Source organism: Variovorax sp. V35 (assembly GCF_041154465.1).
GTDB classification, from domain to species: domain Bacteria; phylum Pseudomonadota; class Gammaproteobacteria; order Burkholderiales; family Burkholderiaceae_C; genus Variovorax; species Variovorax boronicumulans.
The window spans coordinates 5,633,687-5,744,249 of the sequence record NZ_AP028666.1; the positions used below are offsets into that span (position 1 = coordinate 5,633,687).

The window sequence follows — 110,563 nt, forward strand, 5'->3', positions numbered from 1 at the left end:
TGGCCACGCACATGGCCGAGAAGGGCGGCGTGTACGTGCTCGACGAGCCGACCACCGGCCTGCACCTGGCCGACGTGGCGCAGCTGCTGGCCCTGCTCGACCGGCTGGTGGATGCGGGCAAGTCGGTCATCGTCATCGAGCACCACCAGGCGGTGATGGCGCACGCCGACTGGATCATCGACCTGGGCCCCGGCGCCGGCCACGACGGCGGGCGCGTGGTCTTCGAGGGCACGCCGGCCGACCTGGTCGCCAAGCGCGCGACGCTCACAGGACAGCATCTCGCGGCGTACGTCGGCCCCTGACGCGCCCGGGGGCGAGCCCCGCAAGGCATGGCGGAGAATGGGCCGTCTCCGCTTTGCCTGCCGCCCCGCGGCCCCGTCTGCTGCGATGCCTCTTGCGTTCTCGTTTTCTTCCACCGCCCGGCACACCCTGGCCGTGGTCCTGCTGACGGCAGCCGCCGCCCCCTCAGCCTGGGCGCTGGCCAGCTTCGAGGAGGTGAAGCGCGACTTCCGTTCCTCCGAGACCGCCGTGCTCGACCGCCAGGGCGAACTGCTGCAGCGCGTGCGCACCGACCCCACGGTGCGGCGCGGCCAGTGGACCGCGCTGGCCGACGTGTCGCCCGCGCTGCGCGCGGCCATGGTGCTGAGCGAGGACAAGCGCTTCTACGAACACAGTGGTGTCGACTGGCGCGCCGCCTCGGCCGCCGCCTGGGGCAACCTGTGGAACACGCGCACGCGCGGCGCCTCGACCATCACCATGCAGCTGGCGGGCCTGCTCGACGACGACCTGCGCCGCGCGGCGGGCGGGCGCAGCTTCACGCAGAAGATCGGCCAGACCGTGGCCGCCACGCAGCTGGAGCGCCGCTGGCGCAAGGACCAGATCCTCGAGGCCTACCTGAACACGGTGCCCTTCCGCGGCGAGATCGTCGGCATCGACGCGCTCTCGCGCACGCTCTTCAGCAAGGCCCCGAGCGGGCTCGACGCGCGCGAGGCCGCCGTGGCCGCCGCGCTGGTGCGCGCGCCCAACGCCCGCCCCGCGCTGGTGGCGCAGCGCGCCTGCGAGGTGCTGCGCGTGATGGAGCCCGGCGCCAAGACCGACTGCGAGGCGCTCGACATGTTCACCAGCGCGGTGGTGCAGCGGCGCGCGTTCGAGCCCAACGAGGGCATCGCGCCGCATGCCGCGCGGCGGGTGCTGCGCGAGCTGCGTGATGCCGGGGATGCAAAAGCCACCGCGCCCACCAGCGTGCGCACCACGCTGCGCGCGCCGCTGCAGCGCTACGCGCTCGACAGCCTGCAACGCCACCTGCGCGAACTGCGCGACCGCCACGTGGAAGACGGCGCGCTCGTGGTGCTCGACAACGCGAGCGGCGAGGTGCTGGCCTGGGTCGGCTCCTCGGGCCCGCTGAGCCAGGCCGCCGAGGTCGACGGCGTGACCGCGCTGCGCCAGCCCGGCTCCACGCTCAAGCCCCTGCTGTACGCGCAGGCCCTGGCCGAGAAGCGCATCACGGCGGCCTCGCTCATCGAGGATTCATCGGCGCAGATCAGTACCGCCAGCGGCCTCTACATTCCGCAGAACTACGACCGCCGCTTCAAGGGCCCGGTGTCGGCGCGCACCGCGCTGGCCGCCTCGCTCAACGTGCCGGCCGTGCGCACGCTGGTGATGGTGTCGCCCGAGGCCTTCGCGCGCGAACTCCGCGCCGCCGGCCTGCCGCTGCGCGAGAGCGGCGACTACTACGGCTACAGCCTGGCACTGGGCAGCGCCGAGGTGTCGCTGCTGTCGCTGGCCAATGCCTACCGCATGATGGCCAACGGCGGGCGCTTCGGGGCGACCACGCTCACACCGCGCCCACCCGCCCCGGCCGGCAAGCACAAGCCTGCCGAAGCCCCGCCGCTGCTCGACCCGCGCGCCGCCTTCATCGTCAGCGACATCCTCTCGGACCCGAACGCGCGCACGCGCACCTTCGGCCTGGACAGCATCCTGTCCACCCGTTTCTGGACCGCCGTGAAGACCGGCACCAGCAAGGACATGCGCGACAACTGGGCCGTGGGCTGGTCGCAGCGCTACACGGTCGGCGTGTGGGTCGGCAACGCCAGCGGCGCCTCGATGTGGGACGTGAGCGGCACCAGCGGCGCCGCGCCCGTGTGGGCCGAGGTGATGCGCTTCCTGCACGCGCGCGAACCCAGCCGCGCGCCCGCGCCGCCCGCCGGACTGGTCGAGGCGCGCGTGAGCTTCGGCCCGGGCGCCGACGGCAGCCCGCTCGAAGCGGCGCGCAGCGAATGGTTTTTGCAGGGCACCGAGCAGCCGCTGTTCGCGCTCGACACCGGCATGGCGAGCGACGCCGCCTCGGCGCGCATCACGGCGCCGGCCGACGGCACGATCCTCGCGCTCGACCCCGACATTCCGCCGCAGCGCCAGCGCGTGCGCTTCGAATCCGAAGGGCGCGGCGTGCAATGGCGCATCGACGGCAAGTTCCACGCGCGCGGCAACAGCGCGCAGTGGCTGCCGTGGCCGGGACGGCACCTGATCGAGCTGGTGGACGCCAGCGGCAAGGTGGTCGACCAGCGCCGGGTCGAGGTGCGCGGCGCGGGCGTGGTGGCGGCCAAGGGCGCGCGCCGATGAACGCGCCGATGCGCGTGCCGCTGTCGATGCCCCGCTGGCTGTCGCTGTGCCTGGGCCTGCTGCTGTTGGTGCTGTGCCTGGCCGGCCCGCGCGCCGCGCAGGCCAAGCCCGTGCCGGTGCCGCCGATGAGCTCGCGCGTGGTCGACCTCGCGCAGGCGCTGCCGGCCGGCGAGGCCGAGGCGCTGCGCGCGCAGATCGCCGACATCCAGAGCCGCACCCAGGCCCAGCTCGCGGTGCTCATCGTGCCGACCACGGGCGAGGACACCATCGAGAGCTACGCCACGCGCGTGTTCGCGAAGTGGCGGCTGGGCCGCAGCGAGGCCGACGACGGCATCCTGCTGCTCGTGGCGCAGAAAGACCGCCGCATGCGCATCGAGGTCGGCACCGGGCTCGAAGGCACGGTGACCGACATCCAGGCGGCCCGCATCATCGACCGCGAGATGGCGCCGCGTTTTCGCGAGGGCGACTTCGCCGGCGGCGTGCAGGCGGCCGTGGGCGCGCTCGCGCGGCTGCTCGACGGCGAGGTGAGCGTCGTCGCGCCCGAGTCGCAGCAGATCGTCGTGGACCACGCCGCCGCACCCGACGAAGAGAAGGTCACCAGCCTGACGCGCGGCGGCCACGTCACGCCCGAAGGCTGGGGCCTGCTGGGCGTGGTGCTGTGGGGCCTGGGCCTGGGCATCTACCACGGCCGCGGCATCGAGCGCGACCCGACGCGCGGCAGCTCGGCCTCGCGGCGTGCCGAAGAGAAAAAACGCAAGGGCCAGCGCAAAGGCAGCGCGGGCCCCGAACCCTGGGCCGACGCCCTGGCGGCAATGAAGCCCGAACCGGCGCGTGCGCGCCCTGCCCCGCGCGACCTGCGCCTGGTGCTCGGCCTGCTCGGGGCTGGCCCGCTGGCCGCCGGCGCGGCGCTGCTGAACCCGGCCATCGCGCTGGTGCTGGCGATGCCGGCGATCTTCGGCTACGGCCTGGGCTTTCTCTGCGGCATGTCGCGCACGGCCGCCATCTTCATGGGCGGCTTCGTGCTCGTGATCGCGTCGCTGGTCGCCGTCGCGTGGACGGTCGGCGCCGACCGCTTCTGGTGGGGCTTCCTGTGGGCGCTGTGCCTCGGCGGCGTGACGCTGTTCGCGGTGATCATCGTGCGCTGCATGGTCAACACCTTCCAGCGCAGCGTGGTCAGCTTCGTCGTCCGGCTGGTCATCGTGGCGGGCATCTGCGGCTACGTGTTCCACATCACCTCGCCCGGCCCGGTGCCGGACACCTCGTGGATTCCCATTGCGCTGGCGGCGTTCTTCTCGATGCTGATCGGCTTCCTGCCGCCCGGCGTCATGGAATCGAGCGACGACGGGGACAGCGGCTGGAGCAGCAGCAGTTCGTCGTCCTCGTCCTCCTCTTCCTCGTCGTCTTCGTCCTCCTCGGACAGCGGCGGTTCGAGCAGCGGCGGCGGCGCCTCGGGCAGCTGGTAAAGCGGGCGGCAGGGCCCCCTTCCGCGCCGCCTCATGCCCCTCCCGCCGACCGCGTCTTTTTAACAGTGGTTAAATTCATCCAATCATTCAATGAATAAGCCGCCCTGATCCCATGCTCGTCCAACCGCCCCGCACCTCCCTGGCCGACGCCGCCGCGAACAGCATCCGCACCGAGATCGCGGCGGGCCGCTGGCCCATCGGCTCGCGCATTCCGATCGAGCCCCAGCTGGCGCAGCTGCTGGGCGTGAGCCGCGGCACGGTGCGCGAGGCGGTGAAGACGCTGGTCTCGCGCGGCCTGCTCGAGGTGCGGCAGGGTTCGGGCACGTACGTGCGCTCGGGCTTCGACCCCTCGGCCAGCCTGCAGAAGCTGCGCCTGGCCAGCCTGCGCGACCAGTTCGAGGTGCGCCGCGCGCTCGAGGTCGAGGCCGCCCGGCTCGCCGCCGTGCGCCACACCGCGAAAGACCTGCGCCGGCTGAACGCCCTGCTCGACAAGCGCGGCCAGCCCGACCTGGCCGACGGCGGCGCGGCCTTCATCGAGCGCGACCTGGCCTTTCACCTGGCCATCGTCGACGTGTCGGGCAACCTGGCGCTGGTCGAGACCTGCCGCTTCATCACCGGCTACATCAAGGAAACCATCGCCAGCACGCTGAGCGCCAGCCTGCCCGAGCCCGACGAGGCGGCGCACCGCGCCATCGTCGAAGGCATCGCCAGCCGCGACCCCGAGCGCGCCGCCGCCGCCGTGCGCGAGCTGATGGCGCCGACGCTCAACGCGCTCGCATTGGGCACCGCATGAACTCCATGACCTTGCCCACGGGTGCCACCGCCACCGCGCGCACCCAGGCGGGCCCATCGGGCGCCGAAGAACTGCTGATCGACGCCGAAGTCGACAGCCTGCCCGCGCCGCGCCCCACGCCGACGCCCAGCCGGGGCCGCCGGCTGCTGCTGGGCCTGACGGTGGTGCTCATCGCCTTCAACCTGCGCCCGGTGTTCGCCAGCCTGTCGGTGGTGCTGCCGGAAATCATCCGCGCCACCGGTCTCTCAGCCACCGCGGCCAGCCTGCTGACCACGCTGCCGATCGTCTGCCTGGGCGTGTTCGCGCCGATGGCGCCCTGGCTCGGGCGCCGCTTCGGCACCGAGCGCACGCTGCTGGGCTGCATGGTGCTGATCGGCGTGGGCACGGTGCTGCGCGGCACCGGCAACATCCCGCTGCTGTTCCTGGCCTCGGCCATCGCGGGCAGCGGCATCGCGGTGTCGAACGTGCTGCTCTCGGGCCTGGTGAAGCGCGACTTCGCCAAGCAGGCCGCGCTGATGATGGGCCTGTACACCATGGCCGTGTGCGGCGGTGCCGCCAGCGCCGCGGGCCTGACGGTGCCGCTGGAGCACGCGCTGGGCGGCGGCTGGACGCTGGCGCTCGCCATGTGGGCCGTGCCGGCCGCGCTGGTCACGTTCATCTGGGCACCGCAGGCGCTGCCGCTCAAGCCGGTGGCCAGCGAGTCGGGCTTCACCGTGCGCGGCCTGTGGCGCGACCGGCTGGCCTGGCAGGTGACCTTCTTCATGGGGCTGCAGTCGGCCCTGGCGTACATCGTGATGGGCTGGCTGGCGCCGATCCTGCGCGAGCGCGGGCTCAGCGGCGAAATGGCCGGCTACGTGGTGTCGCTGTCGGTCATGACGCAGGTCGTGACCTGCCTGGTGGTGCCGGCGCTGGCCGTGAAGCTGCGCAACCAGCGCGCACTGGCGGTGGTGCTGTCGGCGATGACGGTGGCGGCCATGCTGGCCATGCTGTTCGCGCCGCTGGACGCCCCCGGCGGCATGTGGACCTGGGCCGTGGTGCTGGGCATCTCGCAGGGCGGCACCTTCGCGCTGGCGCTCACGATGATCGTGCTGCGCTCGCCCGATTCGCACATTGCCGCGCACCTGTCGGGCATGGCGCAGGGCGTGGGCTACATGGTGGCGGCCTTCGGCCCGCTGCTGGCCGGGCTGCTGCACGGCTGGACCGGCAGCTTCCGCGCCTCGGCGTGGCTGTTCGTCGGCCTGGGCGTGGTGCTGGTCATGGCGGGGCTGGGCGCGGGGCGCACGCTGCACGTGGGCGCGGTGACGGTGCCGCGGCACTGAGCCGCTGCGGCCGGCCTACTGCAGCCCGCCGTCGCAGGCGGTCGGCTTCTGCGCGCTGTCGTCCGTGAAGTCGACGCTGGTGCGCTTGTTGCCGGCCGGCCCCGTGTGCGCCGGCCACTCGCTCTGCAGCCAGGTGTAGCGCCACACATAGGGGCCACCGGCCTTCGCCGGCGCGTCGTAGGCGATGCGCAGGCTGCCGCGGCTTTCGTCGTGGCAGTGCTTCGAGGTCTTGTATTCCTTCTCGCTGAAGCAGGCACGAATCGACCGCGAGCACCAGTACGGGACGCCCTCGCGCGCGGCCTTGGCGCGCTGCCCGGGCGGCGTGTCCAGCGGCACGAAGTCGGCCGTCACATAGGACGCGCCGCCGCCCGAATAGCTTTCCGATTCGCGCTGGGTCACGGCCACGGCCCAGCGGCCCTCGGCCAGCGGGTAGAGCACCGGCGCGAGGGCCAGGTGCAGCTCGGGGTCGTCGCTGCGGCGGTCGCGCTGCTGCGAGGCCACGTAGGTCGAGAAATCGTGCAGCTGCGCGAGCTGCCAGCCGCCGGCGCCGGTGTCGCGCTTCAGGCGCGCCATGGCCAGGGGCTTTTCCGAGGTGAGCAGGTAGTCGTCGGGCGCGGCGCCGTCGCGCGGGCGGTGCAGCTTCAGCGCCTGCGCATCGCAGGGCTGCGGCAGCAAGGCGCACAGGTGGGCGCGCCACATGGCGTCGACGGCCTCGGGCGTCTTGACGGCCACGAAGACCTGGGCTGCGGGCGCAGCGAGCACGGGGCCGGCCAGCCACGAGACAAGAAGACCGACGATCCCGGCAAGAGGCAGCTTTTTCATGGGGCGCAATGGTAGCCATCGCGGGAAGCCCTGGCAGAGGGGTCATCGGGGTTTCTCCGGCCGCGCCCCGGCCCGACCGGGCGACAATGGGGGGCTCCGGCGAAAGTCCATTTCGCCCAATGAAATTTCAGCCCTCTCGACAACCCAGAACCTACGGAAGCAAGCGCATGAGCACGAAGCAACCCACCATCGTCTACACCCTCACCGACGAGGCGCCCCTGCTGGCGACCTACGCCTTCCTGCCCATCGTGCGCGCCTTCACGGCTCCGGCCGGCATCAACGTGACGACGAGCGACATCTCGGTGGCCGCCCGCATCCTGGGCGAGTTCCCCGAGTTCCTGAGCGACGACCAGAAGGTGCCCGACAACCTGGCCGAACTGGGCAAGCTCACGCTCAAGCCTGAAGCCAACATCATCAAGCTGCCCAACATCAGCGCCTCGGTGTCGCAGCTCAAGTCGGCCATCAAGGAACTGCAGGGCAAGGGCTACAAGATCCCCGACTACCCGGAGAACCCGACCTCGGACGAGGACAAGGACATCCGCACGCGCTACAACAAGTGCACCGGCAGCGCCGTGAACCCCGTGCTGCGCGAAGGCAACTCCGACCGCCGCGCGCCCCGCGCCGTGAAGGAATACGCCCGCAAGAACCCGCACAGCATGGCCGAGTGGAGCCAGGCCTCGCGCTCGCACGTCTCGCACATGCACGGCGGCGACTTCTATCACGGCGAAAAGTCCATGACCCTGGACCGCGCCCGCAACGTCAAGATGGAACTGCTGACCAAGAGCGGCAAGACCATCGTGCTCAAGCCCAAGGTCGCCCTGCTCGACCGCGAGATCATCGACTCCATGTTCATGAGCAAGAAGGCCCTGCTGGCCTTCTATGAAAAGGAAATCGAAGACGCGCACAAGACCGGCGTCATGTTCTCGCTGCACGTGAAGGCCACGATGATGAAGGTCTCGCACCCCATCGTGTTCGGCCACTGCGTGAAGATCTTCTACAAGGAAGCCTTCGAGAAACACGGCAAGCTGTTCGACGAGCTGGGCATCAACGTCAACAACGGCATGGTCGACCTGTACAACAAGATCGCCACGCTGCCCCAGAGCACGCAGGACGAGATCAAGCGCGACCTGCACGCCTGCCACGAAGGCCGCCCCGAGCTGGCCATGGTCGACTCGGCCAAGGGCATCACCAACTTCCACTCGCCCAACGACGTGATCGTGGACGCCTCGATGCCCGCGATGATCCGCAACGGCGGCAAGATGTGGGGCGCCGACGGCCGCCTGAAGGACGTCAAGGCCGTGATGCCCGAATCGACCTTCGCCCGCATCTACCAGGAGATCATCAACTTCTGCAAGTGGCACGGCGCCTTCGACCCCAAGACCATGGGCACCGTGCCCAACGTCGGCCTCATGGCCCAGAAGGCCGAAGAGTACGGCTCGCACGACAAGACCTTCGAGATCCCCGAAGACGGCGTGGCCAACATCACCGACCTGGACACCGGCGAAGTGCTGATGAGCGAAGACGTGGAAAAGGGCGACATCTGGCGCATGTGCCAGGTCAAGGACGCCGCGATCCGCGACTGGGTGAAGCTGGCCGTGAACCGCGCGCGCAACTCCGGCATGCCGGTCGTGTTCTGGCTCGACGCCTACCGCCCGCACGAAGCGCAGCTGATCACCAAGGTCAAGATGTACCTGCACGAGCACGACACCACGGGCCTGGACATCCAGATCATGAGCCAGGTGCGCGCCATGCGCTACACGCTGGAGCGCGTCGTGCGCGGCCTGGACACCATCAGCGCCACCGGCAACATCCTGCGCGACTACCTCACCGACCTGTTCCCCATCATGGAACTGGGCACCTCGGCCAAGATGCTGTCGATCGTGCCGCTCATGGCCGGCGGCGGCATGTACGAGACCGGCGCGGGCGGCTCGGCCCCCAAGCACGTGCAGCAGCTGGTGGAAGAAAACCACCTGCGCTGGGATTCGCTGGGCGAGTTCCTCGCGCTGGCCGTGAGCCTGGAAGACCTGGGCCTGAAGACCGGCAACGCACAGGCCAAGATCCTGGCCAAGACGCTCGACGCCGCCACCGGCCAGCTGCTGGACAACAACAAGAACCCGTCGCCCAAGACCGGTCAGCTGGACAACCGCGGCAGCCAGTTCTACCTGGCCATGTACTGGGCCCAGGAACTCGCCGCGCAGACCGAGGACAAGGAGCTGCAGGCCAAGTTCAAGAAGCTGGCCGAAGCGCTCACCGCCAACGAGAAGAAGATCGTCGACGAACTCGCGGCCGTGCAGGGCAAGGCCGTGGACATCGGCGGCTACTACCTGGCCGACCCGAAGAAGTACGAAGCCGTGATGCGCCCGAGCGCCACGCTGAACGCGGTGCTGGCACCGGCGGTCTGATCCCGCTGCGTTGCGCCTCCCGGGCCTGACCAGGCCCGGAAGTGCCCACACCAACGGCCTGTCGCTCACGCGGCGGGCCGTTGGTCTTTGTGCGCGACTAGACTCCGATTTCTCCCGCCCCCACTGCACGCAAGAAAGAAAGGCAGGCCCCTCATGAAACGCCATTGGCTTGCTGTTGCCGCCGCCTGGCCCCTGCTCATGGCCGCCGGCAGCGCCCATGCCCAGAGCCCCACTCAGAGCAACTGCGAAACGCTGCGCGCCCAGATCGAAGCGAAGATCGCCGCATCGGGCGTGACGAACTTCAGCGTCGTCACCATCGATGCCGCCGCCACGGCGAGCGGACAGGTGGTGGGCAGCTGCGAGCTGGGCACGAAGAAGATCGTCTACCAGCGCGAAGGCGGCGCGGCCTCGCCGCCCCCGAGCGCCACCTCGGCGCCCGCGTCGCGCGGCGAGCCCATCCTCACCGAATGCAAGGACGGCTCGGTGTCCATGGGCGGCAGCTGCAGGCCCTGAGGGCCGACACGGCATCCCATGGCCTGGTCCGCGCTGCGCCTCTTCTTCGGCCTGCTGACCCTGGTGGCGATCAGCTGGCAGCTGGCGATCCATGTCCGCATGGGCTTCGACGTCGTCAACTTCTTCAGCTTCTTCACCAACCTCTCGAACCTGTTCGCGGCGATCGTGCTGGTACTGGGGGCGCGTCGCCTCTGGCGGCCGGCGTCCACGGGACCCGACGAAGGGCTGCGCGCCCTGTCGGCCGTGAACATGGCGGTGGTCGGCATCGTCTTCTCGCTGCTGCTGCGCGACGTCGACCTCGGCGCGCTGCGGCCGTGGATCAACACGCTGCTGCACCACGTGATGCCCTGCGTCGTGCTGCTCGACTGGCTGCTGCAACCGCCGCGCAGGCGCCTCGGCGGCCGGCAGCTGCTGTGGACGCTGGTCTTCCCGATGGCCTACCTGGTCTACACGCTGGTGCGCGGCAGTCGCACCGGCTGGTACCCCTACCCCTTCCTCAACCCCGCCAACGTCGGCGGCTACGGCGGCGTGGCCCTCTACGCCGCAGGCATCGCGCTGACCTTCGGGCTGGCGGGATGGGGGCTGCTGGCGTTGGGGAATCGGCTGGGCCGGCGCGCCTGACGCGGCCCCGCGCACGACCCGCCTGTTTCTGCATTTCGCAGGATCAGGCAAAAACCTCGTTCGATCCGGATACCGCCTCAGGCCCCTTCGCCCCGAGACTCATCCCCATGCCCGGCGCACCCCTTGCGCCATGGCGCATCGACCCGCATGAGGAGTTTTGTATGAGTGCAATCCAGGACACAGTGGTTCTCGTCACCGGCGCCAGCAGCGGCATCGGCGAGGCGACGGCGCGGCGGCTCGCGCGGCGCGGCGCCCATGTGGTGCTCGGCGCGCGCCGCACCGAACGGCTCGCGGCGCTCGCGGCCGAGATCAATGCCACCGGCGGCTCGGCGAGCTTCCGGCGGCTGGACGTGACGCACCGGCCCGACATGGAGGCCTTTGCCGAGTTCGCCCTCGACACGCACGACCGCATCGACGTGCTGGTGAACGCCGCCGGCGTGATGCCGCTGTCGCCACTGTGGCAGCGCAAGATCGAGGAGTGGGAGCTGATGATCGACGTCAACCTGCGCGGCATGCTGCTGGGCGTGGCGGCCGTGCTGCCCACGATGCAGGAGCAGGGCTGGGGCCACATCGTCAACGTCGCGCCGGTGGCCATGGGCGGCGCCACGCCCGACTCGGCCGTGTACCACGGCACGCAGTACGCGGTGCAGGCGATTTCCGAAGGGCTGCGGCGGGAACACGCGGGGCGCGTGCACGTCTCGCTGGTGAGCCCCGACGTGGCCGAGGCCGCCGACCCGCTGGCCGAGCGCATCGCCGACAGCTACGCCTTCGAGCGCATGCGCACGCGGCGGCGGCTGACAACACCCGTCGAGGGCGTGGCGCGTGCCATTGCCGGGGCGATCGAGGGCGCGCGCTACGGCATGGCGGGCCCCGGCTGGCGCCCGGCCCCGACGCCGCGGCCGAAGCCGGCGGCACCGGTGTACTGACCGAGCGCCGGGCCTCAGTAGCTCTTGTACGGCAGGAACTTGCCCGACAGCACCACGTTGACGCGGTCGCCCTTCGGGTCGGGCTGGCGCTGGATGTCCATGCTGAAGTCGATGGCGCTCATGATGCCGTCGCCGAACTCTTCATGGATCAGTTCCTTGATGGTGGTGCCGTACACGCTCACCACCTCGTACCAGCGGTAGATCAGCGGATCGGTCGGCACGGGCGTGGGCAGCGAGCCCTTGTAGGGCACGACCTGAAGCCACTTCTGCTCCTCGGGCGTGAGACCGAAGATCTTGCCGACGGCCTTGGCCTGCTTGTCGTCGAGCGTCATCTGGCCGAGGCAGGCGGCGGTGGTCCACTCCTTCGACAGGCCGACCTTTTTGGCCACGTCGGCCCACTGAATGCCTTTGGACACCCTCACGGTGATGATCTTCTCGGTGACGTCGTTGCGGTTCATGTGGCTTGGCTCCTGGGTTGAAACGGATGCAACAGGGCTAGCAACAGACATGCCCAGCTGACTTGCTCCTCCCCCGCTGGGGGAGGGCTGGGGTGGGGGCACGCGGCCTCCGAAAAAGCATGGCGTCTGTTCGAAGGCCTGCCCCCATCCCCGCCGTCCCCCGGAAGGGGAAGGAGCAAGACCGGCTCAGCGCTCCCAGCGGAACTTGCGCTCCGATTCCGCAATGGGCTGGTCGTTGATGCTCGCATAGCGCCTTTGCATCAGCCCGTTCTGCGCAAACTCCCAGTTCTCGTTGCCATGGCTGCGGAACCACTGGCCCGCGGCGTCGTGCCATTCGTACTCGAAGCGCACCGCGATGCGGTTGTCCATGAAGGCCCACAGCTGCTTCTTCAGGCGGTAGTCGTGCTCGCGCTCCCACTTGCGCGACAGGAACTCGACCACCTGCTCGCGGCCATTGACGAAGTCCGCGCGGTTGCGCCATTCGGTGTCGGGCGTGTAGGCCAGGCTCACGCGCGCGGGGTCGCGCGAGTTCCAGGCGTCTTCCGCGGCCTGGACTTTCTGGAGGGCGGATTCAAGGGTGAAGGGCGGCAGCGGCGGGCGGGATTCCATGGCGGTCTTTCAGTCAAGAAATGAAGTGATGAAGGCCCGCAATGTGCCATGAGTAGACAGACCTGTCTACATGCCTACAATCGCCGCATGGACATCTCTGCACTGCCCGCGCGCGAGCGCATCCTGCTCACGGCGCACGAGCTCTTCTATGCCGACGGCATCCGCGCCACCGGCATCGACCGCGTGATCGCCGCGTCGGGCGTCACCAAGGTCACCTTCTACCGGCACTTCCCCTCGAAGGACGACCTGGTGCGCGCCTTTCTCGACCATCGGCATGGCGTGTGGATGGCCTGGTTCGTCGATGCGCTGGGCCGGCGCGACGCGCAGCAGCACATCGCGCAGGGGCAGGCGCTGCCGGTGCTGGCCGATGTGATGGCCGAATGGTTCGCTGACCCGCTGTTTCGGGGCTGTGCCTTCATCAACTCGGTGGTGGAAGTGGGGGCCAGCGTGGCCGGCGCCGCCGACATCGCGCGCGAGCACAAGCGCGAGATGGTCGAGGTGATCGCCGGCCTGCTGCCCGACGGCCCGCAGCGCATGGCCGTTGCACAGGCGGCCGCGCTCGGCGTCGATGGTGCCATCGTCAAGGCGCAGATGGGCGATGCGGCCCTGGCGCGCGAGGCGGTCGACGACCTGCGGCGGCTGCTCGATGCGCTGGTCGCCCTTCGATAACATCGCATCGCTCACTCCCTTCCAAAAAGCACATGGCATCGACGCGACTCCCCTCGACCCAGGGCCTGCAGGCCTTCGAGGCCGTCGCGCGGCTGCGCAGCGTGAACCTGGCAGCCGAAGAGCTCAGCGTGACGCCCAGCGCCGTGAGCCACCGCATCCGCCAGCTCGAGACGCAGCTCGAGCTCAAGCTCTTCACGGGCAACGACTTCGGCCTGAGCGCCGACGGCGTGGCCTACCTGGCGCGCGTGCGCGAGGCCATTGCGGCGCTGCAGCAGGTGCCGGGGCGCGAGCCCGCGTCGCAGGTGCGGCGGCTGCGCGTGGCCGTCACGCCCACCTTCTCGCGCCAGATGCTGCTGCCCCGGCTGGCCGAGTTCCGCGACGCCTACCCGACCATCGAGCTGATGCTGCAGGTGACCATGCCGGTGCGCAACTTCACGGCCGAAGACGCCGACATCGAGCTGCGCTTCGGCACCGGCCCGTTCCACGACCGCGAGTTCTGCCAGCTGCTGGCCGACGACGTCTCGCCGGTGTGCAGCCCGGCCTACCTGGAACGCCACGGCCCCTTCGAGCAGCACTTCTCGACCGATGCCGAGGTGGCGCGCGTGCAGCTGCTGCGCACGCCGCTGGAGTCGTGGCGCATCTGGTTCAAGGCCTGCGGCATCGGCCTGCCCGAACCGGCCGTTGGCCACCAGTTCAACGACCTGGGCCTGGCGCTCGATGCGGCCGCCGAAGACTTCGGCGTGGTGCTCATGCACCTGCGGCTGGGCCGCGCCTGGCTGGACAACGGCCGGCTGGTGCGCCTGTCGCCGCACAGCGCGCCCTCGCCCAACGCCTACTTCCTGTGCTGGCGCCCCGGCACCATGGAGCGCTGGGAATGCGCCACCTTCGTCGAATGGCTGCGCCAGGCGCTGCGCGAGCCGGGCTGAATAATTTTCAGCCGGGGTGTGGGCTTTTTTCAGGTCGCCGGCGCGTTTCCCCTGCAGACTCGACCCCCGGCGCTGCCGTGGCCCACATGGCCCGGCCCGCCCTGACCCCCATAACACCAGCCAGGAGACCTCCCCCGTGCCCGACCTTTCCAAGATCACCTGCATCGAAGACCTGCGGGCGATCGCCCAGCGGCGCGTGCCGAAGATGTTCTACGACTACGCCGATTCCGGCGCCTGGACCGAGGGCACCTACCGCGCCAACGAGAGCGACTTCCAGAAGATCAAGCTGCGCCAGCGCGTGGCCGTGAACATGGAAGGCCGGTCCACCCGCACCACCATGATCGGCCAGGAGGTGGCCATGCCCGTGGCCATCGCGCCCACGGGCCTGACCGGCATGCAGCACGCCGACGGCGAAATTTTGGGCGCGCGCGCGGCCAAGGCCTTCGGCATTCCGTTCACGCTCTCGACCATGAGCATCTGCTCGCTGGAAGACATTGCCGAGAACACCGACCGCCACCCCTTCTGGTTCCAGCTCTACGTGATGAAGGACCGCGACTTCATCGAACGCCTGATCGACCGCGCCAAGGCCGCCAACGTGTCGGCACTGCAGCTCACGCTCGACCTGCAGATCCTCGGCCAGCGCCACAAGGACATCAAGAACGGCCTGTCGACGCCGCCCAAGCCCACCATCAAGAACCTCATCAACCTGGCGACCAAGCCGCGCTGGTGCATGGGCATGCTGGGCACCAAGCGCCGCACCTTCGGCAACATCGCCGGCCACGCCAAGGGCGTGAAAGACCTGTCGTCGCTGTCGTCGTGGACCGCCGAACAGTTCGACCCGGCCCTGAGCTGGGCGGACGTCGAATGGATCAAGAAGCGCTGGGGCGGCAAGCTGATCCTCAAGGGCATCATGGACACGGAAGACGCACGCCTGGCCGTGGCCAGCGGCGCCGACGCGCTCATCGTGTCGAACCATGGCGGGCGCCAGCTCGACGGCGCGCCCTCCTCCATCGCCGCGCTGCCGGCCATCGCCGACGCCGTGGGCAGCCAGATCGAAGTGTGGATGGACGGCGGCGTGCGCAGCGGCCAGGACGTGCTCAAGGCCCGCGCGCTCGGCGCACGCGGCACGCTGATCGGCCGCAGCTTCCTGTACGGCCTGGGCGCCTACGGCCAGGAAGGCGTGACGCGCGCGCTGCAGATCATCCACAAGGAACTGGACATCACGATGGCCTTCTGCGGTCGCACGCAGATCGACGATGTGAAGTCGGACATCCTGTTGCCGGGGACGTTCTGACGCGGTCTGGCAGGGCCACGCCCGACGGTTACCCGCTCACTTCGTGAACCGTCGGAACGGCGCGCTCAACAGGCAGCCCAGCCAGAGCGTCGCCAGCCCGTCCGATGCCTCGTCGTGCCAGCCGCTCTTGTCGTTCCAGAGCAGCATCCTGTCATCGATGCTCACGCTCCACCTGGCATCCGGCAGCACTTCGCGGCGAATCCGGTTGAGGCAGGCCACCCAGTGGCTGGCCCCCTTGTGCATGGCGAACGCCTTGTTGTCGGGGAGTTTCGTGGCGCCTTCCAGTACCTTTCCCCCGGTGAGTCCGGACGCCTCGTAGAGCGTGAAGGTCTCCCAGTTGAGGCCCTTACCTGAATGCGCATGGCGGTCGGCTTCGTCGACTTTGTCGAAGGCAGCCACGATCGCGTCCAGGCGCTGCGCTTCCTCGCGGGTCAGGGGACTGTCTCGTCTTGCGTCGTAGTAGATGCTGAAGCTCATGGAGCCGATTTCTGATGAACAGGATCGACGAGGGTAATGGCTCTGAGCTGCGCCCTGGTGCATTCGATGCGGTGGGGCTAACTCGTTCACGATCGGTTTGCGATTGCCACGGCAAGCAAACTACTTGCGTCACGGTCATTGCTGATTCCAGCGCGACCTGCTGCATGTGCATGAGACAGCTCTCCCTAAGATTTTGAGGAGGCCACAACGGTCCAACAGGGAGAGAAAAATGACAGTACAGAACTCACGCAGCACCGCGCGACGCGATTCGATGAATGCCGGCCTGTGGCTGGTGCTGAGCGCGCTGATGTGGGCCGTATCGATTCCGGTCCTCAATGTCCTGCTCACCGGCCTGGCGCGACGCCAGGCCCTGACATTGACGGGGACCGGTGTAGCCCTCGTCGCCTGCGCCCTGCTCTTGTGGGCGGGACTGATCTACTGGTGGCAGGTCCCAGCCACCCCCAGCATCGCAAGACGCGTGACGTACTTCATTGCCTACGTCACCGTCATGGCGCTGCTGGGGCTGATCGGCGTGTGGGCCGCCTTCTGGGCCACCGTTGCCATCCACGGGCTCTGAGCGCGATGCGCGCGGCCGACAACCTCAGTCCGCGTACACCCCCGCCGCCTTGATGATCGGGCTCCACTTTGCAATCTCCGCCGCCACGAACTTCTTGTGCCCCTCGGGCTCGATGCGGCCGTCGGTGGCGACCACGGCGCCCAGCGCTTCCTCGCGCTTGATGAAGTCCGCATCTTTCAGTGCCGCTTTCAGCGCATCGCTGATCTTCTTGAGCACCGGCGCGGGCGTGCCCTTGGGCGCGTACAGGCCGTGCCAGATCGTCACCTGGAAGTTCTTCAGGCCGGCCTCGTCGAGCGTGGGCAGGTCTTTCAAGAGCGGCGTGGTCAGGCGCTTGGGCGTGGTCACGGCATAGGCCTTGACCTTCTTCGCCTCGATCTGCGGCGAGGTGTTGGTGCTCTGGTCGCACAGGAGGTCGATCTGGCCGCCGATGAGGTCGGTGATGGCGGGTGCCGTGCCCTTGTAGGGCACGGGCGTCATTTCGGTCTTCGTGGCGCTCTGGTAGAGCAAACCGCACAGGTGCGAGGCCGAGCCGATGCCCGCGTTGCCCAAGTTGATCTTGCCCTTGTTGGCGGCGATCCAGGCGGTCAGTTCCTTGTAGTTGGTGGCCGGCAGGCTGGGCTTGGCGATGAGCGTCATGGGCACGTCGTTGACGATGCCCAGGTACTCGAAGTCGGTCTCGACCTTGAACGGCACGTTGCGCACCAGCGTCGGCACGGTCGCCATCGCGATGTGGTTGAGCAGCAGCGTGTAGCCGTCGGGGTTGGCGCGCGCGACCTTGGCCGCGCCGATGGAGCTGCCTGCGCCGGGCACGTTGTCGATGATGACGCTGGCGCCGCCCAGCGGCTTGCGCAGCGCCTCGGCGAGGTCGCGCGCCACGCGGTCGGTCGGGCCGCCGGCCGCGAACGGCACGACGATGGTCACGGGCTTGCCCGCGGGAAAGTCCTGCGCGTGAGCGCACACAGCCAGGGCCATCGCCGCGAGGGCGAACAGTTTTTTCATGAAAGTCTCCGTCAAGGTCAAAAAGAAAAATCAGGGGGCGCGCGAAGGCACGCGGCTTTCGAGCGTCGGGGGTTGCCACTCGGGTTGGATGTGGCAGCCGTTCTTGCCGTCGGTGTCGTAGCGCGGCATGAGCGACGCGCAACGTTGCGCCAGGCTCTGGGGCGTGGGCTTCTCGCCCTTGTCGATCCAGTCGAGCAATGCGCCGAAGAGCGCGGGGTATTCCGAATCGCTGAGGTAGCTGTGCTCGCGCTCGGCGCTGAAGCTCTGCACCAGGTGCCCGCCGGTGCCGGCCGCATCGCGGATGCGGCGGTAGGCGTTCTCGAGTTCGACGAACGCCGTGGGGTCGTCGATGGCATGCAGGCCCACGGTGGGCAGCGAGGTGCGGCCGGTGGGCTGGCTGTCGGCCGCGAGTGCGCCCTGGGCCTGCGGGTCGGCCGCGTAGCGCAGCACGCCGGCGTTGAGCGCCGCATCGTCGGCCGAGCCGCTGTAGACCACGCCGATGTTGCCGAAGGGGTTGCGGCCCTTCAGGCGCTGCTGCACGAGGTCCTGGAACAGCCACGTCGCCCAGTTGAGGTGGCCGACGAGCGAGCGTTCGGGAATCTTCACGACCGACAGGATGGTCTTCAGCCGCGCCGCCTGTTCGGGCGTGCGCTGCGCAGCGGGCGTGCCGACGCCGGTGCAGTCCTTGACGCGCGCGGCGAGTTCCGCGCGCGTGAGCTTCGCGTCCATCGGCAGGCCCATCCACAGCGGGTACTGCGGCTCGTCGGGCTTGGGATGGTTGCGGCAGACGTACTGGTAGACCACGCGCAGGTCGAGCCGGAAGTCGTAGGCGCTGTTGCCGCCGCCGAGCACGCCGCTGGTGAGCAGCAGGCCGTCGTAGGGCGACTTCGCATCGCCCACGGGCGCATAGAGCTCGGCCGCCTTCGCTGCCACGCCCGCGCCGTAGCTCTGCCCGTGCAGCAGCGTGCGCTGGGGCGTGCCGAAGTGGCGCACGACGATCTGGCGCAGCCGCTCGGTGTCTTCGGCCGCCATCGTCACCCCGTAGCCGCCGCGCCGGTAGGTGGAGCCGGCCCAGGCATAGCCGGCCTTCACGGTGATGGCCCAGCGCTTGAGGTCTTCCTCGCTGCGCGCGAGCTTGGGCGCGCCGGTTTCGGGCCCGCCGTGCGCGTGCATCACGAGCACGCCGCGCTGCCAGTCTTTGGGAATGGCGATCCAGTAGAACGAGCCCGCACCGTCTTCACCGGTGTAGCAGCGCGCGGTCTCGGGCACGGGCGACGGGCAGGCCGCGGGCTTCGGCGCGGTGGCGGGAACCGCGTGCGCGGACAGCAGCGGCGCCGCACCCATCCAAGCGAAGACGGCAAGTTGCGAGAGGTATTTTTTCAATGGCGTACTCCGAGGTCCAGCGCCGCGTTCGCTCCACCGGTGGAGACGAAGGCCACGACGCCGCTGTTGAAGAGGAGATGGCCCGGCCGGCCGGCACCGGTCTGCGCCACGCCGAGCACCGGCGTGTCGTAGCCCAGCGTGGTGGCCGCGCCGCCGAGGTTGAAGGCCGTGCCGACCACGGTGGCCTCGCGGCCCTCGCCCTTCACGCTGGCCATGGCATAGCTGCCATCGGCCGCGCCGGGCATCAGGGCCTGCTGCACCGCGAGCAGGCGCAGGCCCGGCTGGATGACGGTGGCCACGCCGCTGGGGGTGTCGCCCGCCGGCACGGCGGTGGCCACGCGCCGCAGGTACAGCGGCGTGGACACGCCGTTGACCAATCCGATCACCACCGAGCCAGTGAGCGTGCCGCCCTCGGTCTCGGCGGTGCCGCTCGACGAGGTCGAGGTCGTGTACATGTCGAAGGCCCCGCGCGCCGTGCTGTAGCTGAGGTAGCCCTTCTCGGTGTTCTTGCAGGTCTGGTCGTAGGTCATGAAGCTGTTCGACGCCGGGCTGCGGCAGAACTGGAAGGTGCCCGCATTGCGCAGCCGCCCCGCCGACGAGAACGCCGCCGTGGTGCCCGCGCCGAGCTGCTCCACACCGGCCGCATTGAAGATCAGCGACACCGAGCGGAAGTCCGTCGACGGCGACACATTCTGGAAGGTGTTCTGGAACGCCACCAGCGGCGAGAAGCCACTGCCGCTCGGCGGATTCACGCCGCCCAGCAGCACGCCGCCGGCGCCGAAGCTGAACACCGCCCCGCTCTCGCCGCTCGTGTAGCTGCAGCTGCCCTGCGACACGAGCGAGCCGCTGCGCTGCGTGCCGACCCGCGTGGGTACGTGGCTGGCATCGATGGTCACGGTGTAGGCCAGGGTGGCCGGGTCGATCTGCACCTGCAGTTCCTCGCCGAAGCTGTTGCCGCCTTTGTAGCGCGTGGCGCTCGCCGGCAGGTTGGGGCAAGCCAACGGGTCGCCGACCTCGGTCACACAGCTGTAGTTGACGGCCGCATCGAGGCTGCCGCTGCCGCGGTACTTGGGCCACGACGGAAACTGGCACAGCGGGCGCGTGCGGCCGTAACTGCCGGGCACAGCGTCCACCGCCACGGGCGTGGCGGGCGCGAGGCCGGCCTCGACCCAGCCTTCGAGCGCCGCGAGCGAGTCCCAGCTGGGAATGAAGCTGCCGGTGCCGTGGCCCATGCCGGGCACGGTGTAGAAGCGCACGTTCTGCGTGACCGCGGCCTGGCCCAGCGTGGCGACGAGTTGCCGGTAGTAGTCGATGGTCGAGTTGGGGCTGATCACCTCGTCGGCCAGGCCGTGCAGCATGATCAGCTTGCCGCCGCGCGCGAAGAAGGGCGCGAGGTTCGGGTCGGTCGCGTCGGTGAGCTTCGAGACCTCGGCCACGCGCGCCGCGTACGTTCCGGGGTTCTGCGGATCGAAAGTGAGCGTGTTGAAACCGGCATCGCGCGTGACGAAGAACTTCACCCACTGGTCGCCCGTGACATACATGTTGGCGTCGGCCGAGGTGGCGGGGTTGCCCGGCGCCTTGCGTGTGCCGAGGTCGCGCGTGGTGTACGGGCCGGCCACGAGCGCACCTTCGAGCAGGTTGTAGCCCCCCGCGCGCTTCACGCCGTTGGCAAGCGAATAACTCGTGAACTCGAGCGGTGATTCGATGGCGTGCACCGTGTCGATCTGCGCGTCCGACAGGCAGGTGTCGGCCGTGTCCGCGCCGTTGGGGCAGCGCAGCGACGCGAGGATCTGCGTGTTGAGCTGGCGGCAGCTCTCCACATTGCTCACGATGTTGTCGATCGCGCCGTCGAGCTTGTCGCAGGCCTGCATCGCGGCCTTCTGCACCAGCAGCGTCTCCGTCAGGTTGAGCCAGCCCTTGCCGCCGTCGTTGTACAGCGCGCGGCCCACCGCCACGTTCGACAGGCGCGTGCCGGTGTAGTTGAGCGCGGGCTCGTTGGCGATCACGCCGTCGTAGTCCTGCGGCCAGCGCTGGATGTAGCTCAGCGCGTCGCGCCCGCCGGTCGAAGTGCCGAGGAAGTAGGCGTGCCTGGGCTGCACTGCGTAGCGCGCGAACACCAGCGCCTGCGCCACGTCGCGCGTCTTCTTGAGCGACTGGCCGCCGTAGTTGGCCAGTTGCTCGTCATTGGCCGCGAACTTGCCGTCGGTGATGCTGCTCGACTGGTGGCCCGAGTCGTCGCCGTAGGTCGCGTAGCCCAGCGCCAGCGGCGCGGGCTTGCCGGCGGGGCCGAAGCGGATGACCTCGGTGCCGTCGATCAGCACACCGTCGAAGCCGCCGCCGCCGAAGTGGATGGTCTTCTGGTTCCACTGCTCGGGCAGGTTGACCGCGAAGTGGATGAGCTGCGAAGCCGGGTCCACCGGCGCGATGGTGCCGCGCACGCGGCAGTAGTCGCCCAGCGTGTTGCCCGCATCGCCGGCGGCCACGGGCGTGGCGCTGGTGACGGTCGCGCCCTGTGTGGGCAGGCTGATGAGTGAGGCGGGCAGGCTTTTGCCGGCGAAGTCGGCGCAGGCCACGACGGGCAGCACGGGCGGGGGCACCGTGCCCGGCGGCTCCTCGGCAGGCGGGTTGTTGCCGCTGGCGGGCGGCGGGGTCGGCAGGAAGAAGCCGGGGCTTCCCCCTCCCCCGCTGCCGCCACCACAGGCGGCCAGGACCAACGACGCGCCAATCAGCGCAACGACGACACGAAACTTCGAGGCAGGGCGCGGTGTGCGCATGGATTTGTCTCCGGCATGCAGCCTCGGTGGACTGCTTTTTGAATAGGCGGCCGGACGATAGATTCCGTGTGACTCAGGGTCAAATAAAATAACAAGGCCTATTCAATACAAAAAACATATGGATATACGCGCCCTGAGGTACTTCGTGGCCGTGGCCGGCACCGGCCACATGACGCGCGCCGCCGAGCAGCTGGGCATCCAGCAGCCGCCGCTGAGCCTGCAGATCAAGGCGCTGGAGCGCGAGCTGGGCGTGCTGCTGTTCAAGCGCCATCCGCGCGGCGTGGCGCTCACCGACGCCGGCCGGCTGTTCCAGGCCGAGGCGCTGCGCATGCTGCAGGACATGGAGGCCATGAAGCAGCGCATGGCGCGCGTGGCCCAGGGCCAGACCGGCACGCTGGCGGTCGGCTTCACCAGCTCGGCCGCGGCGCACCGCTTCATGCCCGAGGCGCTGCGCGCCTTTCGCCGCGCGCACCCCGGCGTGGAGCTGCAGCTGCGCGAAGACAACGCCGCCGAACTCACCGAGGCGCTGGCCGCGGGCCGGCTGCACTGCGGCCTGCTGCGCGTGCCGGTGGCGCGGCCCGAGGGGCTGGTGTTCGAGACGCTGCTGCGCGAGCCCGTGTGGGTCGCGATGCCGAGCGATCACCGCTTCGCGCCACCTGCAAACGGCAAGAAGCCCACGAAGCCGCTGCCACTGTCGAAACTCTGTGAAGAGGGCATCATCCTCGTGCGCCGCCCGGGCGCGCCCGGCCTCTATGCCGAGCTGCTCGCGCTGTGCCACGCGCAGGGCCTGCGCCCGCGCGTGGTGGCCGAAATCGATCGCATGATGACCAATCTGAACCTCGTGGCCGCGGGCGTCGGCCTGTCGGTGGTGCCGACCTCGATGACCGGCGTGCACGCGCACGCCATCGCCTACACGCGGCTGGCCGATGGCGGCCAGCTCGACGCACCGCTCACGCTGGTGTCGCGTGCCGACGAAGACAACCTGCCGGCGCGGCACTTCGCGGCGCTGCTGCGCGGGCTGGCCGAGGGGAACGCTGCCGCATGACCGTGCCGCTGCTGCGCCGCCATTTCCTGCAACGCATCGGCTTCGCGGCTGCGTGCGCATTGCCGCACCTGTCGCACGCCGCCTCGTCGCCCTGGCCCAGCCGCCCCGTGCGCCTGATCGTGGTCTACCCGCCGGGCGGCGTGAGCGACGGCATGGCGCGTGCGCTGGCCGAGCCGCTGGCGCAGTCGCTGGGCGTGCCGGTGCTCATCGAACACCGCGCCGGCGCGGGCGGCAGCCTGGGCATGGACGCACTCGCACGCGCCACGCCCGACGGCCACACGCTGGCCTTTTCGGCCATCAGCCCGCTCACCCTGCACCCGCTGCTCGCGCGCGCGCCCTACGACCCGCTGCGCGCCTTCGTGCCCGTGGCCAGCGTGATGCGCACGCCGGTGCTGGTCGTCGGCACGCCGGCCTTCGCGGGCCGCGGCTTTGCCGAGTTGATCGCGCTGGCGCGCCGCCAGCCCGGCGCGGTGCGCTGGGCCACCTCGGGCGTGGCGACCATCGGCCACATGGTGCTCGCCCAGGTGCGCCTGCAAAGCCGCACCGACATCACGCACATCCCCTACCAGGGCGGCGGTCCGCAGCTCAACGACGCGCTCGGCGGGCAGTTCGAGGTGCTGTCGACCAACGTCGCGGCGCAGCAGCTGCAGTACATCGAGAGCGGCCGGCTGCAGGCGCTGGCGGTCGGCGCGCCCGCGCGCATCGAAGCCTTGCCCGCCGTGCCCACGCTCGCAGAGCTGGGCTACGAGAAGGCGAACCGCGATTCGCTCTTCGGCATCTTCGCGCCCGCGCGCACGCCGACGGCGGTGGTGCAGCGCCTCAACGGCGAGATCAACCGGCTGCTGCAAGGCGACCCGCTGCGCGCGCGCCTACGCGAGGCCTACAACCTGCCGGCCGGGGGGAGCATCGACGACTTCGCGCAGGAGATCGCGGCGGACCGGCGGCGCAACCGCGCGCTGGTGGCGGGGGCGCGGGCGCAGTTCGACTGACGGTCAGCCTTGCGCGGCCCAGAGCCGCGGATAGTCGCTCACGAACCCGTCCGCCGTGACGCCAAGCACCTCCGCATAGTCGAAGCGCTTGGCCTCGTACGCGTACGTGCCCTCGCTGCGCCGCTCATAGCGCTGCATCAGCTCGCTGAGCCCGCCGTCTTCGATGTCGACCCAGGCCGCCGGTGCGTCGGCGCTTTCGCCGGGTGCGAGGTTCAGGCGGCGCAGTTGCAGCAGGTTGGTGGCGGGGGTGAAGCCCAGGTCGAGGTCGACGCAGTGCGACATGTCGGACACGGCTTCGTCGTTGAGCTTCCAGTGGCCGCGCGCGTCGCGCGTGATCGACAGGTCGATGGCCGACTCGCCGAGCCAGCCGCGCACCGTGCCCCATTGCGTGTGCCAGAGCAGGTCGCAGCGCACGCGGTAGTGCAGCTGGGCGATGCGTCCGCCCTCGGTGCGGAACACCGCGGCGCCGTCGAGCTGCCAGGCCGAGGCATTGCGTTCGAGGCGGCAGGCATCGTGGCCCGGTGCATCGAGCCTGCGCCAGAGGATGGAGGCGACGGTTTGCATATGGCGCGGATCATGGCACCGGCATGCCGCGGGGCGCAAGCGGCATCCCGCAAAATGCCCTGCATGTCGAAAGCCCTTTACACGTCGTTGTCTGCCCTTTTCACCCTCCTGGCAGCCGGCGCAGGCCATGCGGCCACCGCACTGAAGGACGGCGACATCATCTTCCACACCTCGCGCTCGGCGCAAAGCCTGGCCGTGCAGCGCGCCACGGGCTCGCGCTACAGCCACATGGGCATCGTGCTGCTGCGAGAGGGCAAACCCTACGTGTTCGAGGCGGTCTCGACGGTGCGCTACACGCCGCTGGCGCAATGGACGGCGCGCGGCAACGGTGGCCACTACGTGGTGAAGCGGCTGCGCGACGCCGGCACGCGGCTCACGCCCGGCGCCGTGGCGCGCCTGCATGCGCGCACCTCGGACTTCGCGGGCCGCCCGTACGACCTGACTTTCGAATGGTCGGATTCGCGCATCTACTGCTCGGAACTGGTGTGGAAGCTGTACGACCGCGCGCTGGGCGTGCGCATCGGCGATCTGCAGAAGATCCGCAGCTTCAACCTTTCCGACCCGGCCGTGCGCGCCAAGATGCGCGAGCGCTACGGCAACGCCGTGCCGATGGACGAGCCGGTGATCTCGCCCGTGGCGATGTTCGACTCGCCGCTGCTGGTGACGGTCGAGTCGCGCTGACGACCCGCTACTGCACCGCGGCCAGCACGCTGTCGAGAAACTGTTTCGCCGGCGTGCCGAAATCTTCAGGGATGTAATCGCGCGAGAAGTCGCGTGCAAACGCCGCTTCGAGGTCGTCGTGCGAACCGAGGTAATCGGCGATCTCGGCCCGCAGCGCGGCCAGCTCGGCCTCGGTGCTCGACTCGCGGTACGAGGCCATGATCTCAGCGCCGGTTTCGCCGAAAAGGATGTCGGCGTCCTGGCCGAAGTAGACCTTGGTGAGGTGGTCGATCAGTTCGAATCGCATCGTGGGGTCGTGAGGAAAAATCAGAACGGATGGGCGGTGAGGATGTAGAACGGCTTGCCGTTGTACGTGCGCATGTTCAGCGTCACGCGCACCTTGGTGAGCTGGCTCACGGCGGTGCTGCCGCGCTGCACGCCGATGCCGACCACGGTGCCGATGTCGTGCTCGAAGGCCACGGGCTTGGAGCCCACCGCCGCGGAGCGCGACCACGCGCGAATGGCCCGGGCATTGGCGCGCACCGTCTGGCTGATGGCCGACTCGGCCGTGGCCAGGTCGAAGAACGACGACGAGCGCTGCAGGCTGGGCTTCTTCGCGAAGCGGTCGAACAGATCCTGCGCCGACTTGCCCACGTGCTCGCGGATGGTGTGGCCGCCGGCCTTGGAGCCCGCAATGCCCTCGTGCTCGATGAGGCGCACGGGCTCGAGCTTGAAGCGGCTCGCGCGCACCGCGATCACGCGCGATGCGGCCAGCCCGCCGGCCACGAAGAGCGGCACCGCCACGTCGACCGCGAGCCCCACCTGCGCGCCGGTTTCGGGCGAGGCGCCCAGTGCCTGCGCGGTGGCGTCGGCGGTGAGCGCGGTGGCGGTGCGCTGCGTCTGGCCGGTCCAGATCTGGCGCGCGGCCGTGGCGGTGACGTCACTGCCGTGCGCGCCCAGCACCACGCAGCCGACCTTGCTGGCCATGGTGGGCTCGGGCGCCACGCACAGCACGCCGGCGCCGACCAGTTCGATCACGCCGCCGATCAGCGCCGCCGTGCCCCAGAGCCGGTTGCTGAGGCTGGCCGACTCGGGCACGTCTTCGCCGCCGAGCACCGCCGCCATCTGCACCGGCGTCAGCGCGACCGACAGGCCGCCTTCCACCTCGTCGTCACCCATCGTGCATTCCTTTCCGTTCGCCACCTGCGTGGGGATTGAAATTCCGCCGCATTCTTGCACGCGACACGGGGGCGGGCGAACATGCCCGGAGAGCGAGACAATTGTCACCGTGAGTTTCCAGCCCGCGCCGCCCCCGGCCCCTCCGATCCGCCGCATTGCCCACCTCGACATGGACGCGTTCTACGCGTCCGTCGAGTTGCTGCGCTACCCGCAGCTCAAGGGGCTGCCGGTGGTCATCGGCGGCGGCCGGCGCCGCGTCGACGAGGCGATCCGCGAACTGCCCGAGGGCGCCACGCTGGCCGACATTCCGATCGAGGCCTTTCCGCGCCTGAAGGACTACACGGGGCGCGGCGTGATCACCACCGCCACCTACCCCGCGCGGCAGTTCGGCATCGGCTCGGCCATGGGGCTCATGAAGGCCGCCAAGCTGTGCCCGCAGGCGCTGATCCTGCCGGTCGATTTCGACGAGTACCGGCGCTTCTCGCGCACCTTCAAGCAGGTGATCCTGGACATCGCGCCGCTCATGGAAGACCGCGGCGTGGACGAGGTGTACATCGACTTCACCGACGTGCCCGGCGGCCAGCGCGATGGCGGGCGCTCGCTGGCGCGGCTGATCCAGAAATCGATCTTCGACGCCACGGGCCTGACCTGCTCCATCGGCGTGGCGCCCAACAAGCTCATCGCCAAGATGGCCAGCGAGTTCGAGAAACCCAACGGCATCTCGGTGGTCTACGAGCACGACCTCGAAAGCCGCATCTGGCCCCTGCCCTGCCGCAAGGTGAACGGCATCGGCCCCAAGGCCGACGAGAAGCTCAAGCGCTTCGGCATCGAGACCGTGGGCCAGCTGGCGGCACGCGAGCGCGGCTGGCTCATCGACACCTTCGGCAAGGCCACGGGCGCGTGGATGCACGAGGTGGCCTGGGGCCGCGACAACCGCCCCGTGGTGACCGAGAGCGAGCCCGTGTCGATGAGCCGCGAGACCACCTTCGAGCGCGACCTGCACGCGGTGCGCGACCGCGCCGAGCTGGGTGCGATCTTCACGCACCTGTGCGAGAAGCTGGCCGAAGACCTGCAGCGCAAGGGCTACGTGGGCAAGACCATCGGCATCAAGCTGCGCTACGACGACTTCAAGATCGCCACGCGCGACCAGACCATCGACCGCTTCACCGACGACGGCAAGACCATCCGCCAGGTCGGCGGGCAGTGCTTGAAGCGCGTGCCGCTGGAACGGCCGCTGCGCCTCTTGGGCGTGCGCGTGGGCGCGCTGGCCAAGGCTGGCAGCCCGGAGGCGTTGGCACCCGCTGGCAACGCCCGCAGCGCGGCGCCGGTGGCGACCACGGCGTCGCTCTTCTGACCGACCGCCCGATGATCCGACGCTGGCTGCTGCGCATTGCATTCACACTGCTGGGGCTGCTGCTCGCGATCACGTTGTACGTGGCCGTGGCCTGCGCGCTGGTCTTCTTGCCGGCGAACGCGAAACCACCGGCCGAGCCTGCGACCGTCGAGGCCTGGGTGCTGAGCAACGGCGTGCACACCGACCTGGTGTTTCCGGTCCGCTCGGCCACGGTCGACTGGCTGCAGCTCTTTCCGCTGTCCGACTTCAAGGCACCGCCGCCCGATGCCGAGTTCGTCGCCATCGGCTGGGGCGACCGCGAGTTCTACCTGCACACGCCGACCTGGGGCGACCTGACGGCCGCGCGCGCCTTCGGGGCCCTGTCGGGTGGCAACCGCTCGCTGCTGCACGTGACCTACCTGCAGCGCGCGCAGCTGCGGCGCGGGGCCTACAAGCTGCCGCTCTCGCAGGCGCAGTACGCGCAGCTCGTGGCCCATGTGCGTGCCACGCTGCCCTCAGGCCGCGCGGTGCCGATCGCGGGTGCGCACTACGCGAACGACGATGCGTTCTACGAAGCCCAGGGCAGCTACCACCTGTTCGAGACCTGCAACACCTGGACCGGCCGCGGCCTGCGGCAGGCGGGCGTCACGGTGAGCCGCTGGACGCCCTTCGACTTCAACGTGACGTGGCACCTGCAGCCCGTGCTGCAGCCCTGACGATCTTCAGGGCTTGGGCACGCCCACCGACCACGTGGGCCAGTTCTTCACGATGTGGTCGACCACGCGCGTGCCCACCAGCGCGATGTTCTCCACCGTCTCGGCAAAGCCGCCCGCCGTCTCGCCCGGTGCCGGGTCCAGGTGCTGCAGCGTGCTTTCCTTCGGGTGGCCCTGGTCGAAGTTGACCGCGCCGCGCAGGCTCATCACACGGTCGGTGCCGTGGGTTCGCTTGATCACGAGGGTGATGGCGGCGGCTTCCATCTCGGTGATCACGTAGTCGTCGGCGCCATACAGCTTGGCGATGTACTGCGCCTGCTTCGACATGCCCGGGCCGTGGAAGAAGGTGTCGCCCGTCATGTGCGTGCCGGTGCCCACGAAGGGGGCGCGGCGCGCGGCGGCGTCGGGGTAGCGCAGGCGGTACTTGCGCGCCGATTCCGCGTCCTTGAGCGGCGTGTCGGCCGACAGCTTCATGGCCCAGCCGACGAGGTCGGGGTTGAGCTTGAAGCGGCGGTACTCCTCGTAGCCCTTGCGCGGCATGAAGGTGGGTTCGCCGGGCTTGTTCTCTTCGGGGGCCCAGCGGTGGCCAAGGTCGTAGTCGACCAGCCAGGTGGCCCAACTCACCTCGCCGATGGTGCCGCGCTGGGGCGGCGTGCCGGCCACGCCGGAGATCACGTAGTAGGCCTGCGAGAAGTCGAACTTCGGGTTCAGCAGGATGGCCTGCATCGACGACGACGAGTTGACCTTGCCCATGCCCAGCACCGCGCCGCACACGCCGTCGGCGTTGCAGTACACAGGCTGCAGCGCGCCGGGCACGGCCACGGGCGTCGCGCCCTTCCAGTAGCGCTCGTACCAGTGCTGGAACTCGCCGGCGCGGTCACCGGTGTTCTGGCCGATCTCGAACATGGCGGCCACGAACACCTTCACCTTGACCGGGGCGCCGGTGGGGGCGGCAGCAGCAGCGCGCGTGTCGGCCGTGGGCGAGGTGGAGGCACAGGCCGTGGCGAGCAGCACGGCGCCGCACAGCGCCAGGCCGCGGCTGCCCAGGGAGAAGCGACGGGAGTTCAGGAGGGACATGGGTGGAATCCGAAGAGAAGGAAGGAAAGGAAAGCGCGCCTCGGCAACAGCGTGCGGCGTCCTACACCGCACGATTGTCGATGCTGGCACAAGCGCGATGACATGCCTTCGATGCAAACCCCATGCCGGCCCGCGCCGGCTGCCACCTCAGCGCTGGCCGGCGGGCTGGTCTACGTGAACCCCGGCATGCCGGGCATCCGCCGGCTGAAGTGGGGCGACGGCTTTCGCTACCGCGACGCGCACGGCTGCTGGCTGCGCGATGCCGACGCGCTCGCGCGCATCCGCAGCCTGGCCATTCCGCCGGCCTACACCGAGGTGTGGATCTGCCCGCTGCCGCAAGGCCACCTGCAGGCCACGGGTTTGGATGCGCGCGGCCGCACGCAGTACCGCTACCACCCCGACTGGCGTGCGCTGCAGGACGGCACCAAGTTCGAGCGCCTGGCGGCCTTCGGGCGCGCCCTGCCCCGTTTGCGCGCCCGCGTGGCGCGCGACCTGCGCGCCGGCACCAAGACACCTGGGCGCGCGCAGGTGATCGCCACGCTGGTGCGCCTGCTCGACACCACGCTGCTGCGCGTGGGCAACGAGGCCTACGCGAGCAGCAACGGCTCGTTCGGCCTCACCACGCTGCGCAACCGCCACGCGGCGGTGCAGGGCTCGGCGCTGCGGCTGCGCTTTCGCGGCAAGAGCGGCGTGGCGCACGAGGCCCGCGTCGACGACCCGCGCGTGGCCCGCGTGGTGCGCCAGTGCCAGCAGCTGCCGGGGCAGGCGCTGTTCCAGTACACGGACGAAGCGGGCGAGGTGCGCGGCGTGTCGTCCAACGACGTGAACGACTACATCGCCGACGCCACCGACACAGGCAAGGGCGAAGGCGAGCGCTTCACCGCCAAGGACTTCCGCACCTGGCACGGCACGGTGCAGGCGCTGGAACTCACGCGGCGGGCCTGTGCCTGGGAGGGCGAGCGCCGGCCCGGCGCCAGGGACATCCTCGTGGCCGTGGCGCGGCAGCTCGGCAACACGCCGGCGGTCTGCAAGAAGGCCTACGTGCACCCGGCCGTGCTGGCGCTGGGCGAGGCGCTGGCGCGCGAGGACGACACGGCGGCGACGGGCACTTTGCTGGAGAAGATCACGGCCCGTGCCGCCACGGCCGGCCCGGCGCGCGGCCTGGTGGCGGCGGAGCGGCGATTGCTCGCCTTCCTGCGGACGCCTCAGCCCGCGGCGAGGGCGAAGCGCACGGTGTCGGCGTCGAGCAGCACGGCATAGCCAAGGTCTTCGGCCAGGTTCTGCAGCGCCACGGTGTCGATGGCCAGGGCGCGCGGCGCGCGGTGGGCGTCGAGCACCGCGTTCGCGCCACCGGCCTCGCGCACCCGGGCGTGCAGGCGCAGCGCGTCGGTGCCGTCGGGCTCGATGCGGATGGTGCCGGCCTCGTCCGCGCCGTCGTGCAGGTAGCCCAGCGCGCCCAGGAACAGGTAGCGCAGCGCGGCGGCATTGGGCCAGCGCGGCTCGTCGTCCTGCGGGGCGGCGAGCGCGTCGTCGACCTCGAGCGCCACGCCGTGCAGGTCGAAGGCCGAGCGCATCAGCGTCATGCACTGCGCCACCAGCGCACTGCGCGTGATGCCGTCGTCGGTGGTGGCCAGTTCCCAGTCGCGCAGCGAGCGGATCGCGGCCACCAGCTCGGACACCTGGCTGTCGATGAGGTTCACCCGCTCCTCGCAGGCCGCGGGGTCGACGGGGTCGGCCGCCACCTGGCGCTTGAGCATCAGCACCGCCATGCGGATCACCGAGACGGGCGCCGTCATGTCGTGCCGCAGCGCCGGCAGGGCGCGCGTGAGCAGCTCGTGGCGCACGCCGGCCGCAATCCAGCTGCGGGCGCTGGGAGACGACTTCATCGCGGCGCAGCGGCCCGCAAGGGCGCGCGGCCCGTGGGACGAGAGGCGGCAGGGAGCACGGTCAAGGCAGGATTCCTGAAGGCGGGAACAAGGCCACGAGTATCGGCCCCGCTCCGCGCCGCGGCTGTAGGAGCCTGCCTACGCGCGCCCTGCCCGCCGGGCCGCACCTTCAGCGCGCGCTCAGGGTTTGCCGAGGTAGGTGCGCACGTCCTTCACCTCGACCCCGGCGGCCGCGACGGCCGAGCGCAGCTGTGCCTCGGTCACGCCCAGCGTCTGGGTCCAGTAGCGAACCTCGTGGAGTTCGTTGACATTGATGCGGGCCGCATCCTGCGGTCCGCGCTTGCTCAGGTCATCGGCCATGGCGTGGATTCCTTGTTGAAGGCTCCCACGATGCGGCCTGCACGGCGCATCGGCTGGCGGACAGCAGCGCGGCTCCTTGCAGGATAAGTCCGAGAGCGCGTTGCAGATGTCCGGAAGCAGCGGGCCGGCGCAACGCGGCCCACCTATCGTCGCCGCTCCTTCACTTCATCCGCCGCACCCCATGACCCCCGAACAGAACAAGCGCGCCGTCGTCGAGGCCTGGAAGGCCTTCGCCAGCCGCGACCCGCAGCGCGTGCGCGCCGCCTTCACCGACGACGCCGAATGGCTGGCGCCCAAGGACAACGCCACCGGCGTGGCCCTGGGCTTCACTGACCACATGATCGGGCCGGACACGATCGTTCGCTTCCTGGTCGAGGAGTTTCCGAAGCTGTTCGTGGCCGATGTCTCGGTGGACTTCACCCACCTGCTCTGCAACGGCGACACCGTGATCCTCGAGATGCGCCTGCAGGCCACGCTCGCCAGCGGCCGGCACTACGACAACGACTACTGCTTCATCCTCGAACTGCGCGAGGGCCGCATCGCCCGCATGCGCGAGTACATGGACACGCAGAAGGGGCGCCGCAGTGTCATCGGCGACCTTCCTGCGAATCTCAGGGCTGCCGGGCCCTTGCCTGTAGTTCCCGCTTGAGCAGCTTGCCGTTGGCCGTCGTCGGCATCGCCTCGATCACCTCGATGCGCGCCGGCCGCTTGTAGGGCGACAGGTGCTCGGCCAGGTGGGCGCGCAGCGCCGCCTCGTCGAGCGACGCGCCAGGGTTCAGCTCGACGAAGGCGACGATCTGCTCGTTGCCGTCGGCCTCGGGCACGCCGACCACGGCGCACAGGTGCACGCCCGCGAAGCGCCCGATCACCGCCTCGACCTCGGCCGGGTACACGTTGAAGCCCGAGCGGATGATCATTTCCTTCAGCCGCCCCACCACGAACAGCGCGCCGTCGGCGTCGAAGCGGCCGAGGTCGCCGGTGGCGTACCAGCCGCCCGGACGCATCACCTGCGCGGTGGCGGCCGCGTCGCGGAAGTAGCCCAGCATCAGGCCCGGGCCGCGCAGCCAGATCTCGCCGGTGTCGCCGGGTGCCGCTTCAGTGCCTTCGGGCGTGACGATGCGCCCCTCGCCGCCCTCGACCACGTAGCCCGCCGAGGTGTCGGCACGCGGCGCCTCGGTGCGCGTGAGAAACACCGAGCCCGCGTACTCCGACAGGCCGTAGCCGTAGTGCAGCGGCTGGCCGAACAGCCGCTCCACGCGCTGCTTGAGCGCCGGGTCGAGCGGCGCGGAGCCCGTGTACACGTAGCGCAGATTCGGAAAGCGCGGCGCCAGCTGCTGCGCCTCGATGTGCGCCAGCAGCCGCGCGTACATGGTCGGCGGCCCGAGCAGGTTCGACACCTGCCCGTGCGCCAGCGCCTCGAGCATGTCGGCCGGCGAGAAGCTGCCGCGCAGCACCAGCGCGGCCCCGCCCGTGAGCGCGGCCATCAGCACGGTGCCGATGCCGAAGATGTGGGTCATCGGCAGGAAGGCGTAGACGCGGTCGCGCGTGTCGAGCGCGCGCACCGCCGCCGACACGCGGCCGAAGTGCAGCAGCCCGCGGTGCGACACCATCACGCCCTTGGGCGTGCCCGAGGTGCCGGAGGTGAAGATGATCGCGGCGGCATCGGCCAGCGCCGCATCGGGCTCGGGACGGGCCTCGGCGCGCGCGGCGGTGAACATCACGCCGGGCAGCGTGGCCGGCACGGCCGACGCGCGCTGCGCGTGCGTGCGCGCCGCATCGGACGCGCCGGTGGTGAAGCAACACAGCCGCGCGTCGGCGCGCTCGGCAATCGCCGCGATCTCGCCCGGCGACATGCGCGCGTTGACGCCGCACGACCATGCGCCCACGCGGCTGCAGGCCAGCAGCAGAGCGATGTGGGCGGCGCAGTTCTCGGCCACCAGCAGCACGCGGTCGGTCGGCCGCACGCCGGCGGCGAGCAGGTCGTTCGCGGCGGTCTCGACCATGGCCTGCAACGCGCCATACGTGGTGGTGCCATCGAGTTCGTGGAGGAACACCGCGTCCGGTGTGCGGGCGGCGCGGTCTTCGAGCAGGTGATGAATGCGGGGCTGCATCGGCTATTCCGCCTCGATGCCCTTGGAGGCGCTCGCCCACAGCTTGCGATCCGACACGCCCTTGGTCGCCAGCACCTCCGGCGCGCCCGCCCAGACCTCGTAGCCCTGCTCGCGCAGGCGGTGCGCGATGTCTTCGCGCGCCAGCATCTTCTGCGCCGCGGCGTTCACGCGCACCACCAGCGCCGGGTCCATGCGCGCCGGGCCGTACAGGCCGAACCAGCCGCCCACGTCGTAGCCGGGCACACCCGACTCGATCATGGTCGGCACGTCGGGCAGCATGCGGTTGCGCTGGCGCGAGGTGACGGCCAGCGCGCGCAGCTTGCCCGACTGGATGAAGGGCCGCGAGGTGGCGATGATGTCGAACATCATCGGCACGGTGCCGGCCATCACGTCGGCCAGCGCCGGGGCGCTGCCCTTGTAGGGCACGTGCGTGAGCTGCACGCCGCTCATCTTCTCGAGCAGCGCGCCGCTCAGGTGGTTCGACGCACCCACGCCCGCCGAGCCGTAGAACAGCTTGCCGGGCTTGGCCTTGGCATAGGCCAGCAGCTCGCCCACGTTGCGCACCGGCAGGTCGTTGTTGACCACCAGCACGTTGGTGTAGTCGACCAGCGGCGCCAGCGGCGTGAGGTCCTTCATCGGGTCGAAAGGCATGCTGCGCTGCACGTTCGGGTTGATGGTGATGGTCGGGCTCGCGCCGAAGAACAGCATCGCACCGTCGGGCGGTGCCTTGGCCACGGCGTTGCCGCCGAGCGAGCCGGCGGCGCCGGGCCGGTTGTCGACGATCACCTGCGTGCCCAGCTCCTGGCCCAGCGCGGGCGCGAGCAGGCGCGCGGCGCCGTCCACCGGCCCGCCGGCCGAATAGCCGACCACCAGCTTGATGAGCGGCGGCAGCGGCTGCTGCGCGAAGGCGCGGTGCGGCAGTGCGGCCAGCGCCGCACCGCCCGCCAGCGCGGCCATGAGCTGGCGACGCGAAAAGAGGTCGAGGGATTGCATGAGCGTTGTCTCCAGTTGTGTATGTCTTTGGCGGCTCACATCGCTCAGGCCGGCAGGTCCAAGACTTGCCGCGCGAGGATGTTGCGCTGGATCTCGTTCGTGCCGCCGTAGATCATGGCGGCCGTCGAACCGATGAGCGGCGAGAGCACGTTGAAGCTCTGGCCGTCGAGCACCTGGTCGCCCGCGACCGCGCCCTGCTCTTCGCCGGCCTCGACCAGCAGCGCACCGATGCGGTGGTAGGTCTCGCTGGCCCAGATCTTCAGCAGCGACACCGAGGCCGGCAGCGGCTTGCCCGCGCGCACGATGTCGGCAAAGCCCGTGTACGCGGCCGACAGGTCGAGCACGTCGAGCCGCAGTGCCGCGAAGCGCTGCGCGAACACCGGGTCGGCGAACAGGCGCCGTGCCTGCCCGAGCCGCGCCAGCTGGCCCAGCGCGTACTGCGACTGCTTGGGGCTGCCCAAGAAGATGCGCTCGAAGCCCAGCAGCGCCTTCGCGATCGTCCAGCCGCCGTGCAGCCGGCCCACGAGCTGGTCGGCCGGCACGCGCACGTTGTCGAAGAACACCTCGCAGAACTCGGGCTCGCCCGCCAGCGTGTGGATCGGCCGCACCGTGACGCCCGGCGTGCGCAGGTCGCACAGCAGGAAGCTGATGCCCTCCTGCTTGCGCGCGCCCTTGTCGGTGCGCACGAGCATGAAGATGTGGTTGGCGTCCTGCGCGAGCGTGGTCCAGATTTTCTGGCCGTTGACGACGAAGTGGTCGCCCTGCGCATCGCGCCCCGCCACCGCCTCGGTGCGCAGGCCGGCCAGGTCGGAGCCGGCATTGGGCTCCGAATAGCCCTGGCACCACACGTGCTCACCGCTCAGGATGCGCGGCAGGAAGCGCTGCTGCTGTTCGGGCGTGCCGTGCTGGATCAGCAGTGGGCCGATCATCACGATGCCCTGGTCGGGCGCGCGCGCCACGCCGTGCTGCTCGAGCTCCTCGATCCACGCGATGAGCTTGTCCGCCGGCAGGCCCATGCCGCCGTGCGACTGCGGCCAGGCCGGCGCGATCCAGCCTTGCGCCGAGAGCGTGAGGTACCACTCGCGCACCTCGCTCCAGCGCGCGCGGTGCGACAGGTAGCGCAGATGCGCCGGATAGCGCTGCTGCAAAAATCCGCGCACCATGCGGCGGAACTCGGCTTCGGGCATGGCGGACCAGTCGGTGGTGCGTGCCAGAAACTCGCCATGCCAGGCGGTCGTGCCACCGGCCGCCGCTTCGGCCTCGCCGGTCAGCGCGGCATGCCGGCGCTGGTGCGCCGTGGCATTGCCCAGCCACGCCGACAGGCACAGCACGCGCTTGTAGAACAAGCTCAGGTCGCACTCCTGCGTGTAGCCGATGGCCCCGTGCAGCTGCACCGCCGCGCGCGACGCCTGCAGCGCGGCAGCGGTGCAACGCGCGTTGACGCGGCTGGCCTCGGCTTCGAGCCGGTCAGAAGGCAAGGTGCCGTCGCTTGCCAACGCCAGCACTTCGTTGAGCGTGGCCTGCGCCACTTCGAGGTGGATGAACATGTCGACGCTGCGGTGCTGCAGCGCCTGGAAGCTGCCGATGGCCTTGCCGAACTGTGCGCGCGTGCGCAGGTAGGCCAGCGTCTGCGCGAGCATCGCCTGCCCCGCGCCCAGCAGCTCGGCCGCCTGCAAGATTTGCCCCGCTGCGAGCGCCTGGCGCAGCGCCTCCTGCGCGGCCGGCCCGCTGGCCAGCACGGCGTCGGCCGGCAGCACGACCTCTTCGAAGCGCAGGTTGGCTGCCTGGCTGCCATCGACCAGCGGCACGATCGTCTCGCTCACGCCGGCTGTGCCGCGCGGCACCCACAGCAGCACGGCGTCGTCCTCGCCGCGCGCCGACACCAGCCAGCCGCTGGCGGCAGCGCCGGGCAGCACCATGAGCTTGTCGCCTTGCAGCAGCACGCCGCCCCCCTGACCCGCGCGCGCCTCGCAGCCGCAGGCCAGCGGCACGGCGCTGAGGTCGCCCGCGCTTTCTTGCCACGCCAGCGCGGGCAGGCTGCGGCCTGCCACCAGCTCGGCCAGCAGGGCACGCGCCGCCGGCGTGTCGAGCCGCGCCAGCAGCAGCGCGCTCAGGCCCGCCACCGCCAGCAGCGGCTCGGGCGCCGCGTGCTCGCCGGCCGCGCGCAGGATTTCCGCGGCGCCGTCGAGCCCCAGCGCGAGGCCGCCGGCCGCTTCGGGCGCCAGCATGCCGGGCCAGCCGAGCGCGGCGATCTCGCCCCAGCCGTTGGCCTCGTCGGCCTGCGGGTGTTCGGTGCGGGCGCGGCGTCGCGCGGTGGCGCCGCTGCGGGTGAAGTAGTCGAGCGCCGCTTCGCGCACGGCCAGGAGTGAGTCGGAATCCATCGCGCTGTCTGCCTTTTCTTTTCCGTTGCAATGACGAGTCGCAGCGTGCCCGAAGACCTCGCCGACGGGCATTCGCGATTGCGGAAGGGAGGGTTTCGCAATCACTGAGCGCCTGCGGGCGCGTGCGGGGATAGATTTGCGGCCATGACAAAGATCAAGAAATCCCTGCACACCGACCTCGGCCACAGCACGCCCGACAAGATCACCGTGCGCGGGCGCGACCTGCCCTCGGAAATCCTCGGCCACCTCAACCTGGGCGACATGGCCTTCCTGGAGCTGACGGGCCGCATCCCGACGCCGCAGGAGTCCGTGACCTTCAACGCCATCGTCGTCACGCTGGTGGAGCACGGCGTGACGCCCAGCGCGCTGGCCGCGCGGCTCACCTACGCTGGCGCACCCGAAGCCCTGCAGGCCGCCGTGGCCGCCGGCCTGTGCGGGCTGGGCAACGTGTTCGTGGGCAGCACCGAGGGCGCCGCGAAGATGCTGTACGAGGCCATTCCCTTCGGCGAGAAGCCGGGCCGTCCGCTGGCCGACATGGCGAAGGACATCGTGGCCGACCACCGCGCACGCAAGCTCATCGTGCCGGGGCTGGGCCATCCGCTGCACAAGCCGATCGATCCGCGCACGCCGCGCCTGTTCCAGATCGCAGCCGAGAACGGCCTGTCGAGCCACTACGTCGCGCTGATGCAGGCCGTGCAGGAAGAGGCCGAGCGCGTGTCGGGCAAATCGCTGCCGATCAATGCCACGGGCGCCATCGGCGCCATTGCCGCCGAGTTCGGCTTTCCGTGGAAGATCATCCGCGGCTTCGGCGTGATGGCGCGCGCCATCGGCCTCGTGGGCCACATCCTCGAGGAGATCGACGACCCGATGGCCATCGAGATCTGGCAACGCGTCGAAAAGGAAGCGGGCGGCCCCCGCCAGGACTGAAGCACATGATGATCGCTACCGACAACCGTTTCCCCGACATCCGCGACGCCGTGCGCGACCTGTGCGCGCAGTTTCCCAACGAGTACTTCCGCAAGGTCGACGAGGCACGCGGCTACCCCGCCGAGTTCGTCGACGCACTCACCCAGGCCGGCTGGATGGCCGCGCTGATCCCGCAGGAGTACGGCGGCTCGGGCCTGGGCCTGACCGAAGCCTCGGTGATCATGGAAGAGATCAACCGCTGCGGCGGCAACTCGGGCGCCTGCCACGGCCAGATGTACAACATGGGCACGCTGCTGCGCCACGGCAGCGAGGCGCAAAAACGCCAGTACCTGCCGAAGATCGCCAGCGGCGAGCTGCGCCTGCAGTCGATGGGCGTGACCGAGCCGACCACCGGCACCGACACCACCAAGATCAAGACCACCGCCGTGAAGAAGGGCGATCGCTATGTGGTCAACGGGCAGAAGGTGTGGATCTCGCGCATCCAGCATTCGGACCTGATGATCCTGCTGACGCGCACCACGCCGCTGGCGGACGTGAAGAAGAAGTCGGAAGGCATGTCGATCTTCATCGTCGACCTGCGCGAGGCCATCGGCAAGGGCATGACGGTGCGCCCCATCCTCAACATGGTGAACCACGAGACCAACGAGCTGTTCTTCGAGAACCTCGAGATCCCGGCGGAGAACCTCATCGGCGAGGAAGGCCAGGGCTTCAAGTACATCCTCGACGGCCTGAACGCCGAGCGCACGCTGATCGCGGCCGAGTGCATCGGCGACGGCTACTGGTTCATCGACAAGGTGACGGCCTACACGAAGGACCGCGTGGTGTTCGGCCGGCCCATCGGGCAGAACCAGGGCGTGCAGTTCCCGATTGCCGAAGCCTTCATCGAGACCGAGGCCGCGAACCTGATGCGCTACGAAGCCTGCCGCCTGTTCGATGCGCGCCAGCCCTGCGGCGCGCAGGCCAACATGGCGAAGTACCTCGCGGCCAAGGCGAGCTGGGAGGCGGCCAATGCGTGCCTGCAGTTCCACGGCGGCTTCGGCTTTGCCTGCGAATACGACATCGAACGCAAGTTCCGCGAGACGCGGCTGTACCAGGTGGCGCCGATCTCGACCAACCTCATCCTGAGCTACGTGGCGGAGCACATGCTCGGCCTGCCACGCTCGTTCTGAAGGACTGCACATGAACGCCATCAACCACCCCAGCAAGGTGCTCGCGACCTTCGCGGCCGAGCTGAAGTTCGCCGACATTCCCGCACCCGTGCTGCGCCGCACCGAGGACCTGATGCTCGACTGGCTCGGCTCGGTGCTCGCGGCCCGCACGGCGCGGCCGATACGCAGCATCGAGCGCTTCGCGCAGATGATGGGCCCCGCTGAAGGCCCGAGCGAGATCCTCACCTCGCGGCGCACCAGCTCGCCGCTGTTCGCGGCGCTGGTCAATGCGGCGGCCTCGCACTACGTGGAGCAGGACGACGTGCACAACGGCTCGGTGTTCCACCCGGCCGCCGTGGTCATCGCACCCGCGCTGGCCGTGGCACAGAGCCTCGGCGCCAGCGGCGCGCAGCTGCTGACGGCCGTGGTCGCGGGCTACGAGGTGGGCATCCGCGTCGGCGAGTTCCTGGGCCGCTCGCACTACCGCACCTTCCACACCACGGCGACGGCGGGCACGCTCGCGGCAGCCGCGGCGGTGGGCCGCCTGCTCGAGCTGTCGCCGCAGCAGATGCTGCATGCCTTCGGCTCGGCCGGCACGCAGTCGGCCGGTGTGTGGGAATTTTTGCGCGACGCGGCCGATTCGAAGCAGCTGCACTGCGCGCACGCGGCGGCCAGCGGCCTGATGTCGGCCTACCTCGCGCAGGACGGCTTCACGGGCGCGGCCAAGATCCTCGAAGGCGCGCAGGGGCTGGGCGTGGGCATGTCGAGCGACGCCGATCCGGCCAAGCTCACCGACGGCCTGGGCACGCGCTGGACGCTGGCCGAGACCTCGTTCAAGTACCACGCCTCCTGCCGCCACACGCACCCTGCCGCCGACGCGCTGCTGCAGGTGATGGAACAGAACCAGCTCAAGCCGGCCGACGTATCCCAGGTCACGACCCACGTGCACCAAGGCGCCATCGACGTGCTGGGCCGCGTGACGGTGCCGGCCACGGTGCACCAGGGCAAGTTCTCCATGGGCACGGTGCTGGGCCTCATCGCGGTGCACGGCCGCGCGGGCCTGGGCGAGTTCGACCGCGACTTTCTCTCGCCCGAGGTCTCGGCCTTCCGCGAGAAGGTGACGATGGCGCTGGACGACGAGGTCGACACCGCCTACCCCGCACGCTGGATCGGCAAGGTCAGCGTGCACACCGCTGATGGCCGCACGCTGGCCGGCCGCGTCGACGAGCCCAAGGGCGACCCCGGCAACAGCCTGAGCCGCGCCGAGATCGAGGACAAGATGCAGCGCCTGGCGCACTACGGCGAAGGCGCGACGGCCGACGAGGCGAAGGCCCTGTGCGAACGTGTCTGGCAGCTGGCCGGCACGGCCCGCGTGGGGCACTGGCTCGGCTGAGGCCGGTCAGGCGAACAGCAGCCCCTGCCCCGGCGAGCGCGCATCGAGCCCCGCGGTGCGCACGAGGTCCCAGAAGCCCGCGGGCGAACTGGACACCACGGGCACCCGCAGGCGCGCCTCGACCTCGCGCACGGCATCGAGCGTGACGAGGCCGCCGCACGAGATGAGGAGGCCGTCGGCGCCGGGCTGGTCCTCGAACACCTTGAGGCACAGGTCGACCAGCACCTCGGTCGACACCTGGCCCACGGCCTGCACGTCGGAGATGGCGAGGCCTTCGAGTGCGAGCGGTTCGAAGTCGCTCTGCTCGAGGTAGGTGCGCAGTTGCGTGTTGACCTCGTCGATGTAGGCGGTGGCGACGGCCACGCGCCGCACTTTCAGGTGACGCAGGCCCGCAAGGATGGCGTCGCTCATCGTCGTACAGGGCAGGCCCGTGGCCTGTTCCATCTCGCGCTTCAGCTGGCGGGTGAAGGCGACGCCGCGAAAGAAGCTCAGCGAGGTGCCCATGAGGGAGACGGCACTGGCGCCCTCTTCCTTCAGCGCCAGCGCCTTGCCGATGACCGAGTCGATCACCTCGGTGTAGCCGCGCGTGGAGATTTCGCCGAGGCCCAGGCCCTTGGCGCTGAAGCGGATGCGGTCGCCGTAGAGCAGCGGTCCGTCCACCGGCACGGCGCCGGCTGCGGGAGGAACGATGAGGCCGAGATGGGGCTGTTGTGTCACCTCAGTTCCCCTCCGCCACGATGCGCTGGTCCGTGATGATGCGTTTCCATCGCGTCGTTTCCTCCGCCATGTCCTTGCCCAGCTGGGCCGGCGTGGCATAGGCGCGCAGCGTGCCTTGCGCGGCGGCGGCCGTGCCCGTCTCGGGCATGTCGAGCACGGTCTTCACGGCGGCCGAGAGCTTGTCGACCACGTCGTTGGGCGTGCCCGCCGGGGCGAGCAGGAAGATGCGCGGCGCCACGTCGAAGCCGGGCAGCGCCTCGGCCAGCGGCGCCACGCCTTCGGCGCCTTCGAGCTTCGCGTTGTTCAACAGCGCGAGCGCGCGCAGCTTGCCGGCCTTCGACTGCGCCATGGCGGCGGTGGCGCTCACCACGCCCAGCGGCACCTGTCCGCCGACCACGTCGGGCACGATCTGCGCCGCGCCGCGGTAGGGCACATGCACCACGAACGCGCCGGTGGATTGCTTGAGCATCTCGAAGCCCAGGTGCTGCACGGTGCCCACGCCCGACGACGCGTAGGAATAGCGGCCCGGGTGCGCCTTGAGTTCCTTGACGAGTTCGGCGGGCGTCTTGGCGGGAAAGTCGTTGCCCGCGACGATCATCAGCGGCGACACGAAGGCACCGGCCACGGGCTTGAAGCTGGTCAGCGGATCGATCGCGATCTTCGGCTGCAGCAGCTTGGCGATGAGCAAGGCGCTGTCGCCCATCATCAGCGTGTAGCCGTCGGGCGGCGCCTTGGCGACGAGGTCTGCCGCGATGAGGCCGGTGGCGCCGGTGCGGTTTTCGACCAGCACCTGCTGGCCCAGCACCGCGGGCAGGCGCGCACTGAGCATGCGCGCGACCGCGTCGACACCGCCGCCGGCCGAGTAGCCGACGACGATGCGGATGGGCTTGTCGGGAAACTTCTGCGCCCACGCGGCGGGTGCGGCGGCCAGCAGGCCGGCCAGGGCCAGGGCGGCCTGCAGGGCATGCCGGCGCGATGGCCGCATGGCGTCTGTTCTTCTGTCGTTCATCTTGTCTCCGTGGTGGTCGGGATGCGCCGGCCGTCTGCGCGGCCTGGTCGTGGTCGGAAGTGTCGTCGGGTGGCGCTCAGGCCTTGCCTTTCCCGTGCGAGGTCGGCAGCTTCGCGAGTTCGCGCACGCGCTCGGCGTTGGGCGTGAAGCCCAGGCCCGGTGCCTCGGGCAGCGTGAGCCAGCCCTGGTCGGGCACGGGCAGGCCGTCGAAGATCTGCTTGAGCATCTGCACCGCGACGTAGTGGTACTCGACCAGCCCGCCGTTGGACACGCCCGCGTGCAGGTGCATGTTGTGGAAGGGCCAGGCGCCGCCGTTGTCGATCGGTACGTTGAAGGCCGCGGCCATGCCCGCGATCTTCAGGCACTGCGAGTAGCCGCCCGAGATGGTCACGTTGGGCTGCAGCACGTCGGCCGCCTGGTTCACCAGCAGGTCACGGAAGCGGAAGGCCAGGCCCTCGTTCTGCCCGCAGGCCAGCGGAATGCGCGTGCGCGCGCGCAGCTGGGCCATCTGGCGCACGTCGTTCTGCGTGAGCGGCTCCTCGAAGAAGCTGATGCCGTAGGGCTCGATGCGGTGCGCGAGTTCGGTGGCGTGGAACAGGTCGAGGCCGCAGTTGGCATCGACGTACAGCTTCACGTCGGGGCCCACGGCCTCGCGCACGGCGGCCACGCGGCGCACGTCTTCGGCAATGACCTCGTCGAGCGGGCGCGGCTCGTCGCGGCGCGCCAGCGCGTGGTTGCCGACGGTCATCTTCAGGCGCTGGAAGCCCTGCGACACCCACAGCCTGGCGGCGGCGGCGAGCTGGTCGCGCTCGAAGAAGCCGAAGCCGAAGGTGGCGTACACCGGCACCTTGGCGCGCGCGCCGCCGAACAGGCGCCACAGCGGCTGGCCGAGCGCCTTGCCCTTCAGGTCCCACAGCGCGATGTCGAGCGCGGCGATGGTGTGGCTCGCGTAGCCGGTCTGGCCGCGCGGCGAGAGCAGCCAATAGAGCTTCTCCCACAGGCGCTCGGTGGCCATCGGGTCTTCGCCGATCAGCGCGGGGCCGGCCACTTCGCGCACGGCGGCGGCAATGATTTCTTCTTCGGTGATGGCCGTCATGCCGTGGCCGACGAGGCCGGTGTCGGTCTCGATCTCGGTGAGGCACAACGACAGCGAGGTCTGCTTGTTCAGGCCGACCACGTCGATGGTCACGGGGATGTTCAGCGGCGTGGCGCTGACGCGGATGATCTTCAAGGGTGTCTCCTTTGGTGTGCCCGCATCTTTGCGCGAGGGCCGCGGGAGAACAATTCGTTTTTGGCGAGTTCGAGCCTTCGCGCGACGCGAAGGCTCGCCGCCCGATGGCCTCGGATCAGTCGGGACGGCCGAGGTGTTCGAGCACCGAGCGCGCGGCGGCCGTGAGCTCCTGCTGGCGGCGCACGCACAGCAGGTGGCGGCGCAGCGCCCAGGGCGCGTCGAGCTTGAGGCAGCGCAGCTTGAGGATCTGCAGCTGCGGCAGGATGGCCGCATAGGGCAGCACGCCGATGCCCACGCCCTGCTCCACCATGCGGCACACCATGTCGAAGCTGCCCACCTGCATGCGCACCTTGAGCGGCACCTGGGCCTCGAGCGCGGCGGCCAGCAGCACGCGGTGCAGCGCCGTGCCTTCGCGCACCACGATATGGTCGTGGCGCAGCACCTCCTGCACATCGATGCGCTTGCGGCGCGCCAGCGGGTGGTCGCGCGCGACCACCACGGCCAGCTCGTCGGTGCGGTAGGGCAGGCATTCGAGGCCGTCGGCGGGCGTCTGGCCCTCGATCACGCCGATGTCGGCCAGGCCGGCCTGCACGGCCTTCACCACCTCGGTGCTGGCGCGCTCCTGCAGGTCGATCTTGAGCACCGGGTGCAGGCGCAGGAACGAGCCGATCTGCGCCGGCAGGAACTGCGCGATGGTCGAGGCGTTGGCCGTGATGCTGACCACACCCGCCACGCCGTTCTGGAAATCGTCGAGCTCGGCGCCGAGCCGGTCCATGGCCGAGAGCACGGCGCGCGCATGCAGGAGCAGCCCGTGGCCGGCCGAGGTGAGCGTGACGCCGCGCGCATGCCGCACCAGCAGCGGCAACCGCGCGCGGGCTTCGAGATCGGAGATGCGCTTGCTCGCAGCCGCGAGCGCGATGTGGCAGCGCTTGGCGCCTTCGCTGATGCTGCCGTGGTCGGACACGGCCACGAACAGGCGCAGCGACTTCAGGTCGGCGGACATGGCCCGTCGGTTCTCAGGCGAGGACGAGGTGATCGAACAGCTCGCGCGCGGAAGCGGGCAGCTGCTCGCGGTTGCGCGCGATGAGCTTGAGTTCGCGCTCGGCCCAGGCATCGCTGAGCGCCACGGTCGAGATGCGCATCGCCATCGACAGCCGGTGCGCCGACGACGACGGCAGCACGCCGACGCCCACGCCCGCTTCGATCATCAGGCAGATGGCCTCGAAGCTGCTGACCTGGATGCGCGGGTTGAAGCCGCGCCCCGCGAGTTCGGCGCGGCGCTGCAGGAAGCGGTGGATCGCGCTGCCGTGGTGCAGGCCCACGTGTTGTTCATCGAGCGTGTCGGCAAAGGCCACCGACGACGCGCCCGCCAGCGGGTGCGTGGGCGGCACCACCAGCACGAGCTGGTTGCGCCCGAACGGGCGCGCATCGAACTCGCCGGTGTGCACGTCGCCCGCGAGGATGCCGATGTCGGCCTCGCCGTCGGCCACGGCGCGCACGATCTCTTCGCTCAGGTACTCGCGCAGGTCGACCTGCACGGCCGGGTGCTGCGTGAGAAAGCCCGCGAGCTTCTGCGGCAGGTACTCGGTGATCGAGGTGGTGTTGGCGAACACCCGCACATGGCCCTTGATGCCTTTGCCGAAGTCCTGCATGTCGCAGCGCAGGTGCTCCATCTGCTGCATCACGCGCTTGGCGTGGTACAGCACGGCCTGCCCCGCCGCCGTGAGGCTCACACCCTGCGCACTGCGGTGCAGCAGCTTGCCGCCCACCGCCTCTTCCATCTGCTTGATGCGCGTGGAAGCCGCGGCCAGCGAGATGCAGGCCTTCTCGGCGCCGCGCGTGAGGCTGCGCGCGTCCGCCACGTAGACGAACAGTTTCAGGTCGAACAGGTCGAAGTGCAGGTTCACCGGGCGGGCACGAAGGAAGCGGGAGGAACGCGCATTGTCCGGCGAACGGCGTCGCCTGCAGCCGCTTGCGGGTTTGTCCTCAGAAGGTGTGAATGAATCCGGACATGGCGGGTTCGCTCACGCCTTCTCAGACCGGGTCCCAGCTGAACACGTCGGCCGAGCGGTCCAGCGGGAAGAAACTGGCGCGCATCGCGGGCATGGCGTGCTCGGCGATGCTCTCGGGCGTCCAGCCTTCCGAGCGGTGGATGGAGCGCACCGGGCGCGGCTGGCTGATGAGCGAGATCTCGTTGTTGCGCACCGAGAAGATCTGCCCGTTCACGGCCGCCGCCGCATCGCTCGCCAGGTACACCGCGAGCGGCGCCACCTTGGCGGGCGTCATCTGCTTGATCTTGTCGACGCGGGCGCGCTGCTCGTCGGTGTCGGTGGGAATGGCGCCGATCATGCGGCTCCAGGCAAAGGGCGCGATGCAGTTGGAGCGCACGTTGAACTTCAGCATGTCCAGCGCGACCGACTTCGACAGCGCCGCGATGCCGAGCTTGGCCGCCGCGTAGTTGGCCTGGCCGAAGTTGCCGATCAGGCCCGAGGTGGAGGTCATGTGCACCAGCGCGCCCGCGTTCTGCTCCTTGAAGTGCGTCGCGGCCGCGCGGCTCACGAAGTAGGCGCCGTACAGGTGCACCTTGATCACCGCGTCCCACTCGTCGACCGACATCTTGTGAAAGAACCGGTCGCGCAGGATGCCCGCGTTGTTCACCACCGCATCGATGCGCCCGAAGCTGTCGACCGCGCATTCCACGATGCGCCCCGCGCTCGCGGCATCGGCCACGCTGTCGGTGTTCGGCACGGCCTGCCCACCCGCCGCACGGATCTCCTCGACCACCTGCTGCGCCGGCCCGGCACTGCCGCCGGCGCCGTCGAGCCCCGCGCCGATGTCGTTGACCACCACCTTCGCACCATGCCGCGCCATCGCGAGCGCGATGTCGCGCCCGATGCCGCCGCCCGCGCCGGTGACGACGACCACTTTGCCTTCAACCATGTGTCTTGCCTCTGCTTCGGATGTTCGTTCGCCCGCGAGTTCGCGGGGGAATTTCAGAATGCCACAGGGAGACGCTTGTCGGTTTCTCATTTCCGAAGAGGGGCTTCGGATCCGGACCGAACTCCTGGAACGCTGACGACCTGCGCGCAACGCCTTCGTCACATGAATTTTTCGCGGTTGGCGGCACTGATTTCCCGGGGCCGTCGCTGTTTGACCATTGTTTGCAAACCTACCGCACCGCGTGCTCCAGACTTTTTGGAACGCGCTCAGCCCGTCCTCGAAGCGCTCACCCCAACCTCACCGGATCAATGCCGCATATGACTGCTTCTGCCTGGCCATGGGACAGCGCCCCGCCCTCCTTGGTGACCTGGCTTGGCGCCCGACTGGCCGACCAGCTCGACGCCGATGCCCTCTACCTCTTGATCGATCCGGGCCAAGGCGATCCACCCGGCATCGAAGTCGAAGAGGCTCCTTCTGCCATTCCACCCAATGGCGTTCTCCGCGCTCGCAAAGCGGCTTGGAACCGCGAAATCCATTCGCTCCACACGCATACCCATCGCCGATTCACGGTGGCTGATTTCCCTTACCTCGTCCGATTGACCGGCGGAGATGACCCATGGCTGGCAACGAGCATCAAGTGGGCCATTCAAGAGCACCTCCAGGCGTGCGCGGTAGGCGCTGGTGCATATCGCATCGGCGGTTGGCTCCAGGTCGACGCAGCACGCGATGGTGGCGTTCTGGCACGACAGCTTTCAACCTTGATGCAGTACAGCGCTCCCGATGGCGCTTTCATGCAAGCGCGATTGCAGGACCGGCGTGTGCTGCACCTCCTCCGCCAGGGCGTCCCTCTGGACTGGGCTGCCAGCCTGAAGGGCATCCGGCTCTGGAGCTACCTTGATCACAACCTGAGTCTCCAACAGCTGAAAGGCGCACAGGGCGAGCCAGCCCTTCAGCCGCTCCCACCTGCGGTGGCGCAATCCGGTCTTCTGGACTGGAGCCATGCCGTCCATGCAGCCCAAACACGCTGGCTTCGCACCACGTTCCCGCTGCCAGAAAACGCACTCACCCTGGTTCTCGACAAGCTGAAGGTCGCCGAACGACGCGGATTGCGGTATCCAACCGATCAAGGGGCCTACGCCGCCGAGACGTTGGTTCAGCCGGCGTTCGAGCACTGGCCGGAGCTGGACCGACTCATCCATGTCGTGACGATTTTTCGCCAGGACCTGAGCGATGGCATGGATCTGTTTCGAACCGCATGGGCGGGCAAATCCCGCGATCACTGGCCCAACCTTCAACAAAGTCCCACATGAGCGAACTTCCCTGCAGAACCTGTGACCACAAGGCCGGCCTGTCGATCCTGCTGGTCCGTCCGACCGCCATCGCCACTGACGCAACATTCGCCCCCGCCGAGGCGAACAGGCTGCTGACACACGAAGCGAGCGTCAAGGCACTCGGGCTGCCTCGGCTCCACGCAACCCGCCATGCGCTGCGCATGTTGCGCCGTGGCGGCTTCGTCTACGCCTGGTACACCCAAAAGCCACGGCAACTGGCCAAGGCATGGCAGGTCTTCCGCGTGCACGGCAGCGGCGCGCTGGTTCCCGAGTCCCAGATCAGCTGGTCCGATGAGAAATCCTCGTTCGCGTGCAGCAAGAAAGCGTCGCACCCGCACGACGTGCGCACCTTGTGCATTCAGCTTCCAGTAGACAGCCCTGAGAGCGCGGGGCCCGTGTGGATCGGCTTCAGCATGAACTGGTGGGACGATGCCATTCGCCAACGCGTGCAAGCGGACCCTTCGGCGGCCGGCATGGTGAAGATCGACCCGCTGACACCGCTGGGCGGCGTGCCAAACGCCTTCAAGGCAGACGCCATGCTTATCCAACAACATGTCGCCGACTTCGCACTGCGCTCTATCGACCACGGCGGCATCAAGAAAGGAATCAACGTCACTGAGGGTGGAACCGAGCCGGGCACACCCTTCTACAACCGCGACGACGACAAGACCTATGGTCAGGCGCGGGATCTGGCGGGCGTCATGCAAAGACAAGCCGCCGGGCATCCGCTTACCGCAAACAAGGCCTTCGTGCTCGCCCTCCCGGACCCCGTGGGTCTGACGGCCGATCTGAACGGCATTCGCTTTGCAAAGGACCGGGCCAACCAGCAGGAGTGGAATCGGAATGACGACTGGGTACGTTCGGAAGCCTGTCACACCACCCTGGAAGGCTTGCGCAAATCGCTCATCGTCGCAGGCATGCTCCAGTCGCGTGAGTGGGGCAGCCGCGCGTCGGAAAAGGAATGGAAGAGCCTCCAGGGTCGCGGTGTGCCTTACGAATGGAGGCCTGATGCGAACGGCGCCTATGCCGTCGACGGCAGCCGGGCAGGTCACATGAAGCCGGTCGGCCCGGAAGCAGCACGAATCGGCGACCGGATCGAAAGCCGGGGCCGAATGCTGGGCGAGCGGCACTGGCGCAAGATCTCGGACGAACTGAACATGGAGCGCTACCGGGCCTGGCCCGCACAGCGGGCCGACATCGACAGGCAGCTCGCCGATACGCTGGCGCCCTATGAAACCGACTGGCTCTCTGCACTCGATGGAGAAGCGCTGCGCGCCTACTTCAAGCACCACTTCAACGAACACGATGCGGGCAAACTCACGGCCCGCGTGTCTTCGGGACTGATCTACGCCTCCGAGGGCGATCTGGCTCATTTTCCACAACCGTTCACCGCACAGCACACCGAACGCTGGACCGGACTGATTCTCGAGCCCGACATTACCGAGCCGCGCGCCATCGCACTGCGAGCAATGTTCGGCAACCAGAAATCGGTCATCGACAAGGTACACGCCATCCTGATCGGCAAGGCGGATCGCGCTGAAGGCGACGGTCGAGACAAGACCTACGACCTGCTCAAGGGCATCCTGACCCATGAGTTGGGACAGCGATTGAACTGGCTGCATCCCGTCATCGTGAGCCTCTCGGCAGGCGGACTGGCCGCGAGCGCGGCGGGCGTGGTACAGCTGCTGGCGTCGGGCGCAGGTCGATCACCGGCACCACCATCTGGCAGCCTAAAGAAATACCTGGCACTGCTGCCCCGGCTGACGGCCGCCCAGCAACAGCTTGAACTGGCAGTGGAAGCGACGCGCTCCAGCGGCAAGATCATGGCAGCGCCGTCGGTCACGCTGCTGCTCAAGACACGGGTGGATGTGCCCACCGCACTCGCCGTGCTCAACGGCTACCAACCCAAGGGGCAGCCAGCTATCGTCGTCGCACATGGCAACACCGTCGAACTGCAGGTGGTCACCGATGTGGAAACCGCCTTGGCGGTGCAGGAGGGCCGGATCAAGGCCGGGCAGGTGCCGGGGCAGCGCGTGAGCGTGGCTCCGACGAGCGGAATGGCGGCACGCAATCTCGAAGAGATGCAGATGCGCATGAGTCGGCTGCCAGTCGATCAACCGCTGACACCAGAAGAAGTCATGGAGGTCATGCGGCGCCAAGCCACCAAGAAGGATCTGGGCCTCAATAGCGTCGACGGGCGCTTGGCCATGGGAGCCATGCTGGTGCAGTTTCTAGGCCTGTACCAGAGCCTACCCCAGTTGCTGTCGGAGCTCAACAGAAGTCAGCGCGATCAGGAAAAGCTCAATGAAGTGGCACTGGGAGTGGCGGACAGCCTGGGTGGATTTCTGGGGGCCGCCGCCGAGCGGTTGGCGGCAGCACACAAGGCGACACTCATCATGAAGGAAGGCGGGGAACGCCTGGTGGAAATCAGTGGTCGGCTGGCGGTCTTGCGAACAGCGGCGGCGCTCACGGGCGTCTTCGGAGGAGCCATCAACGCGTACCTCATGGCAAAGAAAGCCGAAGTAGCAGGAAAGGAGGGAGATGTCATAGCCTCGCGCAGCTATGCCAACTCTGGCCTCTCCTTTTCCCTTCTTTCCGCAACCAGCGTGGTCACGGCAGCCGATGCGGCAGCAAAGGGAGCCATGACTCGCGCCGTCGCAAAACACCTCGTCTTGCGTCTGGCCGGTGTTGTGGCGACCGAAGTTGCCGTCGCCGGTGTAGCCGCCACGATGACAAGTATCGTGTCTGGCGTAGGCCTAGTTCTCTTGTTGATCGGCATCGGCACTTATGTTCATGCGGTTATCAGCGAACGCGATTCGTACCAGCGTTGGGCCGGTCGTTGTTATTTCGGCAGAGACGCGATGAAACGTTTCGAGAAGGCCAGCGCTGAAACGGCTTGGTTCATAGCCATCGAATACGAAGCGGAAGCTCAAGAGGATGTAACGCGCAAGGCACAGCAACACCCCGACCCCGAACGCTACCAGCCGTTACCAAGCAATCCAATGGGCGATGGCTGGGGCGGAGGCTTGCAGTGATTGGATTCAGCACCAGCGGCATCAGTACCGACGACGCGCGACAAGAAGGTCTCGTTTCGGGATTGCTTCATCGCTTCGACAAGCGTTTGCCAGGCAGTGGGCAAACAGGGCACCTGGGAAGGTTGAGCGAAGTCTATAGAAATGCGATTGAACTCAATGGCGGATCGCTGGTCGCAGCGGGCGGGTACGTTACGACGATCGGATTGCTTGGGGCACTCACAACCACTTATTTTTTCGGCCATGGTGTGTACCGAAATCTGGTCGACGGTGCATACGTTTTCTTCGTATTGAACCTGTTGACTATTTGGAGTCTGTTTCTCGTCGGCTTTTACTTCGAGATGTTCAGCCCCAGTGAAGAGCCGATCTACTTTGATCGCGCTCATCGCAAGGTCTACTACGTCCACCGAGGAAAACGAAAACGCTTCCTTCTCTTCGGCCCTTCGGTCATCGAGGCACGCGCAGCCGATTGGTCACTGGTGGACTGCGAACTGCACGCCAAACTTGGCGGTAGCACCACCAGCGTGCGACGCACCTACCACCTGCTCTTTCTCGTGCGGAAAAGTGCCACGGATCCCACGATCGTGGACTGGTTCGTGTTGGCGCAAATCGAGTTTCCCGGCGCCATGTGGGAATACATCCGCGGGTACATGGAGGCAGACATGCCCCCGCTTTCCGCGGATGAAGCGCCTCCCGTCAAAGGAAAGAGTTTCGACATGATCGAAGCCCTCCAACAGCGACGCATCGACTACTTACGCGACTGGAGGGAGCTCCCTTGGACACAGCTGTGGCAGCACCTTGTGCTGCCGCTGTTCGCTGTGTTCTTTGTCGTCAACCGCTTCGTAGTGTGGACCGCTCAGACCGTGTCATGGCCGCAGGAGATCACGGGTGCACTCGGCACGCCGATGACCTCTGGAGATGTCGAAGCGGACACAGCTCACAAGCTGCGCGCGCCCCCCGGGACCTGAGATCTCTCTTCTACTGCCGCGCCGTGCGGATGTTCGCCGGCAGCGCCTGCGGCCAGCTCGTGCGGAACGGGTTGATGTCCAGCCCGCCGCGCCGCGTGTAGCGCGCATACACCGCGAGCTTGGTCGGCTGGCATTGGCGCCAGATGTCCGTGAACATGCGCTCGGCGCAGGGTTCGTGGAACTCGTTGTGGTTGCGAAAGCTCACGATGTACGCCAGCAGGCCGGCCTGGTCGATGGGCGGGCCGCTGTAGCGGATCTGCACGCTGCCCCAATCGGGCTGGCCGGTGACGAGGCAGTTGCTCTTCAGAAGCCGGCTGGTGAGGGTTTCGTTCACGTGCACCTGCGTCGTGTCGCTGCGCAGCAGCTCGGGCGCGGGCTGGTAGTGGGTGCATTCGATGTCGAGGCGGTCGAGGTCCAGGCCGTCGATCTCGTGCACCGGTTCGCGGTCGAACAGGTCGGGCGTGAGCAGCTTCACGCCGATGCCGGCCGACTGGTCGCTGCCACGCCACGCGGCTTCGGCGAGGTCGGTGCGCAGCTGCTCGCGCACGGCATCGATGCTGGCGAAGGTGCTGTTGTTGAAGCTGTTGAGGTACAGCTTGAACGACTTGCTCTCGATGATGTTGGGCGTTTCGCAGGGAATGGTGAAGTGCGCGATGGCCACCTGCGGCTTGCCGCGCGGGTTCAGCCAGCTCAGCTCGAAGGCGGTCCAGAGGTCGGCGCCGAAGAAGGGCAAGGCGCCGGCCTGGATGCCCATGGCTTCGCGCTGCGTGGTGCGTGCGATGGGGAACAGCAGCGACGGGTCGTACTTGTCGGCGTAGGCCGAGGCGCGGCCGAGCTGCGACTGTTCGGGGGTGTTGGGGTTCGTGTTGGGGTTGGTGGGGTCGTGGCTCATGGGGCGGTTCCGGCATCCGCCGCGTGTGCGAACGGAGCGATGTGGTGGGCGAGGATCGTGCAGACCTCGGGCGGCAGGTCGTGGCCCATGCCGGGCACGGAAATGAAGGTCGCACCCGGAATGCGCTGCGCCGAATCACGGCCGCAGGCGATGGGCACGAGCGCGTCGGCGTCGCCGTGCAGCACCAGCGTCGGACGCTGGATGCGCGCCAGCACCTGCGGGCGGTCGTCGTCGGCGCCGATGGCGAGCATCTGGCGCATCAGGCCGGCCGGGTGGTAGGCGCGGCGCATGCTGAAGGTGAGGCGCGTGGCCAGTTGCTCGTCGGTCTGCGGGTAGGCAGGGCTCTGGATGAGCCGCAGCAATTTGATGCTGTGCGCGACCAGCGCGGCCTCGTCGTGGCTGCGCGGGCGCCGCATGAGCATGGCCCCGACCTCGCGGCGCGGGCCCGGCAGGCCGCGCGCGCCGCTGGAGCTCATGATGCTCACGAGGCTGGCGGTGCGCTGCGGCGCGGTGGCGGCGATGCGCTGCGCGATCATGCCGCCCATCGAGGCGCCGACGATGTGGGCGCGGGCAATGCCCAGCGCGTCGAGCACGCCGAGCGAATCGAGCGCCATGTCCTGCAGCGTGTAGGCGCTGCGCACCTTCAGGCCGATGCGGTGGCGGATGGTTTCCCACACGAGGTTGCCGGTGCCGAGGTGGTCGAAGCCCTGGCTCAGGCCGATGTCGCGGTTGTCGTGGCGCACCACGCGAAAGCCGGCGTCGACCAGCTGCTGCACGAACGCATCGGGCCAGGCGACCAGTTGCATGCCCAGCCCCATGATCAGCAGGATGACGGGGCGCCCTTCGCCGCCGGTGTCGTCGACTTCGATCTGCAGGCCGTTGGCGGTGACTTTCATCGGTTCCCTGTTTTTCTTTTTACTTGAACTCGCGCTCGCGCAGCCACTTGGTGGCGACCCACTTCTCGCCCGCGAGCACTGGCGCGCCGCCGTGCAGCGTGCGGGTGGCGGGGTCGGGCCGGTCGTAGCTGAAGAAGACGCCGGTGCCACGCACAGGGGCCACTTCGAGCCCGATGTCGGGGAAGGTGGTGGCGCCGCCCTGCTCGGGTTCCTGCAGGTACATCACGAGCGTGGCCACGCGCTGACCGCCGCGCTTGAGGATGGTGGGCGTGCCGGGCTCGTGCGGGTCGAAGTAGTCGTAGTGCGGGCGGTACTGCGCGCCGGGCGCGTAGCGCAGGATCTGCAGGCCCTCGCCGTATTCGAGCGGCCAGCGCAGCAGCATGGCCAGGCGCTGTTCGAGGCGCGCGACGATCTCGTTCTCGCCGCGCTCGAAGAACATGCCGTCGCTGGTGCGATCGACGTTGAGCACCTCGCCGCCGGTGCGGGTCTCGACGGTGAGCGAGCGCGCCAGCCGCACGCGCGCGGCGGCGATCAGGCCTTCGCATTCCTCGGCCGACAGCAGGTTGCCGAACACGACGACGCGCGGATGCCGCACGGTCTGCAGCACCTGCACGCGGCGGTCGCCGGCGTCGAGGTACAGCGGCGCACCGTCGAGGTCGGGGCCTGGCATCTCGGTGCGCGCCGGCGCCAGGGCCGCCGCGACATCGGGGAAGCCGGCTTCGAGCTGGGCCAGTGCTAGGTCGGTGGCGGCATCCTGCCAGCCGGCCGCCCGCATCGACATGCGCAACGCGGGCACCGAATGGCCGGCCGCGAGCTGGGCCACCAGCCATTCGCGCAATTCCGGACTGATCGCTTGGGACATCAGACTTTCCTTCTGAACACCAGCCTTTCGGCTGTCGACGCTTGAGCGTCGAAACCATAACCCTCGAGGTCGAATTTTTCCAGCGCCTTGGGCGTGGCCGCCTGGTGCACCACGGCCCAGCGCGCCAGCAGGCCGCGGGCGCGCTTGGCGAAGAAGCTCACGATCTTGTACCTGTCGCCCTTCCACTCCTGGAACACGCATTCGACCACGCGCGCCTTGAGCACCTTCTGGTCGACCGACTTGAAGTACTCCTGCGAGGCGACGTTGACGACGACCGGCGTGCGGTCGGCCGCCAGGCGCTCGTTCAGGTGCTCGGCGATGCGCGAGCCCCAGAAGGCGTACAGGTCCTTGCCATGGCGGTTGGCCAGCGCGGTGCCCATTTCGAGCCGGTAGGGCTGCAGGCGGTCCAGCGGGCGCAGCAGGCCGTACAGGCCGCTGAGGATGCCCACATGGTCCTGGGCCCAGGCGAGCTGGGCGGGCGTGAGGCTGCGGGCGTCGAAACCGCCGTAGACGTCGCCGTCGAAGGCGAAGGCGGCTTGGCGGGCGTTCTTGTCGGTGCTCTTGGACGACCAGGCGGCGTAGCGGGCCACGTTGAGGGCCGAGAGCTTGTCCGACAGGTGCATCAGCTCGGCGATGTCCTGGGGCGATTTCTCGCGCAGCAGCTTGATGAGTTCGACCGAGGGGCCGCGCGGGGCTTCGAAATGGGGTTGGGTGGCGGGGGTTTCGGAGGGGACGGGGGTGTCGTAGTCGAGCGACTTCGCGGGGGAAAGCAGGAACAGCATCAGTCGATTATGTGGGGTTGGGGTTACCCCGGGCCGCCCCGGTAAAATCCCGGGCAATCCCACCCTGTCACCAACGGCACCCGAGGGTGCCGTTTTGCATTCCCCATGAGCGAACCTACCTCCCAGCCCGGCCTCGAGAGCCTGTCCAAATCGTTCGAACCCGCCGCCATAGAGGCGCACTGGGGCCCGGAATGGGAGCAGCGCGGCTACGCCAAGGCGGGCTTCCGCGGCACGCAGCAGCCCAAGGAAGGCGCCGAGTCGTTCGCGATCCAGCTGCCGCCGCCCAACGTCACGGGCACGCTGCACATGGGCCATGCGTTCAACCAGACGATCATGGACAGCCTCACGCGCTACCACCGCATGAAGGGCGCCAACACGCTGTGGGTGCCGGGCACCGACCACGCGGGCATCGCCACCCAGATCGTGGTGGAGCGCCAGCTGCAGGAGCAGAAGGTCAGCCGCCACGACCTGGGCCGCAAGAACTTCGTGGCGCGCGTGTGGGAGTGGAAGGAAAAGTCGGGCAGCACCATCACCGAGCAGATGCGCCGCATGGGCGACACGGTCGACTGGAGCCGCGAGTACTTCACGATGGACGACGACCTCTCGAAGGTGGTCACGCACACCTTCGTGAAGCTGTACGAGGAAGGCCTGATCTACCGCGGCAAGCGCCTGGGCAACTGGGACCCGGTGCTCAAGACCTCGGTGAGCGACCTCGAAGTCGAGAGCGAGGAAGAAGACGGCTCGCTCTGGCACATCGCCTACCCGCTGGAAGACGGCAGCGGCACGCTCACGGTGGCCACCACGCGCCCCGAGACCATGCTCGGCGATACGGCCGTGATGGTCCACCCCGAGGACGAACGCTACAAGCACCTGATCGGCCAGCGCGTGAAGCTGCCGCTGGTAGACCGGCTGATTCCCATCATTGCCGACGACTACGTCGACAAGGAATTCGGCACCGGCGTGGTCAAGGTCACGCCCGCGCACGACTACAACGACTATGCCGTGGGCCAGCGTCACAAGCTCGAGGTGATCGGCATCCTGACGCTGGACGCGACCATCAACGACAACGCGCCTGAAAAGTACCGCGGCATGGACCGCTTCGTGGCGCGCAAGGCCATCGTGGCCGACCTCGAGGCGCTGGGCCTGCTGGTCGAGGTGAAGAAGCACCGCCTCATGGTGCCGCGCTGCGCGCGCTCGGGCGCCGTGGTCGAGCCCATGCTCACCGACCAGTGGTACGTGGCCATGACGCGCCCCGGCGCCGACGGCCAGTCGATCGCGCAGAAGGCCATCGACGTCGTGAAGTCGGGCGAGGTGCGCTTCGTGCCCGAGAACTGGGTCAACACCTACAACCACTGGATGGAGAACATCCAGGACTGGACCATTTCGCGCCAGCTCTGGTGGGGCCACCAGATTCCGGCCTGGTACGACGAAGACGGCAAGGTGTACGTGGCCGAGACCGAAGCCGAGGCGCAGGCCAAGGCGCCGGGCAAGACGCTCACGCGCGACGAAGACGTGCTCGACACCTGGTACTCGTCGGCGCTGGTGCCCTTCTCGTCGCTGGGCTGGCCCGAGAAGACGCAGGACCTGGCGCTGTACCTGCCCTCGACCGTGCTCGTGACGGGCTACGACATCATCTTCTTCTGGGTCGCCCGGATGATCATGATGACCAAGCACTTCATGGGCACTGTGCCGTTCAAGGACGTGTACATCCACGGCCTGGTGCGCGACGCCCAGGGCAAGAAGATGAGCAAGTCGGAAGGCAACGTGCTCGACCCGGTCGACCTGATCGACGGCATCGAGTTGCCCGCGCTGCTCGACAAGCGCACGCAAGGCCTGCGCAAGCCCGAGACCGCACCGGCGGTGCGCAAGAACACGCAGAAGGAATTCCCGGAGGGCATTCCGGCCTTCGGCGCCGATGCGCTGCGCTTCACTTTTGCCTCGCTGGCCTCGCTGGGCCGCAGCATCAACTTCGACTCGAAGCGCTGCGAGGGCTATCGCAACTTCTGCAACAAGCTGTGGAACGCCACGCGCTTCGTGCTGATGAACTGCGAAGGCCAGGACTGCGGCCTGCTGGAGCACACCAAGGAAGACTGCCAGGTCGGCGGCAAGGCGCATGGCTACCTGAAGTTCAGCCGCGCAGACTTCTGGATCGTCTCGCAGCTGCAGCGCGTCGAGGCCGAAGTGGCCAAGGGCTTCGAGGAATACCGCCTGGACAACGTGGCCAACGCGATCTACCAGTTCGCCTGGGACGAGTTCTGCGACTGGTACCTCGAGATCGCCAAGGTGCAGATCCAGACCGGCGACGACGCGCAAAAACGCGCCACGCGCCGCACGCTGATCCGCGTGCTCGAGGCGCTGCTGCGCCTGGCGCACCCGATCATCCCGTTCATCACCGAAGAGCTGTGGCAGAAGGTGTCGAAGGTCGCGGGCCGCGAAGGCGCGTCGATCATGATCGCGGCCTACCCGCAGAGCCAGCCGGAGAAGATCGACGAAGCCGCAGAAGCGCACGTGGCGCGCCTGAAGGCGCTGGTCGACGCCTGCCGTACGCTGCGCGGCGAGATGAACGTGTCGCCCGCCACGCGCCTGCCGCTGTACGCGGTGGCCGACGACGCGGAGGGCGCGGCCTTCCTGCGCGATGCGGCCCCGGTGCTGCAGGCACTGGCCAAGCTCAAGGAAGTGAAGGTGTTCGACGACGAGGCCTCGTGGCAGGCCGCCGCCGAAGCCGCGCCCGTAGCGGTGGTGGGCACGACGCGCCTGTGCCTGCACATGGAGATCGACAAGGCAGCCGAGAAGCTGCGCATCGGCAAGGAAATTGCACGCATCGAGGGCGAGATCGCCAAGGTGCACGGCAAACTCGGCAACGAGGCCTTCGTGGCCAAGGCGCCGCCCGCCGTGATCGAACAGGAGCGCACGCGCCTGGCCGATTTCACCGCCACGCTGGAGCGCCTGCGCGGCCAGCTTGTGCGCCTCGGCTGACAGACGAGGCCAGGGTGGGGGCTTAGGATGCGGATGCAGGCTTTGCGCTGCATCCTCTCCCAACCCTCTTCTTTCCTCTTTCAAACGACACTGAACCGCCCATGTCCACTTCTTCCCCGACGCGCATCCGCAAGGCCGTATTCCCTGTTGCAGGCTTCGGCACCCGCTTTCTGCCGGCCACCAAGGCGCAGCCCAAAGAGATGCTGCCCGTGGTCGACAAGCCGCTGATCCAGTACGCCGTCGAAGAAGCCTATGCCGCGGGCATCCGCGACATGATTTTTGTGACCGGGCGCAACAAGCGCGCGATCGAAGACCACTACGACACCGCCTACGAGCTCGAAAGCCAGCTCGAAGCCAGCGGCAAGGACGCGCTGCTCGAAATCGCCCGTTCGGTGTCGCCCGACGACATGACCTGCTCCTACGTGCGCCAGCCGCGCATGCTGGGCCTGGGCCATGCCGTGCTGTGCGCCGAGCACCTGGTGGGCAACGAGCCCTTCGCCGTGCTGCTGGCGGACGACCTGATGGTCGGCCCTGTCGGTGGCCAGCCGGTGCTGGCGCAGATGACCGAAGTCTTCGCGCGCCTGGGCGCCTCGGTGCTGGCCGTGCAAGAGGTGCCGCTGGAACACGTCAAGCGCTACGGCATCGTGGCCGGCGAGAACGTGGAAGACGGCCTCGTGAAGGTCAACCGCATGGTCGAGAAGCCCAAGCCCGAAGACGCGCCCTCGCGCCTCGGTGTGGCCGGCCGCTACATCCTCACGCCCGGCGTGTTCGACGAGATCCGCAACCAGCCCAAGGGCGCGGGCGGCGAGATCCAGCTGACCGACGGCATCGCGGCGCTGATGAAGAAGGAGTCGGTCTACGCCTACTCGTACAAGGGCATCCGCTACGACTGCGGCAGCAAGGAAGGCTTCCTGCAGGCGTCGGTGGAGCTGGCACTGGCGCACCCCGAGGTGGGCGTGCAGTTCCGCGAGTACCTCAAGAGCCTGAAGCTCTGAGGGCGCCGCAAAGCGCTGAAAACAAAAAAGGGGCCGCGAGGCCCCTTTTTCTTTGGTCGGTTGCCGACGCTAGCGCCGCTTCAGCACGTGAATGAAGTCGCTGCCCACGGTCTCCTGCGCCACCAGCTCGTTGCCGGTCTGGCGCGCAAAGGCCTGGAAGTCGCGCACCGAACCCGGGTCGGTCGACACCACCTTCAGCAGCTGGCCGCTCGCCATGTCGTTGAGCGATTTTTTCGCCTTCAGGATCGGCAGCGGGCAGTTGAGGCCGCGCGTGTCGATTTCGCGGTCAACTTGCATTGCCAGGCTCCGGCGGCAGGTTCAGGCCGCGGCGACGCTCTTCGTTTTCCGCCGCGGTGAAGAACACGGGCTCGTGGCCGCGCGTGCGCAGCCAGTCGGCCAGCGCATAGCCGGTGCCGGCGGGCCAGCACCGCAGGTCGGGCAGGTCGTAGAGGCGGTAGTCCACCAGCTCGGGCGAGAGCTTCACCTCGCCGTCGGCCACCACGTGGTACGCGATGATGATCTGGTTCATGCGCTGGAAGTCGTAGGCCCCGACGAGCTTGGCGGCGCTGACGTCCAGGTTGGTTTCTTCCTTGACCTCGCGCGCGATGCCCTCCTCAGGCGTCTCGCCGGCCTCCATGAAGCCGGTGATGAGCGCAAACATCTTGCCCGGCCAGGCCGCATTGCGCGCCAGCAGCACCTGGCCGCGGTACTCGACGATGGCCGCCAGCACGGGCGTGGGGTTGTTCCAGTGCGTGTGGCCGCAATTGGGGCAGCGCAGGCGCTCCTTGGGACCGCCGTCTTCCATCAACGCGATCCATTCGAGCGGGGTGGCGCAGGCCTGGCAGAACTTGGGGTGGGGCATGGAAAGTCTCTGTTCTTTTTCTCGGGCGTGCGGCGCCCGATGAAGGCGCCGCCGCAGTGTGAAGGGATCAGGCGGGGAAAACGCCCGTCGACAGGTAGCGGTCGCCGCGGTCGCAGACCACGAAGACGATGGTGGCGTTCTCGACCTTCTTCGACACCTCGATGGCCGCCCACAGCGCGCCGGCTGCCGAGATGCCGCCGAAGATGCCCTCTTCGCGCGCCAAGCGCCGGCACATCTCTTCGGCATCGTCCTGACTCACGCTGATTTCTTCGTCGACGCGGCTCGGGTCGTAGATCTTGGGCAGGTACTCGACCGGCCACTTGCGGATGCCCGGAATGCGCGAGCCTTCGGCCGGCTGCGCGCCGACGATGCGCACCGCTGGGTTCTTTTCCTTCAGGTAGCGCGAGACGCCGGTGATGGTGCCCGTGGTGCCCATCGCGCTCACGAAGTGCGTGATCTTGCCGTGCGTGTCGGTCCAGATCTCGGGGCCGGTGGTCTCGTAGTGGATGCGCGGGTTGTCGGGGTTGGCGAACTGGTCGAGCACGCGGCCCTTGCCCTGGGCGACCATCTGCTCGGCCAGGTCGCGCGCGTATTCCATGCCGCCGCTCTTGGGCGTGAGCACCAGCTCGGCACCGAAGGCCTTCATGGTCTGGGCGCGTTCCACCGAGAGGTCCTCCGGCATGATCAGCACCATGCGGTAGCCCTTGATGGCCGCGGCCATCGCCAGCGCGATGCCGGTATTGCCCGAGGTGGCCTCGATCAGCGTGTCGCCGGGCTTGATTTCACCGCGCTCCTCGGCCCGCTTGATCATCGACAGCGCCGGCCGGTCCTTGACCGAGCCCGCCGGGTTGTTGCCTTCGAGCTTGCCCAGGATCACGTTGCCACGCTTGGCGTTTTCCGCGGCATGGATGCGTTGCAGGGCAACCAGAGGGGTCTTGCCGATGGCGTCTTCGATCGTCGGATAATTCATGCCAGCCACTGTGCCATAATTTTGGGCTTCCTTCAGGATGTGCCCGGGTGGTGAAATTGGTAGACGCAGGGGACTCAAAATCCCCCACCGAAAGGTGTGCCGGTTCGATTCCGGCCCCGGGCACCACGAGACGACACCGTCTCACCCCCACATCAAGAAACCCGCTCGCTTCACTGGCGCAGCGGGTTTTTCTTTGCCTCTGGGCCTTTCGGGCCAGGCAGCGCCCCGCCCTAGCCAAGCACGTCGGCGAGCTTCACCTGCAGCGACAAGGCGGCATGGTGCAGCAGCTCGAACTCGTCGTCCGGCAGCGGCACGGCCGTGAAGTTGAAGTGGCACAAGGTGCCAGCGACCGCGCCCGAGGGGTTCAAGAGCGGAACGCCGTGGTAACTGATGGTGTAGTCCCGTCCGGGGTGCGTGGCAAAGCGCTCGTCCACGCTCGAGTCGTCGGTGCGGAACCACCCGTCGCGCAGGACAAAGGGACAGATGCTCGCCTCGAAGGGCACGACGGCGATGTTCTCGGGGATCAGTTCGCCTTGCTTGTCGTGCAGGTAGAGGCTCGTGACCAGGTCGGCGCGGATCCTGTAGATCCCGGTGTACCGATGCGGCACGCGCGCGTTCAAGTAGGCGAGGACAGCCTGTGCGCCTTGATCGGCAAGCAACGCTTCAATCGTTTGGGGCATTCGTTTCGTCCGCTTCGCTTCGATCGGTTCGATCTGGAACCTGTGCCGCGATGGTACGCCCGGCCCCTGGGCATCCGCTTCGGTGTCAGCCCGCTTGCGCGGTCTTCAACGCCGCCACGGCGCGAATCTCCACCCGCAGCGCCGGCCGCGCCAGCGCCGCCACGCCAAGGATGGTCCACGCCGGGAAATCCTCGGTGATGTAGCGGTCCTTCACCTCGCGAAAGCCCGCCAGCTCGTGCTCGACGTCGACGTGGTAGCTCACGATCTCCACCAGGTCGGCAAAGCCGAGCCCCGCGCTCTCGAGCACCACGCCCAGTCGCCGGAAGGCCCAGTCGGCCTGTTCCGCGGCGCTCTCGGGCACGCTGCCGTCGGCACGCAGGCCGACCTGCCCCGCCACGAACAGCAGGCCGCCGGCCTTGACGCCGGGTGCGTACTTGAGGGTGTCGAAAACGGCGGTCGAGCCGAAGGTCGGATGGCCGTCGGGAATGCGAACGCTCTGTTTGTTCACGGGTTGCGTCCTGTCAGGCTTCTGCGGGCTGCAGGCCGGTGTGCACCGTCGGATGCGCGAGCCGCACGCGCAGCTCGCGCTTGAGCCGCGTGTTGTCGAGCCGGCGCGATTCGCCCATGAAGCTCAGCAGCTGCAGCGGCAATTGCCGCTGCGCCTCATCGCGCGCCACGCGCGGCGGGCGGGGCATGCCGTAGAGATCGGCGGCCAGGTCGAAGTAGTCGCCCATGCGCAGCTCGGTGTCGTCCGACGCGTGCACCACGCGCTGGGGCTTGCCGCGAAACAGCGCCGCCACGCAGGCGCGCGCGAGGTCGTCGGCATGGATGTGGCTGGTGTAGACGTCGTCCTCGCGGCGCAGCACGGGCGTGCCGCGTTCCAGGCGGCCGCGCGGCGTGCCGTTCTCGCGGTCGGGCGCGTAGATGCCCGGGATGCGCAGGATGCTGGTGCGCACGCCGGTGCTGCGGCCGAACCAGCGCACGGCGCGCTCGGCATCGACGCGCCGGTGGGAGCGCGGGGTGTCGGGGCGCACGCCGCGCGTTTCGCTCACGCGCGCGCCGCCGCAGTCGCCGTACACGCCGCTGGTCGAGCCATAGACCAGCGCCGAGGGCAGCGAGCGCAGCCGCAGCGCCTGCGCCAGCGACACGGTGCGCTGGTCGCGCCACCAGGCCGCGCCGCCCTCGCGCGCGGGCGGCGCCAGGTGCACCACGCGGGTGGCGATGCCTGCCAGGCGGCGCAGGGTGGCGCGGTCGTCCAGGTTGCCCACCAGCGGCCGGATGCCGGCCGCGCGCAGCGCCGCGACGCGGTCGGCCGAGGACGTGAGCGCCACCAGCTGCATGCGCCCGCGCAGGTTGCGCGCCACGCGCTGGCCGACGTCGCCGCAGCCGACGATCAGCAGGCGCTCGCGCCGGAACCGGGCCGGCAGTGCGCCGGAGGGACTATTGATTGAAGGCAAAATCCGGGTTTCCTGTCTCAATTCAGTTGTCCCGGCCGCACACAGCCGGGAAAGTTCACCCCCGAAGAATACCGATGACTGCTACAGCGCCGCACGAAGCGGGCTTTTCCATCACCGTCGAACCCAGCGGGCGCCACTTCGTGGTCCAGGGCGACGAAACCATCCTCGCGGCCGGCATCCGCCAAGGCATCGGCCTCCCCTACGGTTGCAAGGACGGCGCCTGCGGTTCCTGCAAGTGCAAGAAGCTGTCGGGCGAGGTCACGCTCGGCCCGCACCAGAGCAAGGCGCTGAGCGCCGAGGAGCAACTGGCCGGCTACGTGCTGACCTGCTGCGCCCATCCGACGAGCGACGTGGTGCTGGAGTCGCGCCAGGTCACCGAGGCCGGCGCGCTGCCGATCCGCAAGATGCCGGTGCGCGTGATGGCGCTCACGCGCCAGTCGCACGACGTGATGATGCTGCGCCTGCAACTGCCGGCCGGCGAGCCGCTGCAGTTCTATGCAGGCCAGTACGTCGAATTCATCCTGCGCGACGGCGCGCGCCGCAGCTACTCGATGGCCAACGCGCCGCACACGGTGGCCGTGCCGGGCACGGGCCTGGAGCTGCACCTGCGGCACCTGCCGGGCGGCAAGTTCACCGACCATGTCTTCGGCGCGATGAAGGAAAAAGAGATTCTGCGCATCGAAGGCCCGTTCGGCAGCTTCTTCCTGCGCGAGGACTCCGACAAGCCGATGATCCTGCTGGCCTCGGGCACGGGCTTCGCCCCCATCAAGGCGCTGCTCGAGCACATGCAGTTCAAGGGCATCGACCGGCCCACCGCGCTCTACTGGGGCGGGCGCCGCCCCGAAGACCTGTACATGGACGCCTGGCTGCGCGAGCAGCTGGCCGCGATGCCGAACCTGCGCTACGTGCCCGTGGTGTCGAACGCCACGCCGGAAGACAACTGGACCGGCCGCACCGGCTTCGTCCACCAGGCGGTGCTGGAAGACTTCACGGACTTGTCGGCCCACCAGGTCTATGCCTGCGGTGCGCCGATCGTGGTCGACTCGGCCAAGCGCGACTACGTGGCATTGGCCGGCCTGCCCGAAGAAGAGTTCTTCGCCGACGCTTTCACCACCGAAGCCGACAAAGCCCTGCCCTGAGCCTTCGCGTTCCCCTTTCCTTTCCGCAGAACAACATGAAGACGAGACACTTCCTCCTGACCCTGATCGCCAGCACCGCGGTGCTAGGTACCGGCCACGCCGCAGCCCAGCAACATCGCCCGATCCGCCTCGTCGTGCCCTACGCGGCCGGCGGCCCGATCGACAACACGGCGCGCATCCTGGCCGAGCAGGTGAAGGACACGCTGGGCGGCCCCGTCATCATCGACAACAAGCCCGGCGCGGGCGGCAACATCGGCGCAGACTTCGTCGCCAAGGCGCCGGCGGACGGCCTCACGATCGGCATCGCGGCCACGGCCACGAACGCGGTGAACCCGTGGCTGTACAGCAAGATGCCATTCAACGCCGCGACCGACTTCGCGCCGATCACGCAGATGGTGCGCGTGCCCAACGTGCTGGTGATGAACGCCGAGACGGCCAACCGCCTGAACATCCGCACGCTGGCCGACCTGATCCGCTACGCCAAGGCCAACCCGGCCAAGCTCAACTACGCCAGCGGCGGCAACGGCAGCGCCGGCCACTTGGCGGGCGAGCTGTTCAAGAAGGAAGCGGGCATCTTCGCGGTACACATTCCGTACAACGGCGGCAACCCGGCGCAGCTGGCGCTGCTGTCGGGCCAGGTCGACTTCAACTTCGACAACCTCGCCACGGCCGCGCCGAACATCCGCTCGGGCAAGCTGAAGGCGATCGCGGTCACGACGCTCAAGCGCAGCAGCGCCCTGCCCGACGTGCCGCCCGTGGCCGACACGCTCAAGGGCTTCTCGATCGACACCTGGTGGGGCCTGGTCGCACCGGCCGGCACGCCGCCCGAGGTGGTCGCGAAACTGAATCAGGCCTTCGTCGCCGCGCTGAACGCGCCGGAAACGAAGACCCGCTTCGCCTCGATGCTGGCCGAGCCGGTCGGCAACTCGTCCGAGCAGTTCGGCAGCTTCATGAAGAGCGAACTGGCCAAGTACGAGAAGGTGGTCAAGGCCACCGGGGCGAAGGTGGACTGACGAGGTCGTCCAGGGGCGCTGCGGCCTGCGTGTCGGTGGCCGCAGCCACGGCCGCCGCCGCTTCGGCCGCCCCGCTCTGGTAGGTGCGCAGGCCCGCGAGGTCGAGCACTTCCACACCCCCGTGCTCGATGCGCAACAGGCCGTCGCGCTGCAGCGCATGCAGCGCGCGGTTGGCACGCTGGCGCGACACGGCCGACAAGAGGCCGATCTCGTCCTGGCTCAGCCGCACGAAGCGGGTGGCGCGCGGATAGAGGATGGGGTCGAACAGGCTGGCCAGGCAGCGCGCCACGCGCGCGTCGGGGCCGAGCAGGCGATCGAATTCCATGAGGCCGATGAACAGGCTCAGCCGCGCATTGATGTGTAACAACAGAAACCGATTGAAGTCGATGCTGGTGGACATCAGCCGCTCGAAGCTGTGCCGCGGCACGCAGGCCACGCGCGTGGGCCGCAGCGCGACGCCGTCGTAGCGCCAGCATCCGGGGGTGAGCAGCGAGCCTTCGCCGCCCCAGCCGCCGGCGGTCACGCCGGTGAAGGTGGACACGCGCCCGTCGGGCAGCGACACCGACATCTTCATGAGGCCGTCGATCACGCCGATCCAGTGATCGGCCGGCTCGCCGCGCCGCACGACGAATCCGCCGGCCGGCACCACGCGCTCGTGCGACTCCTGGACGACGCGGTCGAGTTCGTCGTCCGTGAGCGCGCGCGCCCACAGGCTCTCGCGAAGCATGTTCTCCAACGCGTTCGACATCGCGCCTCCTGCTGTCGTCCCTCGTGACATCGCATCGGCCGATCCGTCGCAGGCGCCGGTCGGCGGGGTCCGTAAGAAATGTCGTTGCAACGACATCTTCGGCGCGGCGATGGTGCCACAGTCATCCGCGTTCGCCAAACAACAAGGAGACAACGATGAAGCGTTCGAACAAGGACCCGCGCCCCGCGCGCGGGCCGGACGACGGGGATGCGCACGGCCTGCGCCGGCGCGACGTGCTCGGCTACGCCACGGCCGCGCCGCTGGCATCGGCGGCGGCCGGCATCGCGGGGCTCGGCGCCCTCACGGCGCCCGCCTCCGCGGTGGCCGCGCTGCTGCCCATGACCCCACCCGACACCACCGACCTGATCGACATCGGTGACGCGGTCACGCTGACCTCGCTGCCGACCATGCCGCTGGTGAAGGTGACAAACACCAGCGACGGCCGCGTGCGCCTGGCGCTGCCGCGCCTCGAAGTGGGCCAGGGCATCGCCACGGCCAGCGCGATGATGCTGGCCGACAAGCTGCGCCTGCCGCTGAGCGCGATCGAGGTCACGTCGGCCGACGCGAGTCCCGAGCTGATCTGGAACCAGCTCACGGGCGGCTCGTCGAGCGTGCGCTCGATGCACGCCGGCATGCCGGTGCTGGGCGGCCTCGGCGGCCTGCTCTCGGGCTCGACGCCTTCGGTGGTCGGCCAGCGCGTGACGCGGCTCGATGCGCTGGACATCGTCACCGGGCGCAAGAAGTTCACGCTCGACCAGGCGGTGCCCAATGCCAAGCCGACGATGGTGCGGCGCCCGCCGACCATCAACGGCAAGTTCGTCGGCATCAACAACATGAACACCGTGATGAGCATGCCGGGCGTGATCGGCGTGGTGCCGATTCCCGCCACCAACGGCATCACGCCGACGCCGCCCGGCGTGGCGGTGATGGCCGAGACCTTCGGCCAGGCCTGGGCCGCGGTGAACGCGCTCGACGTGACCTGGGCCGCGGGGCCGCTCGACGGCGAGTCGAACGCCACCATCATGCGCAAGCTGAAGTCGTCGCTGCTGCCCTTTGCGCTGCCGCCGCTGGGTGCGCTGACGGTCGAGGCCGAGTTCGAGTTCGCGCCGGCCGCGCACTGCCCGATGGAAGTCGAATGCGCGATTGCCGACGTGCGAGCGGATCGCGCCGAGATCTGGGCCGGGCTGCAGAGCCCCATCGTCACCCAGCAGGCGGTGGCCGCCGAGCTGGGCCTGCCGCTGAACAAGGTCGTCGTGCATGCGGTGCCCTCGGGCGGCTCCTTCGGGCGGCGCCTGTTCTGGGACCCAGTGCTGCAGGCGATCCAGGTGTCGAAGGCGCTGGGACGCCCCTGCCGCCTGATGTACCACCGCACCGACGACATGCGCCACACGCGCATCCGCCCGCCGATCTACCAGAAGGCGCGCGCCACGATGCTGCTGGGCCAGGTGATCGCCTTCGAGCAGCGCATCGCCAGCGTGCGCCTGGACACGCGCCACGGCTTCGGCAACATGCTCGAGGCCGCCGCCATCGCGCTGCCCAACGCCTTCCCGCAGACGGTGGGCAACTTCGCGATCGAGCAGGTGATGTTCAAGACCATGGTGACCTCGCCGTACAACTTCGGCGTCACGACCAAGCTGCTGACGCCGGTGCCGATGGACATGAACACCTGCTCCTACCGCTCGGTGCACATCCAGCCCGCGCGGCTGGTGGAAGAGATCCTGGTCGACGAGATGGCCCGCGCCGCGCGCAAGGACCCGGTCGCCTTCCGGCTCGAGTACCTGCGCCTGCCGCGCGCCCGCGCGGTGCTGAAGGCCGTGGCGGAGGCCGCGCAGTGGGGCAAGGCGATGCCGGCGGGCTTTGCGCAGGGCGTGGGCGTGCACCAGGAGTCGAAGTCGTTCACGGCCTGCATCGTCGAGATCGACGCGCGCGTGCCGACTCAGGCCCGCGTGGTGCGCGCGACCATCGCCATCGACGTCGGCACGCCGATCAACCCCTCGGGCATCGAGGCGCAGCTGCAGGGCGGCCTGTGCGAATCGATCGCGCTGGTGCTGTCGGCGGGGCTGCACATCCAGAACGGCCTGCCGCTGGAGGGCAGCTACTCGCAGTACCACTTCTCGCGCATGAAGCACTACCCGAAGGACGTGAAGATCATCATCCTGCCGGCCAATGGCGAGGCCATCGGCGGGCTGGGTGAGGTCGGCCTGTCGGCGAGTTCGGGCGCCATTGCCAACGCCTACGGGCGCGCCACCGGCATCAAGCCGCGCAGCTTCCCGCTGAACTTTCCGGTCGACTTCACGCCGATCCCGCCGGGCAAGCTGCCCACGCCCGTCAACGTTCCGATCCCCGCCTGAGGAGACCCGCCATGCCTGTGCAATCTTTCAAGGTGAACGGCCAGAACGTCGACGTCGAGGCGCCCGACGACCTGGCGCTGCTGTGGGTGCTGCGTGACAAGCTCGGCATCACCGGCCCGAAGTACGGCTGCGGCATCAACGTGTGCAAGGCCTGCACCTGCCACGTCGACGGCAAGGCCGTGACGACCTGCTCGGTGCGCGTGTCCGACGTGCGCGGCCGCCAGGTGACGACCATCGAGGGCCTTGCCAACGGCAACACGCTGCACCCGGTGCAGCAGGCCTGGATGAACCTCGATGTGCCGCAGTGCGGCTTCTGCCAGCCGGGCCAGATCATGGCCGCGGTCGACCTGCTGCGCCGCACGCGCACCCCGACGGACGCCGACATCGACGCCATCGAGAACGTGTGCCGCTGCGGCACCTACGGGCGCATCCGCGAGGCGATCAAGGCCGCCGCCGCGATGATGGGATAGGGATAGACGGAAAAACGGCCAGCCACCGCGCTCTGCGGTGCTGGCCGTTTGGCGCTGGCGGCGCTTACTCGCCGAGGTAGGCGGCGCGCACGCGCGGGTCGCGCAGCAGTTCCTTGGCGTCGCCGTTCATCGTGATGAGGCCCGACTCCATGACGTAGCCGCGGTCGGCCAGCTGCAGCGCGCGGTTGGCGTTCTGCTCAACCAGCAGGATCGTGACGCCTTGCGACGCCACGGTCTGCACCACCTCGAAGATCTTGTCGCACATGATCGGCGACAGGCCCATGGTGGGTTCGTCGAGCAGCAGCACCTTCGGACGCGCCATGAGCGCACGGCCCATGGCCAGCATCTGCTGTTCGCCGCCCGACATCGTGCCGGCCAGTTGGTCCTTGCGCTCGCGCAGGCGCGGGAAGGTCACGAACACGCGCTCCATGTCGCTGGCGATCTCGGCCTTGTCGTTGCGGATGTAGGCGCCGATCTGCAGGTTCTCGGTGATCGTCATGCGCGTGAACACGCCGCGGCCCTCGGGCACCATCACGAGGCCCTCGCCCACCAGGTCCCAGGCGCCACGGCCCTTGATGCTGCGGCCCAGGAACTCGATGTCGCCCGCGCCGGCCGGCAGCGTGCCGGTGATGGCCTTCATGGTGGTGGTCTTGCCAGCGCCATTGGAGCCGATGAGCGAGACCAGCTCGCCCTCGAACACGTCGAAGTCCACGCCCTTCACGGCCTGGATGCCGCCGTAGCCCACCTTCAGGCCACGGACCTTGAGCAGGTTCTTGCCTGCGGCCTTGGCGGCGGCCGGTGCCGTCGCGGTTGCCATCGTTGCTTCTGCGGTGCTCATCTCAGTGTCCTCCGGTGCCGAGGTAGGCCTCGATCACCTTTTCGTTCTTCTGTACCTCGACCGGGTTGCCCTCGGCAATCTGCTTGCCGTAGTCGAGCACGGTGACGCGGTCGCACAGGCCCATGATGAGCTTGACGTCGTGTTCGATGATCAGGATCGTGCGGTTGTCCTTGCGGATGCGGTCGATGAGCTCGCGCAGCAGGACCTTCTCGGTCGAGTTCATGCCGGCGGCCGGTTCGTCCAGCGCGATGAGCTGGGGGTCGGTGGCCAGGGCACGCGCGATCTCGAGGCGGCGCTGGTCGCCGTAGCTCAGCGTGCGCGCCTTGTAGTCGGCGAACTTGCCGATGCCCACGTAATCGAGCAGCTCCTGCGCCCGCTTGGCGATGGCCGCTTCTTCGGCCTTGAAGCCCTTGGTGCGCAGCATGGCGCCGAACACGCCGGAATGCGTGCGGATGTGGCGCCCGACCATCACGTTCTCCAGCGCCGTCATTTCGGCGAAGAGGCGGATGTTCTGGAAGGTGCGCGCGATGCCGGCCTTGGCCACTTCGTGCACGGCCGTCGGCTGGTAGGGCTTGCCGGCCAGCTCGAAGGTGCCGCTGTCGGGCGTGTACAGCCCGGTGATCACGTTGAAGAAGGTCGTCTTGCCGGCGCCGTTGGGCCCGATCAGGCCGTAGACCTGGCCGCGCTTGATGGTGATGCCCACGTCCGAGAGGGCCTGCAGTCCGCCGAAGCGCTTGGAGATGCCGCGAACGTCGAGGATGGTGTCTGTCGTCATGTCTGTGTGTCCTTGGCTCACGGATTGATGGACATGGGACGCGATGCCGCACCCGGCACTTCGTCGGCGGGGCTGTCGATGCCCGGTGCATGGGTCTGCAGCGTGCCGGGCGCCACGGCCGCATGGGTCGGGTCGACGGGCGCGCCGTTCTTCTTGGTCAGCGTCTTGCCGTGTTCCGGCGACGGCCACAGGCCGCGCGGGCGCATCAGCATGATGACGATCATGGCCAGCGCGATGAACAGCTGACGCAGGATGGACGCGTCGAGGCGGCCGTCGGTCATCGCCTGCAGCGGGCCGGCCACGTAGCGCAGCACTTCGGGCAGCGCGGCCAGCAGCACGGCGCCCAGGATGACGCCGGGCAAGTGCCCGAGGCCGCCCAGCACGACCATGGCGACGATCATCACCGACTCCATCAGGCTGAAGGACTCGGGCGACACGAAGCCCTGGAAGGCCGCGAACATCGCACCCGACACGCCGCCGAAGCTGGCGCCCATGCCGAAGGCCAGCAGCTTCATGTTGCGGGTGTTGATGCCCATCGCCTTGGCAGCGATTTCATCTTCGCGGATGGCCATCCAGGCGCGGCCGATGCGCGAGATCTGCAGGCGGTGCGAAATGATGATGGTGGCCACCACGAGCGCCAGGAACAGGTAGTAGTACAGCGTGACCGAGGAGATCGTGAAGCCGTCGAACTTCCACGCCTTGCCGAGGTCGAGACCCCAGAACTTGATGGAGTCGATCGCCGTGATGCCCTTCGGCCCGTTGGTGATGTTGATCGGCTGGTCCAGGTTGTTCAGGAACACCCGGATGATTTCACCGAAGCCGAGCGTGACGATGGCCAGGTAGTCGCCGCGCAGCTTCAGCGTGGGCGCCCCCAGCATCGCGCCGAGCACCCCGGCCACCACCAGCGCGAGCGGAACCACGATCAGGAGCGAGGTGTGCAGCCCGTTCGGGAACATCGCCTTGAACCACGGAAAGGTGTCCGAGAGGTGCGACGAGCCCATCAGCGCGTAGAGGTACGCGCCGACCGCAAAGAAGGCCACGTAGCCCAGGTCGAGCAGGCCGGCGTAGCCGACCACGATGTTCAGGCCGAGCGCGAGCATCACGTAGAGCAATGCGATGTCGGCGATGCGCACCCAGGCATTGCCCTGGGTCTGCAACAGGATCGGCAGCGCCAGCACGGCGACCACGCCGAGGATGTAGAGCGCGAGGTTCTTGCTGTTCTTCATGGTGTGCTGCTCCTCAGGCCCGGTCCGCCACGCGCTCGCCGAGCAGACCCGAAGGCCGCAGCGTGAGCATCACGATCAGCACGATGAAAGCGAAGATGTCGCTGTAGTTGCTGCCCAGCACGCCCCCCGTGAGGGTGCCGATGTAGCCGGAGCCGATGGCCTCGATGAGGCCCAGCAGAATGCCGCCGACCACCGCGCCGGCCAGGTTGCCGATGCCGCCGAACACGGCCGCCGTGAAGGCCTTGAGGCCGGGCAGGAAGCCCATCGCATGTTGCGCGATGCCGTAGTTGGAGGCGTACATCACGCCGGCGATGGCCGCGAGCACGGCGCCGATGATGAAGGTGGCCGAGATGACCATGTCGGGCCGGATGCCCATGAGCGCCGCGACGCGCGGGTTCTCGGCAGTGGCGCGCATCGCGCGGCCGAGCTTGGTGTAGTTGACCAGCCACATCAGGATCACGAGCGAGAACGCCGTGACGCTGAGGATCATGACCTGCGTGGGCGAGATCACGGCGCCGCCCACGTGGATGGGGTCGGTCGGCAGCAGGTTGGGATACGCCTTGTTGGTCGGCTTCCAGATGATCATGGCCAGCGTCTGCAGCAGGATCGACACGCCGATGGCGGTGATGAGCGGTGCGAGCTTGGGGCTGTTGCGCAGCGGCCGGTAGGCCACTTTCTCGATCACGAAGTTGAGGCTTGCCGCGACGACGCAGGCAATGATCAGCGCAACGAAGAGGATCAGCCAGCCCGGTGTGTTGGGCATTCCGTCCTTCATGAGACCGATGATGGTCCAGCTTGTGAGCGCCCCCACCATCAGCACTTCACCGTGCGCAAAATTGATCAGATTGATGATGCCGTACACCATGGTGTAGCCCAAGGCTATCAAGGCATACATGCTGCCGAGAACCAGACCGTTGATGATCTGCTGCAGCAATATTTCCATAACGCGATTCCCTATGTGTTGCACCTTGCGGGTGCCATTCACCTACCGAGGCACCGGTTTGGCGCCACTGGCTTGACAAGCAAAAAACCAGCCAACATGTGTCGCCGGCAGATTTGGTGGGCGGGATTGTAGACACGCCCCGGCGCTGTTTTGGGGCGGGATGACCGGGGTTTACCCGCTCACTTCATGCTGTATGCGCGTGAAGTCATGCAGATGCGCAAACCTGTATCAGCGATCTGAATTTGTGTTGAGGCGACGCAGTTCGCGCAGCTTTTCCGCGATGCGGATTTCGAGCCCGCGTTCGACCGGTTCGTAGAACACTTGGCCTTCCAGCCCCTCGGGCAGGTAGCGCTCGCCGGCGGCGAAACCGCCCTCCTCGTCGTGCGCGTAGCGGTACCCCTTGCCGTAGTCGAGCTCCTTCATGAGCTTGGTCGGCGCATTGCGCAGGTGCATCGGCACCGGGCGCGTGCTGTCTTTCTTCACCAGCGCGCGCACCGCGTTGTAGGCCTTGTAGACCGCGTTCGACTTGGGCGCGATGGCCAGGTAGACCACGCACTCCGCCAGTGCCAGCTCGCCTTCGGGGGTACCCAGGCGCTCGTAGACCTCGGCCGCATCGAGCGCCAGGCGCAGCGCGCGCGGGTCGGCCAGGCCGATGTCTTCGCTGGCCATGCGCACGAGGCGGCGCGCCATGTAGCGCGGGTCGGCGCCGCCGTCGAGCATGCGCACGAACCAGTAGAGTGCGGCGTCGGGGTCGCTGCCGCGCACCGATTTGTGCAGCGCGCTGATGGTGTCGTAGAACTGCTCGCCGCCCTTGTCGTAGCGGCGCATGCGCTCGCCGAGCACGCGCAGCAGCCACTCGTCGGTGATGTTCGTGAGCTTCTCGGCGCCGGCGGCAACCGCCAGGGTCTCGAGCGTGTTGAGCAGGCGGCGCGCGTCGCCGTCCGCGTAGGCGACCAGGCGGTCGATGGCCGCCTCGTCGATGGCTGGAACCGCCTGGATCGATTGCGCCTTGGCGACGATCTGCTTCAGGTCGCCTTCGTTGAGCGACTGCAGCACGTACACCGCCGCCCGCGACAGCAAGGCCGAATTGACTTCGAACGACGGGTTCTCGGTGGTCGCGCCGATGAACGTGAACAGGCCCGACTCGACGTGCGGCAGGAACGCGTCCTGCTGGCTCTTGTTGAAACGGTGCACCTCGTCCACGAAGACGATGGTGCGCTGCTGCGTGAGCCCGTCGCGCGCGACGGTAGCCTGCTCGACCGCCTCGCGGATGTCCTTCACGCCGCCCAGCACCGCGCTGATGCTCAGGAACTGCGCGTCGAAGGCGTCGGCCATGAGCCGCGCGATGGTCGTCTTGCCGGTGCCCGGCGGGCCCCAGAGGATGCAGGAGTGCGGCTGGCCCGACTCGAAGGCGATGCGCAGCGACATGCCCGGACCGAGCAGGTGCTGCTGGCCGATCACTTCGCCGAGCGTCTTGGGACGCAGGCGCTCGGCGAGGGGCTGGTGGGTGCGCGGGGCCAAACCGGGGACTGTCCTGCTGAGGGTGATTACTGCTTGAGCACGTCGGCGCCCGCGGGCGCCTTGAACTCGAAGGTGCTGGCGGGCAGCGTCGGGTTCACCTCGACCTTGCTGAACTTGAGCACCGAGCGCTGGCCGAAGCTGTCCAGGATCTCGAGGGCCGCGAGCGCGTCACCCTGGAAGCCGACCATCACGCTCTGCAGCTGGCCGTCCTTGTTCTTCGGCGTGGCCTTGACCCACTGCAGGCCGTCGCGCTCGGGCGCGGCTTCCAGCGCGAAGTCGGCCTGCAGGGCGCGCAGGTCGGCGGCGGAGGCAATCAGCGCTGCGGGCGTCGAGCCCAGTGCCTGCGCCTGGGTGCGCTGCGTGACCTGATTCAGGTCGGCGTCATAGAGCCACAGCGTCTTGCCGTCGGCCACGATGCTCTGGGCAAAGGGCTTGCGATAGTCGAACTTGAATTTGCCGGGGCGATGGAATTCGAAGGTGCCGGTCGACGTCTTCACGCGGCCCGGCTGGCCCTCGCGCGGCGGGGCCGTCACGGTCTGGGTGAACTCGGCGCGGCCGGACTTGACGGTCTTCACGAAGGCTTCGAGGCTTTCGAGCCCGTCGGCCCAAGCACTGCCGGCCACCGTGCAGATCAGGCCGGCCAACAGCCAGAGGCGGGTTTTCTTCATGGGAGATTCCTCGGAAAAACGTTGCTGCGATGTCCATCGACACTACCCGCCGCAGATGCCGGCATCTGTAGGCTTTGATGAAGATTTGCAGCGGCACTGGTGCTCGTTTGCAAATTGCCTCTCAGCACGTAACCGGCCCTGCAGTTGTGCTGGCGGTGGTGGTCGATGGCGTGCCGGCGGCTCACTCCGCCTGGCGCGCGGGCACGAGGATCTCGCGCTGGCCGCTGCCGCTCATGGCGCTCACGAGGCCGGCCTTTTCCATGTCCTCGACCAGGCGCGCGGCGCGGTTGTAGCCGATCTTCAGGTGGCGCTGCACCAGCGAGATGCTGGCCTTGCGGTTCTTGAGCACGACCTCGACCGCCTGGTCGTACATCGGGTCTTTTTCGCCGTCGCCGCCGCCGAGCAGGTCGCCATCACCGTCGCCATCGACCGTGCCGCCTTCGAGCACGCCCTCGATGTAGTCGGGCTCGCCCTGGCTCTTGAGGTAGGCCACCACGCGGTGCACTTCCTCGTCGCTCACGAAGGCACCGTGCACGCGGATCGGCAGACCCGTGCCGCTGGCCATGTAGAGCATGTCGCCCATGCCCAGCAGCGCCTCGGCACCCATCTGGTCGAGGATGGTGCGGCTGTCGATCTTGGAGCCCACCGAGAACGCGATGCGCGTGGGGATGTTGGCCTTGATGAGGCCGGTGATCACGTCGACGCTGGGGCGCTGCGTGGCCAGGATCAGGTGGATGCCAGCGGCGCGGGCCTTTTGCGCAAGGCGGGCAATCAGCTCTTCGATCTTCTTGCCGACCACCATCATCAGGTCGGCTAGCTCGTCGATGATGACCACGATGTGCGGCTCGCGCTTCAGCGGTTCCGGATCGTCCGGCGTGAGGCTGAAGGGGTTGTAGATGAACTCTTCCCGCGCCTTGGCTTCGTCGATCTTGGTGTTGTAGCCGGCCAGGTTGCGCACGCCGAGCTTGCTCATGAGCTTGTAGCGGCGCTCCATCTCGGCCACGCACCAGTTCAGGCCGTGCGCGGCCTGGCGCATGTCGGTGACCACGGGTGCCAGCAGGTGCGGGATGCCTTCGTAGACCGACATTTCGAGCATCTTCGGGTCGATCATGAGCAGGCGAACGTCGCGTGCCTCGGCCTTGTAGAGCAGCGACAGGATCATCGCGTTGATGCCCACCGACTTGCCCGAGCCGGTGGTACCGGCCACCAGCACGTGCGGCATCTTCGCGAGGTCGGCCACCACGGGATTGCCGATGATGTCCTTGCCCAGGCCCATCGTGAGCATCGACTTGCCCTCGTTGTAGACCTGCGAGCCCAGGATTTCGCTGAGCTTGATCGACTGGCGCTTGGCGTTCGGCAACTCGAGCGCCATGTAGTTCTTGCCGGGGATCGTTTCGACCACGCGGATCGACACCAGCGAGAGCGAGCGCGCCAGGTCTTTGGCGAGGCCGAGGATCTGCGAGCCCTTGACGCCGGTGGCGGGCTCGATCTCGTAGCGCGTGATGACGGGGCCGGGCGAAGCGAGCACCACGCGCACCTCGACGCCGAAGTCCTTGAGCTTCTTCTCGATCATGCGCGAGGTCATCTCGAGCGTGTCGGACGACACCGTTTCCTGGCGCACCAGCGCGGCGTCGAGCAGGTCGACCTGCGGCAGCTTGCTGTCGGGCAGTTCCTTGAAGAGCGGCTTCTGGCGCTCCTTGACGACGCGGTCGCTGCGGGGAACCTCGGTCATCGCGGGCTCGATCTGCACGGGCGGCGATGCGGGGCGGCGCTTGGGCGCGACTTCTTCCTCTTCGTCGTCGAAGCTCGGCTCGAGAGGGCCGGCGTCGCCGAACGCGGCCTCCTTGCTGGGGCGCATTTTCTTGGCGCGCGGCGCGGGCGCCAGCTCTTCCTCGTCGCCGGCACGTTCGCGCGCGGCCTGCTTGCCCATGGCGATGTCGGCGGCCATTTCGCGCTTTTCACGGCGCGACTCGAACAGCGAGTACGCACGGGCACCGATGCGCTCGGCGATCAGGCTCCAGGAGAAACGGAACACCAGCGCCGAACCGATCACGCCGCCGGCGATGGCGACCAGCGCCGAGCCCGTGAAGCCCAGCCAGCGCACGCTCGCCGGACCGACAAGGTAGCCGAGGGCGCCGCCGCCCGAACCCGGCAGGTGCGATTCGAGCCGGTACAGGCGCGACCATTCGAGCACCGCGCTCGCGCACAGCAGCAGGACCAGGCCGAACCAGAAAGCGAGGCGGCTGCGATTGAAGCGGCCGCGCGGGGGTTGCTCGACCGCCGGCGTCGGTTCGCCGCCGCGCAGCCAGCCGGCCAGCGACGAGAGCCATGCGCGCAGGCCCGCCGCAAGACACCACCAGACGGAATAGCCGGCAAGGAAGTAGCTGCCATCGGCCAGCCAGGCGCCGATGCGGCCGCCCCAGTTCTTGATCTCACCGCCCGTGCCCGAGGTCGACCAGGCGGCATCGGACGGGGTGAAGCTCAGCATCGCCAGCAGCCAGAACAGGAGGGCTGCGAACCCGGCGATCAGGGTGATTTCGTGGGCGAAGCGCAGGGCGCGCAGGCGCACGGGTTGCCCTTCGGCAGCGGAAGAAGAGGAGGACGATTGAAGCGTATGGAGCGAATAGGTCATGAAAAGCACGGCGCCCGGCCCGAAAAAACGCAGGCCGGCCGCCCCGAACACTACAACAAAAGGCCGTGGACACCGAAAGCGCCCGGCCTATGGGCTCAGGTCAGCGTCAGGAGCCGGTCCTTGATGATCACCGAGCCGTCTTCCTGGGACTGCACGAAACCGCGCTCTTCCAGGTCCTTCATGACGCGGCTCACCATTTCGCGCGACGCGCCGACCATCTTGGCCAAGTCCTGGCGGGAGATCTTGTCGCGGACCTTGAGGTTGCCCATGCCGTCCTGGCTGGCGAACTCGAGCAGCGCACGGGCGACGCGGCCGTACACGTCCATCAGCGCCAGCGACTCGATCTTGCGGTCGGCATGGCGCAGGCGCTGCACCAGGCCGCGCATGATGTTGTAGGCCATCGAGGAGTTCTCGGGCAGGCATCGCGCGAAGGCGTCGCGGCCCAGCATGAGCACGTCGCACTGGATTTCGGTGCGCACGGTGGCCGAATGCGGCTCGTCGTCGATCAGGCTCATCTCGCCGAGGTAGTCGCCGGGATGCAGCGTGGCCAGGATCACCTCGCGGCCACGGCTGTCGGCGCTCGTGACGCGGGCGCGGCCGGTCAGGATGATGTACAGCGCATCGGATTTCTTGCCCTGCTCCACGACGACCTCGGCGCGTTTGAAGCGCTTCTTGATGATCGCATCCGCAATGCTTGCGGACTGCGAGGCCGTCAACGACGCGAACAATGGAACGCGCCGAAGCAATTCAAGGTTGGACAGCATCGACATTAATCAATCCCTGAAACAGCGCGCGATGTGATCCTGATGCTGAGCCCATGGATTACTACAATCGCGCGCATTGAAAACACCGTGCACCCGGTGTTGAACCGGGCGGTGATACTCCCCACGTATCGCTACCACCCTGAAAATGTACACGCTGCCGCAGCGTCCATCCTAGGTTTTCTACTCATGTCCGCACCCCAACACGCCAAGGTTCTCATTCTGGGCTCCGGCCCGGCCGGCTACACCGCCGCCGTCTACGCCGCACGCGCCAACCTCCAGCCTTTGCTCATCACGGGCATCGCGCAAGGCGGTCAACTCATGACCACCACCGAGGTCGACAACTGGCCGGCCGACGTGCACGGCGTGCAGGGCCCGGAGCTGATGCAGCGCTTTCTCGAGCACGCCGAACGCTTCAAGACGCAGATCGTGTTCGACCACATCAACAAGGTCGACCTGAGCAAGCGCCCGTTCACGCTCACGGGCGACAGCGGCACCTACACCTGCGACTCGCTGATCATCGCCACGGGCGCATCGGCCAAGTACCTGGGCCTGGATTCCGAAGAGAAGTTCATGGGCCGCGGCGTCTCCGCCTGCGCGACCTGCGACGGCTTCTTCTACCGTGAGCAAGAGGTCTGCGTGATCGGCGGCGGCAACACGGCCGTCGAAGAGGCGCTGTACCTCTCCAACATTGCAAACAAAGTCACACTCGTGCATCGCCGCGACAAGTTCCGCGCCGAGCCGATCCTGATCGACAAGGTCATGGAAAAAGTGGCTGAAGGCAAGATCGTGCTGAAGCTGCACAACCAGCTTGACGAGGTGCTCGGTGACGGCACGGGCGTGACGGGCATCCGCATCAAGAACACGCAGACCGGCGCGACCGAAGAGATCACGCTCAAGGGCTGCTTCATCGCGATTGGCCACCACCCGAACACCGACATCTTCCAGGGCCAGCTGGAAATGAAGGACAACTACATCGTGACCCGCTCGGGCCTGAAGGGCTTCGCGACGATGACCACCGTGCCCGGCGTGTTCGCGGCCGGCGACGTGCAGGACAACATCTACCGCCAGGCCATCACCAGTGCCGGCACGGGCTGCATGGCCGCCCTGGACGCGCAGCGCTTCCTCGAAGAGCACTGAGGCCTATCCCCACGGGCACCGGCCACCCAGCGCGGCCGGATTTCCCGTATCTGCGACGGCCCCCGGCCTCGCTGAGCCCGAAAGGGCTATAATCCGAGGCTTTGCCGAAACAGGGCCTATCTCCCACCGGGAGTCGGGTTGCGGCAAATCCGGGGTACCGCCACCCGTTTCTGGCGAGGTCAAGCTGCAAAACACCCTGCAATCGCCCTGATTGCGCCGGTGCCAGCTGTTCAAGAAAGAGTGTCCACATGGCACGCGTATGCGACGTAACGGGCAAAGGCCCGATGGTCGGAAACAACGTTTCCCACGCCAACAACAAAACCAAGCGCCGGTTCCTGCCGAACCTGCAATACCGCCGTTTCTGGGTCGAGACCGAAAACCGTTGGGTTCGCCTGCGCGTTTCGAGCGCTGCACTGCGCCTGATCGACAAGAACGGTATCGATGCCGTGCTCGCAGACCTGCGTGCCCGCGGCCAAGCTTAAGGAGCTGAATCATGGCAACGAGCAAAGGCGGACGCGAAAAGATCAAGCTGGAATCCACCGCGGGTACCGGCCACTTCTACACGACGAGCAAGAACAAGAAGACGATGCCTGAAAAGATGTCGATCATGAAGTTCGACCCCAAGGCGCGCAAGCACGTCGAATACAAGGAAATCAAGCTGAAGTAATTCGGCCTGTTCTCCCCAAAAAACCCGCTGCTCACCCAGCGGGTTTTTTATTGCCTGTCGTTTTTGTGAAAGCAGAAAAAGGCAGGCACAAAAAAGCCGACCCGCAGGTCGGCTTCTTCACTGGGCAAGAGCAGCAGCGCGGGAGGCGCCGGCCCTTTGCTCTTCGTCAGGCGCGCGCAGCGCGCAGACGGGTCGAGAACTCGCGCAGGCCGGCAATGCCGCTGGCTTCCGCACGGTGGCACCAAGCCGCCAGGTCGGCCGCCAACTGCTCGCGCGATTGCGAGGTGTTCAGCCAGAGCTGACGCAGCTCTTCGCGCATCGTGACCATCTTGTCGAGCACCGGGTGCGCGGCACGGGCCTGCACCAGATGGGTGCGCGCCGAGGCGGGCACCTTGTCGTCGTCGCGATGCAGCCAGCGCTTGGCCGCCTTGAGCACCGACAGGTCGGCGCCCTTGGCCTTCAGCACGTCGATTTCTTCGCTGGTCGCGCGGCGCATTTCGCGGGCGTAGCCGGCCATCACTTCGTAGCGGTTGGCAATGACGGCCTCGAGCGTCTTCTCGTTGGCCACGGGCTGGATGTCGCCCATCTGCATCTTCGGCGGCACCTTCTTGACCTTGGCCCAGCCGAGCTTCTGGAACACCTGGATGTAGACCCAGCCGATGTCGAACTCGTACTTCTTGACCGAGAACTTGGCCGAGGTCGGGTAGGTGTGGTGGTTGTTGTGCAGCTCTTCGCCACCGATGATCAGGCCCCAGGGCATGATGTTGCGGCTGGCGTCGGACGCCTCGAAGTTGCGGTAGCCCCAGTAGTGGCCGATGCCGTTGATGATGCCGGCGGCGGTGATCGGGATCCAGAGCATCTGGACCGCCCACACGGTCAGACCGAGCGCGCCGAACAGCGCGAGGTTGATCACCAGCATCAGGCCCACGCCTTGCCAGCTGTAGCGCGTGTACAGGTTGCGCTCGATCCAATCATCGGGCGTGCCGTGACCGTAGCGCTCCATCGTTTCCTTGTTCTTCGATTCCTTGCGGTACAGCTCGGCGCCGCGCCAGAAGACTTCGTCGATGCCCTTGACCTGCGGGCTGTGCGGGTCGTCGGCGGTTTCGCACTTCGCGTGGTGCTTGCGGTGGATGGCGACCCATTCCTTCGTCACCATGCCGGTGCCGAGCCAGAGCCAGAAACGGAAGAAGTGCGAGGGAATCGGACCGAGGTCCATCGCCTTGTGCGTCTGCGTGCGGTGCAGAAAGATCGTGACCGCTGCGATGGTGATGTGCGTGGTGACGAGCGTGTACAGCACGACTTGCCACCAGGCAATGTCCCACAGGCCGTGTCCGAGCCATTGGATGACCGCGTTCAGAACGGCGGAGTCAGGAAGCATCATTGAGTCAGGTACTCCATGGCCACACGAAGGTGCAGCCTTCAGGTAACCCGCGATTTTAGGATGTCAGGGCCAAAACGAGGCCTTTTGTCCTTCTGTCACACCGCAGATTTACCCTAGTTTGGAGCCCCGCGCCTATTTCCGGTTCCACACGGCGGCAAAAAAGCCGTCGGTGGCGTGGCGATGCGGCCACAGCCGCAGGTAGCGACGGCCGTCTTCCCCGCCCGCGCAGAGGGTCTCGGCGCCCTCCACCTTGAGCGCCTGGAGCAATTCCGCGGCATCCATGGGCACGAAATCGGGGTTCGCCGCGGCAAAAGCCTCGGCGATGGCCTCGTTTTCCTCCGGCAGCACGCTGCAGGTGGCGTACACCAGCCGGCCACCCGACTTCACCAGTCGCGCCGCGCTTTGCAGGATGGCGGTCTGCTTGGCCGTCAGTTCGGCCACCGACTTGGCCGATTGCCGCCATTTGAGGTCCGGGTTGCGGCGCAGCGTGCCGAGCCCCGAACAGGGCGCGTCGACCAGCACGCGGTCGATCTTGCCGGCCAGGCGCTTGATCCGGTCGTCGCGCTCGTGGGCGATCGCGGCCGGGTGCACGTTCGACAGCTTGCTGCGCGCCAGCCGCGGCTTGAGCGCATCGAGGCGGTGGGCCGATGTGTCGAAGGCGTAGAGCCGGCCGGTGTTGCGCATGGTCGCGCCGATGGCCAGGGTCTTGCCGCCCGCGCCGGCGCAGAAATCGACCACCATTTCGCCGCGCTTGGCGTCCAGCAGCAGCGCGAGCAGCTGGGAGCCCTCGTCCTGCACCTCGATGGCGCCGCGCACAAACGCGTCGAGCTTGGTCAGCGCCGGCTTGCCGTCGATGCGCAGCCCCCAGGGCGAGAACGGAGTCACTTCAGATTTGATAGCAGCCTTCGCAAGCTCCGCCTTCACTTCGGCCCGCTTGTCGGTGAATGCATTGACGCGCAGGTCGAGCGGCGCCGGCTGCTGCAGGCTCTCGACCATCGGCCAGAAGCCGTCGCCCAGCTGCGCCTTCAGCGGCGCGACCAGCCATTCGGGCAGGTTGTGGCGATGGCGTTCGAGCAGGTCGTCGGGCTGGACGGCGTCGCAGTTGTCGAGCCAGCGCTTCTCGGTGTCGTTGAGCGCGCTCTTCAGGAAGTCGCGCGGGCCGTGAAAGCCCAGGATCGCCATGCGGCGCTCCTTCGAACCGCTGCCCGAGGGCGACAGGTGATCGAACAGCAGCTTCTTGCGAAGCACGGTGTAGACGGTTTCGGCGAGCGTCGCGCGCTCGCGCGGGCCGAACTCGCGGTGGTCGCGGAAAAAGCGCGAAACGACCTGGTCGGCCGGGTGATCGAATTTCAGGACCAGGCCGACCAGATCGGCGGTGGCCTCCAACAGGGCTTTGGGATGCATAGCCCCGATTGTCTCAGCCGGCCGGCCTCGCGGCCGAAACGCCTCAGGCGCCGCGCACCCAGACGGTTCCGAAGGCCTGCCGCTCGATGTCTTCCAGCGTGGGCGAATGCCCCGCCCAGAGCACCAGCGCCGCCCCCGGCAGGGTCAGGGTCTGCTCGAGTTCGCGGCACAGGTGCCAGCGATCCTCGTCGTCGAGCCCCGGCACCTCGACGAACACGATGTACGCCCGCCGCCAGGCGAACTCGCGCAGGTTCTTGCGCACCACCCAGAGCCGCGACACCGGCAGGCAGCGCGCGATGTCGGCGCGCAGTTCGCCCAGCTCGTGGTCGTTCAGGTCGTGGCGCGAAATCTGGCTGAAGAACGGCGTGTCGGTGATCTCTTCCCAGGCGCGCGCCTCGGCCTCCTCCGCCTCCTTGAGCCGCGCGCGCCACAGCTTGAGCCCCTGCTCGTCGTGCGGCCCGGCTTCGGAATCTTCGAGGGAAGCGACGGCGTTCTTCGCCGCCCACCAGCGGCTGGCCACGCCCGACTGGTGCAGCCGTTCGAGCACGGCCAGGCGCTCGGCGCGCTCGCGGACGGGCAGCATCTGGGCCAGCCCACGCAGGGCGCCGGGATGGTCCGGCGCAATCCGCAGCGCGCTTTCGTAGCGCGCGCGCACCGGCGCCGCCGGATCGAGCCGGCGCTCGGCGTCGGCCCACTCGACCATCTCGTCGGGCGTGTTGCGCTCGCCGCGGGCCGCCAGCACCGCGATGCGCTCGCGGATGCGCGAGCGGTGCGCGTGGTGCTGCTTCCAGTCGGCGGCGTGGGCGCGGCGCCAGGCATTGTCGAAATGCGAGATCCACTTGTGCTTGTCGGCCAGCATGTCGAGTGCGGGCCGCTGCGACCAGGCCGGCAGCGCCGCCTTCTGGTTCAGCGCTTCCAGCCGGTCGCGCAGCACGGGATGGGTGTCGTCCAGGTCGCTGACGCGGCGCATGGCCTCGCGCAGCGCCTGGCGCGCGAATTCCTCGCTCGGCGGCGTGCGGGCGCGCTGCCGCAAAGCGGCAAAGGGGCCGGGCGGCAGCGGCTCGCGCTCGGCGCGCGCCCAGTGCCAGGGCCAGAATTCACTGGCGTACCAGTTGCCCTTGATGGCCACTTCGGTGAGCGCGGCCGCGGCCACCGCGGTGCCGAGCAGCCGGCCCGAGATGCGGTCGGCCTCGTACTCGTCCTGGCGGGCCAGCGCGAAGGTCTTGGCGGCAAAGCGCGGAAAGTACCAGCGGAAGAAGGCCTGCGACACCAGCGCCATCACGCCCTCGTCGCGCTGCAGGCTGGCATCGAGCCGCAGCCACGACAGCCGCGTGCGGTAGATCCAGGCGCTCAGCCGGCCGTGGTTGCCGCGCAGGTGGCCGTATTCGTGGGCCAGCACCGACAGCAGGCGCTGCCGGTCCAGCATCATCAGCAGCGGCAGGCCGATGCTCAGCGAGTTGAGCGCGCCGCCGAACAGGCCGAAGCGCGGCACCTGGCGGATGCTGGCGTTGAAGTTGTCGTCCAGGTAGACGCGGTGCACCGGCGGCCCCTTGATGCGCTCGCGGATGCGGTCCAGCGCCTCGAACAGCCCGGGCGCGTCGGCGCGCGTGAGCGGCTCGCCGTCGGGCTCGTCGAAATGCACCCAGAGCGCGCGCAGGGTCGCCCAGAACAGGCCCAGCGCGAACACCAGCAGCCAGCCGCGGGTGAAGTTGAAGCGCCCGTCGGCCACCGACACGACCACCCAGGCCACAATGCCCACCGCCAGCCCGAGGCAGGCCAGCACCCAGAGGTAGCCGAGCGCGGCGAACGCCGCGACGCCACGCCGGTAGCGCGCGCTGTCGTCCGCACTCGCGTGCTCGCTCAGGCGAACCAGGTGAACAAAATCCGCACGGTCCATCCGACTCCCGTCAAAGACTCATCCGACAGTTGTTACCGAAGAAAGAAGCCCCCGTTGAACGACGAAGACCTCCCTCCCCTGATCGAAACGCCCCCTGGCCGCTACCGCCACTACAAGGGCGGCGAGTACGACGTGATCGGCACCGTCCGCCACAGCGAGACGCTGGAGCCGATGACGCTGTACCGCGCCCTCTACGGTGCCCGCGGCCTGTGGGTCCGGCCGGCCGCGATGTTCGAGGAAACCATCGAGATCGACGGCCGCCCGCAGCGCCGCTTCACCCCGATCGACGCTCAGCCGCAGTGAACGTCCTTGACGCGGCCACGCGCGTCGACGCTGATGTTGAGCCGTCCGGGGTTGAGTTCCATCGTGACCGCCTGGTTCGGCTTGAGCACCCGCGCCGTGCCGGCGCCTGCGCGCGCACGTGCCGCGGCTTCGAGCTGAGGCGTCACCTGCTGGCCCACGGCAAAGCGGGCGCCCTCGGCGTTGCACTGGAAGACGGGCTCGGCCGGCGCGGCGGGCGCAGGTGCAGTGGCGCCCGGTGCCGGCGCGGGGGCCGGGGCGGCGCAGGCGGCCAGCAGGGCCGCGGTGGCCAACGTCAACAGCAGCGATTGGGTTTTCAAAGTTCTGTGCTCCCGAAAACCCAACAATATAAACAACTTTAAGCTTTGTGACTCAATGTATCCAACAGCCATCCAGCGATGGCGCGCGGATACAGCAGGTGCTCCTGGGACAGCACCCGGGCAGCCAGCGTGGCGGCCGTGTCGTCCGGTAGCACCGGCACCACGGCCTGCGCCAGGATCGGCCCGTGGTCGAGCTCGGCCGTGACCTGGTGCACCGTCACCCCGGCCACTTTGCAGCCCGCGTCGATGGCGCGCTGGTGCGTGTGCAGCCCCGGAAAGGCCGGCAGCAGCGAGGGGTGGATGTTCACCAGCCGCCCGGCGTAGCGGGCCACGAAGCCGGGCGTCAGGATGCGCATGAAGCCCGCCAGCACCACCAGCGCCGGCGCGTGGGCGTCGACCGCCTCGGCCAGCGCCGCGTCGAAGGCCTCGCGGCTGTCGAAGGCCTGGTGCGGCACCACGGCGGTCGCGATGCCGTGCGACGCGGCCAGCGCCAATCCACCAGCCTCCGCCTTGTTGCTGATGACGGCGGCGATGCGCGCGCCGAAGCGCTCGGCCCAGCGGTCGCGCTCGGCGGCGCGCACGATGGCCGCCATGTTCGAGCCGCCGCCGGAGATCAGGATCACGATGTTCTTCATGGGAGGCCGGGATTATCCGTGCCCCGCCGACGCCGCCCGTCAACCCAGACGCCGGCGGGCTTGTCGCGACGCGGACACCGGATCGCAGCACGACCGTGCTAAAACTCGCAGTTCCGGAGACACCCCGCGTCTGCGGTGGACCGATCAACACAGCGAGGCACGCATGGATTTGAGCTTCACACCCGAAGAACAGAAGTTCCGCGAAGAAGTTCGCGCATGGGTCAAGGACAACCTCCCCCAGGAGATTTCGCACAAGGTGCACAACGCGCTCGAACTGACGCGCGACGATCTGCAGCGATGGGCCAAGATCCTCGGCAAGAAGGGCTGGCTGGGCTACGGCTGGCCCAAGGAATTCGGCGGCCCCGGCTGGACCGCCGTGCAGCGCCACCTGTTCGAGGAAGAAACCGCACTGGCCGGCGCGCCGCGCATCGTCCCGTTCGGCCCCGTCATGGTCGCCCCGGTGATCATGGCCTTCGGCAACGCCGAGCAGCAAAAGCGCTTCCTGCCCGGCATCGCCAGCGGCGAAGTCTGGTGGAGCCAGGGCTACAGCGAACCCGGCTCGGGTTCCGACCTGGCCTCGGTCAAGACCAAGGCCGAGCGCAAGGGCGACAAGTACATCGTCAACGGCCAGAAGACCTGGACCACGCTCGGCCAATACGGCGACTGGATGTTCAACCTCGTGCGCACCAGCAACGAGGGCAAGCCCCAGACCGGCATCAGCTTCCTGCTGCTGGACATGAAGTCGCCCGGCGTCACCGTGCGCCCGATCAAGCTGATCGACGGCGGCCATGAGGTGAACGAGGTGTTCTTCGACAACGTCGAAGTGCCCGCCGAGAACCTGATCGGCGAAGAGAACAAGGGCTGGACCTACGCCAAGCACCTGCTCTCGCACGAGCGCACCAACATCGCCGACGTGAACCGTGCCAAGCGCGAACTCGAGCGCCTCAAGCGCATCGCCAAGAGCGAAGGCGTGTACGACGACCTGCGCTTCCGCGACGAGATCGCCAAGCTCGAAGTCGACATCGTCGCCCTCGAGATGATGGTGCTGCGCGTGCTGTCGGCCGCCACCTCGGGCAAGAACTCGCTGGACGTGGCCGGCCTGCTCAAGATCCGCGGCAGCGAGATCCAGCAGCGCTACGCCGAGCTGATGCTGCTGGCCGGCGGCCCCTACTCGCTGCCGCTGATCCGCGAAGCCATGGAAGCCGGCTGGCAGGGCAACTTCCCGGGCGGCAACCCGGCGCTGGCACCGCTGGCATCGACCTTCTTCAACATGCGCAAGACCACGATCTACGGCGGCTCGAACGAAGTGCAGCGCAACATCGTGGCGCAAACCGTCCTGGGCTGAGGAGACACCAACATGGATTTCAATTTTTCGGAAGACCAGGACCAGTTGCGCGACGCCGTTCGCAAGTGGGTCGACAAGGGCTATGACTTCGAGCGCCGTCGCGGCATCGAGGCCAAGGGCGGCTTCTCGCGCGAGGCCTGGGACGAACTGGCCGAGCTCGGCCTGGGCGGCCTGTACATCAGCGAAGACGACGGTGGCCTGGGCATGGGCCCGGTGGCCGGCATGGTCGTGATGGAAGAACTGGGCCGCGGCATCGTGCTGGAGCCCTTCGCCCAGACGCTGATCGCCGGCGCCGTGCTCGGCGGCTACGCCGACGCGGCCACCAAGGAAAACTGGCTGCCGCGCATCGCCGGCGGCCAGGCCCTCGTGGTGCTGGCCTACCAGGAGCGCAAGGCACGCTACCGCCTCGACGTGTGCGAGGCCACGGCCGTCAAGTCGGGCAACGGCTACTCGCTGACCGGCGCCAAGAGCGTGGTGCCCGTGGGCGACGAAGCCGATGCCTTCATCGTGCCCGCCAAGGTCGACGGCAAGATCGCCCTCTTCCTGGTCGAGCGCAGCGCCAGCGGCGTCGAGGCCCGCGGCTACGGCACGCAGGACGGCGGCCGCGCGGCCGAAGTCGTGTTCGACAAGGCCGACGCCACGCTGGTCACGGCCGACGGCCTGGCCGCGCTCGAGTACGCGGTCGATGTCGGCATTGCCGCCACCTGCGCCGAAGCGGTCGGCGTGCTCGACAAGACGCTCGACGTCACCATCGACTACATGAACCAGCGCAAGCAGTTCGGCGTGGTCATCTCCAGCTTCCAGGCGCTGCGCCATCGCGTCGCCGACATGAAGATGCAGCTGGAACTGGCGCGCTCGATGAGCTACTACGCGACGCTCAAGCTCAACGCCCCGGCCGACGAGCGCCGCCAGGCGCTGGCCCGCGCCAAGTACCAGCTGGGCACGTCGATGCGCTACGTGGCCGCGAACTCGGTGCAGCTGCATGGCGGCATCGGCGTGACCGACGAATACATCGGCAGCCACTACTTCCGCAAGCTCACGCAGCTCGAGCTCACCTTCGGCGACACCCTGCACCACCTGGGCGAGGTCTCTGCCCGCATGCAGGACACGGCCGGCGTCTTCGCCTGACGGCTGTTTGTCGATAGCATCCAACGCCCGCCCGCCTTGCGCCGGCGGGCGTTTTCACTTGCGGGGCCCCAGCCCCCTGCCAGGAGAGAGACAGACATGCCTTCCCGCCGCACCCTGCTTGCCTTGGCCCTTGCCGGAAGCACCGCCGTCACCTTGCTGACCGGCTGCGCCACTTCCGCGCCCTCTTCCACCGAACGCCCGCCCATCGTCTTCATGCACGGCAACGGCGACTCGGCCGCGCTGTGGCAGACCACGATCTGGCGCTTCGAATCGAACGGCTGGCCGCGCGAGCGGCTGTTTGCGCTCGACCAGCCGACTCCCCTGGCCCGCGACGACGACGCCGTGGCCCAGCCGGGGCGCAGTTCCACCGCCGAGTCGGCGGCGTTCCTGCGCGCCGAGGTCGAGAAGGTGCTGAAGGCCACGGGCGCGCCCAAGGTGGTGCTCATCGGCAATTCGCGCGGCGGCAACACCATCCGCAACTACGTGCAGAACGGCGGCGGCGCGGCCGTGGTGAGCCACGTGGTGCTGGGCGGCAACCCGGCGCACGGCATCTGGAAGGTGAAGGGCCTGCGCGAGAACAACGAGTTCTCGGGGCTCTCGGCCTTCATGCAGCAGCTCAATGCGCCCAAGGGCCCGAACGGCGACGAGGTCACGCCCGGCGTGCAGTGGCTCACGCTGCGCTCGGACACCAACGACAAGTACGCCCAGCCCGACGGCCTGTGGATCGGCGCGCCGGGCCAGCCGACGAACATCGGCTTCGACGGGCCGGCCCTCAAGGGCGCCACCAACCTCGTGCTGCCGCGCGTGGACCACCGCGAGACCTCGTTCTCGCTCTCTGCCTTCGCGGCGACCTGGCGCTTCCTGACCGGCCAGGCGCCGGCCAGCACGGCGGTGGCGTCGGAATCGAAGGTCGTGCTCGACGGCCGCGCGACCGGCGCGGACAACCTCGCGCTGGCCGGCGCGCGCGTCACGGTCTTTGCGGTCGACCCGGCCTCGGGCGCGCGGCGCGGCGAGGCGGCGCACCAGCAGACGGTCGGCGCCGACGGCCGCTGGGGCCCGTTCAGCGCGCAGCCCACGGCGCGCTACGAGTTCGTGCTAGACGTGCCCGGCCAGGGCACCACGCACATCTACCGCAGCCCGTTCGTGCGCAGCAGCGGCGTCGTCAACCTGCGGACCGAGCGCCTGGCGCCGGCCGAGAGCGGCGCGGGCGCGGTGGTCGTCTTCACGCGCCCGCGCGGCTACTTCGATGCGCAGCGCGACACGATGAACTTCGACGGCCAGAGCCCGCCGCCCGGCGTGCCGGCCCAGGGCGCGGGGCAGTCGAGCTCGCGGCTGCGCATCGCGGCCGGCGCGCCGCAGCGCGCGGTCAGCGCCGAGTTCAACGGCGAGCGCCTCACCGGCCAGAGCTGGCCCGCCGCGCAAGGGCACGCGACGGTGCTCGAGCTGACGTACTGAACGGCCATGAACGACACCGCCCCCTTTGTCCTGACGGCGCACGACGCGCGCGGCGTGGTCACGCTCACGCTGAACCGCCCCGCCGCCTTCAATGCGCTGTCCGAGGGCATGCTCGGCGCGCTCGAGCAGGCGCTCGGCACCATCGCCGCCGATGACACGGTGCGCGCCGTCGTCATCGCCGCGGCGGGCAAGGCCTTCTGCGCGGGCCACGATCTGAAGGAGATGCGCGCCGACCCCTCGCTCGGCTACTACCAGCAGCTGTTCGACCGGTGCGGCGCGATGATGCTGTCGATCCAGCGGTTGCCCGTGCCGGTGATCGCGCGCGTGCACGGCATCGCGACCGCGGCGGGCTGCCAGCTGGTGGCGGTGTGCGACCTCGCGGTGGCCGCCAGCGACGCGCGCTTTGCGGTCAGCGGCGTCAACGTGGGCCTCTTCTGTGCCACGCCCGGCGTCACGCTGTCGCGCAACCTCGGGCGCAAGGAAGCCTTCGAGATGCTGGTGACGGGCGAATTCATCGACGCCGAAGAAGCGCGCGAAAAAGGCCTGGTCAACCGGGTCGCACCACCCGAAGCGCTCGACGCCGCGGTCGAAGCGCTGGTTGCTAGCATCGTCGCCAAGCCCCGCACGGCGCTCGCACTGGGCAAGGCACTGTTCTATCGCCAGCTCGAAACCGGCATCGAGACCGCGCTGGCCGACGCCAGCCGGACCATGGCCTGCAACATGATGGACGAGAGCGCGCTGGAAGGCGTGCAGGCCTTCATCGAGAAGCGGCCGCCGGCCTGGAAGGGCTGAAAGAAAAAAGGAGGCCGAGGCCTCCTTTTTTCTTGCGTGTCGGGTGTCAGATGTCGTGCAACCGGGACGACTGCGGCAGGTGCGCCATCAAAAACTCCATCTGGTCCGCCAGGATGCGGCGGTTGCGCAGGATGAAGTCTTCCCACAGGCTGGGCACATAGGGCGCGTACAGCAGCGGCATGTTCGCCTGCTCCGGCGTGCGGCTGCTCTTGCGGTGGTTGCAGGGCTTGCAGGCCGTGACCACGTTCATCCAGGTGTCGATGCCGCGCTGCGCGAACGGAATGATGTGCTCGCGCGTGAGTTCGTCTTCGTGGAAATGGCCGCCGCAGTAGGCGCAGATGTTGCGGTCGCGCGAAAACAGCTTGCTGTTGGTCAGGCCCGGGCGCTGCGCGAAGGGGTTGATGCGCGGCACGCCCTTGGTGCCGATGATGCTGTTGATCGCGATCTGCGACTGCTCGCCTGTGATCGCGTTGTGGCCGCCACGGAACACGGCCACCTGCGCGCCCACTTCCCAGCGGACTTCGTCCGCCGCGTAGTGGATCACCGCCTGTTCCAGCGATATCCATGACTGGGGCAGCCCTTGGGCCGACAGCTTCAAGACCTTCACACACGCCTCCTCGAAACGAGAAAAACACGCAGAGACCAGAGATTCGGAATGCGTTGGCGACTCACGCCAACCCACCCACTGCGTCACAATATACCGGCTTTGTGACAAATCGGCCTGATTTGCCCATACGACGGGCATCAGGCGCTATCAAAAAGATACTCTCCCATGCAGGTTTTCCGCGGCTTCCGACACCCGGGCGTAGCTCCGGCCTGCGCCCTCACGATCGGCAATTTCGACGGCGTCCACCGCGGCCACCAGGCCATGCTGGCGCTGTTGCAGACCGAGGCCCGCCATCGCGGGCTGCCCAGCTGCGTGCTGACCTTCGAGCCGCACCCGCGCGACTACTTCGCCGCCGTCACCAAGAAACCCGACCTGGCCCCGGCGCGCATCGGCACGCTGCGCGACAAGCTGACCGAGCTGGCGGCCTGCGGCGTGGACCAGACCATCGTGCTGCCCTTCGACGGCCGGCTGGCATCCCAGTCGCCCGAGGCCTTCATCCAGAACGTGCTGATCGACGGTCTGGGCGCGCGCTACGTGCTGGTGGGCGACGACTTCCGTTTCGGCGCCAAACGCGCCGGCGACTACGCCATGCTCGATGCGGCCGGCGAAGCGCACGGTTTCGACGTGGCGCGCATGAACAGCTACGAGGTGCACGGCCTGCGGGTGTCCAGCTCGGCCGTGCGCGAGGCGCTGGCCGAAGGCCGCATGGCCGATGCCCACACGCTGCTGGGGCGCCCGTACACGATCTCGGGCCACGTGGTCCACGGCCGCAAGCTGGGCCGGGCGCTGGGCGCTTCGTCGCCGGGCAAGGACGACGGCTTTCGCACCCTCAACCTGCGCTTCAAGCACTGGAAACCGGCCGCCAGCGGCATCTTCGCGGTGCTGGTCCATGGCCTGGCCGACCAGCCGCTGCCGGGCGTGGCCAACCTCGGCGTGCGCCCCTCGCTGGACGCCAACGACGTCAACGCGGGGCGCGTGCTGCTGGAGACGCATTGCCTGGAGTGGCCCTCGCATCTGGGGGCCGAAGGGGCCTACGGTAAAATCGTGCGCGTGGAACTCCTGCACAAACTGCACGACGAATTGCGCTACACCAGCCTCGAAGCCCTCACTGCGGGCATCGCGAAGGATGGCCGCGACGCACGCGCGTTCTTCGCATCGACCCACGCCGAGACCCACCGCCAGACCACGCGCGACCGAATTTAGCCCTGCACGCCCCGTGCTGCCGCCCTTCGACAAGCTCAGGGCGAACGGCTATATCTTCCGCACCGACCGCTCAATGCAGTTCGGGCTGAGCCTGTCGAAGCCCCCTCTGTTTCGCCGCACCCCACCATGTCTGACGCTGCTTCCCCCAAAGATTACCGTTCCACGCTGAACCTGCCCGACACCCCCTTCCCGATGCGCGGCGACCTGCCCAAGCGCGAACCGGGCTGGGTCAAGGAATGGAACGACGAAGGCCGCTACCACCGCCTGCGCGACGCACGCCACGGCGCGCCCAAGTTCATCCTGCACGACGGCCCGCCGTACGCCAACGGCCAGATCCACATGGGCCACGCGGTGAACAAGATCCTCAAGGACATGATCACCAAGGCGCGCCAGCTCGAAGGCTTCGACGCGCTGTACGTGCCCGGCTGGGACTGCCACGGCCTGCCGATCGAGAACGCCATCGAAAAGCAGTTCGGCCGCAACCTGAGCCGCGACGAAATGCAGGCCAAGAGCCGCGCCTACGCCACGGAGCAGATCGCCCAGCAGATGGTCGACTTCCAGCGCCTGGGCGTGCTGGGCGAATGGGACCATCCCTACAAGACGATGGACTTCGCCAACGAAGCCGGCGAGCTGCGCGCGTTCAAGCGCGTGATCGAGCGCGGCTTCGTGTACCGGGGCCTCAAGCCCGTGTATTGGTGCTTTGACTGCGGTTCCTCGCTGGCCGAGTTCGAGATCGAGTACGCCGACAAGAAGAGCCAGACCATCGACGTGGCCTTCAAGGCACACGAGCGCGAGAAGGTGCTCAAGGCCTTCGGCACCGACCACACGATCCTGGGCGACATCTTCGCGGTGATCTGGACCACCACCGCGTGGACGATCCCCGCCAACCAGGCGATCAACCTCAACCCCGAGCTCGAGTACTCGCTGGTCGACACCGAGCGGGGCCTGCTGATCCTGGCCAACTCGCTGGTCGAGATGTGCATGACGCGCTACGCGCTCGACGGCAAGGTGCTGGCCACGGTCAAGGGCGAAGCGCTCGGCGGGCTCGAGTTCGAGCACCCGCTGTACGACGTCGATGCGGGCTACCAGCGTCTGTCGCCCATCTACCTGGCCGACTACGCCACCGCCACCGACGGCACCGGCCTCGTGCACTCCTCGCCCGCCTACGGCGTGGACGACTTCAACTCCTGCATCGCCCACGGCGTGGCGTACGACGACATCCTGAACCCGGTGCAGGGCAACGGCAGCTACGCGCCCGACTTCCCGCTCTTCGGCGGCCAGAACATCTGGAAGGCCGTGCCGGTGATCATCGCCGCGCTGCGCGAGGCCAACCGCCTGCTGACCACCGAGACCATCACCCACAGCTACCCGCACTGCTGGCGCCACAAGACGCCGGTGATCTACCGCGCGGCTGCGCAGTGGTTCGTGCGCATGGACGAGGGCGAAGGCGTGTTCACCAAGGACAAGGCGTCCAAGACGCTGCGCCAGACCGCGCTCGACGCCATCGAACAGACCAGCTTCTACCCCGAGAACGGTAAGGCCCGCCTGCACGACATGATCGCCGGCCGGCCCGACTGGTGCATCAGCCGCCAGCGCAGCTGGGGCGTGCCGATCCCGTTCTTCCTGCACAAGGATTCGGGCGAGCTGCACCCGCGCACCATGGAAATCCTCGACCAGGCCGCCGACATCGTCGAGAAGGGCGGCATCGAGGCCTGGAGCCGCGTCACCGTCGAAGACATCCTGGGCGCCGCAGACGCACCGAGCTACACCAAGAGCACCGACATCCTCGAGGTGTGGTTCGACTCGGGCTCGACCTTCTCGCACGTGCTGCGCGGCACGCACCCCAACGTGCACCACGAGACCGGCCCCGAGGCCGACCTGTACCTCGAAGGCCACGACCAGCACCGTGGGTGGTTCCACTCGTCGCTGCTGATCGCCTGCATGCTGGAAGACCGCGCACCGTACAAGGGCCTGCTCACGCACGGCTTCACGGTGGATGCCAAGGGCATCAAGATGAGCAAGTCGCTCAAGAACGGCATCGACCCGCAGGAAATCAGCAACAAGCTGGGCTCGGAAATCATCCGCCTGTGGGTGGCGGCGAGCGACTACTCGGGCGACATCGCGGGCGACGACAAGATCCTCGCGCGCGTCGTCGATGCCTACCGCCGCATCCGCAACACGCTGCGCTTCCTGCTCGCGAACACCAGCGACTTCGATATCGCGAAAGACGCGGTGCCGCTCGACCAGCTGTTCGAGATCGACCGCTACGCCATGTCGCGCGCGGCGCAGTTCCAGGCCGAGATCCTCGCGCACTATCAGGTGTACGAGTTCCATCCGGTGGTGGCCAAGCTGCAGATCTACTGCTCGGAAGACCTGGGCGGCTTCTACCTCGACATCCTGAAGGACCGCCTCTACACGACGGCCCCGGGCTCGCTCGCGCGCCGCAGTGCGCAGACGGCGCTGTGGCACATCTCGCAAGCCATGCTGCGCTGGATGGCCCCGTTCCTGAGCTTCACGGCCGAAGAGGCCTGGAAGATCGTGGGCACCGGCAAGCCGGGCGAGTCGATCTTCACGCAGACCTACAGCCAGTTCGCCGCACCCGACGAGGCGCTGCTCGCCAAGTGGGGCCGCATCCGCGAGATCCGCGACGGCGTCAACAAGGACATCGAGGCGGTGCGCGCCGAGGGCAAGGTCGGCTCGTCGCTGCAGGCCAACCTGCAGCTGAACGCACCGGCCGACGACCTCGCGCTGCTGGGCTCGCTGGGCGACGACCTGAAGTTCGTGTTCATCGCCTCGGCCGTGGCGCTGGCGGCGGGCGACACGCTGTCGACCGTGGTCACGCCCAGCACCGCGCAGAAGTGTGAACGCTGCTGGCACTACCGCGAGGACGTGGGCCACGACCCGGCGCACCCGACCATCTGCGGCCGCTGCACGAGCAACCTGTTCGGCGCGGGCGAATCGCGCAGCGTGGCCTGATGGCGACCGCACGTTCCGCCTCGTCGGCCTCGCGTTCGCGCGGCGCCAGCATCTGGCCGTGGCTCGGGCTGGCGACGATCATCGTGATCATCGACCAGTTCACCAAGACGCTGATCCTGGGCTACTACAAGCTCGGCGACGCGACCTACGTGACGAGCTTCTTCAACGTCGTGCGGGCGCACAACACGGGCGCCGCCTTCTCGTTCCTGGCCGACCATTCGGGCTGGCAGCGCTGGTTCTTCACGGCCATCGGCGTGGCGGCGGCGATCTTCATCGTCTGGATGCTGCGGTCGCACGCGGGCCAGAAGCTCTTCTCGTTCGCGATGGCCTGCATCCTGGGCGGCGCCATCGGCAACGTGGTCGACCGCATGATGCACGGCTACGTCGTCGACTTCCTGAGCTTCCACTGGGGCAACTGGTACTTCCCGGCGTTCAACGCGGCGGACAGCGCCATCACGCTCGGGGCGATCTGCCTGATCGTCGACGAGATCCGGCGGGTGCGCCGGGGCAAGTAAGCCAGTTCTCGACCAAAGGGGCCCACGGGCCCCTTTTTCTTTGGGCCGCGCTCTGCGCCCGCGGCCCCGGGGTTCTCCCCACTTCCCTGCCCTGTCATCGCGAAGTCATACTGCGCCGGTCCAATGTAATCGATTACATGAACCCCACCACGGACCCCGCACGATGAGCATCCAAGCAGTAGCCGCCCAGGCCGGGGTTTCCGTGGCCACGGTCTCGCGCGCCTTCAATTTCCCCGACAAGGTGACGCCGGCCACGCGCGAACTGGTGGAACGCGTGGCGCGCGAACTCAACTACCTGCCCAACGCCAGCGCCCGCACCTTGCGCACCCAGCGCAGCCGCACGCTCGGCGTGGTGCTGCCCACGCTGCTGAACCCGACCTTCGCCGAATGCCTGCAGGGCATCGCGCGCGCGGCCGTCGCGGGCGGCTACGCGATCCTGCCGGTCACCACGGGCTACCGGCTCGACGAGGAAGAGCGCGCCGTCCAGCTGCTGCTGGCGGGCAATGTCGACGGGCTGATCCTCGTGGTGTCGAACCCGTCCACCTCGGCCGCGCTGCAGCGCCTGCAGGCCGCCGGCGTGCCCTACGTGCTGGCCTACAACCGGCACGCCGACCATCCCTGCGTGTCGGTCGACAGCGAAGGCGCGGTGGCCGATGCGGTCACGCGGCTCGTGCTGCTGGGCCACCGGCGCATCGCGATGGTCAGCGGCACGCTGGCCGCGTCGGACCGCGCGCAGCAGCGCTACCGCGGCTACCAGCGCGGCATGGCCGAAGCAGGCCTTGCCGCGCCGTCGCTGGTCGAAGTGCCCTTCGTCGAGACCGCCGTCGATGCGCTGTGCGCCGAGCTGCGCCCGCGCAGCCGCCCCACGGCGCTGGTCTGCTCGAACGACCTGCTCGCCATCCGCAGCATCCGCGCCGCGCATTTGAGCGGCCTGGTGGTGCCCGACGACCTCAGCGTGGTCGGCTTCGACGGCATCGCGCTCGGCGAAGACCTCACGCCCGCGCTCACCACCATCGCGCAGCCCAACAGCGACATCGGCCGCCACAGCGTCGAGCTGCTGGCGCAGGCGATCGCCGGCGGCCGCGCGCTGCAGGCCGACGCGAGCCTGCTGCTGCCCCATGCCTTCCGAGACGGCGAGTCGTGCGCGAATGCGCGCGAAGACAACGACGCCGCACTGTCCTGACCTCACCACCCCTCCCAGGAGTTTTTCCATGTCCCTGCGCTTTCACCGCCTCGCCCGCCTCGGCGTGCTGGCCGCCGCCCTCGTCGCCGCCGGCGGCGCCATGGCCCAGACCGCCATCTGCTACAACTGCCCGACCGAATGGGCCGACTGGGGCACCCAGCTCAAGGCCATCAAGGCCAAGACCGGCATCACCGTGCCGGCCGACAACAAGAACTCGGGCCAGTCGCTCGCTCAGCTGGTCGCCGAAAAGGCCAGCCCCGTGGCCGACGTCACCTACCTCGGCGTGACCTTCGCCGTGCAGGCCGCCAAAGACGGCGTGGTCGAGCCCTACAAGCCGGCCGCCTGGAAAGACATTCCCGACGGCCTGAAGGACCCCGCAGGCAACTGGTTCACCATCCACTCGGGCACGCTCGGCTTCATGGTCAACGTCGACGCGCTCAAGGGCAAGCCGGTGCCCAAGTCGTGGGCCGACCTGCTCAAGCCCGAGTACAAGGGCCTCATCGGCTACCTCGACCCCGCCTCGGCCTTCGTGGGCTACGTGGGCGCCGTGGCCGTGAACCAGGCGCGCGGCGGCACGCTCGACAACTTCAAGCCGGCCATCGACTACTTCAAGGCGCTGCAGAAGAACGAGCCCATCGTGCCCAAGCAGACCTCGTACGCGCGCGTGCTGTCGGGCGAGATCGCGATCCTGCTCGACTACGACTTCAACGCCTACCGCGCCAAGTACAAGGACAAGGCCAACGTCGCCTTCGTCATCCCCAGCGAAGGCACGCTGGCCGTGCCCTACGTGATGAGCCTGGTCGCCAAGGCGCCGCACGCGGCCGATGCCAAGAAGGTGCTCGACTTCACGCTGTCCGACGAAGGCCAGGCGATCTGGGCCAAGGCCTACCTGCGCCCGGTGCGCGCCAGCGCGATGCCCAAGGAGATCGAGGCGCAGTTCCTGCCCGCGAGCGACTACGCGCGTGCCAAAACCGTCGACTACGCCCGCATGGCCGACGCGCAGCGTGGCTTCTCCGACCAGTACCTGAAGGAAGTGCGCTGACCCGGCGCCGCGCGCGATGACACGCAGCACCACATCCTCCAACGCCTGGGACCCGCGCTGGCGACTGCTGGCCTGCGTCGCGCCGGCGGCCGTCTTCTTCGCGGCCTTCTGGCTGCTGCCGGTGGTGCGCCTGCTCGCGCTGCCGGCCGACAAGGGCGCCGCCACCTACTTCGCGGTGCTGACCGATGCGCGCTACCTGCACAGCATGGCCAACACCGTCGCGCTGTCGGTGGCGGTGACGCTGGCCACGCTGGTGCTGGGCGCGGCGGTGGGCATCTACCTCGCGCGCCATGCCTTCCCGGGCAAGCGCATGCTGCTGTCGCTGCTCACGCTGCCGCTGTCGTTCCCGGGCGTGATCATCGGCTTCTTCGTGATCCTGCTCGGCGGGCGCCAGGGCGTGGTGGCCGACCTGAGCGACGCGCTGGTCGGCGAGCGCATCACCTTCGCCTACGGCCTGCTCGGCCTCTTCCTGGCGTACCTGTATTTCTCGCTGCCGCGCGCCATCGCCACCTACGCCGCGGCGGCCGAGTCGATGAACACGCAGCTCGAGGAAGCGGCGCGTTCGCTCGGCGCCTCGAAGCTGCGCGTGGCGCGCGACGTGTGGATGCCCGAGCTCGCGCCCACCACGCTGGCCTGCGGCGCCATTTTGTTCGCCACCTCGATGGGCGCCTTCGGCACGGCCTTCACGCTGGCCAGCAAGTTCGAGGTGATCCCCATCACCATCTACAACGAGTTCACCAACTACGCCAACTTCGCGCTCGCCGCGTCGCTGTCGATCTCGCTGGGCGTCGTGACCTGGCTGGTGCTCTTCGTGGCGCGCCGCTTCGGCGCCAACCCGGTCGCCCGATGATGAAGACCCCTTCGCAACCCCGCGCCCCCTTTCTGCTCGCCGTCACCGTGATCGTGAGCCTCTTCATGATCGCGCCGATGCTGCTGTCGGTGATGGCCGGCCTCGTCAACAACTACAGCACCGGCCTGAAGAGCGGCCTCACGCTGCGCTGGCTCGGCGAGGTGTGGGAGAACTACGGCGGTACCGTCGGCTGGTCGCTCGCGCTGGCCGTCGCCTGCGTCGTGTGCACCGTGCTGATCGGCGTGCCCTGCGCCTACACGCTGGCGCGCAGCCGCTCGCGCGCGGCGCACATTTTCGAAGAACTTCTGACCCTGCCGGTCGCGGTGCCGGGCCTGGCGACGGCGCTCGCGCTCATCCTCGCCTACGGCCAGCTCACGGCCTTCCGCCAGAGCTTCGCCTTCATCCTCGTGGGCCACATCGTCTTCACGCTGCCCTTCATGGTGCGCACCGTGAGCTCGGCCTTCCAGCGCGACGACCTGCTCGCGCTCGAAGAGGCCGCGCGCTCGCTGGGCGCGAACTTCCGCCAGCGCTTCATGGGCATCCTCGTGCCTGCGGTGTTCCCGGCCATCGTGGCCGGCAGCCTGATGGTGTTCACGCTGTCGGTGGGCGAATTCAACCTCACCTGGATGCTGCACACGCCGCTCACGCGCACGCTGCCCGTGGGCCTGGCCGACAGCTACGCCTCGATGCGCATCGAGATCGGATCGGCCTACACGCTGGTCTTTTTCGCAGTGATCCTTCCCGTGCTGTGGGGCCTGCAGTACCTTGCCAACCTGATGCAGAAACGCCATGGAACTTGAACGCATCCCCGTCGACATCTCGAACTGCGCGAAGACGTATGCCGACGGCACGCGCGGCCTGCAGCCCACCAACCTCAAGGTCGAGGCCGGCGAAGTGCTCGCGCTGCTCGGCCCCTCGGGCTGCGGCAAGACCACGCTGCTGCGCCTCATCGCCGGGCTGGAAGCACCCGACGACGGCAGCCGCATCGTCTTCGGCGACCAGGACGTCACGCAGCGCCCGGTCGAACACCGCGGCGTGGGCATGGTGTTCCAGAGCTACGCGCTCTTTCCGCAGATGACGGTGGCGGCCAACATCGGCTACGGCCTGCGCATCCGCGGCGTGTCGCCCGAGGAAGAAAAACGCGCCGTCGGCGAACTGGTCGACCTCGTGCGACTGGGCGGCCTGGAGAACAAGCGCCCCGCCGAACTCTCGGGCGGCCAGCGCCAGCGCGTGGCCCTGGCGCGCGCCGTGGCCGTGCGCCCGCGCGTGCTGCTGCTCGACGAGCCGCTGGCCGCGCTCGACGCCAAGCTCAAGGAATCGCTGCGCGACGAACTCGCCGAGCTGCTGCGCCGCCTGCACATCACGGCCATCCATGTCACGCACGACCAGCAGGAGGCGCTGGCGATCGCCGACCGGCTCGCCGTGATGCGCGCCGGGCGCATCGTGCAGGTCGGACGCGGCGAAGACCTGTACCGCGCGCCCGCGCACCCCTTCGTGGCCGAGTTCCTGGGCCGGGTCAACCGGCTGGAGCGCGCGCCCGACGCCATCGCACAGGGCGTTGTCCGACTCGGAGGGTCGTCGCTGCCCTGCCCCGCGCCCTGGCAGCAGCATGCGACGCTGCTGGTGCGGCCCGAAGACATCGAGGTCGGCGCGCCCCCGCCCGGCGAGGCGCCCGGCTGGGGCCGCGCCACGGTCGAACGCCGCACCTTCCTCGGCGACCGCGTGCAGTTGCACCTGCGCCTGCAGGACCAGCCCGTGCTGGTGGCCGACGTGGGCCGCGACAACCCCTTCGGACCGGGCGACGCGGTGGGCCTGCGCATCCCGGCCGACCGCCTGATGACCTCGCAGGAAACCCGCGCATGACGACAACGAATCCCAACACCTTCCTGGTCCAGCTGACCGACCTGCACATCCGCGAGCCCGGCCGGCTGGCCTACGGCCGCATCGACACGGCGCCCTACCTCGCGCGCGCCGTGCAGTCGGTGCTCGCGCTGCGCCAGCCGCCCGACGCGGTGGTGATCACCGGCGACCTGACCGACTTCGGCCGCGCGGCCGAGTACGACCACTTGGCCGCCCTGCTCGCGCCGCTGACGATGCCCGTCTACCTGCTGCCCGGCAACCACGACGACCGCGACCAATTGCGCCGCAGCTTCCCCGGCCACGCCTACCTGGACACGGGCGCCGACACGCACGGCTTCGTGCAGTACTCGGTGCGCGTCGGCGACCTGCGGCTGCTCACGCTCGACACCTGCGTGCCCGGCGCCAGCCACGGCACGCTGTGCGACAAGCGCCTGGCCTGGCTCGAAGCCCAGCTCGACGCCTGCCGCCACGAGCCCGTGGTGGTCGCCATGCACCACCCGCCCTTCGAGACGCTGATCGGCCACATGGACGAGATCGGCCTGCTCGAAGGCGCCGACGCGCTCGAGGCCCTGCTGCGCCGCTACACGAACGTCGAGCGCGTGATCTGCGGCCACCTGCACCGCGCCATCGACGTGCGCTTCGGCGGCACCATCGCCTCGACCTCGCCGGCGCAGGCGCACCAGGTCTGCCTCGACCTGGCGCCCGACGCCGCCTCGGCCTGGACGCTGGAGCCGCCTTCGTTCCGGGTGCACGCCTGGTCCGCGGCCGGGCGCCGGCTCGTCACCCACCTGGCGGCCTCCGGCAGCTTCGAAGGGCCTTATCCTTTCCACGACAACGGAGCCCTGATCGACTGAAGCGTCTACTTGTGGAAAATGGGGCTGAAACGAATCAAAACGAAAACAAGAGAAAGGTCAGACCCCGCCCTCCATGAAGCACCTTCTGAATCTGCTTGCGGCCGTCGCCCTGCTGGTGTGGGGCACGCACCTCGTGCGCACCGGCGTGCTGCGCGTCTTCGGCGCCAACCTGCGCAAGATCCTCGTGCAGAGCATGCGCAACCGCTTCACGGCTGCGCTCTCGGGCATCGGCGTGACGGCGCTCGTGCAGTCGAGCACGGCCACCTCGCTCATGACCTCCTCGTTCGTCGGGCAGGGCCTGGTCACGCTGCCGGCCGCGCTGGCGGTGATGCGGGGCGCCGACGTGGGCACGGCGCTGATCTCGGTACTGTTCTCGGCCGACCTCTCTTGGCTCTCGCCGATGTTCATCTTCGTGGGGGTGGTGCTGTTCATCACGCGCTCGGCCACCGTGGCGGGGCGCGTGGGGCGGGTGCTGATCGGGCTGGGGCTGATGCTGCTGGCGCTGCAGCTGGTGGTCGCGGCCACCGAGCCGCTGTTCTCGTCGCCGGCCGTGCGGGCGCTGCTGGCGTCCATCACCAGCGATGTGCTGCTGGAGATCACCCTGGGTGCCGCGCTGGCCATCGTGGCGTACTCGAGCCTGGCGGTGGTGCTGCTGGTGGCGGCCATGGCGAGTTCGAACGTGGTGCCGCTCGACGTGGCGCTGGGCCTGGTGCTCGGCGCCAACCTCGGCAGCGGCCTGCTGGCGGTGCTGACCACGGCGCGCTCTGCCGTGTCGGTGCGGCAGGTGACGGTGGGCAACCTGCTGTTCAAGGCGCTGGGCGTGGCGCTGGTCACGCCGTTCGTGGGGCTGTGGGTGCGCTACGTGCAGCCCCAGCTGCCGAACCAGACGCACGGCGTGGTGCTGTTCCACCTGGCCTTCAACATCGTGATCAGCGTCGGCTTCATCGGTCTCACGCAGTGGGTCGCCAAGCTGGTGACGCGCATGCTGCCCGTGCCGCCGCAGCCCGTGGGCACGAGCCGGCCGCATCACCTCGATCCTTCGGCGCTGTCGACGCCTTCGCTCGCCATTTCGAACGCGGCGCGCGAGGCGCTGCACCAGGCGGACATCGTGGAGACGATGCTGATCGGCACGCTCGACGTGATCCGCAACAACGACCTGCGGCTGGCGCAGGAGCTGCGGCAACTCGATGACACGGTGGACGAGCTGTACTCGGCGATCAAGTACTACATGACGCGCATCTCGCGCGAGGCGCTGGGCGAAGAGGAAAGCCGGCGGTGGACGGACATCATCAGCTTCACGATCAACATGGAGCAGATCGGGGACATCATCGAGCGGGTGATCATCGATATCGAGGACAAGAAGATCAAGCCGCAGCGCAACTTCTCGGAAGCGGGGATGGCGGAAATCGTCGAGTTGCACCAGCGGCTGGTTGCCAACCTGCGGTTGAGCATGAGCGTGTTCTTGAACGGCAATGTTCGTGACGCGCAGAAGCTGCTGGAAGAGAAGGCGCGGTTTCGGGATCTGGAGCGGGCCTATGCAACAACCCATCTGGATCGGTTGTCGGATCGGACTACTTTGAGCATCGAGACGAGTTCTCTGCACATCGATCTGATCAGTGATTTGAAGCGGATCAATTCGCATATCTGTTCGATTGCTTATCCGATTCTGGAGTCGGCGGGGGCGTTGGCGCCTAGCCGGCTGCGGGAGTCTCGGTTGGGGAAGATCGAGGGTTAGTCGTTTGGGGGGCTGAGGCCGGGTCTCGCCCCGGCGGGCGACTCACTTTCTTTGCTTCGCCAAAGAAAGTAAGCAAAGAAAGGCGACCCTGCTGTCTGCGTCCCTCCGCTTCGCTGCGGGCAACCTGCGGTGCTCACGTTTCGCGGGGTCTCGCCCAAACTCGCTTCGCTCAAACAAGGGCGAGCCCTGATCCGCGAAACGCTCCGCTCCTCGGCGCATACAGAAGGGGTGGGGAACCTCACAGGCCTTTGCTTCGCTCGGCCTGGGAACACCGCAAGGCTCTGCCTCGTTTACCAGAAGTCTCCTAAAAGGCCGGCAATGCTCGGGGCTCCGAAGGAGTTCGACATGACCATTGTTCTGCCGCAAAGCGCGGTCGCCGCGTCGCTCGGGGTGCAGCAACTCGCCACCGCGTTCAGCCCGGCGTTTTCGCATCTGCGCATTCTTCGCAACCTCATCATCCCGATGCCCTCCGGTTGCGCGGTGCCCACGGCGCGCATCGATGCGGTGATCGTGTGCGAGACGGGCGTCTACCTGTTCGAGATCAAGGCCTGGCGCAATGCGTTCGTCTACCGCAAGAAGTCCGACGAGGCGCCGCCGCGCTGGTTCCTGCGGTTGCATGGCTGCACGCGGGCGCGCGAGGTGAAAGACCCGGCCTGGCAGGGCGGGCGCAAGACGACGCAGTTGCGCAGCCTGCTGCCCGACGACCTGCGGCTGCAGTACTTCGTGCTGCTGCCGTGCGAAGGCGTGGAGCTGGAGGGCGTGATGCCGGCTGCCGTGATCACGCAGCAAGACCTGCCGTACATCGCACGCCTGGTGCGCAACAACGGGCGCACGGCGCGCACGTACCCGCTGCTGGACGCGCAGGCGGTCGATCGCACGGTGCAGCGGCTGCTGGAGATCCAGGGCGACCTGTCGCTGGAGACGCATGCGCAGAACTGCCGCGAACGCATTGAACGGCCTGCGGTGGCGTGGCCGGCGGTGAACGCGATGGGGTTGCAGTAACGACTGCTCACCAACCGGCCCTGCGCGCGGGAGGGCGTCCCACATTCCTCCGACATTGGTGAAGACCATGCGGTGATGACGATTCTTCCCAAGTCCCTCGCGGCCCTTGCTGCGTTGTGCCTCGCGATGGCAGCCTGCCCGGCACAGGCCGCCGACCCGTTCACCGTGCAGGAGATCCGTCTCGAAGGCCTGCAGCGCGTCGAAGCGGGCACGGTGTTCGCGACCCTCGGCCTGAAGGCCGGCGACACGTACAGCGACGACCGCGGCAGCGCGGCGATCCGCGCGTTGTTCGACCTGGGGCTGTTCAAGGACGTGCGCATCGACGTCAATGGCCAGGTGCTCGTGGTCATCGTCGAAGAACGCCCCACCGTGGCCGATGTCGACTTCGCGGGCACCAAGGAGTTCGACAAGGCGGCGCTGCAGAAGGCGCTGCGCGACATCGGGCTGGCCGAAGGCCGGCCGTACGACAAGGCGCTGGCCGACCGCGCACAGCAGGAGCTCAAGCGCCAGTACATCGGCCGCAGCCTCTACAACGCGCAGGTGGTCACGACCGTCACGCCGCTGGAGCGCAACCGCGTCAACCTGACGTTCAGCGTGACGGAGGGCGAGCCGGCGCGCATCACGCGGGTGCGCGTGGTGGGCCAGCAGGCTTTCGACGAACGCACGCTGCTCGACCTGTTCGACCAGGACAGCGGCGGCTGGCTGGCCTGGTACACGAAGTCGAACCAGTACGCGCGCAGCAAGTTCGACGCCGACCTGGAAACGCTGCGTTCGTTCTACCTGACGCGCGGCTACCTCGAGTTCCGCATCGAGTCGACGCAGGTCGCGATCTCGGCGGACCGGCAGACGCTGGAGCTCACGGTGAACATCAGCGAGGGCGAGAAGTTCGCGGTGGCCGGCGTGAAGCTGGCGGGCAACTACCTGGGGCGCGAGGACGAGTTCAAGTCGCTCGTCACCGTGCGCCCCGGCGCGCCCTACAACGGCGAGGACGTGGCGGCCACCACCAAGGCCTTCGCCGACCACTTCGGCACCTTCGGCTACGCCTTTGCGCGCGTGAAGGCGGAGCCCGAGATCGACCGCGCGCAGCGCCGCGTCGTGATGGTGCTGAACGCCGAGCCCGGGCGGCGCGCCTATGTGCGGCGGCTGAACATCGGCGGCAATGCGCGCACGCGCGACGAGGTGATCCGGCGCGAGTTCCGCCAGTACGAAGGCGCCTGGTACGACGGCACGAAGATCAAGCTGTCGCGCGACCGTGTGGACCGCCTGGGCTTCTTCACCGAGGTGAACGTCGAGACCGCCGAAGTGCCGGGCAGCAACGACCAGGTCGACCTGAACGTCACCGTGGCCGAGAAGCCCACCGGCTCGCTGCAACTCGGCGCGGGCTACTCGTCGACCGACAAGATCTCGCTGAGCTTCGGCATCACGCAGGAGAACGTGTTCGGCTCGGGCAACTACCTGGGGTTGCAGGTCAACACCAGCTCGTACAACCGCTCGGTGTCGCTCACGGCCACCGACCCGTACTTCACGAAGGACGGCATCTCGCGCACCTTCAACCTGTTCCACACCACCACGCGGCCCTACTACGAGGCCGACGGCAACTACAAGCTCGCGAGCGACGGCGGCTCGGTGCGCTTCGGGCTGCCGGTGAACGAGCTGGACACGGTGTACCTGGGCATCGGCGTCGAACGTTATTCGTTCACGCCAGGCACCAACGGTTCGTACACGCTGGTCAACGGCTCGTATGTCTACACGGCCACGCCGCAGGCCTACCTCGACTACTTCCAGTGCACCGGCACCGCGCCGAGCGTGGTGTGCGCGGGCAGGAACGTGGTGGGCATCCCGGCGACCGTGGGCTGGTCGCGCGACGACCGCGACAGCGCGCTGGTGCCCACGCGCGGGCGCCTGCAGAGCGCCAACCTCGAGCTGGGCGTGGGCAGCGAACTGCGCTACCTGAAGACCAACTACCAGTACCAGCAGTACGTGCCGCTGTCCAAGCAGTACACGCTGGCCTTCAACGGCCAGCTCGGCTACGCGAAGGCGCTGGGCGGCAGCAGCTTCCCGATCTTCAAGAACTTCTACGCGGGCGGGCTAGGCTCGATCCGCGGCTTCGAGCAGAACTCGCTGGGCCCGACCGACGCGGTCACCGGCGGTTCGCTGGGCGGCACGCGCAAGGCGATCTTCAACATGGAGCTGACCACGCCCTTCCCCGGCGCGGGCAACGACAAGTCGCTGCGCCTGTACACCTTCTTCGATGCGGGCAACGTGTTCGCCGAACGCACGGCCAGCATGACCGACGCACAATGGAAGGCGCAGAACCGCCTGCGCGCGTCGGCCGGCCTGGGCATCAGCTGGATCTCGCCGCTGGGCCCGCTGCGCCTGGCGTATGCGGTGCCCATCGTCTACCAGAAGGAGGACACGGCCAACGGCATCGCGGCCGACCGCACGCAGCGCTTCCAGTTCCAGATCGGCACGTCCTTCTGAACCGGCCCGCACGCCCATGAGCCGCATCCTGCTGGTGGAAGACGGACGCGAGATCGCGTCGCTGCTGCTGGGCCCGCTGCAACACGCGGGCCACGAGGTGGAGCAGCTGGGCGACGGCGCCGCCGCGCTCGAGCGCATCCTGCACGCGCCGCCGGCGCTCACGCTGCTCGACGTGGTGCTGCCGCGCATCGACGGGCTGCAGGTGATCGCGCAGGTGCGCGCGCGCAGCGACCACCCGATCATCGTGCTGACGGCGCGCGCGCTCGAGGCCGACCGGCTGCGTGGCTTCGACCTGGGCGCCGACGACTATGTCTGCAAGCCCTTCTCGCCGCGCGAGGTGGTGGCGCGCGTGCACACGGTGCTGCGCCGGCGCACGCCGCCCGACCTGAGCGTGGGCATGGCCTCGCCGGCCGTGGCCTTCGACAGCGCGCTGGGCCATGCCTGGCTGGAGGGCCGGGCCCTGGCGCTCACGCGCCGCGAGCTGCTGTTGCTGCGCGCGCTGTCGCGCGAACCGGGCCGCGTGTTCACGCGCGCCAGGCTGCTCGAAGCGGCGTTCCCCGAGGTGCTGGACGTGAACGAGCGCGCGGTCGACGGGCACATCAAGAACCTGCGGCGCAAGCTCGCGGCCGTGTCGCCTTCGCACGGCTGGATCCGCTCGGTCTACGGCGTGGGGTTCAGCTTCGCGCAGCGGCCGGGCTGAGGGCGGGCCTGGCCTTGCATGCGCCGTGGCCGCGCGGCCCGCGGCCTTCGCTGCCCCTTTGCATGATCGGCGCCAGCGTCGCCAGGCGCGAGTTGCGCGCCTCGGCCTGCCGGGCCTCCGCGCAGGCGCCGCGTGCTGCGACGCCGATGCCCAGCGCCAGGCTGCACAAGGCCAGGCCGCCCGCGCAGGCGTGGGCCAGCGCGCGCATCGCGGCGCGCGGCGTCATCCGCCAATCGGCAGATGCAGCGGACGGGAGCGGCATGCGCAACACCGCTCAGCCTTCCGTGCGCGGCGGCACCAGCGCGCGGATGCGGGCGAGGCCCTCGGGCGTGCGCGGCCGCATCGGCCGCACGCCGCCCGCCGGCATGGGGCCGCTGCCGGGCGGCGGCGGGCGCTCGGTCACCGGGCGCGCGGCGGGGTCGACCACCAGCGTGAGCAGCGCGACGTAGCGCCGGCCCTCCTCGCGCACCGCGCCCAGCACCGTGTCACCGGCCCGCAATGCGATGCCGTCGGCGCTGTTGAGCGTGTCGCGCAGCCGCGCGCGCTGGTAGCTGGAGACCTGCGTGTAGAGGAACTCGCTGAGCGCATCGGGCAGGAAGAACTGCGTCGTGAGCACGGCGCGCTCGCGGTGGTGCACCTTGACGTGGATGTGCGTGGTGCGCCCCGCGTACCAGCCCGGGTAGAGCGTGGCGAACGTGGCCTGGCCGTCGCGGTCGGTGCGCTGGCTGCCGCGCAGGAAGGCCTGGCCTTCGAAGCCGCGCGTGCGGTCGTCGCCCTGCCCGCCGAAGCCCGAGTAGTTGCCCTGCGCGTCGCAGTGCCACAGGTCGGTGCGCAGGCCGCGCAATGGCCGCCCGGCGGCATCGAGCACGCGCAGGCGCACATCGAGCGGCACGCCCTCGCGGCCGTCGGTCAGGTCGGTGCGGAAGTTCGCGAGGTCCAGGTAGTACGGGCCCTCGGTGGTCTGGGCGGTCAGCGGAAGCTTCTGCGCTGCGGCAGCCCCGGGTGTGGACGCGCCCAGGCCCGCCGCACCGATCGCGGCCAGCAGGCCCCGGCGCCCGATCGCTTCACCGGCCATGAGCAGCCTCCTGCTTTCTGGCAGGCGCTTGCACGCCGGAGGCCCGCGCCTCGGCCCAGACCACGAGCAGCGTCCACACATGCGCGACGCCCCAGAACAGCGCCGCCAGCAGGAACAGCAGCAGGTCGATGTCGGTGTCGCCCGGGGGCGTGGACGGCGGCGCGGCGTGCCCCGGCGGGGCCCAGGCGAGCGCGGCGGCGGCCAGTGCGCGGAAGGCGGAGGTGGAAGGGGCGCGGTGCGTGTCCGGTGTCATGACGGGCATCGTGCGATCCGAATCGGGAGAAATGTGGGAGAGGCACGCAAGGACGCGTCTCCCAGATTCCTCCCCAATCGGGCGCCATGATCGGCGGCTTGCCCATGCCATCCCCGCCCCCGAAACGCATGCCGCAGAATGCGGCCATGCCCCCGCCGCCGAGCCCATGCCGCGCCTGACCCTCTCCCGCAAGATCTTCCTGGCCCTGGCCGCCCTGCTGATCGTGCTGCTGCTGAGCTTCGTGGGCTTCTCGATCGTCGCGCTGCAACGCGGCCTGGGCGCCTACGTGGCCGAGATCGAGATTCGCCGCATGGACTGGCTCTCGCAGCTCCTGCTGAAGCACTACACCGCCAACGGCGACTGGAAGAAACTGCGCGACAACGACGACGCCTGGCACCGCCTGCAGCTGGGCCAGTCGGCGATGGTGATCGACGGCGCCGCCGCGCCCGACGACCGGCGGCTGCCGCCCTGGTACGAGCGCCGCGCGCCCGGCACACAGGGCGACGGCGCGCCGCAGGCAGAACCGTCCAGCGGGCTCTCGCCCACCGCCTCGCCCACGCCGCCGCAGCTCGACCTGCTGCCCCGCCGCTTCCTGATGCCGCCCCCGGGCTTCTTCCCCGGCCTGGCCGGCCCGCCCGACTCGATCTTCCGCCGCCTCGCCGTGCTCGACGCGCACGGCGCGCTCGTGGTCGGCGCGACCATCGACCCGGAGAACGCCGCACGCCGGCCGATCCGCCACGGGCGCACCGTCGTCGGCTACCTCGCGCTCGCGCCGATGCAGGGCCTGGAGAGCGAGGCCGACCGCGCCTTCCTCGCCCGGCAGTCCGGCGTGATCGCGCTCACCGGGCTGTGCGGCCTGGCCTTCGCCCTCGTGCTGTCGTGGCTGCTGGCGCGCCGCTGGTTCCAGCCGATCGACGCGCTCACGCAGGCCGCGCAGGACGTGGCGCGCGGACGGCTCTCGACGCGCGTCGCGGTCCACGGCTCGGACGAACTCGCGCTGCTGGGCAAGACCTTCAACGACATGGCGCAGCGCCTGGACACGGCCGAGGCCTCGCGCCGCGCCTGGCTGGCCGATGCAGCGCACGAGCTGCGCACGCCGCTGGCCGCCATGCGCGCGGAGATCGAGGCGCTGCAGGACGGCGTGCGCAGCTTCGACGAACGCACCGCGCTGCGCATGCACCGGCAGGTGATCCGCCTCGGCCAGCTGGTCGACGACCTGCGCAGCAGCATGCGCGAGCCCCAGAGCGACCTGCTGAAGGCGCCGGTGTACCCGCTGTCGCTGCTGAAGGAGGCGCTCGACCACACGCGCGACCGCTTCGCGCAGCGCGGCATCGCGCTCGACCGCGACGCCCTCGACCGCATCGCCGCCTCGGCCCAGCCGGTGATCGACGGCGACGCGCACCGGCTGCACCAGGTCTTCATGAACCTGCTGGAGAACACGCTGGCCTACACCGACGCCGGCGGCCAGTTGCGCATCGGCGTGACCGTCGAAGGCGCCTGGACCGGCAATTGCCTCACGCTGGTGTTCGACGACAGCGCACCGGGCGTGCCCGAGGAAGAGATTCCGCGCCTCTTCGACCGCCTGTTCCGCGGCGAGACCTCGCGCAGCCGCGCGCTGGGCGGCTCGGGCCTGGGCCTGTCGATCTGCCGCGCGACCCTCGAGGCGCACGGCGGC

104 protein-coding genes and 1 tRNA gene (2 of these 105 cut by a window edge) are annotated in these 110,563 nt (G+C 68.5%); 55 read left to right on the forward strand and 50 right to left on the reverse strand.

The window, feature by feature from the left end; all coding sequences use genetic code 11:
• From ACAM42_RS25870 to ACAM42_RS25890, 5 genes are all read left to right on the forward strand, one after another.
• A protein-coding gene (locus tag ACAM42_RS25870; protein ID WP_369629847.1) for an ATP-binding cassette domain-containing protein crosses the window boundary here: on the forward strand, nt 1-302 show its final stretch. The gene continues 2,110 nt to the left of window position 1, outside the view; only the last 302 of its 2,412 coding nucleotides appear in the window; its start codon lies off the left edge, out of view; the stop codon is at nt 300-302.
• An 85-nt stretch (nt 303-387) separates the two neighbouring features.
• Nucleotides 388-2,619, forward strand: a complete 2,232-nt coding sequence (gene pbpC, locus ACAM42_RS25875; protein WP_369629848.1) for a penicillin-binding protein 1C — start codon at nt 388-390, stop codon at nt 2,617-2,619.
• On the forward strand, nt 2,616-4,082 hold the full coding sequence (locus ACAM42_RS25880; RefSeq protein ID WP_369629849.1) for a TPM domain-containing protein: 1,467 nt from the start codon (nt 2,616-2,618) through the stop codon (nt 4,080-4,082). The genes pbpC and ACAM42_RS25880 overlap by 4 nt, the downstream gene beginning before the upstream one ends.
• A gap of 112 nt (nt 4,083-4,194) precedes the next feature.
• Nucleotides 4,195-4,875, forward strand: coding sequence for a FadR/GntR family transcriptional regulator (locus ACAM42_RS25885; RefSeq protein WP_095949614.1), 681 nt, complete (start codon nt 4,195-4,197; stop codon nt 4,873-4,875).
• Nucleotides 4,872-6,194, forward strand: a complete 1,323-nt coding sequence (locus ACAM42_RS25890) for a CynX/NimT family MFS transporter (protein ID WP_369629850.1) — start codon at nt 4,872-4,874, stop codon at nt 6,192-6,194. Before ACAM42_RS25885 ends, ACAM42_RS25890 begins: the two co-directional genes overlap by 4 nt.
• Nucleotides 6,195-6,209: 15 nt before the next feature.
• Here ACAM42_RS25890 and ACAM42_RS25895 read toward each other — a convergent pair whose 3' ends face one another.
• Nucleotides 6,210-7,016 (reverse strand): hypothetical protein, encoded by an 807-nt coding sequence (locus tag ACAM42_RS25895; protein ID WP_369629851.1) that lies wholly within the window; start codon nt 7,014-7,016, stop codon nt 6,210-6,212.
• A 167-nt stretch (nt 7,017-7,183) separates the two neighbouring features.
• Between ACAM42_RS25895 and ACAM42_RS25900 the strand changes: the two genes are divergently transcribed.
• The 4 genes from ACAM42_RS25900 to ACAM42_RS25915 all read left to right on the forward strand — a co-directional run bounded on the left by ACAM42_RS25900 (nt 7,184) and on the right by ACAM42_RS25915 (nt 11,478).
• Nucleotides 7,184-9,418, forward strand: a complete 2,235-nt coding sequence (locus ACAM42_RS25900; RefSeq protein WP_095949616.1) for an NADP-dependent isocitrate dehydrogenase — start codon at nt 7,184-7,186, stop codon at nt 9,416-9,418.
• Between the two features lie 153 nt (nt 9,419-9,571).
• The gene (locus ACAM42_RS25905) at nt 9,572-9,931 is read left to right on the forward strand and encodes a DUF1161 domain-containing protein (protein ID WP_369629852.1); all 360 of its coding nucleotides are present in this window, start codon (nt 9,572-9,574) and stop codon (nt 9,929-9,931) included.
• 18 nt (nt 9,932-9,949) lie between these two features.
• Nucleotides 9,950-10,552, forward strand: a complete 603-nt coding sequence (locus ACAM42_RS25910) for a Pr6Pr family membrane protein (protein WP_369629853.1) — start codon at nt 9,950-9,952, stop codon at nt 10,550-10,552.
• A 161-nt stretch (nt 10,553-10,713) separates the two neighbouring features.
• Entirely contained in the window at nt 10,714-11,478 is a 765-nt protein-coding gene (locus ACAM42_RS25915; RefSeq protein ID WP_354342666.1) for an SDR family oxidoreductase, read from the forward strand.
• 14 nt (nt 11,479-11,492) lie between these two features.
• Here ACAM42_RS25915 and cynS read toward each other — a convergent pair whose 3' ends face one another.
• Together cynS and ACAM42_RS25925 are read right to left on the reverse strand one after the other, a co-directional pair.
• Complete coding sequence (cynS, locus tag ACAM42_RS25920) at nt 11,493-11,936, reverse strand: cyanase (RefSeq protein ID WP_369629854.1); 444 nt, start codon at nt 11,934-11,936, stop codon at nt 11,493-11,495.
• A 186-nt stretch (nt 11,937-12,122) separates the two neighbouring features.
• Nucleotides 12,123-12,545, reverse strand: a complete 423-nt coding sequence (locus tag ACAM42_RS25925) for a DUF1348 family protein (RefSeq protein ID WP_369629855.1) — start codon at nt 12,543-12,545, stop codon at nt 12,123-12,125.
• 87 nt (nt 12,546-12,632) lie between these two features.
• Between ACAM42_RS25925 and ACAM42_RS25930 the strand changes: the two genes are divergently transcribed.
• From ACAM42_RS25930 to ACAM42_RS25940, 3 genes are all read left to right on the forward strand, one after another.
• On the forward strand, nt 12,633-13,214 hold the full coding sequence (locus tag ACAM42_RS25930; RefSeq protein WP_369629856.1) for a TetR/AcrR family transcriptional regulator: 582 nt from the start codon (nt 12,633-12,635) through the stop codon (nt 13,212-13,214).
• 32 nt (nt 13,215-13,246) lie between these two features.
• The gene (locus ACAM42_RS25935; RefSeq protein ID WP_062478020.1) at nt 13,247-14,140 is read left to right on the forward strand and encodes a LysR substrate-binding domain-containing protein; all 894 of its coding nucleotides are present in this window, start codon (nt 13,247-13,249) and stop codon (nt 14,138-14,140) included.
• Nucleotides 14,141-14,276: 136 nt separating this feature from the next.
• A complete protein-coding gene (locus ACAM42_RS25940; RefSeq protein ID WP_307694872.1) occupies nt 14,277-15,434 on the forward strand; it encodes an alpha-hydroxy acid oxidase in 1,158 nt (385 codons plus the stop codon).
• Between the two features lie 36 nt (nt 15,435-15,470).
• On the opposite strand, the gene ACAM42_RS25945 is transcribed toward ACAM42_RS25940, so the two are convergent.
• Nucleotides 15,471-15,911: a hypothetical protein gene (locus tag ACAM42_RS25945; RefSeq protein WP_070062185.1), complete on the reverse strand. Its 441-nt coding sequence runs from the start codon at nt 15,909-15,911 to the stop codon at nt 15,471-15,473.
• Between the two features lie 229 nt (nt 15,912-16,140).
• Between ACAM42_RS25945 and ACAM42_RS25950 the strand changes: the two genes are divergently transcribed.
• Complete coding sequence (locus ACAM42_RS25950; RefSeq protein WP_369629857.1) at nt 16,141-16,488, forward strand: hypothetical protein; 348 nt, start codon at nt 16,141-16,143, stop codon at nt 16,486-16,488.
• Nucleotides 16,489-16,512: 24 nt separating this feature from the next.
• Here ACAM42_RS25950 and ACAM42_RS25955 read toward each other — a convergent pair whose 3' ends face one another.
• The 3 genes from ACAM42_RS25955 to ACAM42_RS25965 are packed head-to-tail and all read right to left on the reverse strand — an operon-like array spanning nt 16,513 to nt 21,644.
• The gene (locus ACAM42_RS25955) at nt 16,513-17,487 is read right to left on the reverse strand and encodes a tripartite tricarboxylate transporter substrate-binding protein (RefSeq protein ID WP_062478011.1); all 975 of its coding nucleotides are present in this window, start codon (nt 17,485-17,487) and stop codon (nt 16,513-16,515) included.
• Between the two features lie 30 nt (nt 17,488-17,517).
• Nucleotides 17,518-18,870 (reverse strand): alpha/beta hydrolase family protein, encoded by a 1,353-nt coding sequence (locus tag ACAM42_RS25960; RefSeq protein ID WP_369629858.1) that lies wholly within the window; start codon nt 18,868-18,870, stop codon nt 17,518-17,520.
• The gene (locus tag ACAM42_RS25965; protein ID WP_369629859.1) at nt 18,867-21,644 is read right to left on the reverse strand and encodes a tannase/feruloyl esterase family alpha/beta hydrolase; all 2,778 of its coding nucleotides are present in this window, start codon (nt 21,642-21,644) and stop codon (nt 18,867-18,869) included. The genes ACAM42_RS25960 and ACAM42_RS25965 overlap by 4 nt, the downstream gene beginning before the upstream one ends.
• A gap of 118 nt (nt 21,645-21,762) precedes the next feature.
• Here ACAM42_RS25965 and ACAM42_RS25970 point away from each other — a divergent pair, with 118 nt between their 5' ends.
• Complete coding sequence (locus ACAM42_RS25970) at nt 21,763-22,689, forward strand: LysR family transcriptional regulator (protein WP_369629860.1); 927 nt, start codon at nt 21,763-21,765, stop codon at nt 22,687-22,689.
• Entirely contained in the window at nt 22,686-23,678 is a 993-nt protein-coding gene (locus ACAM42_RS25975; RefSeq protein ID WP_369629861.1) for a Bug family tripartite tricarboxylate transporter substrate binding protein, read from the forward strand. The genes ACAM42_RS25970 and ACAM42_RS25975 overlap by 4 nt, the downstream gene beginning before the upstream one ends.
• A gap of 3 nt (nt 23,679-23,681) precedes the next feature.
• On the opposite strand, the gene ACAM42_RS25980 is transcribed toward ACAM42_RS25975, so the two are convergent.
• Nucleotides 23,682-24,242, reverse strand: coding sequence for a putative glycolipid-binding domain-containing protein (locus ACAM42_RS25980; RefSeq protein ID WP_369629862.1), 561 nt, complete (start codon nt 24,240-24,242; stop codon nt 23,682-23,684).
• A gap of 63 nt (nt 24,243-24,305) precedes the next feature.
• Here ACAM42_RS25980 and ACAM42_RS25985 point away from each other — a divergent pair, with 63 nt between their 5' ends.
• Nucleotides 24,306-24,923, forward strand: coding sequence for a YiiX family permuted papain-like enzyme (locus ACAM42_RS25985; RefSeq protein ID WP_369629863.1), 618 nt, complete (start codon nt 24,306-24,308; stop codon nt 24,921-24,923).
• A 7-nt stretch (nt 24,924-24,930) separates the two neighbouring features.
• Here the strand turns inward: ACAM42_RS25985 and ACAM42_RS25990 are convergent, their stop codons facing one another.
• Together ACAM42_RS25990 and ACAM42_RS25995 are read right to left on the reverse strand one after the other, a co-directional pair.
• Nucleotides 24,931-25,209 (reverse strand): contact-dependent growth inhibition system immunity protein, encoded by a 279-nt coding sequence (locus ACAM42_RS25990; protein ID WP_159275572.1) that lies wholly within the window; start codon nt 25,207-25,209, stop codon nt 24,931-24,933.
• A gap of 20 nt (nt 25,210-25,229) precedes the next feature.
• A complete protein-coding gene (locus ACAM42_RS25995) occupies nt 25,230-26,081 on the reverse strand; it encodes an RNase A-like domain-containing protein (protein WP_369629864.1) in 852 nt (283 codons plus the stop codon).
• A 169-nt stretch (nt 26,082-26,250) separates the two neighbouring features.
• On the opposite strand from ACAM42_RS25995, the gene dinB reads away from it, so the two are divergent.
• Both dinB and ACAM42_RS26005 read left to right on the forward strand, forming a co-directional pair.
• Nucleotides 26,251-27,435, forward strand: coding sequence for a DNA polymerase IV (gene dinB, locus ACAM42_RS26000; protein WP_159273409.1), 1,185 nt, complete (start codon nt 26,251-26,253; stop codon nt 27,433-27,435).
• A gap of 11 nt (nt 27,436-27,446) precedes the next feature.
• The gene (locus ACAM42_RS26005; RefSeq protein WP_369629865.1) at nt 27,447-28,130 is read left to right on the forward strand and encodes a TIGR02117 family protein; all 684 of its coding nucleotides are present in this window, start codon (nt 27,447-27,449) and stop codon (nt 28,128-28,130) included.
• Nucleotides 28,131-28,136: 6 nt separating this feature from the next.
• On the opposite strand, the gene ACAM42_RS26010 is transcribed toward ACAM42_RS26005, so the two are convergent.
• Nucleotides 28,137-29,204, reverse strand: a complete 1,068-nt coding sequence (locus tag ACAM42_RS26010) for a purine nucleoside permease (protein WP_369629866.1) — start codon at nt 29,202-29,204, stop codon at nt 28,137-28,139.
• Nucleotides 29,205-29,306: 102 nt separating this feature from the next.
• Between ACAM42_RS26010 and ACAM42_RS26015 the strand changes: the two genes are divergently transcribed.
• On the forward strand, nt 29,307-30,464 hold the full coding sequence (locus ACAM42_RS26015; protein ID WP_369629867.1) for a DNA topoisomerase IB: 1,158 nt from the start codon (nt 29,307-29,309) through the stop codon (nt 30,462-30,464).
• Here the strand turns inward: ACAM42_RS26015 and ACAM42_RS26020 are convergent.
• Both ACAM42_RS26020 and ACAM42_RS26025 read right to left on the reverse strand, forming a co-directional pair.
• Nucleotides 30,410-31,090, reverse strand: a complete 681-nt coding sequence (locus tag ACAM42_RS26020; protein WP_369629868.1) for a hypothetical protein — start codon at nt 31,088-31,090, stop codon at nt 30,410-30,412. The genes ACAM42_RS26015 and ACAM42_RS26020 overlap by 55 nt on opposite strands.
• Before the next feature lie 180 nt (nt 31,091-31,270).
• Nucleotides 31,271-31,450 (reverse strand): DUF3606 domain-containing protein, encoded by a 180-nt coding sequence (locus tag ACAM42_RS26025; RefSeq protein WP_062477985.1) that lies wholly within the window; start codon nt 31,448-31,450, stop codon nt 31,271-31,273.
• 181 nt (nt 31,451-31,631) lie between these two features.
• Here ACAM42_RS26025 and ACAM42_RS26030 point away from each other — a divergent pair, with 181 nt between their 5' ends.
• Nucleotides 31,632-32,099 carry a nuclear transport factor 2 family protein gene (locus tag ACAM42_RS26030; RefSeq protein WP_369629869.1) on the forward strand — a complete coding sequence of 156 codons (468 nt, stop codon included), beginning with the start codon at nt 31,632-31,634 and terminating at the stop codon, nt 32,097-32,099.
• Here the strand turns inward: ACAM42_RS26030 and ACAM42_RS26035 are convergent.
• The 3 genes from ACAM42_RS26035 to ACAM42_RS26045 are packed head-to-tail and all read right to left on the reverse strand — an operon-like array spanning nt 32,062 to nt 36,935.
• The gene (locus tag ACAM42_RS26035; protein ID WP_369629870.1) at nt 32,062-33,561 is read right to left on the reverse strand and encodes a class I adenylate-forming enzyme family protein; all 1,500 of its coding nucleotides are present in this window, start codon (nt 33,559-33,561) and stop codon (nt 32,062-32,064) included. The genes ACAM42_RS26030 and ACAM42_RS26035 overlap by 38 nt on opposite strands.
• A 3-nt stretch (nt 33,562-33,564) precedes the next feature.
• The gene (locus ACAM42_RS26040) at nt 33,565-34,554 is read right to left on the reverse strand and encodes a Bug family tripartite tricarboxylate transporter substrate binding protein (RefSeq protein ID WP_369629871.1); all 990 of its coding nucleotides are present in this window, start codon (nt 34,552-34,554) and stop codon (nt 33,565-33,567) included.
• Between the two features lie 44 nt (nt 34,555-34,598).
• On the reverse strand, nt 34,599-36,935 hold the full coding sequence (locus ACAM42_RS26045; RefSeq protein WP_369629872.1) for an acyl-CoA dehydrogenase: 2,337 nt from the start codon (nt 36,933-36,935) through the stop codon (nt 34,599-34,601).
• A gap of 144 nt (nt 36,936-37,079) precedes the next feature.
• Here ACAM42_RS26045 and ACAM42_RS26050 point away from each other — a divergent pair, with 144 nt between their 5' ends.
• Genes ACAM42_RS26050 through ACAM42_RS26060 form a run of 3 tightly spaced genes read left to right on the forward strand, consistent with a single transcriptional unit; the run spans nt 37,080 to nt 40,403 of the window.
• Nucleotides 37,080-37,862 (forward strand): citryl-CoA lyase, encoded by a 783-nt coding sequence (locus ACAM42_RS26050; protein WP_369629873.1) that lies wholly within the window; start codon nt 37,080-37,082, stop codon nt 37,860-37,862.
• A 5-nt stretch (nt 37,863-37,867) separates the two neighbouring features.
• Nucleotides 37,868-39,031: an acyl-CoA dehydrogenase family protein gene (locus ACAM42_RS26055; protein WP_369629874.1), complete on the forward strand. Its 1,164-nt coding sequence runs from the start codon at nt 37,868-37,870 to the stop codon at nt 39,029-39,031.
• A 10-nt stretch (nt 39,032-39,041) separates the two neighbouring features.
• Nucleotides 39,042-40,403 carry an MmgE/PrpD family protein gene (locus ACAM42_RS26060; protein ID WP_369629875.1) on the forward strand — a complete coding sequence of 454 codons (1,362 nt, stop codon included), beginning with the start codon at nt 39,042-39,044 and terminating at the stop codon, nt 40,401-40,403.
• A 6-nt stretch (nt 40,404-40,409) separates the two neighbouring features.
• Here ACAM42_RS26060 and ACAM42_RS26065 read toward each other — a convergent pair whose 3' ends face one another.
• The 6 genes from ACAM42_RS26065 to ACAM42_RS26090 all read right to left on the reverse strand — a co-directional run bounded on the left by ACAM42_RS26065 (nt 40,410) and on the right by ACAM42_RS26090 (nt 46,300).
• Nucleotides 40,410-41,120 carry an arylmalonate decarboxylase gene (locus ACAM42_RS26065; RefSeq protein ID WP_369629876.1) on the reverse strand — a complete coding sequence of 237 codons (711 nt, stop codon included), beginning with the start codon at nt 41,118-41,120 and terminating at the stop codon, nt 40,410-40,412.
• A gap of 1 nt (nt 41,121) precedes the next feature.
• Entirely contained in the window at nt 41,122-42,129 is a 1,008-nt protein-coding gene (locus tag ACAM42_RS26070; RefSeq protein WP_159273126.1) for a tripartite tricarboxylate transporter substrate binding protein, read from the reverse strand.
• A gap of 76 nt (nt 42,130-42,205) precedes the next feature.
• Entirely contained in the window at nt 42,206-43,360 is a 1,155-nt protein-coding gene (locus ACAM42_RS26075; protein ID WP_062479787.1) for a mandelate racemase/muconate lactonizing enzyme family protein, read from the reverse strand.
• A 115-nt stretch (nt 43,361-43,475) separates the two neighbouring features.
• The gene (locus tag ACAM42_RS26080) at nt 43,476-44,363 is read right to left on the reverse strand and encodes a LysR family transcriptional regulator (RefSeq protein WP_056572254.1); all 888 of its coding nucleotides are present in this window, start codon (nt 44,361-44,363) and stop codon (nt 43,476-43,478) included.
• Between the two features lie 13 nt (nt 44,364-44,376).
• On the reverse strand, nt 44,377-45,267 hold the full coding sequence (locus ACAM42_RS26085; RefSeq protein WP_139703170.1) for a LysR substrate-binding domain-containing protein: 891 nt from the start codon (nt 45,265-45,267) through the stop codon (nt 44,377-44,379).
• Nucleotides 45,268-45,394: 127 nt separating this feature from the next.
• A complete protein-coding gene (locus ACAM42_RS26090) occupies nt 45,395-46,300 on the reverse strand; it encodes an SDR family NAD(P)-dependent oxidoreductase (protein ID WP_369629877.1) in 906 nt (301 codons plus the stop codon).
• Between the two features lie 317 nt (nt 46,301-46,617).
• Between ACAM42_RS26090 and ACAM42_RS26095 the strand changes: the two genes are divergently transcribed.
• From ACAM42_RS26095 to ACAM42_RS26105, 3 genes are read left to right on the forward strand one after another with little or no spacing between them, the layout of a single operon-like run.
• Nucleotides 46,618-47,610 (forward strand): hypothetical protein, encoded by a 993-nt coding sequence (locus ACAM42_RS26095; protein WP_369629878.1) that lies wholly within the window; start codon nt 46,618-46,620, stop codon nt 47,608-47,610.
• Nucleotides 47,607-50,666: a T6SS effector BTH_I2691 family protein gene (locus ACAM42_RS26100; protein WP_369629879.1), complete on the forward strand. Its 3,060-nt coding sequence runs from the start codon at nt 47,607-47,609 to the stop codon at nt 50,664-50,666. Before ACAM42_RS26095 ends, ACAM42_RS26100 begins: the two co-directional genes overlap by 4 nt.
• Nucleotides 50,663-51,631, forward strand: coding sequence for a DUF6708 domain-containing protein (locus tag ACAM42_RS26105; protein ID WP_369629880.1), 969 nt, complete (start codon nt 50,663-50,665; stop codon nt 51,629-51,631). The genes ACAM42_RS26100 and ACAM42_RS26105 overlap by 4 nt, the downstream gene beginning before the upstream one ends.
• 10 nt (nt 51,632-51,641) lie before the next feature.
• Here the strand turns inward: ACAM42_RS26105 and queF are convergent, their stop codons facing one another.
• Genes queF through yaaA form a run of 4 tightly spaced genes read right to left on the reverse strand, consistent with a single transcriptional unit; the run spans nt 51,642 to nt 55,063 of the window.
• Complete coding sequence (gene queF, locus ACAM42_RS26110; protein WP_369629881.1) at nt 51,642-52,523, reverse strand: NADPH-dependent 7-cyano-7-deazaguanine reductase QueF; 882 nt, start codon at nt 52,521-52,523, stop codon at nt 51,642-51,644.
• A complete protein-coding gene (locus ACAM42_RS26115) occupies nt 52,520-53,419 on the reverse strand; it encodes an alpha/beta fold hydrolase (protein WP_369629882.1) in 900 nt (299 codons plus the stop codon). Before ACAM42_RS26115 ends, queF begins: the two co-directional genes overlap by 4 nt.
• A 19-nt stretch (nt 53,420-53,438) precedes the next feature.
• Nucleotides 53,439-54,281 carry a 2OG-Fe(II) oxygenase gene (locus ACAM42_RS26120; RefSeq protein WP_159275554.1) on the reverse strand — a complete coding sequence of 281 codons (843 nt, stop codon included), beginning with the start codon at nt 54,279-54,281 and terminating at the stop codon, nt 53,439-53,441.
• Entirely contained in the window at nt 54,281-55,063 is a 783-nt protein-coding gene (gene yaaA / locus ACAM42_RS26125; protein ID WP_369629883.1) for a peroxide stress protein YaaA, read from the reverse strand. Before yaaA ends, ACAM42_RS26120 begins: the two co-directional genes overlap by 1 nt.
• Before the next feature lie 105 nt (nt 55,064-55,168).
• On the opposite strand from yaaA, the gene ACAM42_RS26130 reads away from it, so the two are divergent.
• On the forward strand, nt 55,169-58,039 hold the full coding sequence (locus tag ACAM42_RS26130) for a valine--tRNA ligase (protein ID WP_159275552.1): 2,871 nt from the start codon (nt 55,169-55,171) through the stop codon (nt 58,037-58,039).
• Between the two features lie 101 nt (nt 58,040-58,140).
• A complete protein-coding gene (gene galU / locus ACAM42_RS26135) occupies nt 58,141-59,034 on the forward strand; it encodes a UTP--glucose-1-phosphate uridylyltransferase GalU (RefSeq protein ID WP_369629884.1) in 894 nt (297 codons plus the stop codon).
• A 69-nt stretch (nt 59,035-59,103) separates the two neighbouring features.
• On the opposite strand, the gene ACAM42_RS26140 is transcribed toward galU, so the two are convergent.
• The 3 genes from ACAM42_RS26140 to cysM all read right to left on the reverse strand — a co-directional run bounded on the left by ACAM42_RS26140 (nt 59,104) and on the right by cysM (nt 60,866).
• Nucleotides 59,104-59,331 carry a sulfurtransferase TusA family protein gene (locus tag ACAM42_RS26140; protein WP_056572272.1) on the reverse strand — a complete coding sequence of 76 codons (228 nt, stop codon included), beginning with the start codon at nt 59,329-59,331 and terminating at the stop codon, nt 59,104-59,106.
• Nucleotides 59,321-59,896 (reverse strand): NUDIX domain-containing protein, encoded by a 576-nt coding sequence (locus ACAM42_RS26145; RefSeq protein WP_056572274.1) that lies wholly within the window; start codon nt 59,894-59,896, stop codon nt 59,321-59,323. Before ACAM42_RS26145 ends, ACAM42_RS26140 begins: the two co-directional genes overlap by 11 nt.
• A gap of 67 nt (nt 59,897-59,963) precedes the next feature.
• Complete coding sequence (gene cysM / locus ACAM42_RS26150; RefSeq protein ID WP_095746540.1) at nt 59,964-60,866, reverse strand: cysteine synthase CysM; 903 nt, start codon at nt 60,864-60,866, stop codon at nt 59,964-59,966.
• 41 nt (nt 60,867-60,907) lie between these two features.
• Between cysM and ACAM42_RS26155 the strand changes: the two genes are divergently transcribed.
• Nucleotides 60,908-60,992 (forward strand) — tRNA-Leu (locus tag ACAM42_RS26155).
• A gap of 104 nt (nt 60,993-61,096) precedes the next feature.
• Here the strand turns inward: ACAM42_RS26155 and ACAM42_RS26160 are convergent.
• The 3 genes from ACAM42_RS26160 to ACAM42_RS26170 all read right to left on the reverse strand — a co-directional run bounded on the left by ACAM42_RS26160 (nt 61,097) and on the right by ACAM42_RS26170 (nt 63,003).
• The gene (locus ACAM42_RS26160) at nt 61,097-61,546 is read right to left on the reverse strand and encodes a guanylate cyclase (protein ID WP_369629885.1); all 450 of its coding nucleotides are present in this window, start codon (nt 61,544-61,546) and stop codon (nt 61,097-61,099) included.
• An 85-nt stretch (nt 61,547-61,631) separates the two neighbouring features.
• On the reverse strand, nt 61,632-62,054 hold the full coding sequence (locus ACAM42_RS26165) for a RidA family protein (RefSeq protein ID WP_369629886.1): 423 nt from the start codon (nt 62,052-62,054) through the stop codon (nt 61,632-61,634).
• A gap of 13 nt (nt 62,055-62,067) precedes the next feature.
• Nucleotides 62,068-63,003 (reverse strand): SDR family oxidoreductase, encoded by a 936-nt coding sequence (locus ACAM42_RS26170; RefSeq protein WP_354342501.1) that lies wholly within the window; start codon nt 63,001-63,003, stop codon nt 62,068-62,070.
• A 74-nt stretch (nt 63,004-63,077) separates the two neighbouring features.
• On the opposite strand from ACAM42_RS26170, the gene ACAM42_RS26175 reads away from it, so the two are divergent.
• Nucleotides 63,078-64,142 carry a CDP-6-deoxy-delta-3,4-glucoseen reductase gene (locus tag ACAM42_RS26175; RefSeq protein WP_369629887.1) on the forward strand — a complete coding sequence of 355 codons (1,065 nt, stop codon included), beginning with the start codon at nt 63,078-63,080 and terminating at the stop codon, nt 64,140-64,142.
• Nucleotides 64,143-64,177: 35 nt separating this feature from the next.
• Entirely contained in the window at nt 64,178-65,155 is a 978-nt protein-coding gene (locus ACAM42_RS26180; protein ID WP_369629888.1) for a Bug family tripartite tricarboxylate transporter substrate binding protein, read from the forward strand.
• Here ACAM42_RS26180 and ACAM42_RS26185 read toward each other — a convergent pair.
• Nucleotides 65,127-65,903, reverse strand: a complete 777-nt coding sequence (locus ACAM42_RS26185) for a Crp/Fnr family transcriptional regulator (protein WP_095746547.1) — start codon at nt 65,901-65,903, stop codon at nt 65,127-65,129. The genes ACAM42_RS26180 and ACAM42_RS26185 overlap by 29 nt on opposite strands.
• Before the next feature lie 155 nt (nt 65,904-66,058).
• Here ACAM42_RS26185 and ACAM42_RS26190 point away from each other — a divergent pair, with 155 nt between their 5' ends.
• Nucleotides 66,059-68,254 (forward strand): molybdopterin cofactor-binding domain-containing protein, encoded by a 2,196-nt coding sequence (locus ACAM42_RS26190; RefSeq protein WP_369629889.1) that lies wholly within the window; start codon nt 66,059-66,061, stop codon nt 68,252-68,254.
• Between the two features lie 11 nt (nt 68,255-68,265).
• Entirely contained in the window at nt 68,266-68,724 is a 459-nt protein-coding gene (locus ACAM42_RS26195) for a (2Fe-2S)-binding protein (RefSeq protein WP_056572291.1), read from the forward strand.
• Nucleotides 68,725-68,788: 64 nt separating this feature from the next.
• On the opposite strand, the gene ACAM42_RS26200 is transcribed toward ACAM42_RS26195, so the two are convergent.
• The 8 genes from ACAM42_RS26200 to ACAM42_RS26235 form a co-directional block, all read right to left on the reverse strand.
• On the reverse strand, nt 68,789-69,562 hold the full coding sequence (locus tag ACAM42_RS26200; protein WP_172438340.1) for an ABC transporter ATP-binding protein: 774 nt from the start codon (nt 69,560-69,562) through the stop codon (nt 68,789-68,791).
• A 1-nt stretch (nt 69,563) separates the two neighbouring features.
• Nucleotides 69,564-70,337, reverse strand: coding sequence for an ABC transporter ATP-binding protein (locus ACAM42_RS26205; RefSeq protein WP_056572293.1), 774 nt, complete (start codon nt 70,335-70,337; stop codon nt 69,564-69,566).
• 17 nt (nt 70,338-70,354) lie between these two features.
• Nucleotides 70,355-71,563: a branched-chain amino acid ABC transporter permease gene (locus ACAM42_RS26210; protein WP_062481017.1), complete on the reverse strand. Its 1,209-nt coding sequence runs from the start codon at nt 71,561-71,563 to the stop codon at nt 70,355-70,357.
• A 13-nt stretch (nt 71,564-71,576) separates the two neighbouring features.
• Complete coding sequence (locus ACAM42_RS26215) at nt 71,577-72,506, reverse strand: branched-chain amino acid ABC transporter permease (protein ID WP_062481019.1); 930 nt, start codon at nt 72,504-72,506, stop codon at nt 71,577-71,579.
• Between the two features lie 228 nt (nt 72,507-72,734).
• Nucleotides 72,735-74,027: a replication-associated recombination protein A gene (locus ACAM42_RS26220; RefSeq protein WP_369629890.1), complete on the reverse strand. Its 1,293-nt coding sequence runs from the start codon at nt 74,025-74,027 to the stop codon at nt 72,735-72,737.
• A gap of 26 nt (nt 74,028-74,053) precedes the next feature.
• Nucleotides 74,054-74,695 carry an outer membrane lipoprotein chaperone LolA gene (gene lolA / locus ACAM42_RS26225; protein ID WP_095948716.1) on the reverse strand — a complete coding sequence of 214 codons (642 nt, stop codon included), beginning with the start codon at nt 74,693-74,695 and terminating at the stop codon, nt 74,054-74,056.
• Between the two features lie 181 nt (nt 74,696-74,876).
• Nucleotides 74,877-77,327, reverse strand: coding sequence for a DNA translocase FtsK (locus tag ACAM42_RS26230; RefSeq protein WP_062481035.1), 2,451 nt, complete (start codon nt 77,325-77,327; stop codon nt 74,877-74,879).
• A 95-nt stretch (nt 77,328-77,422) separates the two neighbouring features.
• Nucleotides 77,423-78,097, reverse strand: a complete 675-nt coding sequence (locus tag ACAM42_RS26235) for a Crp/Fnr family transcriptional regulator (RefSeq protein WP_062481025.1) — start codon at nt 78,095-78,097, stop codon at nt 77,423-77,425.
• Nucleotides 78,098-78,277: 180 nt separating this feature from the next.
• On the opposite strand from ACAM42_RS26235, the gene trxB reads away from it, so the two are divergent.
• The 3 genes from trxB to rpmG all read left to right on the forward strand — a co-directional run bounded on the left by trxB (nt 78,278) and on the right by rpmG (nt 79,895).
• Nucleotides 78,278-79,228, forward strand: a complete 951-nt coding sequence (gene trxB, locus ACAM42_RS26240; protein WP_070062145.1) for a thioredoxin-disulfide reductase — start codon at nt 78,278-78,280, stop codon at nt 79,226-79,228.
• A gap of 248 nt (nt 79,229-79,476) precedes the next feature.
• Complete coding sequence (rpmB, locus tag ACAM42_RS26245; protein ID WP_007830293.1) at nt 79,477-79,710, forward strand: 50S ribosomal protein L28; 234 nt, start codon at nt 79,477-79,479, stop codon at nt 79,708-79,710.
• Between the two features lie 11 nt (nt 79,711-79,721).
• On the forward strand, nt 79,722-79,895 hold the full coding sequence (gene rpmG / locus ACAM42_RS26250; RefSeq protein WP_007830291.1) for a 50S ribosomal protein L33: 174 nt from the start codon (nt 79,722-79,724) through the stop codon (nt 79,893-79,895).
• A gap of 166 nt (nt 79,896-80,061) precedes the next feature.
• Here rpmG and ACAM42_RS26255 read toward each other — a convergent pair whose 3' ends face one another.
• The 3 genes from ACAM42_RS26255 to ACAM42_RS26265 form a co-directional block, all read right to left on the reverse strand.
• A complete protein-coding gene (locus ACAM42_RS26255; RefSeq protein ID WP_070062144.1) occupies nt 80,062-81,276 on the reverse strand; it encodes a fatty acid desaturase in 1,215 nt (404 codons plus the stop codon).
• Between the two features lie 132 nt (nt 81,277-81,408).
• Nucleotides 81,409-82,680 carry an RsmB/NOP family class I SAM-dependent RNA methyltransferase gene (locus tag ACAM42_RS26260; protein ID WP_159273111.1) on the reverse strand — a complete coding sequence of 424 codons (1,272 nt, stop codon included), beginning with the start codon at nt 82,678-82,680 and terminating at the stop codon, nt 81,409-81,411.
• A 43-nt stretch (nt 82,681-82,723) separates the two neighbouring features.
• Entirely contained in the window at nt 82,724-84,577 is a 1,854-nt protein-coding gene (locus ACAM42_RS26265; protein ID WP_369629891.1) for a M48 family metalloprotease, read from the reverse strand.
• A 54-nt stretch (nt 84,578-84,631) separates the two neighbouring features.
• On the opposite strand from ACAM42_RS26265, the gene ACAM42_RS26270 reads away from it, so the two are divergent.
• Nucleotides 84,632-84,880, forward strand: coding sequence for a DUF1653 domain-containing protein (locus tag ACAM42_RS26270; RefSeq protein ID WP_062483076.1), 249 nt, complete (start codon nt 84,632-84,634; stop codon nt 84,878-84,880).
• Here ACAM42_RS26270 and ACAM42_RS26275 read toward each other — a convergent pair.
• Both ACAM42_RS26275 and purN read right to left on the reverse strand, forming a co-directional pair.
• Nucleotides 84,868-85,197 carry an I78 family peptidase inhibitor gene (locus ACAM42_RS26275; RefSeq protein ID WP_139703270.1) on the reverse strand — a complete coding sequence of 110 codons (330 nt, stop codon included), beginning with the start codon at nt 85,195-85,197 and terminating at the stop codon, nt 84,868-84,870. The two genes, ACAM42_RS26270 and ACAM42_RS26275, sit on opposite strands and share 13 nt — an antisense overlap.
• Before the next feature lie 38 nt (nt 85,198-85,235).
• Complete coding sequence (purN, locus tag ACAM42_RS26280) at nt 85,236-85,832, reverse strand: phosphoribosylglycinamide formyltransferase (protein ID WP_062482933.1); 597 nt, start codon at nt 85,830-85,832, stop codon at nt 85,236-85,238.
• Between the two features lie 163 nt (nt 85,833-85,995).
• Between purN and ACAM42_RS26285 the strand changes: the two genes are divergently transcribed.
• The 4 genes from ACAM42_RS26285 (at nt 85,996) to ACAM42_RS26300 (ending at nt 90,552) form a co-directional block, all read left to right on the forward strand.
• Nucleotides 85,996-87,177: an acyl-CoA dehydrogenase family protein gene (locus tag ACAM42_RS26285; RefSeq protein ID WP_139703276.1), complete on the forward strand. Its 1,182-nt coding sequence runs from the start codon at nt 85,996-85,998 to the stop codon at nt 87,175-87,177.
• A 12-nt stretch (nt 87,178-87,189) separates the two neighbouring features.
• Complete coding sequence (locus ACAM42_RS26290) at nt 87,190-88,305, forward strand: acyl-CoA dehydrogenase family protein (RefSeq protein WP_062482928.1); 1,116 nt, start codon at nt 87,190-87,192, stop codon at nt 88,303-88,305.
• Between the two features lie 96 nt (nt 88,306-88,401).
• The gene (locus ACAM42_RS26295) at nt 88,402-89,760 is read left to right on the forward strand and encodes an alpha/beta fold hydrolase (RefSeq protein ID WP_369629892.1); all 1,359 of its coding nucleotides are present in this window, start codon (nt 88,402-88,404) and stop codon (nt 89,758-89,760) included.
• Between the two features lie 6 nt (nt 89,761-89,766).
• Complete coding sequence (locus tag ACAM42_RS26300; protein WP_369629893.1) at nt 89,767-90,552, forward strand: enoyl-CoA hydratase; 786 nt, start codon at nt 89,767-89,769, stop codon at nt 90,550-90,552.
• 46 nt (nt 90,553-90,598) lie between these two features.
• On the opposite strand, the gene ACAM42_RS26305 is transcribed toward ACAM42_RS26300, so the two are convergent.
• Nucleotides 90,599-91,159, reverse strand: coding sequence for an HNH endonuclease (locus tag ACAM42_RS26305; protein ID WP_062480919.1), 561 nt, complete (start codon nt 91,157-91,159; stop codon nt 90,599-90,601).
• Between the two features lie 165 nt (nt 91,160-91,324).
• On the opposite strand from ACAM42_RS26305, the gene ACAM42_RS26310 reads away from it, so the two are divergent.
• The 13 genes from ACAM42_RS26310 (at nt 91,325) to ACAM42_RS26370 (ending at nt 107,560) form a co-directional block, all read left to right on the forward strand.
• Nucleotides 91,325-92,362 (forward strand): bifunctional riboflavin kinase/FAD synthetase, encoded by a 1,038-nt coding sequence (locus ACAM42_RS26310; RefSeq protein WP_062480918.1) that lies wholly within the window; start codon nt 91,325-91,327, stop codon nt 92,360-92,362.
• Between the two features lie 126 nt (nt 92,363-92,488).
• Nucleotides 92,489-95,338 carry an isoleucine--tRNA ligase gene (ileS, locus tag ACAM42_RS26315; RefSeq protein WP_369629894.1) on the forward strand — a complete coding sequence of 950 codons (2,850 nt, stop codon included), beginning with the start codon at nt 92,489-92,491 and terminating at the stop codon, nt 95,336-95,338.
• Complete coding sequence (gene lspA, locus ACAM42_RS26320) at nt 95,338-95,853, forward strand: signal peptidase II (RefSeq protein ID WP_062480914.1); 516 nt, start codon at nt 95,338-95,340, stop codon at nt 95,851-95,853. The genes ileS and lspA overlap by 1 nt, the downstream gene beginning before the upstream one ends.
• A gap of 163 nt (nt 95,854-96,016) precedes the next feature.
• Nucleotides 96,017-97,036 carry a LacI family DNA-binding transcriptional regulator gene (locus tag ACAM42_RS26325; RefSeq protein ID WP_369629895.1) on the forward strand — a complete coding sequence of 340 codons (1,020 nt, stop codon included), beginning with the start codon at nt 96,017-96,019 and terminating at the stop codon, nt 97,034-97,036.
• Nucleotides 97,037-97,064: 28 nt separating this feature from the next.
• The gene (locus tag ACAM42_RS26330; protein WP_062480910.1) at nt 97,065-98,078 is read left to right on the forward strand and encodes an ABC transporter substrate-binding protein; all 1,014 of its coding nucleotides are present in this window, start codon (nt 97,065-97,067) and stop codon (nt 98,076-98,078) included.
• Nucleotides 98,079-98,094: 16 nt separating this feature from the next.
• Nucleotides 98,095-98,928, forward strand: a complete 834-nt coding sequence (locus tag ACAM42_RS26335; protein ID WP_369629896.1) for an ABC transporter permease — start codon at nt 98,095-98,097, stop codon at nt 98,926-98,928.
• Nucleotides 98,928-99,728 carry an ABC transporter permease gene (locus ACAM42_RS26340; protein ID WP_307587071.1) on the forward strand — a complete coding sequence of 267 codons (801 nt, stop codon included), beginning with the start codon at nt 98,928-98,930 and terminating at the stop codon, nt 99,726-99,728. The genes ACAM42_RS26335 and ACAM42_RS26340 overlap by 1 nt, the downstream gene beginning before the upstream one ends.
• The gene (locus tag ACAM42_RS26345; RefSeq protein ID WP_139703304.1) at nt 99,718-100,791 is read left to right on the forward strand and encodes an ABC transporter ATP-binding protein; all 1,074 of its coding nucleotides are present in this window, start codon (nt 99,718-99,720) and stop codon (nt 100,789-100,791) included. Before ACAM42_RS26340 ends, ACAM42_RS26345 begins: the two co-directional genes overlap by 11 nt.
• The gene (locus tag ACAM42_RS26350) at nt 100,788-101,642 is read left to right on the forward strand and encodes a phosphodiesterase (protein WP_369629897.1); all 855 of its coding nucleotides are present in this window, start codon (nt 100,788-100,790) and stop codon (nt 101,640-101,642) included. The genes ACAM42_RS26345 and ACAM42_RS26350 overlap by 4 nt, the downstream gene beginning before the upstream one ends.
• 73 nt (nt 101,643-101,715) lie before the next feature.
• Complete coding sequence (locus ACAM42_RS26355) at nt 101,716-103,377, forward strand: Na/Pi cotransporter family protein (protein WP_062480901.1); 1,662 nt, start codon at nt 101,716-101,718, stop codon at nt 103,375-103,377.
• Nucleotides 103,378-103,722: 345 nt separating this feature from the next.
• The gene (locus ACAM42_RS26360; RefSeq protein ID WP_070062123.1) at nt 103,723-104,379 is read left to right on the forward strand and encodes a nuclease-related domain-containing protein; all 657 of its coding nucleotides are present in this window, start codon (nt 103,723-103,725) and stop codon (nt 104,377-104,379) included.
• A gap of 75 nt (nt 104,380-104,454) precedes the next feature.
• Nucleotides 104,455-106,860: an outer membrane protein assembly factor BamA gene (bamA, locus tag ACAM42_RS26365; RefSeq protein WP_369629898.1), complete on the forward strand. Its 2,406-nt coding sequence runs from the start codon at nt 104,455-104,457 to the stop codon at nt 106,858-106,860.
• Nucleotides 106,861-106,876: 16 nt separating this feature from the next.
• Nucleotides 106,877-107,560 carry a response regulator gene (locus tag ACAM42_RS26370; RefSeq protein WP_369629899.1) on the forward strand — a complete coding sequence of 228 codons (684 nt, stop codon included), beginning with the start codon at nt 106,877-106,879 and terminating at the stop codon, nt 107,558-107,560.
• Here ACAM42_RS26370 and ACAM42_RS26375 read toward each other — a convergent pair.
• The 3 genes from ACAM42_RS26375 to ACAM42_RS26385 are packed head-to-tail and all read right to left on the reverse strand — an operon-like array spanning nt 107,535 to nt 108,897.
• Nucleotides 107,535-107,822: a hypothetical protein gene (locus ACAM42_RS26375; protein WP_369629900.1), complete on the reverse strand. Its 288-nt coding sequence runs from the start codon at nt 107,820-107,822 to the stop codon at nt 107,535-107,537. The two genes, ACAM42_RS26370 and ACAM42_RS26375, sit on opposite strands and share 26 nt — an antisense overlap.
• Nucleotides 107,823-107,834: 12 nt before the next feature.
• Nucleotides 107,835-108,635 carry an intradiol ring-cleavage dioxygenase gene (locus ACAM42_RS26380; RefSeq protein ID WP_369629901.1) on the reverse strand — a complete coding sequence of 267 codons (801 nt, stop codon included), beginning with the start codon at nt 108,633-108,635 and terminating at the stop codon, nt 107,835-107,837.
• Complete coding sequence (locus tag ACAM42_RS26385) at nt 108,625-108,897, reverse strand: hypothetical protein (RefSeq protein WP_369629902.1); 273 nt, start codon at nt 108,895-108,897, stop codon at nt 108,625-108,627. The genes ACAM42_RS26380 and ACAM42_RS26385 overlap by 11 nt, the downstream gene beginning before the upstream one ends.
• 157 nt (nt 108,898-109,054) lie before the next feature.
• Between ACAM42_RS26385 and ACAM42_RS26390 the strand changes: the two genes are divergently transcribed.
• Nucleotides 109,055-110,563 carry the 5' portion of an ATP-binding protein gene (locus tag ACAM42_RS26390; RefSeq protein WP_369629903.1) on the forward strand. The gene runs 75 nt beyond the window's last position, so 1,509 of the gene's 1,584 nt are visible here — the first part of the coding sequence; the start codon lies at nt 109,055-109,057; the stop codon falls past the right edge of the window.

Excerpts from the sequence above, each read along its gene's own strand:
- lolA (WP_095948716.1), bottom strand. The coding sequence starts at position 74,695 with ATGAAGAAAACCCGCCTCTGGCTGTTGGCCGGCCTGATCTGCACGGTG.
- ACAM42_RS25995 (WP_369629864.1), bottom strand. The coding sequence starts at position 26,081 with ATGGGTGACGACGAGGTGGAAGGCGGCCTGTCGGTCGCGCTGACGCCG.
- ACAM42_RS26055 (WP_369629874.1), top strand. The coding sequence starts at position 37,868 with ATGATGATCGCTACCGACAACCGTTTCCCCGACATCCGCGACGCCGTG.
- ACAM42_RS26050 (WP_369629873.1), top strand. The coding sequence starts at position 37,080 with ATGACAAAGATCAAGAAATCCCTGCACACCGACCTCGGCCACAGCACG.
- ACAM42_RS26235 (WP_062481025.1), bottom strand. The coding sequence starts at position 78,097 with ATGTCGATGCTGTCCAACCTTGAATTGCTTCGGCGCGTTCCATTGTTC.
- ACAM42_RS26115 (WP_369629882.1), bottom strand. The coding sequence starts at position 53,419 with ATGAAAGTCACCGCCAACGGCCTGCAGATCGAAGTCGACGACACCGGC.
- ACAM42_RS26020 (WP_369629868.1), bottom strand. The coding sequence starts at position 31,090 with ATGAAGTCGTCTCCCAGCGCCCGCAGCTGGATTGCGGCCGGCGTGCGC.
- ACAM42_RS26370 (WP_369629899.1), top strand. The coding sequence starts at position 106,877 with ATGAGCCGCATCCTGCTGGTGGAAGACGGACGCGAGATCGCGTCGCTG.
- ACAM42_RS25935 (WP_062478020.1), top strand. The coding sequence starts at position 13,247 with ATGGCATCGACGCGACTCCCCTCGACCCAGGGCCTGCAGGCCTTCGAG.
- ACAM42_RS26260 (WP_159273111.1), bottom strand. The coding sequence starts at position 82,680 with ATGCATCCCAAAGCCCTGTTGGAGGCCACCGCCGATCTGGTCGGCCTG.
- ACAM42_RS25930 (WP_369629856.1), top strand. The coding sequence starts at position 12,633 with ATGGACATCTCTGCACTGCCCGCGCGCGAGCGCATCCTGCTCACGGCG.
- queF (WP_369629881.1), bottom strand. The coding sequence starts at position 52,523 with ATGAGCCACGACCCCACCAACCCCAACACGAACCCCAACACCCCCGAA.
- yaaA (WP_369629883.1), bottom strand. The coding sequence starts at position 55,063 with ATGCTGTTCCTGCTTTCCCCCGCGAAGTCGCTCGACTACGACACCCCC.
- purN (WP_062482933.1), bottom strand. The coding sequence starts at position 85,832 with ATGAAGAACATCGTGATCCTGATCTCCGGCGGCGGCTCGAACATGGCG.
- ACAM42_RS26030 (WP_369629869.1), top strand. The coding sequence starts at position 31,632 with ATGACCCCCGAACAGAACAAGCGCGCCGTCGTCGAGGCCTGGAAGGCC.
- lspA (WP_062480914.1), top strand. The coding sequence starts at position 95,338 with ATGGCGACCGCACGTTCCGCCTCGTCGGCCTCGCGTTCGCGCGGCGCC.
- ACAM42_RS26035 (WP_369629870.1), bottom strand. The coding sequence starts at position 33,561 with ATGCAGCCCCGCATTCATCACCTGCTCGAAGACCGCGCCGCCCGCACA.
- rpmB (WP_007830293.1), top strand. The coding sequence starts at position 79,477 with ATGGCACGCGTATGCGACGTAACGGGCAAAGGCCCGATGGTCGGAAAC.
- ACAM42_RS25910 (WP_369629853.1), top strand. The coding sequence starts at position 9,950 with ATGGCCTGGTCCGCGCTGCGCCTCTTCTTCGGCCTGCTGACCCTGGTG.
- ACAM42_RS26385 (WP_369629902.1), bottom strand. The coding sequence starts at position 108,897 with ATGCCCGTCATGACACCGGACACGCACCGCGCCCCTTCCACCTCCGCC.
- ACAM42_RS26140 (WP_056572272.1), bottom strand. The coding sequence starts at position 59,331 with ATGCAAGTTGACCGCGAAATCGACACGCGCGGCCTCAACTGCCCGCTG.
- ACAM42_RS25880 (WP_369629849.1), top strand. The coding sequence starts at position 2,616 with ATGAACGCGCCGATGCGCGTGCCGCTGTCGATGCCCCGCTGGCTGTCG.
- cysM (WP_095746540.1), bottom strand. The coding sequence starts at position 60,866 with ATGAATTATCCGACGATCGAAGACGCCATCGGCAAGACCCCTCTGGTT.
- ACAM42_RS26090 (WP_369629877.1), bottom strand. The coding sequence starts at position 46,300 with ATGGTTGAAGGCAAAGTGGTCGTCGTCACCGGCGCGGGCGGCGGCATC.
- pbpC (WP_369629848.1), top strand. The coding sequence starts at position 388 with ATGCCTCTTGCGTTCTCGTTTTCTTCCACCGCCCGGCACACCCTGGCC.
- ACAM42_RS25890 (WP_369629850.1), top strand. The coding sequence starts at position 4,872 with ATGAACTCCATGACCTTGCCCACGGGTGCCACCGCCACCGCGCGCACC.
- ACAM42_RS25905 (WP_369629852.1), top strand. The coding sequence starts at position 9,572 with ATGAAACGCCATTGGCTTGCTGTTGCCGCCGCCTGGCCCCTGCTCATG.
- ACAM42_RS25970 (WP_369629860.1), top strand. The coding sequence starts at position 21,763 with ATGGATATACGCGCCCTGAGGTACTTCGTGGCCGTGGCCGGCACCGGC.
- ACAM42_RS26080 (WP_056572254.1), bottom strand. The coding sequence starts at position 44,363 with ATGTCCGCCGACCTGAAGTCGCTGCGCCTGTTCGTGGCCGTGTCCGAC.
- ACAM42_RS26345 (WP_139703304.1), top strand. The coding sequence starts at position 99,718 with ATGGAACTTGAACGCATCCCCGTCGACATCTCGAACTGCGCGAAGACG.
- ACAM42_RS25955 (WP_062478011.1), bottom strand. The coding sequence starts at position 17,487 with ATGAAAAAACTGTTCGCCCTCGCGGCGATGGCCCTGGCTGTGTGCGCT.
- ACAM42_RS26355 (WP_062480901.1), top strand. The coding sequence starts at position 101,716 with ATGAAGCACCTTCTGAATCTGCTTGCGGCCGTCGCCCTGCTGGTGTGG.
- ACAM42_RS26145 (WP_056572274.1), bottom strand. The coding sequence starts at position 59,896 with ATGCCCCACCCCAAGTTCTGCCAGGCCTGCGCCACCCCGCTCGAATGG.
- ACAM42_RS26325 (WP_369629895.1), top strand. The coding sequence starts at position 96,017 with ATGAGCATCCAAGCAGTAGCCGCCCAGGCCGGGGTTTCCGTGGCCACG.
- ACAM42_RS26095 (WP_369629878.1), top strand. The coding sequence starts at position 46,618 with ATGACTGCTTCTGCCTGGCCATGGGACAGCGCCCCGCCCTCCTTGGTG.
- ACAM42_RS26295 (WP_369629892.1), top strand. The coding sequence starts at position 88,402 with ATGCCTTCCCGCCGCACCCTGCTTGCCTTGGCCCTTGCCGGAAGCACC.
- ACAM42_RS26360 (WP_070062123.1), top strand. The coding sequence starts at position 103,723 with ATGACCATTGTTCTGCCGCAAAGCGCGGTCGCCGCGTCGCTCGGGGTG.
- ACAM42_RS25975 (WP_369629861.1), top strand. The coding sequence starts at position 22,686 with ATGACCGTGCCGCTGCTGCGCCGCCATTTCCTGCAACGCATCGGCTTC.
- ACAM42_RS26060 (WP_369629875.1), top strand. The coding sequence starts at position 39,042 with ATGAACGCCATCAACCACCCCAGCAAGGTGCTCGCGACCTTCGCGGCC.
- ACAM42_RS26180 (WP_369629888.1), top strand. The coding sequence starts at position 64,178 with ATGAAGACGAGACACTTCCTCCTGACCCTGATCGCCAGCACCGCGGTG.
- ACAM42_RS26380 (WP_369629901.1), bottom strand. The coding sequence starts at position 108,635 with ATGGCCGGTGAAGCGATCGGGCGCCGGGGCCTGCTGGCCGCGATCGGT.
- ACAM42_RS26005 (WP_369629865.1), top strand. The coding sequence starts at position 27,447 with ATGATCCGACGCTGGCTGCTGCGCATTGCATTCACACTGCTGGGGCTG.
- ACAM42_RS26285 (WP_139703276.1), top strand. The coding sequence starts at position 85,996 with ATGGATTTGAGCTTCACACCCGAAGAACAGAAGTTCCGCGAAGAAGTT.
- ACAM42_RS26340 (WP_307587071.1), top strand. The coding sequence starts at position 98,928 with ATGAAGACCCCTTCGCAACCCCGCGCCCCCTTTCTGCTCGCCGTCACC.
- ACAM42_RS25915 (WP_354342666.1), top strand. The coding sequence starts at position 10,714 with ATGAGTGCAATCCAGGACACAGTGGTTCTCGTCACCGGCGCCAGCAGC.
- ACAM42_RS25985 (WP_369629863.1), top strand. The coding sequence starts at position 24,306 with ATGTCGAAAGCCCTTTACACGTCGTTGTCTGCCCTTTTCACCCTCCTG.
- ACAM42_RS26200 (WP_172438340.1), bottom strand. The coding sequence starts at position 69,562 with ATGAGCACCGCAGAAGCAACGATGGCAACCGCGACGGCACCGGCCGCC.
- ACAM42_RS26185 (WP_095746547.1), bottom strand. The coding sequence starts at position 65,903 with ATGTCGAACGCGTTGGAGAACATGCTTCGCGAGAGCCTGTGGGCGCGC.
- dinB (WP_159273409.1), top strand. The coding sequence starts at position 26,251 with ATGGACGCGTTCTACGCGTCCGTCGAGTTGCTGCGCTACCCGCAGCTC.
- trxB (WP_070062145.1), top strand. The coding sequence starts at position 78,278 with ATGTCCGCACCCCAACACGCCAAGGTTCTCATTCTGGGCTCCGGCCCG.
- ACAM42_RS26350 (WP_369629897.1), top strand. The coding sequence starts at position 100,788 with ATGACGACAACGAATCCCAACACCTTCCTGGTCCAGCTGACCGACCTG.
- ACAM42_RS26375 (WP_369629900.1), bottom strand. The coding sequence starts at position 107,822 with ATGCCGCTCCCGTCCGCTGCATCTGCCGATTGGCGGATGACGCCGCGC.
- ACAM42_RS25945 (WP_070062185.1), bottom strand. The coding sequence starts at position 15,911 with ATGAGCTTCAGCATCTACTACGACGCAAGACGAGACAGTCCCCTGACC.
- ACAM42_RS26335 (WP_369629896.1), top strand. The coding sequence starts at position 98,095 with ATGACACGCAGCACCACATCCTCCAACGCCTGGGACCCGCGCTGGCGA.
- ACAM42_RS26120 (WP_159275554.1), bottom strand. The coding sequence starts at position 54,281 with ATGTCCCAAGCGATCAGTCCGGAATTGCGCGAATGGCTGGTGGCCCAG.
- ACAM42_RS25965 (WP_369629859.1), bottom strand. The coding sequence starts at position 21,644 with ATGCGCACACCGCGCCCTGCCTCGAAGTTTCGTGTCGTCGTTGCGCTG.
- ACAM42_RS26290 (WP_062482928.1), top strand. The coding sequence starts at position 87,190 with ATGGATTTCAATTTTTCGGAAGACCAGGACCAGTTGCGCGACGCCGTT.
- rpmG (WP_007830291.1), top strand. The coding sequence starts at position 79,722 with ATGGCAACGAGCAAAGGCGGACGCGAAAAGATCAAGCTGGAATCCACC.
- ACAM42_RS26195 (WP_056572291.1), top strand. The coding sequence starts at position 68,266 with ATGCCTGTGCAATCTTTCAAGGTGAACGGCCAGAACGTCGACGTCGAG.
- ACAM42_RS25990 (WP_159275572.1), bottom strand. The coding sequence starts at position 25,209 with ATGCGATTCGAACTGATCGACCACCTCACCAAGGTCTACTTCGGCCAG.
- ACAM42_RS26265 (WP_369629891.1), bottom strand. The coding sequence starts at position 84,577 with ATGGACCGTGCGGATTTTGTTCACCTGGTTCGCCTGAGCGAGCACGCG.
- ACAM42_RS26040 (WP_369629871.1), bottom strand. The coding sequence starts at position 34,554 with ATGCAATCCCTCGACCTCTTTTCGCGTCGCCAGCTCATGGCCGCGCTG.
- ACAM42_RS25895 (WP_369629851.1), bottom strand. The coding sequence starts at position 7,016 with ATGAAAAAGCTGCCTCTTGCCGGGATCGTCGGTCTTCTTGTCTCGTGG.
- ACAM42_RS26025 (WP_062477985.1), bottom strand. The coding sequence starts at position 31,450 with ATGGCCGATGACCTGAGCAAGCGCGGACCGCAGGATGCGGCCCGCATC.
- ACAM42_RS26205 (WP_056572293.1), bottom strand. The coding sequence starts at position 70,337 with ATGACGACAGACACCATCCTCGACGTTCGCGGCATCTCCAAGCGCTTC.
- ileS (WP_369629894.1), top strand. The coding sequence starts at position 92,489 with ATGTCTGACGCTGCTTCCCCCAAAGATTACCGTTCCACGCTGAACCTG.
- ACAM42_RS25885 (WP_095949614.1), top strand. The coding sequence starts at position 4,195 with ATGCTCGTCCAACCGCCCCGCACCTCCCTGGCCGACGCCGCCGCGAAC.
- galU (WP_369629884.1), top strand. The coding sequence starts at position 58,141 with ATGTCCACTTCTTCCCCGACGCGCATCCGCAAGGCCGTATTCCCTGTT.
- ACAM42_RS26310 (WP_062480918.1), top strand. The coding sequence starts at position 91,325 with ATGCAGGTTTTCCGCGGCTTCCGACACCCGGGCGTAGCTCCGGCCTGC.
- ACAM42_RS26215 (WP_062481019.1), bottom strand. The coding sequence starts at position 72,506 with ATGGAAATATTGCTGCAGCAGATCATCAACGGTCTGGTTCTCGGCAGC.
- ACAM42_RS26010 (WP_369629866.1), bottom strand. The coding sequence starts at position 29,204 with ATGTCCCTCCTGAACTCCCGTCGCTTCTCCCTGGGCAGCCGCGGCCTG.
- ACAM42_RS26045 (WP_369629872.1), bottom strand. The coding sequence starts at position 36,935 with ATGGATTCCGACTCACTCCTGGCCGTGCGCGAAGCGGCGCTCGACTAC.
- ACAM42_RS25980 (WP_369629862.1), bottom strand. The coding sequence starts at position 24,242 with ATGCAAACCGTCGCCTCCATCCTCTGGCGCAGGCTCGATGCACCGGGC.
- ACAM42_RS26175 (WP_369629887.1), top strand. The coding sequence starts at position 63,078 with ATGACTGCTACAGCGCCGCACGAAGCGGGCTTTTCCATCACCGTCGAA.
- ACAM42_RS25900 (WP_095949616.1), top strand. The coding sequence starts at position 7,184 with ATGAGCACGAAGCAACCCACCATCGTCTACACCCTCACCGACGAGGCG.
- ACAM42_RS26070 (WP_159273126.1), bottom strand. The coding sequence starts at position 42,129 with ATGAACGACAGAAGAACAGACGCCATGCGGCCATCGCGCCGGCATGCC.
- ACAM42_RS26100 (WP_369629879.1), top strand. The coding sequence starts at position 47,607 with ATGAGCGAACTTCCCTGCAGAACCTGTGACCACAAGGCCGGCCTGTCG.
- ACAM42_RS25925 (WP_369629855.1), bottom strand. The coding sequence starts at position 12,545 with ATGGAATCCCGCCCGCCGCTGCCGCCCTTCACCCTTGAATCCGCCCTC.
- ACAM42_RS25950 (WP_369629857.1), top strand. The coding sequence starts at position 16,141 with ATGACAGTACAGAACTCACGCAGCACCGCGCGACGCGATTCGATGAAT.
- cynS (WP_369629854.1), bottom strand. The coding sequence starts at position 11,936 with ATGAACCGCAACGACGTCACCGAGAAGATCATCACCGTGAGGGTGTCC.
- bamA (WP_369629898.1), top strand. The coding sequence starts at position 104,455 with ATGACGATTCTTCCCAAGTCCCTCGCGGCCCTTGCTGCGTTGTGCCTC.
- ACAM42_RS26210 (WP_062481017.1), bottom strand. The coding sequence starts at position 71,563 with ATGAAGAACAGCAAGAACCTCGCGCTCTACATCCTCGGCGTGGTCGCC.
- ACAM42_RS26130 (WP_159275552.1), top strand. The coding sequence starts at position 55,169 with ATGAGCGAACCTACCTCCCAGCCCGGCCTCGAGAGCCTGTCCAAATCG.
- ACAM42_RS26300 (WP_369629893.1), top strand. The coding sequence starts at position 89,767 with ATGAACGACACCGCCCCCTTTGTCCTGACGGCGCACGACGCGCGCGGC.
- ACAM42_RS26190 (WP_369629889.1), top strand. The coding sequence starts at position 66,059 with ATGAAGCGTTCGAACAAGGACCCGCGCCCCGCGCGCGGGCCGGACGAC.
- ACAM42_RS26160 (WP_369629885.1), bottom strand. The coding sequence starts at position 61,546 with ATGCCCCAAACGATTGAAGCGTTGCTTGCCGATCAAGGCGCACAGGCT.
- ACAM42_RS26330 (WP_062480910.1), top strand. The coding sequence starts at position 97,065 with ATGTCCCTGCGCTTTCACCGCCTCGCCCGCCTCGGCGTGCTGGCCGCC.
- ACAM42_RS26230 (WP_062481035.1), bottom strand. The coding sequence starts at position 77,327 with ATGACCTATTCGCTCCATACGCTTCAATCGTCCTCCTCTTCTTCCGCT.
- ACAM42_RS26255 (WP_070062144.1), bottom strand. The coding sequence starts at position 81,276 with ATGATGCTTCCTGACTCCGCCGTTCTGAACGCGGTCATCCAATGGCTC.
- ACAM42_RS26015 (WP_369629867.1), top strand. The coding sequence starts at position 29,307 with ATGCCTTCGATGCAAACCCCATGCCGGCCCGCGCCGGCTGCCACCTCA.